The sequence below is a fragment of the Agromyces bracchium genome, assembly GCF_009709675.1.
GTDB lineage: Bacteria > Actinomycetota > Actinomycetes > Actinomycetales > Microbacteriaceae > Agromyces > Agromyces bracchium.
The window spans coordinates 1-112,743 of the sequence record NZ_WMLB01000033.1 but is presented as its reverse complement, the minus strand read 5'-3'; the positions used below and the strand labels follow the sequence as shown (position 1 = coordinate 112,743).

105 protein-coding genes (1 of these 105 only partly in view) are annotated in these 112,743 nt (G+C 71.8%); 46 read left to right on the top strand and 59 right to left on the bottom strand.

Annotated features, from left to right (window positions below; all coding sequences use genetic code 11):
* Nucleotides 1-561, top strand: partial view of a GntR family transcriptional regulator gene (locus GJ743_RS14470; RefSeq protein ID WP_155052611.1) — the 3' portion only. Its footprint begins 120 nt before the window's first position; 561 of the gene's 681 nt are visible here — the last part of the coding sequence; the start codon falls outside the window, past its left edge; it ends in the stop codon at nt 559-561.
* 15 nt (nt 562-576) lie between these two features.
* On the opposite strand, the gene GJ743_RS14465 is transcribed toward GJ743_RS14470, so the two are convergent.
* A complete protein-coding gene (locus GJ743_RS14465; RefSeq protein WP_155052610.1) occupies nt 577-1,329 on the bottom strand; it encodes a cupin domain-containing protein in 753 nt (250 codons plus the stop codon).
* A 69-nt stretch (nt 1,330-1,398) separates the two neighbouring features.
* Here GJ743_RS14465 and GJ743_RS14460 point away from each other — a divergent pair, with 69 nt between their 5' ends.
* Together GJ743_RS14460 and GJ743_RS14455 are read left to right on the top strand one after the other, a co-directional pair.
* Nucleotides 1,399-2,427, top strand: coding sequence for an NAD(P)-dependent oxidoreductase (locus tag GJ743_RS14460; RefSeq protein ID WP_155052609.1), 1,029 nt, complete (start codon nt 1,399-1,401; stop codon nt 2,425-2,427).
* Nucleotides 2,424-2,723, top strand: coding sequence for a Dabb family protein (locus tag GJ743_RS14455; protein WP_155052608.1), 300 nt, complete (start codon nt 2,424-2,426; stop codon nt 2,721-2,723). Before GJ743_RS14460 ends, GJ743_RS14455 begins: the two co-directional genes overlap by 4 nt.
* Here the strand turns inward: GJ743_RS14455 and GJ743_RS14450 are convergent.
* From GJ743_RS14450 to GJ743_RS14425, 6 genes are all read right to left on the bottom strand, one after another.
* On the bottom strand, nt 2,711-3,775 hold the full coding sequence (locus GJ743_RS14450) for a ketopantoate reductase family protein (protein ID WP_155052607.1): 1,065 nt from the start codon (nt 3,773-3,775) through the stop codon (nt 2,711-2,713). The two genes, GJ743_RS14455 and GJ743_RS14450, sit on opposite strands and share 13 nt — an antisense overlap.
* Before the next feature lie 2 nt (nt 3,776-3,777).
* The gene (locus GJ743_RS14445; protein WP_155052606.1) at nt 3,778-4,905 is read right to left on the bottom strand and encodes a ketopantoate reductase family protein; all 1,128 of its coding nucleotides are present in this window, start codon (nt 4,903-4,905) and stop codon (nt 3,778-3,780) included.
* Nucleotides 4,902-5,936: a ketopantoate reductase family protein gene (locus tag GJ743_RS14440; RefSeq protein WP_328289209.1), complete on the bottom strand. Its 1,035-nt coding sequence runs from the start codon at nt 5,934-5,936 to the stop codon at nt 4,902-4,904. Before GJ743_RS14440 ends, GJ743_RS14445 begins: the two co-directional genes overlap by 4 nt.
* 4 nt (nt 5,937-5,940) lie before the next feature.
* The gene (locus tag GJ743_RS14435) at nt 5,941-8,478 is read right to left on the bottom strand and encodes an ATP-binding cassette domain-containing protein (RefSeq protein ID WP_328289208.1); all 2,538 of its coding nucleotides are present in this window, start codon (nt 8,476-8,478) and stop codon (nt 5,941-5,943) included.
* Between the two features lie 98 nt (nt 8,479-8,576).
* Nucleotides 8,577-9,677 carry a substrate-binding domain-containing protein gene (locus GJ743_RS14430; RefSeq protein ID WP_155052605.1) on the bottom strand — a complete coding sequence of 367 codons (1,101 nt, stop codon included), beginning with the start codon at nt 9,675-9,677 and terminating at the stop codon, nt 8,577-8,579.
* A 75-nt stretch (nt 9,678-9,752) separates the two neighbouring features.
* Nucleotides 9,753-10,769 carry an ABC transporter permease gene (locus tag GJ743_RS14425; RefSeq protein ID WP_155052604.1) on the bottom strand — a complete coding sequence of 339 codons (1,017 nt, stop codon included), beginning with the start codon at nt 10,767-10,769 and terminating at the stop codon, nt 9,753-9,755.
* A 341-nt stretch (nt 10,770-11,110) separates the two neighbouring features.
* Between GJ743_RS14425 and GJ743_RS14420 the strand changes: the two genes are divergently transcribed.
* Entirely contained in the window at nt 11,111-12,190 is a 1,080-nt protein-coding gene (locus GJ743_RS14420; RefSeq protein WP_155052603.1) for an SDR family oxidoreductase, read from the top strand.
* Between the two features lie 69 nt (nt 12,191-12,259).
* On the opposite strand, the gene GJ743_RS14415 is transcribed toward GJ743_RS14420, so the two are convergent.
* From GJ743_RS14415 to GJ743_RS14395, 5 genes are read right to left on the bottom strand one after another with little or no spacing between them, the layout of a single operon-like run.
* On the bottom strand, nt 12,260-13,234 hold the full coding sequence (locus GJ743_RS14415) for a zinc-dependent alcohol dehydrogenase (RefSeq protein WP_155052602.1): 975 nt from the start codon (nt 13,232-13,234) through the stop codon (nt 12,260-12,262).
* Nucleotides 13,235-13,254: 20 nt separating this feature from the next.
* Entirely contained in the window at nt 13,255-14,313 is a 1,059-nt protein-coding gene (locus tag GJ743_RS14410; protein ID WP_155052601.1) for a 2,3-butanediol dehydrogenase, read from the bottom strand.
* A 60-nt stretch (nt 14,314-14,373) separates the two neighbouring features.
* Nucleotides 14,374-15,456, bottom strand: a complete 1,083-nt coding sequence (locus GJ743_RS14405) for a zinc-dependent alcohol dehydrogenase (RefSeq protein WP_230386804.1) — start codon at nt 15,454-15,456, stop codon at nt 14,374-14,376.
* A gap of 11 nt (nt 15,457-15,467) precedes the next feature.
* Nucleotides 15,468-16,850, bottom strand: coding sequence for a M24 family metallopeptidase (locus GJ743_RS14400; protein ID WP_155052600.1), 1,383 nt, complete (start codon nt 16,848-16,850; stop codon nt 15,468-15,470).
* Between the two features lie 35 nt (nt 16,851-16,885).
* Nucleotides 16,886-17,665 (bottom strand): SDR family NAD(P)-dependent oxidoreductase, encoded by a 780-nt coding sequence (locus GJ743_RS14395; protein ID WP_155052599.1) that lies wholly within the window; start codon nt 17,663-17,665, stop codon nt 16,886-16,888.
* A gap of 300 nt (nt 17,666-17,965) precedes the next feature.
* On the opposite strand from GJ743_RS14395, the gene GJ743_RS14390 reads away from it, so the two are divergent.
* Entirely contained in the window at nt 17,966-18,415 is a 450-nt protein-coding gene (locus tag GJ743_RS14390; protein ID WP_196217014.1) for a VOC family protein, read from the top strand.
* A 58-nt stretch (nt 18,416-18,473) separates the two neighbouring features.
* Here GJ743_RS14390 and GJ743_RS14385 read toward each other — a convergent pair whose 3' ends face one another.
* From GJ743_RS14385 to GJ743_RS14370, 4 genes are all read right to left on the bottom strand, one after another.
* Nucleotides 18,474-19,916: an amidohydrolase family protein gene (locus GJ743_RS14385; protein WP_155052597.1), complete on the bottom strand. Its 1,443-nt coding sequence runs from the start codon at nt 19,914-19,916 to the stop codon at nt 18,474-18,476.
* 40 nt (nt 19,917-19,956) lie between these two features.
* Nucleotides 19,957-20,664, bottom strand: coding sequence for an SDR family NAD(P)-dependent oxidoreductase (locus tag GJ743_RS14380; RefSeq protein WP_155052596.1), 708 nt, complete (start codon nt 20,662-20,664; stop codon nt 19,957-19,959).
* On the bottom strand, nt 20,661-21,608 hold the full coding sequence (locus tag GJ743_RS14375; RefSeq protein ID WP_155052595.1) for a cupin domain-containing protein: 948 nt from the start codon (nt 21,606-21,608) through the stop codon (nt 20,661-20,663). Before GJ743_RS14375 ends, GJ743_RS14380 begins: the two co-directional genes overlap by 4 nt.
* 67 nt (nt 21,609-21,675) lie before the next feature.
* Nucleotides 21,676-22,101, bottom strand: coding sequence for a rhodanese-like domain-containing protein (locus tag GJ743_RS14370; RefSeq protein WP_155052594.1), 426 nt, complete (start codon nt 22,099-22,101; stop codon nt 21,676-21,678).
* Between the two features lie 44 nt (nt 22,102-22,145).
* Between GJ743_RS14370 and trxA the strand changes: the two genes are divergently transcribed.
* The 4 genes from trxA to GJ743_RS14350 are packed head-to-tail and all read left to right on the top strand — an operon-like array spanning nt 22,146 to nt 24,325.
* Nucleotides 22,146-22,523: a thioredoxin gene (trxA, locus tag GJ743_RS14365; RefSeq protein ID WP_155052593.1), complete on the top strand. Its 378-nt coding sequence runs from the start codon at nt 22,146-22,148 to the stop codon at nt 22,521-22,523.
* Complete coding sequence (locus GJ743_RS19705) at nt 22,520-22,795, top strand: YgaP family membrane protein (protein WP_155052592.1); 276 nt, start codon at nt 22,520-22,522, stop codon at nt 22,793-22,795. The genes trxA and GJ743_RS19705 overlap by 4 nt, the downstream gene beginning before the upstream one ends.
* Before the next feature lie 40 nt (nt 22,796-22,835).
* On the top strand, nt 22,836-23,717 hold the full coding sequence (locus tag GJ743_RS14355) for an endonuclease/exonuclease/phosphatase family protein (protein WP_230386803.1): 882 nt from the start codon (nt 22,836-22,838) through the stop codon (nt 23,715-23,717).
* Complete coding sequence (locus GJ743_RS14350; protein ID WP_155052591.1) at nt 23,717-24,325, top strand: hypothetical protein; 609 nt, start codon at nt 23,717-23,719, stop codon at nt 24,323-24,325. Before GJ743_RS14355 ends, GJ743_RS14350 begins: the two co-directional genes overlap by 1 nt.
* Nucleotides 24,326-24,337: 12 nt before the next feature.
* Here the strand turns inward: GJ743_RS14350 and menC are convergent, their stop codons facing one another.
* The 11 genes from menC to aceB all read right to left on the bottom strand — a co-directional run bounded on the left by menC (nt 24,338) and on the right by aceB (nt 36,580).
* Nucleotides 24,338-25,627 (bottom strand): o-succinylbenzoate synthase, encoded by a 1,290-nt coding sequence (gene menC, locus GJ743_RS19700; protein WP_230386802.1) that lies wholly within the window; start codon nt 25,625-25,627, stop codon nt 24,338-24,340.
* A gap of 66 nt (nt 25,628-25,693) precedes the next feature.
* Nucleotides 25,694-27,316, bottom strand: a complete 1,623-nt coding sequence (locus GJ743_RS20225; RefSeq protein WP_328289207.1) for a LuxR C-terminal-related transcriptional regulator — start codon at nt 27,314-27,316, stop codon at nt 25,694-25,696.
* An 82-nt stretch (nt 27,317-27,398) separates the two neighbouring features.
* Nucleotides 27,399-28,235, bottom strand: a complete 837-nt coding sequence (locus GJ743_RS14335; protein WP_155052590.1) for a hypothetical protein — start codon at nt 28,233-28,235, stop codon at nt 27,399-27,401.
* Between the two features lie 41 nt (nt 28,236-28,276).
* A complete protein-coding gene (locus GJ743_RS14330; RefSeq protein WP_155052589.1) occupies nt 28,277-29,554 on the bottom strand; it encodes a saccharopine dehydrogenase family protein in 1,278 nt (425 codons plus the stop codon).
* Between the two features lie 70 nt (nt 29,555-29,624).
* Nucleotides 29,625-30,524 (bottom strand): factor-independent urate hydroxylase, encoded by a 900-nt coding sequence (gene pucL, locus GJ743_RS14325; RefSeq protein ID WP_155052588.1) that lies wholly within the window; start codon nt 30,522-30,524, stop codon nt 29,625-29,627.
* Between the two features lie 2 nt (nt 30,525-30,526).
* Nucleotides 30,527-30,901, bottom strand: a complete 375-nt coding sequence (gene uraH / locus GJ743_RS14320) for a hydroxyisourate hydrolase (RefSeq protein ID WP_155052587.1) — start codon at nt 30,899-30,901, stop codon at nt 30,527-30,529.
* Nucleotides 30,898-31,392 (bottom strand): 2-oxo-4-hydroxy-4-carboxy-5-ureidoimidazoline decarboxylase, encoded by a 495-nt coding sequence (gene uraD, locus GJ743_RS14315; RefSeq protein ID WP_155052586.1) that lies wholly within the window; start codon nt 31,390-31,392, stop codon nt 30,898-30,900. The genes uraH and uraD overlap by 4 nt, the downstream gene beginning before the upstream one ends.
* Entirely contained in the window at nt 31,389-32,825 is a 1,437-nt protein-coding gene (allB, locus tag GJ743_RS14310; RefSeq protein ID WP_155052723.1) for an allantoinase AllB, read from the bottom strand. The genes uraD and allB overlap by 4 nt, the downstream gene beginning before the upstream one ends.
* A gap of 14 nt (nt 32,826-32,839) precedes the next feature.
* Nucleotides 32,840-33,667 carry a bifunctional allantoicase/(S)-ureidoglycine aminohydrolase gene (locus GJ743_RS14305; RefSeq protein WP_155052585.1) on the bottom strand — a complete coding sequence of 276 codons (828 nt, stop codon included), beginning with the start codon at nt 33,665-33,667 and terminating at the stop codon, nt 32,840-32,842.
* Nucleotides 33,668-33,724: 57 nt separating this feature from the next.
* Entirely contained in the window at nt 33,725-34,981 is a 1,257-nt protein-coding gene (locus GJ743_RS14300) for a DUF6986 family protein (RefSeq protein WP_328289206.1), read from the bottom strand.
* A gap of 3 nt (nt 34,982-34,984) precedes the next feature.
* A complete protein-coding gene (aceB, locus tag GJ743_RS14295; protein WP_155052584.1) occupies nt 34,985-36,580 on the bottom strand; it encodes a malate synthase A in 1,596 nt (531 codons plus the stop codon).
* Between the two features lie 160 nt (nt 36,581-36,740).
* On the opposite strand from aceB, the gene GJ743_RS14290 reads away from it, so the two are divergent.
* Genes GJ743_RS14290 through xdhC form a run of 3 tightly spaced genes read left to right on the top strand, consistent with a single transcriptional unit; the run spans nt 36,741 to nt 41,582 of the window.
* On the top strand, nt 36,741-38,249 hold the full coding sequence (locus tag GJ743_RS14290; RefSeq protein WP_155052583.1) for a xanthine dehydrogenase small subunit: 1,509 nt from the start codon (nt 36,741-36,743) through the stop codon (nt 38,247-38,249).
* Nucleotides 38,246-40,729 (top strand): xanthine dehydrogenase molybdopterin binding subunit, encoded by a 2,484-nt coding sequence (gene xdhB, locus GJ743_RS14285; protein WP_155052582.1) that lies wholly within the window; start codon nt 38,246-38,248, stop codon nt 40,727-40,729. Before GJ743_RS14290 ends, xdhB begins: the two co-directional genes overlap by 4 nt.
* Nucleotides 40,730-40,742: 13 nt before the next feature.
* Nucleotides 40,743-41,582 (top strand): xanthine dehydrogenase accessory protein XdhC, encoded by an 840-nt coding sequence (gene xdhC / locus GJ743_RS14280; protein ID WP_155052581.1) that lies wholly within the window; start codon nt 40,743-40,745, stop codon nt 41,580-41,582.
* A 324-nt stretch (nt 41,583-41,906) separates the two neighbouring features.
* Here the strand turns inward: xdhC and GJ743_RS14275 are convergent, their stop codons facing one another.
* The 4 genes from GJ743_RS14275 to GJ743_RS14260 form a co-directional block, all read right to left on the bottom strand.
* Nucleotides 41,907-42,710 carry a phosphatase PAP2 family protein gene (locus tag GJ743_RS14275; protein ID WP_155052580.1) on the bottom strand — a complete coding sequence of 268 codons (804 nt, stop codon included), beginning with the start codon at nt 42,708-42,710 and terminating at the stop codon, nt 41,907-41,909.
* A gap of 142 nt (nt 42,711-42,852) precedes the next feature.
* On the bottom strand, nt 42,853-44,124 hold the full coding sequence (locus GJ743_RS14270; protein ID WP_155052579.1) for a multidrug effflux MFS transporter: 1,272 nt from the start codon (nt 44,122-44,124) through the stop codon (nt 42,853-42,855).
* A gap of 228 nt (nt 44,125-44,352) precedes the next feature.
* Nucleotides 44,353-45,543 (bottom strand): ROK family transcriptional regulator, encoded by a 1,191-nt coding sequence (locus GJ743_RS14265; protein ID WP_376861902.1) that lies wholly within the window; start codon nt 45,541-45,543, stop codon nt 44,353-44,355.
* A complete protein-coding gene (locus tag GJ743_RS14260) occupies nt 45,540-45,707 on the bottom strand; it encodes a hypothetical protein (protein ID WP_155052578.1) in 168 nt (55 codons plus the stop codon). The genes GJ743_RS14265 and GJ743_RS14260 overlap by 4 nt, the downstream gene beginning before the upstream one ends.
* Here GJ743_RS14260 and GJ743_RS14255 point away from each other — a divergent pair.
* The 7 genes from GJ743_RS14255 (at nt 45,688) to GJ743_RS14225 (ending at nt 52,684) form a co-directional block, all read left to right on the top strand.
* Nucleotides 45,688-46,983 (top strand): ABC transporter substrate-binding protein, encoded by a 1,296-nt coding sequence (locus tag GJ743_RS14255; protein ID WP_155052577.1) that lies wholly within the window; start codon nt 45,688-45,690, stop codon nt 46,981-46,983. The two genes, GJ743_RS14260 and GJ743_RS14255, sit on opposite strands and share 20 nt — an antisense overlap.
* A complete protein-coding gene (locus GJ743_RS14250; protein ID WP_155052576.1) occupies nt 46,983-47,981 on the top strand; it encodes a carbohydrate ABC transporter permease in 999 nt (332 codons plus the stop codon). The genes GJ743_RS14255 and GJ743_RS14250 overlap by 1 nt, the downstream gene beginning before the upstream one ends.
* 1 nt (nt 47,982) lies before the next feature.
* Nucleotides 47,983-48,885, top strand: coding sequence for a carbohydrate ABC transporter permease (locus tag GJ743_RS14245; protein ID WP_155052575.1), 903 nt, complete (start codon nt 47,983-47,985; stop codon nt 48,883-48,885).
* On the top strand, nt 48,882-51,326 hold the full coding sequence (locus GJ743_RS14240; protein WP_155052574.1) for a beta-xylosidase/alpha-l-arabinosidase: 2,445 nt from the start codon (nt 48,882-48,884) through the stop codon (nt 51,324-51,326). The genes GJ743_RS14245 and GJ743_RS14240 overlap by 4 nt, the downstream gene beginning before the upstream one ends.
* A 68-nt stretch (nt 51,327-51,394) precedes the next feature.
* Nucleotides 51,395-51,790: a RidA family protein gene (locus tag GJ743_RS14235; protein ID WP_155052573.1), complete on the top strand. Its 396-nt coding sequence runs from the start codon at nt 51,395-51,397 to the stop codon at nt 51,788-51,790.
* A 97-nt stretch (nt 51,791-51,887) separates the two neighbouring features.
* Entirely contained in the window at nt 51,888-52,202 is a 315-nt protein-coding gene (locus GJ743_RS14230; protein ID WP_155052572.1) for a hypothetical protein, read from the top strand.
* Nucleotides 52,199-52,684, top strand: a complete 486-nt coding sequence (locus GJ743_RS14225; protein ID WP_155052571.1) for an SRPBCC family protein — start codon at nt 52,199-52,201, stop codon at nt 52,682-52,684. The genes GJ743_RS14230 and GJ743_RS14225 overlap by 4 nt, the downstream gene beginning before the upstream one ends.
* 72 nt (nt 52,685-52,756) lie before the next feature.
* Here GJ743_RS14225 and GJ743_RS14220 read toward each other — a convergent pair whose 3' ends face one another.
* Nucleotides 52,757-53,263: a MarR family winged helix-turn-helix transcriptional regulator gene (locus tag GJ743_RS14220; RefSeq protein WP_155052570.1), complete on the bottom strand. Its 507-nt coding sequence runs from the start codon at nt 53,261-53,263 to the stop codon at nt 52,757-52,759.
* Between the two features lie 162 nt (nt 53,264-53,425).
* Between GJ743_RS14220 and GJ743_RS14215 the strand changes: the two genes are divergently transcribed.
* On the top strand, nt 53,426-54,682 hold the full coding sequence (locus tag GJ743_RS14215; protein WP_155052720.1) for an MFS transporter: 1,257 nt from the start codon (nt 53,426-53,428) through the stop codon (nt 54,680-54,682).
* A 16-nt stretch (nt 54,683-54,698) separates the two neighbouring features.
* Here the strand turns inward: GJ743_RS14215 and GJ743_RS14210 are convergent, their stop codons facing one another.
* The gene (locus GJ743_RS14210) at nt 54,699-54,983 is read right to left on the bottom strand and encodes a hypothetical protein (RefSeq protein ID WP_155052569.1); all 285 of its coding nucleotides are present in this window, start codon (nt 54,981-54,983) and stop codon (nt 54,699-54,701) included.
* A gap of 102 nt (nt 54,984-55,085) precedes the next feature.
* Here GJ743_RS14210 and GJ743_RS14205 point away from each other — a divergent pair, with 102 nt between their 5' ends.
* On the top strand, nt 55,086-55,973 hold the full coding sequence (locus GJ743_RS14205) for a helix-turn-helix transcriptional regulator (protein WP_155052568.1): 888 nt from the start codon (nt 55,086-55,088) through the stop codon (nt 55,971-55,973).
* A 13-nt stretch (nt 55,974-55,986) separates the two neighbouring features.
* Here GJ743_RS14205 and GJ743_RS14200 read toward each other — a convergent pair whose 3' ends face one another.
* Genes GJ743_RS14200 through GJ743_RS14190 form a run of 3 tightly spaced genes read right to left on the bottom strand, consistent with a single transcriptional unit; the run spans nt 55,987 to nt 58,501 of the window.
* Complete coding sequence (locus GJ743_RS14200; protein ID WP_155052567.1) at nt 55,987-56,394, bottom strand: (R)-mandelonitrile lyase; 408 nt, start codon at nt 56,392-56,394, stop codon at nt 55,987-55,989.
* Between the two features lie 58 nt (nt 56,395-56,452).
* The gene (locus GJ743_RS14195) at nt 56,453-57,439 is read right to left on the bottom strand and encodes an aldo/keto reductase (RefSeq protein WP_155052566.1); all 987 of its coding nucleotides are present in this window, start codon (nt 57,437-57,439) and stop codon (nt 56,453-56,455) included.
* Between the two features lie 12 nt (nt 57,440-57,451).
* Nucleotides 57,452-58,501: an alcohol dehydrogenase catalytic domain-containing protein gene (locus tag GJ743_RS14190; protein WP_196217013.1), complete on the bottom strand. Its 1,050-nt coding sequence runs from the start codon at nt 58,499-58,501 to the stop codon at nt 57,452-57,454.
* A 181-nt stretch (nt 58,502-58,682) separates the two neighbouring features.
* Here GJ743_RS14190 and GJ743_RS14185 point away from each other — a divergent pair, with 181 nt between their 5' ends.
* Together GJ743_RS14185 and mdlC are read left to right on the top strand one after the other, a co-directional pair.
* Nucleotides 58,683-59,048: a DUF2255 family protein gene (locus tag GJ743_RS14185; RefSeq protein ID WP_196217012.1), complete on the top strand. Its 366-nt coding sequence runs from the start codon at nt 58,683-58,685 to the stop codon at nt 59,046-59,048.
* A gap of 98 nt (nt 59,049-59,146) precedes the next feature.
* Complete coding sequence (gene mdlC, locus GJ743_RS14180) at nt 59,147-60,778, top strand: benzoylformate decarboxylase (protein WP_328289204.1); 1,632 nt, start codon at nt 59,147-59,149, stop codon at nt 60,776-60,778.
* Between the two features lie 65 nt (nt 60,779-60,843).
* Here mdlC and GJ743_RS14175 read toward each other — a convergent pair whose 3' ends face one another.
* From GJ743_RS14175 to GJ743_RS14145, 7 genes are all read right to left on the bottom strand, one after another.
* Nucleotides 60,844-61,878: a LacI family DNA-binding transcriptional regulator gene (locus GJ743_RS14175; RefSeq protein WP_155052563.1), complete on the bottom strand. Its 1,035-nt coding sequence runs from the start codon at nt 61,876-61,878 to the stop codon at nt 60,844-60,846.
* Between the two features lie 76 nt (nt 61,879-61,954).
* Nucleotides 61,955-62,512 (bottom strand): putative immunity protein, encoded by a 558-nt coding sequence (locus tag GJ743_RS14170; protein WP_328289203.1) that lies wholly within the window; start codon nt 62,510-62,512, stop codon nt 61,955-61,957.
* Nucleotides 62,513-62,628: 116 nt separating this feature from the next.
* Entirely contained in the window at nt 62,629-64,776 is a 2,148-nt protein-coding gene (gene yicI / locus GJ743_RS14165; protein WP_155052562.1) for an alpha-xylosidase, read from the bottom strand.
* On the bottom strand, nt 64,776-65,726 hold the full coding sequence (locus tag GJ743_RS14160) for a carbohydrate ABC transporter permease (protein WP_155052561.1): 951 nt from the start codon (nt 65,724-65,726) through the stop codon (nt 64,776-64,778). The genes yicI and GJ743_RS14160 overlap by 1 nt, the downstream gene beginning before the upstream one ends.
* Nucleotides 65,723-66,730, bottom strand: coding sequence for a carbohydrate ABC transporter permease (locus GJ743_RS14155; protein ID WP_155052560.1), 1,008 nt, complete (start codon nt 66,728-66,730; stop codon nt 65,723-65,725). The genes GJ743_RS14160 and GJ743_RS14155 overlap by 4 nt, the downstream gene beginning before the upstream one ends.
* A gap of 109 nt (nt 66,731-66,839) precedes the next feature.
* Nucleotides 66,840-68,132, bottom strand: a complete 1,293-nt coding sequence (locus GJ743_RS14150) for an ABC transporter substrate-binding protein (protein WP_155052559.1) — start codon at nt 68,130-68,132, stop codon at nt 66,840-66,842.
* A gap of 150 nt (nt 68,133-68,282) precedes the next feature.
* A complete protein-coding gene (locus GJ743_RS14145; protein WP_155052558.1) occupies nt 68,283-69,305 on the bottom strand; it encodes a LacI family DNA-binding transcriptional regulator in 1,023 nt (340 codons plus the stop codon).
* Nucleotides 69,306-69,501: 196 nt separating this feature from the next.
* Here GJ743_RS14145 and xylA point away from each other — a divergent pair, with 196 nt between their 5' ends.
* From xylA to GJ743_RS14130, 3 genes are all read left to right on the top strand, one after another.
* The gene (xylA, locus tag GJ743_RS14140; protein ID WP_155052557.1) at nt 69,502-70,692 is read left to right on the top strand and encodes a xylose isomerase; all 1,191 of its coding nucleotides are present in this window, start codon (nt 69,502-69,504) and stop codon (nt 70,690-70,692) included.
* A gap of 153 nt (nt 70,693-70,845) precedes the next feature.
* Nucleotides 70,846-72,249 (top strand): FGGY family carbohydrate kinase, encoded by a 1,404-nt coding sequence (locus GJ743_RS14135; RefSeq protein WP_328289202.1) that lies wholly within the window; start codon nt 70,846-70,848, stop codon nt 72,247-72,249.
* Nucleotides 72,250-72,524: 275 nt separating this feature from the next.
* Nucleotides 72,525-72,788, top strand: coding sequence for a hypothetical protein (locus GJ743_RS14130; protein WP_155052556.1), 264 nt, complete (start codon nt 72,525-72,527; stop codon nt 72,786-72,788).
* Between the two features lie 189 nt (nt 72,789-72,977).
* Here the strand turns inward: GJ743_RS14130 and GJ743_RS14125 are convergent, their stop codons facing one another.
* The 3 genes from GJ743_RS14125 to GJ743_RS14115 all read right to left on the bottom strand — a co-directional run bounded on the left by GJ743_RS14125 (nt 72,978) and on the right by GJ743_RS14115 (nt 77,632).
* A complete protein-coding gene (locus tag GJ743_RS14125) occupies nt 72,978-74,090 on the bottom strand; it encodes a glycerate kinase (protein ID WP_155052555.1) in 1,113 nt (370 codons plus the stop codon).
* A 35-nt stretch (nt 74,091-74,125) separates the two neighbouring features.
* A complete protein-coding gene (locus GJ743_RS14120) occupies nt 74,126-76,222 on the bottom strand; it encodes a beta-galactosidase (RefSeq protein ID WP_328289201.1) in 2,097 nt (698 codons plus the stop codon).
* 120 nt (nt 76,223-76,342) lie between these two features.
* Nucleotides 76,343-77,632, bottom strand: coding sequence for an ABC transporter substrate-binding protein (locus tag GJ743_RS14115; RefSeq protein ID WP_230386801.1), 1,290 nt, complete (start codon nt 77,630-77,632; stop codon nt 76,343-76,345).
* A gap of 253 nt (nt 77,633-77,885) precedes the next feature.
* Here GJ743_RS14115 and GJ743_RS14110 point away from each other — a divergent pair, with 253 nt between their 5' ends.
* From GJ743_RS14110 to GJ743_RS14100, 3 genes are all read left to right on the top strand, one after another.
* The gene (locus GJ743_RS14110; protein WP_196217011.1) at nt 77,886-79,208 is read left to right on the top strand and encodes an ABC transporter substrate-binding protein; all 1,323 of its coding nucleotides are present in this window, start codon (nt 77,886-77,888) and stop codon (nt 79,206-79,208) included.
* Nucleotides 79,209-79,279: 71 nt separating this feature from the next.
* Nucleotides 79,280-80,257: a carbohydrate ABC transporter permease gene (locus GJ743_RS14105; RefSeq protein ID WP_328289200.1), complete on the top strand. Its 978-nt coding sequence runs from the start codon at nt 79,280-79,282 to the stop codon at nt 80,255-80,257.
* A complete protein-coding gene (locus GJ743_RS14100) occupies nt 80,251-81,180 on the top strand; it encodes a carbohydrate ABC transporter permease (protein WP_155052552.1) in 930 nt (309 codons plus the stop codon). The genes GJ743_RS14105 and GJ743_RS14100 overlap by 7 nt, the downstream gene beginning before the upstream one ends.
* A gap of 40 nt (nt 81,181-81,220) precedes the next feature.
* Here the strand turns inward: GJ743_RS14100 and GJ743_RS14095 are convergent, their stop codons facing one another.
* Nucleotides 81,221-82,084: an AraC family ligand binding domain-containing protein gene (locus GJ743_RS14095; protein ID WP_155052551.1), complete on the bottom strand. Its 864-nt coding sequence runs from the start codon at nt 82,082-82,084 to the stop codon at nt 81,221-81,223.
* A 128-nt stretch (nt 82,085-82,212) separates the two neighbouring features.
* On the opposite strand from GJ743_RS14095, the gene GJ743_RS14090 reads away from it, so the two are divergent.
* Genes GJ743_RS14090 through GJ743_RS14080 form a run of 3 tightly spaced genes read left to right on the top strand, consistent with a single transcriptional unit; the run spans nt 82,213 to nt 89,161 of the window.
* On the top strand, nt 82,213-85,491 hold the full coding sequence (locus GJ743_RS14090) for a DUF5107 domain-containing protein (protein WP_328289199.1): 3,279 nt from the start codon (nt 82,213-82,215) through the stop codon (nt 85,489-85,491).
* Complete coding sequence (locus GJ743_RS14085) at nt 85,488-86,798, top strand: cellulase-like family protein (protein WP_155052550.1); 1,311 nt, start codon at nt 85,488-85,490, stop codon at nt 86,796-86,798. The genes GJ743_RS14090 and GJ743_RS14085 overlap by 4 nt, the downstream gene beginning before the upstream one ends.
* Complete coding sequence (locus tag GJ743_RS14080) at nt 86,795-89,161, top strand: beta-galactosidase (protein WP_328289198.1); 2,367 nt, start codon at nt 86,795-86,797, stop codon at nt 89,159-89,161. Before GJ743_RS14085 ends, GJ743_RS14080 begins: the two co-directional genes overlap by 4 nt.
* A gap of 173 nt (nt 89,162-89,334) precedes the next feature.
* Here GJ743_RS14080 and GJ743_RS14075 read toward each other — a convergent pair whose 3' ends face one another.
* The 9 genes from GJ743_RS14075 to GJ743_RS14035 all read right to left on the bottom strand — a co-directional run bounded on the left by GJ743_RS14075 (nt 89,335) and on the right by GJ743_RS14035 (nt 97,882).
* Entirely contained in the window at nt 89,335-90,006 is a 672-nt protein-coding gene (locus GJ743_RS14075; protein ID WP_155052549.1) for a hypothetical protein, read from the bottom strand.
* Nucleotides 90,007-90,016: 10 nt separating this feature from the next.
* The gene (locus tag GJ743_RS14070) at nt 90,017-90,937 is read right to left on the bottom strand and encodes a carbohydrate ABC transporter permease (protein ID WP_155052548.1); all 921 of its coding nucleotides are present in this window, start codon (nt 90,935-90,937) and stop codon (nt 90,017-90,019) included.
* Nucleotides 90,934-91,929 (bottom strand): carbohydrate ABC transporter permease, encoded by a 996-nt coding sequence (locus GJ743_RS14065; RefSeq protein ID WP_155052547.1) that lies wholly within the window; start codon nt 91,927-91,929, stop codon nt 90,934-90,936. The genes GJ743_RS14070 and GJ743_RS14065 overlap by 4 nt, the downstream gene beginning before the upstream one ends.
* 71 nt (nt 91,930-92,000) lie before the next feature.
* Nucleotides 92,001-93,302, bottom strand: coding sequence for an ABC transporter substrate-binding protein (locus GJ743_RS14060; protein ID WP_155052546.1), 1,302 nt, complete (start codon nt 93,300-93,302; stop codon nt 92,001-92,003).
* 115 nt (nt 93,303-93,417) lie between these two features.
* Entirely contained in the window at nt 93,418-94,476 is a 1,059-nt protein-coding gene (locus GJ743_RS14055) for a family 43 glycosylhydrolase (protein WP_155052545.1), read from the bottom strand.
* Nucleotides 94,477-94,499: 23 nt separating this feature from the next.
* On the bottom strand, nt 94,500-95,624 hold the full coding sequence (locus tag GJ743_RS14050) for a Gfo/Idh/MocA family protein (RefSeq protein ID WP_155052544.1): 1,125 nt from the start codon (nt 95,622-95,624) through the stop codon (nt 94,500-94,502).
* Nucleotides 95,621-96,391 carry a cupin domain-containing protein gene (locus tag GJ743_RS14045; protein WP_328289197.1) on the bottom strand — a complete coding sequence of 257 codons (771 nt, stop codon included), beginning with the start codon at nt 96,389-96,391 and terminating at the stop codon, nt 95,621-95,623. The genes GJ743_RS14050 and GJ743_RS14045 overlap by 4 nt, the downstream gene beginning before the upstream one ends.
* The gene (locus GJ743_RS14040; protein ID WP_155052543.1) at nt 96,388-97,419 is read right to left on the bottom strand and encodes a DUF6807 domain-containing protein; all 1,032 of its coding nucleotides are present in this window, start codon (nt 97,417-97,419) and stop codon (nt 96,388-96,390) included. The genes GJ743_RS14045 and GJ743_RS14040 overlap by 4 nt, the downstream gene beginning before the upstream one ends.
* Before the next feature lie 97 nt (nt 97,420-97,516).
* Nucleotides 97,517-97,882: a hypothetical protein gene (locus GJ743_RS14035; RefSeq protein WP_155052542.1), complete on the bottom strand. Its 366-nt coding sequence runs from the start codon at nt 97,880-97,882 to the stop codon at nt 97,517-97,519.
* A 294-nt stretch (nt 97,883-98,176) separates the two neighbouring features.
* On the opposite strand from GJ743_RS14035, the gene GJ743_RS14030 reads away from it, so the two are divergent.
* The 6 genes from GJ743_RS14030 to arfB all read left to right on the top strand — a co-directional run bounded on the left by GJ743_RS14030 (nt 98,177) and on the right by arfB (nt 101,990).
* The gene (locus tag GJ743_RS14030) at nt 98,177-98,833 is read left to right on the top strand and encodes a hypothetical protein (RefSeq protein ID WP_155052541.1); all 657 of its coding nucleotides are present in this window, start codon (nt 98,177-98,179) and stop codon (nt 98,831-98,833) included.
* A gap of 153 nt (nt 98,834-98,986) precedes the next feature.
* Complete coding sequence (locus tag GJ743_RS14025; RefSeq protein ID WP_155052540.1) at nt 98,987-99,562, top strand: ArsR/SmtB family transcription factor; 576 nt, start codon at nt 98,987-98,989, stop codon at nt 99,560-99,562.
* On the top strand, nt 99,559-100,086 hold the full coding sequence (locus tag GJ743_RS14020) for an SRPBCC domain-containing protein (RefSeq protein ID WP_155052539.1): 528 nt from the start codon (nt 99,559-99,561) through the stop codon (nt 100,084-100,086). Before GJ743_RS14025 ends, GJ743_RS14020 begins: the two co-directional genes overlap by 4 nt.
* Before the next feature lie 86 nt (nt 100,087-100,172).
* Entirely contained in the window at nt 100,173-100,742 is a 570-nt protein-coding gene (locus tag GJ743_RS14015; protein WP_155052538.1) for an MBL fold metallo-hydrolase, read from the top strand.
* Between the two features lie 96 nt (nt 100,743-100,838).
* Nucleotides 100,839-101,483: a CPBP family intramembrane glutamic endopeptidase gene (locus GJ743_RS20220; RefSeq protein ID WP_155052537.1), complete on the top strand. Its 645-nt coding sequence runs from the start codon at nt 100,839-100,841 to the stop codon at nt 101,481-101,483.
* Between the two features lie 69 nt (nt 101,484-101,552).
* Nucleotides 101,553-101,990, top strand: a complete 438-nt coding sequence (arfB, locus tag GJ743_RS14005) for an alternative ribosome rescue aminoacyl-tRNA hydrolase ArfB (protein WP_155052536.1) — start codon at nt 101,553-101,555, stop codon at nt 101,988-101,990.
* A 59-nt stretch (nt 101,991-102,049) separates the two neighbouring features.
* Here the strand turns inward: arfB and GJ743_RS14000 are convergent, their stop codons facing one another.
* Complete coding sequence (locus GJ743_RS14000) at nt 102,050-102,622, bottom strand: dihydrofolate reductase family protein (RefSeq protein WP_155052535.1); 573 nt, start codon at nt 102,620-102,622, stop codon at nt 102,050-102,052.
* A gap of 245 nt (nt 102,623-102,867) precedes the next feature.
* Between GJ743_RS14000 and GJ743_RS13995 the strand changes: the two genes are divergently transcribed.
* The 3 genes from GJ743_RS13995 (at nt 102,868) to GJ743_RS13985 (ending at nt 103,806) form a co-directional block, all read left to right on the top strand.
* Nucleotides 102,868-103,113 carry a ribbon-helix-helix domain-containing protein gene (locus GJ743_RS13995; RefSeq protein WP_155052534.1) on the top strand — a complete coding sequence of 82 codons (246 nt, stop codon included), beginning with the start codon at nt 102,868-102,870 and terminating at the stop codon, nt 103,111-103,113.
* Nucleotides 103,107-103,454, top strand: coding sequence for a type II toxin-antitoxin system PemK/MazF family toxin (locus tag GJ743_RS13990; RefSeq protein WP_328289196.1), 348 nt, complete (start codon nt 103,107-103,109; stop codon nt 103,452-103,454). Before GJ743_RS13995 ends, GJ743_RS13990 begins: the two co-directional genes overlap by 7 nt.
* Nucleotides 103,455-103,542: 88 nt before the next feature.
* On the top strand, nt 103,543-103,806 hold the full coding sequence (locus tag GJ743_RS13985; protein ID WP_155052533.1) for a ribbon-helix-helix protein, CopG family: 264 nt from the start codon (nt 103,543-103,545) through the stop codon (nt 103,804-103,806).
* Nucleotides 103,807-104,291: 485 nt separating this feature from the next.
* On the opposite strand, the gene GJ743_RS13980 is transcribed toward GJ743_RS13985, so the two are convergent.
* Nucleotides 104,292-105,395, bottom strand: coding sequence for a M24 family metallopeptidase (locus GJ743_RS13980; RefSeq protein ID WP_328289195.1), 1,104 nt, complete (start codon nt 105,393-105,395; stop codon nt 104,292-104,294).
* Nucleotides 105,392-106,399: a LacI family DNA-binding transcriptional regulator gene (locus GJ743_RS13975; protein WP_328289194.1), complete on the bottom strand. Its 1,008-nt coding sequence runs from the start codon at nt 106,397-106,399 to the stop codon at nt 105,392-105,394. Before GJ743_RS13975 ends, GJ743_RS13980 begins: the two co-directional genes overlap by 4 nt.
* Before the next feature lie 234 nt (nt 106,400-106,633).
* Between GJ743_RS13975 and GJ743_RS13970 the strand changes: the two genes are divergently transcribed.
* The 5 genes from GJ743_RS13970 to GJ743_RS13950 form a co-directional block, all read left to right on the top strand.
* A complete protein-coding gene (locus GJ743_RS13970; protein WP_155052531.1) occupies nt 106,634-107,857 on the top strand; it encodes an NAD-dependent epimerase/dehydratase family protein in 1,224 nt (407 codons plus the stop codon).
* Entirely contained in the window at nt 107,854-108,852 is a 999-nt protein-coding gene (locus GJ743_RS13965; protein WP_155052530.1) for a 5-dehydro-4-deoxyglucarate dehydratase, read from the top strand. The genes GJ743_RS13970 and GJ743_RS13965 overlap by 4 nt, the downstream gene beginning before the upstream one ends.
* Complete coding sequence (locus GJ743_RS13960; protein ID WP_328289193.1) at nt 108,849-109,961, top strand: mandelate racemase/muconate lactonizing enzyme family protein; 1,113 nt, start codon at nt 108,849-108,851, stop codon at nt 109,959-109,961. The genes GJ743_RS13965 and GJ743_RS13960 overlap by 4 nt, the downstream gene beginning before the upstream one ends.
* Nucleotides 109,958-111,559, top strand: coding sequence for an aldehyde dehydrogenase (NADP(+)) (locus tag GJ743_RS13955; RefSeq protein WP_155052529.1), 1,602 nt, complete (start codon nt 109,958-109,960; stop codon nt 111,557-111,559). Before GJ743_RS13960 ends, GJ743_RS13955 begins: the two co-directional genes overlap by 4 nt.
* Nucleotides 111,560-111,567: 8 nt before the next feature.
* Nucleotides 111,568-112,743 (top strand): MFS transporter (locus tag GJ743_RS13950; protein WP_155052528.1); only part of this gene is annotated, 1,176 nt, incomplete at its 3' end.

The window sequence follows — 112,743 nt, the reverse complement described above, 5'->3', positions numbered from 1 at the left end:
GAGGAGATCGCCGAGCGCTTCGGCGCGAGCCGAGTTCCGGTGCGCGAGGCCCTGAAATCGCTCGAGGCGGAGGGTCTGGTGACACTCGTGCCGAACGCCGGGGCCTGGGTCTCCCGGCTCACCCTCGCCGAGTGCGAAGAGGTCTACCAGACGCGCGAGCGGTTGGAGCCGCTCCTGCTCGCGCACTCTGCGCCCCACCTGTCGGAGGCCGACCTCGACCGCCTCGAGGAGCTCGCGGCGGCGATGTCCTCGACCGACGACGTCGGCGAGTTCGTGCGCGTCGATCGCGAGTTCCACATGCTCAGCTACTCTCGCGCCGAGACGCTCATGCTCGGCGACCTGGTCGAACGGCTCTGGAACCTTACCCAGCCCTACCGCCGCGCGTACACCGTACTGGCCGACGCGGACACCAGACGGATCATGCACGACGAGCATCACCTGATGGTCGTCGCACTCCGCGAAGGGGATGTCGAAGGCGCCGCGCGCACGATCGAAGGTCACATCCGGCGTACGCGGAGGCTGCTTTCGCGGCATCCGGAGGTCTTCACGACCTCCGGATGAGGAGCGCGGTCCGCGTCAGGCCCCGGGACCGTCGGCGCCGGCGCTCGGGGCGGAGCGCATCGACTTCATCGCATGGAGGACATCGACGGCCGAGGCGATCGGGCGCGGATCACCCGGCTGCTCGTGGCCCAGGTCCGCGAGCGACTGGTACGACATGTCACGTCGGCCGATCACGAACCAGATGCCTCGCGCCGGCTGATCGGACTGGTTCACGTAGAGATGCGGGCGACCCGAGTCGAAGCAGAACGAGTCGCCCGGTGCGAGCTCATAGGTGTCGAAGTCGATGCGCAAGGTCAACGCGCCCTCGAGCAGGACGCCGTACTCCAGCCCCGCATGACGCATCATCTTGCCCTCCATGGAACTGGACGCGGACGGCTCGTAGGTCACGATGAGCGGGTCCGCCACGGAACTCGCGCCGACGGCGAGTCGCTCCCAGGTGACGCCGTTCTCCATCTCGATCACCGGGTTGTCCTCGCGACGCTGGACCACCGCATCGCTCGACCTGGTGCCCGACGGCGTCGACTCGACGGCGGGGTTCGCGACGCCGAGTGACGGCGCCCCGGCACGACTCGTGCCCATCAGCCCATCGAGCGAGATGCCGAGGTAGTTCACGAGCGCGTAGAGGGTACTCACCGACGGCTGGGTCTTCCCCGTCTCGACCTGCGACAGCAGGCTCGCGGAAACGCCCACGGCGCCTGCGACATTGCGGAGACTGAGCTTCCGCGACTCCCGCACGCGGCGGAGTTCCGACCCGACATCCAATTGCATCAGCCGTATTCTCCTGCCCCGTGGTTCGCAGTGATCTTTCAGCACTGCTGAACATGTTTCCGTGCGGCAATGATAGCCGACGTCACCGCAATTGCTCGGATTCCGGCGTTTGCATCGGACCCTGTTCAACGTTACTGTACAAATTGGACGGTGATGCGGAGAAACCGCTGCGAGGAGGTCGACGTGGATCTGGAAGTGGGCTTCCTCGGCCTGGGCGCGATGGGTCGCGGAATGGTGGAGCGGCTCGTCGACGAGGGCGTCGATGTCGTCGCTTGGAACCGAAGCCCCGGCCGCGCGGAGGAACTTGCCGAACGGTTCGCCATCGGCACCGCGGCGTCTCCCGACGAGGTCTTCTCGCGAGCCCGTGTCGTCCATTCGATGCTCACCGATGACGAGGCCGTCCTCTCGCTGTTCGACGATCGGCTTCTCGCTGGGATCCCGCCCGGGCGGGTCCATGTGAACCATGCGACCATCAGCCCCACCGCCGCGAGCGAGCTCGCGGAGCGACACGCACGCCGCGGAATCGGCTACGTGCAGGCCCCTGTGCTCGGCAGGTCGACCGTCGCATCCACGGGCGCGCTCCTCGTCGTCGTATCCGGCGACGCCGCCGCGATCGACGCCGGCATGCCCACGCTCGAACGTCTCGGCCAGCGCGTCTGGAACCTCGGCGCCGATCCGAAGATGGCGAGCATCGTGAAGATCGCGGTGAACTACTCGATCATCAATGCCCTGCAGTCGATCGCGGAGTCGGTGGTGCTCGTCGAGTCGGCGCGGATCGATCCCCAGGAGTTCGTGGACATCCTGACCCACACCGCGTTCAGCGGCTCGGCCCATCGAGGTTACGGCCCGCTCATCGCCGGCCGCCGCTACGAGCCCGTGGGCTTCGCGATGTCACTCGGGCTGAAGGATCTCTCCCTGGCCGAGGGTGCCGCCGATTCGCTCGGAGTGACCCTCCCGGTCGCGCCGGTCCTGCGGGACGTGTTCGAGGCGGCACTCGCCGACCCCGCACTGCGCGAACTCGACTGGTCGGCGGTCGCAGAAGTCACGAGGGCTCGACGAACCCGGGGCTCCCTCGGAGACGAGATGGGCATCGCATGATCCGCCACGTCGTGCTGTTCAAGCTGACCGATCCCGTCCCCGGAGCCGTGCCCCGCCCATTCGAGACCCTGCGCGACGCGCTGGAACCGCTCGCGACATCCGTGCCCGGCGTGCTGAGCCTCCGCGTCTCGGCCGACCCCGGGACGATCGATCGGCACTGGCACGCGGTGCTCGAGACCGAGCACGACTCGTGGGACGATCTCGCCCGCTATCAGGACCACCCGGCGCACCGACGGGCGGTCGCGACCATTGATGCGATCGTGGCCGAACGCGCGGTTGTCGACTACGAACGCTGAATCGCGTCCGCAGCGGCAGACGCCGCCGACGCCACGAGGCTCGCCGCGTTGTCGGGCGACGGGGAGAGCTCCCCGGCCTCGATCCGTTCCGCGAGGCCCAGGATCGCCTCGTTCACCGGCGCCCGGCCGCCGATCGCGGCCCGCTTCGCGACGATGTAGCCGCTGAACGCGTCGAGCTCGGCTCGACGGCCCTTGTCCCAGTCCTGCAGCACGGCCACGCGCGTGTCGGGCAGCGAGAAGCGCTCGAGCACGACGTCGAGAAGGTCCAGCGCGTACTGGTCGGAGTCCGGGACCTGCTCGACCGTCTTGCCGAGAACGGGCAGCATGCGGATTCCGAGGTCCGTGGCCAGCGCGTAGGCCTCTCGGGAGGCCGCGTCCATCACGGAGCGCACGCCCTCGAGCGCGACGGCGGCGAGCAGCGGCACGCCGAGGATCGCCGACGGGAGCATCTCGGGGATGTTGGCGATGAGCTTCATCCACTTCGACGAGCGGATGTCGTCGCTGACCTCGGTGACGCCCGCGTGGGCGAGCGCCGCGGCGACCTGCTCGAGGCGTTCGGTGCGGCGACCGTCCATCGTGCCGACCGTGAACCACGTGCCGGACGGCGGGACCTGGCGCACGACCACCCCGGGCTCGAACATGTTCGCCGCGATCCCGAGGACCGCCCCGATCGACCGGTGGGCGCCGAGGATGTCGCCGACCGCATCGATCGTCATGCCGTTCTGGAGGCCCACCATGACCGAGTCGTCGCGCATGACCGGCTTCATGAGTTCGCATGCCCACCGTGTGTCATAGGTCTTGACCGAGGTGAACACCAGGTCGAAGGTGGTCCGCAGCTCGGCGACCTGGCAGAGGTGGTACGCCTCGACCGGAGTCACTTGGGTCTCGTCCGGCAGGTGCACGGTCAGCCCGTCGGCCCGCATCGCCTCGACGTGCGCGGGCCACTGCTCGATGAAGGTCACGTCGAGTCCGGCACGGATCAGGTCGGCGCCGATCGACGCGCCGTTCGCACCGGTGCCGACGACGGCGATGCGGAGCGCGTTCAGGTCCATGATCAGGTCCTCCTCAATGGATACGGGTCGTCGGCGACGGCAGGTCGAGCGGATGCCGTCGGACGGCGCAGATCGGCGATGCGAGCGGCGAGCACGGCCTGAAGGTGTGTTCCGGGTGTCAGGCGTCCGGCTTCGATCTCGAGGGCGAGCTCGACCACGGCGCGGTTCACCGGTGCCGGCTCGCCGAATCGGGTGAGCGCGTCGACGACCGCGCCGTTGATCTCGCGCACCTCGGCCCGGCGTCCCTTCGACCAGTCCTGCAGCACGGTGGAGCGGGAGTGCGGAAGCACGTACTCGGCGAGCAGTTCGTCGAGCACAGTCTCGACGAACGTCTCCGGCGCCGAGGCGGCCTGCCCGGTCATGCCGAAGATGGGACGGATCCGGAGTCCGAGGAGTTGCGCCGCGCGGATCGCCTCGTTCCCCGCCTCGAGCATGATCTCGCGCATGCCCTCGAAGCGTGCGCAGTCGGCGATCGACAGGTCGAGGATGGCCGACGGCACCAACTCGGCGGCGTTGAGCACGAGCTTCATCCACTTCGCCGAGGCGATGTCGTCGGTGATCTCGACGACGCCGGCATGCCGCAGGATCGCCGCGGCCGTGGGGACGTGGTGCTCGCTCGCCCGATCCGGCGCACCCACGGCGAACCAGGATCGGTCGTGGCCCGAATGCCGCATGACGATTCCGGGCTCCTCCATGGCGGCAGTCACCTCGATGACCGCTCCGAGCGCGCGATGCGAACCCATGATCTCGACGATGTCGCCCGTGGTCATGCCGTTCTGGACGCCCACCACGACGCCGTCGCCCGCGACATAGGGCTTGATGAGCTCGCACGCCCAGCGGGTGTCGTATGCCTTGACCAGCAGGAGGACGACGTCGAAGCGCGTCCGGAGCTCGGCGGCCTCGCACAGGTGCAGGACCGGCACTTCGGTCACCTCGGCACCGGTCGGCGACTCGACGCGGACGCCCCGCTGCCGGATCGTCTCGACGTTCGCCGGCCACTGGTCGACGAAGGTCACGTCGAGCCCCGCCCGTGCGAGGTCCGCGCCGATGCCGGACCCGTTGGCCCCGGCACCGAGCACGGCGATCCGATGCCCGGTGAGCGACGGGGCATCCGCCGTCGCGCCGCTCATGCGGGCACCGCGGCGATCAGTTCGGCCAGGTTGCCTCGACCGGCCGTGCGCCGACCCGCTTCGATCTCGCGGGCCAACTCGGCCACCCGCGCGTTGCACGGGGCGACGCCGCCCGACCGTTCGGCCGCGCGGCTGACGAAGCCGTTCAGTTCCTCGATCTCCGCACGCCGACCCTTGCGCCAGTCCTGGAGGACGGTCGTGAGCGTGCTCGGCAGCGTGTAGACATCGAGCACGATCTCGAGGAGCCGGTCTGCGAATCGGTCGGCATCGCCGAGGTGCGTCTCGGTCATGCCGATGATCGGAATGAGGCTGGCGCCGTCGTCCAGCGCCGTCCGAACCGCCTCTCGCCCGGTCCGCACCATGAACTCGCGCATTCCCGGCTCTCGCACCGCCTCATCGAGCGGCAGGTCGAGGATCGCCGAGGGGACGAGTTCGGCGGCGTTGACGACGAGCTTCATCCACTTCGACGAGCGGATGTCAGCCGATACCTCGACGTGCCCGGCCGCTCGGAGCACGTCGGCGACCTCCTCGACGCGGCGAGTCGCGAGCGGGTGGATCCCACCGACCGCGAACCAGGTCTCCTCGCGGCGGTTCTGCCGTTCCACCACCCCGGGCCGGAACAGGTTGGCGGCGATCTCGATCACCGCACCGATCGTCCGCTCGGGACCGACGACGTCGGCCATGTCGTCGACGGTCATGCCGTTCTGCACTCCGACCACGAGCCCGTCCTCCGCCAGCACCGGTCGGATCAGCTCGCACGCCCACCGCGTGTCGTAGGCCTTCACCGCCACGAACACGAGGTCGAAGGGCTCGCGGAGCTCGGCCACCTCGCAGAAGTGATGGGCACGCACCCTGGTCACCTCGGTGAGGCCCGGCATCTCGACGCGGATGCCGCGGTCTCGCATCGCCTCGACGTGTTCCGGCCACTGCTCGACGAACGTCACGTCGTGTCCGGCGCGCGTGAGGTCCGCACCGATCCCCGCCCCGTTCGCCCCAGCGCCGAGGACGGCGATCCGCGGTGCGCCCGCCACCCGATCAGGCCTTCCGCGCGACCCGGCGGCGCCGGCTCGAGCGGGCGACCGCGTAGAGGATCGCCGCCGCGAGGATGAGCACGCCCTGCAGGATGTACTGCCACATCTGGTCGAGCCTCAGGAACACGGTCGCATTGAGCACCTGGACGAGCAGCATCGACCCGAACAGGGTGCCGACGAACGTGCCACGCCCCCCGAGCAGGCTCGTTCCACCCAGGACGACCGCCGTGATGCTCGAGAGGGTGTACGCCACGCCCTGCGCCGGATCGCCGACGCCGATCTGAGTCATGAGCATGATCGCGCCCAGGAAGGTGAGCACGGAGGTCGCCACGTAGGCCATGACGATCGTGGGGTTGATCTCGACGCCGACCCGGCGGGCCGATTCCTCATCGGAGCCGGCGGCGCGCAAGCGCCAGCCCCACGGAGTCTTCCGGAGCGCGTACTCGAGTCCGAGAACCAGCAGCACGAGCACCACGAAGGCGATGGGGATCGGACCGAGCTTGGTGGTGATCGCGCGTGAGACCTCGGAGTTGATGAAGCCCTCGGCAGTCGGGCGGAGGATGAAGCTCATGCCCTGGAGCGCGATGTAGACCGTGAGGGTCGCGGCGATCGCGGTGAACCTGACGTATCGGATCAGGGTGCCGTTGACCAGGCCCACGACGATCGAGGTCCCGAGCATGGCCGCGAGACCCAGCAGGATCGACGCACCGGATGACTCGTTGAGGATGAAGAACGAGCCGATCACCACGAGGAATCCGACGAGCGGACCGACCGAGAGGTCGATGCCACCGGTGAGCAGGGCGATGGTCTGTCCCATCGCGATGAACCCGAGTGCGGAGACCAGCAGCAGCATCGCCGAGATGTTGAACGCCCCGAGGTATCGGTCGTTCTGGGCGAAGATGAAGGCCCCGAGCAGCACCATCACCGCGACGAGCAGGACGGACGGCGCGTAGTCGCCCTGCACGAAGCGCCGAACCTTCGCCCGACGCGCGGCGGCGCGCTCGTCCAACTCCGCTTCGGCCACGTCCTCCACGCCGACGGTCTGCGTGGTCGAGCTGACGGCGGCGTGGATCATCCGCTCCTCGGTGAGTTCGTCCCCGCGGAGCACGTCGACGACGTGGCCGCGCGACATCACGATGACCGTGTCGCAGAGGCCCTCGAGTTCCTTGGCGTCCGACGAGGCGACGATGACCGGGATGCCGGATGCGGACACCTCGCGCAGGATCTGGTAGATCTCGGCGCGAGCGCCGACGTCGACGCCCTGCGTCGGTTCGTCGGCGAGCACCAGCTCGGGCTCGGAGAGGAGGGCCCTCGCAACCATGACCTTCTGCTGGTTCCCACCGGAGAGGGATGAGACCGGTGCGTCGAGGGACGCGGCCTTCACGGACAGCGAGCCGAGGGTGTCGCCGACCATGCCGAGCTCGCGCTTGCGGCTGAGCAGCAGGCGCGTACGGAAGCGCGTGAGCGCCGAGACGGCGGCGTTCTCGCGAACGGTGAGCCGCATCATGAGGCCCTCGCTGAGACGATCGGCGGGGAGGTAGGCGGCCTCGCTGAGCAGCCGCTTGCTGCTGACCCCGGTGCCGTTGATCGTGACCGCGCCGTCGAACTGCGAAAGCCCGGCGAGGGAGCGCAACAGGTCGCTCTGGCCGTTCCCGACCACGCCCGCGACGCCGATGATCTCGCCTCGCCGCGCTGCGACCGAGACATCCTTGAACCCCGGGCCGCTGAGGCGATCGAGCACGAAGTTCGGTTCCTCGCCCTCGGGCCCGTCGTACTTGGGTGGGAAGGTCGAGTCCAGCTGACGGCCGACGATGAGCGAGAGCAGCTCCCGGTCGGAGATCTCCTCGACGACGGCGGTGGCGCGCAGCCGCCCGTCGCGCAGCACCGTCACTCGGTCGGCGAGTTCGCGAACCTCCGCGAGGCGGTGGGTGATGTAGACGACCGACGTTCCCCCTGCAACGAACTCGCGCACCAGGCGGAACAGCATCCTCACGGACTCCTCGCCGAGCGGCGCGGTGGGCTCGTCGAGCACGAGGAGCGCCGGCTTCACCGCGATCGCCTTCGCGATCTCGAGCAGGTGCTTCTGCGCGACCGTGAGCGTCTCGACCCGATCGGAGAGGTGCACTCGGAGGTTCACGCGATCGAGGAGGGATCGCGCGAACTCCTCCCGCGACGGCCCCTCGGCGAAGACCGACGCGGGGAGCGCGACGAGGAGGTTCTCGAACACCGTCATGTCCGGCAGGACCGCGGGGTGCTGGTGGACGAACGCGATGCCGAGCCGCCCGGCGTCCCGGGGATCGATGTTGTCGATGAGTTCGCCGCGGAACACCATGGTGCCGGCATCCGGCCGGATCGTGCCGGTCGCGACGTTCATGAGCGTCGACTTGCCGGCGCCGTTCTCTCCGAGCAGCGCGTGGACCTCCCCCGGAAGCACCTCCAGCGAGACATCGGTGAGCGCGGCGACGCCTCCGAAGCTCTTCGAGATGTCGGACATGACGAGCGTGGCGACGGTGGTCGGCGCTTCGGCGGTTTGGATGTTCACGTGAGGATCCTCACTCCGGGGCTCATGAACGGTCAGTGGGCTTCGGGGCCTCCCGGCCCGCTGCTCGGCAGCGGACCGGGAGGTCGGGGCGGAAGGCGCTACTCGAGCAGCGCGGCCTGCTCGTCGGCGCTCATCTCGGCGGACAGGTAGATGTCACCGGGAAGGTCGTCGCGGCACTCGACCTCGCTCGGGTCACCGTCGACCGAGTCCTCGAACTGCGGCGCCTCGAAGATCGTCTCCGACGGGATCTCTCCGCCCGTGGCACGCGCCACGGCGTGCTGCACGGCCAGCCGCACGTTGTCGTTGCCGGTGGCGACCGTGGTGAGCAGGAAGTCGGGGTTGTCCGGCGACTTCTCCTGCCAGAAGCAGGCGAGGACGTTGCCGTCCGACGTGGCCAGTGCGGGAATCGAGCGCCCGCTCTTCTCGAACTCCGGAAGCGCGCCGACGAGCGACGGGCCGAAGTCGGAGACGATGACGTCGATCTGGTCGTACTTGGCGATCGCAGCAGTGAGCACCTGCTGCGTCAGCGCCGGGTCCCAGTTGGTGACCTCGTAGGGCTGCTCGCCGATGAACTCGTACTTCGGGTCCGTGAGCACCGACTCGAAGCCCTCGCGCTCGTCCAGGCCCTGGCTGTTGCCGGCGGGGCCGCTGAGGAAGAGGATCTTCGCGCCATCGGGGAAGTTCTGCTCGATCCATTCGCCCCAGGCGACGCCATCGGCGACGAAGTCGGCGCCGACCCAGATGTCGTAGTCGACACCGTCCTCTCCGCCGGGGTCGACCCGGTACGGCACCGTCACGACGCCGGCCTCGTACGCGCTGCGCAGTGCGGGGAGCATCGCCTCGCCGGCATCCGGGAAGACGACGATCGCGTCGGCCCCCGAGGCGACCATGCCCTGGATGTCGGAGATGGACTTCTGGGTGTCCCCCTGGCCGTCCGCGTACAGGTACTCGACGACGCTCGGGCACTTCTCGACCTCGGCCTGGCCGGCCGCAGTGGTCACGAGCCGCCAGCTGTTGCCGCCGAAGCCGTCGAGCAGGCCGACCACGGCTTCCTCGGGACCGCACCACGCGGGCGCGCCTTCGACCGAGGTGCCGCCACCCTCGGCGGCCTCATCGGCCCCGCCCGAGGAACAGCCCACGAGAGCCAGTGCCGAGACGCCCGCGACGGCGATCGCCGTGGCGATTCTGCGGTGAATCATCTTGTCCTCCATATCCGCGCGACCGCCATGTCGCACGTTTCTCTTGGTGCACCTCGCTCCGATGGAGCGGGGGTCTCAGGGTGCGGCCGGCGCCGAGGCATCCGGCCTCGCGGCGAGCCGTCTCCGCAGCGCGGCCCAGTCGACGGTGTAGATCGCCACGCCGATGGCGAGGGCCGCAGCCTGCACGAGCGTGCGGACGGCGAACGGGACGCCGAGGGCGAGGACGAACTGGTCCAGCTGGCTCAGGAACAGCGCGGCCACGAACGTGGCAACGGGGTAGCCGCGACCGCCGAGGAGGGACGTGCCTCCGAGGACGACCACCGCGACCGAGGTCAACAGGTAGGTGTTGCCCTGGAACGCCGTCGGTTGATTGGTGATGCCCGCGAGCATGATGCCGGCCGTCGCGAAGAGCAGTTGGGCCCAGACGTACGCAGCGCCGCGGTGAGTGCGATAGCGCAGCCCGGTCGCACGCGCCGCCGCCGGGCTCGCGCCCACGGCCTCGAATCGACGTCCGGCGACGGTCCGCTTGACGAGGATCGTCACGAGCACCAGCACGACGAGTGCGATCAGCAGGGCGTTGGGGATGCCTGCGGTACGACCGCCCGCGATCGAGCTCAGGAGCCTGGTGGTCGTGCGCGGGATGCCGCCGGAGATGCCCAGCACGGCACCGAAGAGCAGCGCGTTGGTGCCGAGCGTGGCGATGATCGGGTTCAGACCGAGTCGACCGACCATGAAGCCGTTGAGCAGACCGGCTCCGATGGCCCATGCGTACACGGCGAGGATCGCCGGCACGAGCATCGAGTCGTCCTGGTTCGGGATGTGCGTGGACAGCACGACCGCCAACGAAACGGCGCCGGGGACCGACAGGTCGATCCCGCCCTGCTGCACGACGAGCATCTGGCCGAGGCCGACGATCGCGAGGACCGATGCGAACGGCAGCATGCCGAGGACCGCTCCCTGCGACACGCTGCTCGGGGCGAGGGCGAACCCGAGGATCACGAGGACGACCGTCGAGACGGCCATCGTCAGCAGACCCTTCGACACGCCGAGACGGGCGCTCGTGAGACGCTGAGGCGTCGAGTCGTCGGTCATGCTCTCCCCTTCGAAAGTCTCACCACCTGTCCGGCCGGACCGAACGAAGTGTTGAGTGACACTTTATGGATCTCCGGTCGTGTTCACAAGCGTTGTAGGTAACGATTCGCCCGGATTCCCGCCCTTCGCGCGAAGTCGATCGCCTCGACGGTCCCGTTCCGACGAGCATCCCGCACGCTCAGCGGGAGCGTCACATGCGCCGACTTCCCTGAGATTCCGGGCCGGAATCCTCTCTGCGTCCGCCGTCGAGCCGACACCGCGGCCACCGGCATGGCTCGACCGGGCAGGTTTGCGCTACTGTTTACCTCAACTGAACAACGACGTTCGAAAGAGGTCCATGCATGAACACGGAGCAGCCGCGCCGCGCGCTCGTCGTCGGAGCGACCGGCATCGCGGGCCAGACCGTCACGCAACAACTCGTCGATGCGGGATGGGAGGTGCACGGCCTGGCCCGGCGCGCCGGGCGCCTGCGGGACGGCGTCACGTCCGTTCAGGTGGACCTGCTCGACGCCGAGGCGACGCGTACCGCCCTCGCCGGACTGCGTCCCGAGATCGTCATCATCACGGCATGGATCCGCAAGGATACGGAGGCCGAGAACATCGAGGTGAACTCGCGGACGCTGCGGAACCTGTTCGCCGCGCTCGAGCCGGACGGCGGTGTTCGTCACGTGGCCCTGCTCACGGGACTCAAGCACTACCTCGGCCCCTTCGAGGACTACGCGACCGGAGTGAAGGCCGAGACGCCGTTCCACGAGTCCGAACCGCGGCTGCCCAGCCCGAACTTCTACTACGCGCAGGAGGACGAGCTGTTCGCGGCGGCCGAGCGCATGGGCTTCACGTGGAGCGTGCACCGGTCGCACACGGTGTTCGGCTTCGCCGTCGACAACGCGATGAACATGGTGCTCACGCTCTCGGCCTACGCGACCATCTGCAAGGAGCTCGGCCGGCCGTTCGTGTTCCCGGGCTCCGTCGCTCAGTGGAACTTCGTGACCGACGTGACGGACGCCGACCTCCTCGGCGAGCAGCTGGTCTGGGCTGCCACGCACCCCGAGGGCGAGAACGAGGCGTTCAACATCGCCAACGGCGACCAGTTCCGCTGGCGCTGGCTGTGGCCGCAGGTCGCCGACTACTTCGGCGTCGAGTGGGAGGGTCCGGAAGAGACACCGCGCACGCTCGTCGACTCGATGACGGATGTCGCGCCCGGGGCCTGGCGACGCATCGCCGAGCGCGAGGGCCTCGTCGAGCCCGACGTCGCGAAGCTCGCCTCCTGGTGGCACAGCGACAGCGACCTGGGCCGCGAGGTTGAGTGCATCACCGACATGACGAAGAGCCGCGAGGCGGGGTTCCTCGGCTTCCGTTCGACGCCGAAGAGCTTCTTCGACAAGGTGGAGCGCTACCGCGCGGCCAAGCTGATCCCCTGATCGGCGGCGGAAGCGGACGGGGCGGTGCCGATCGGCACCGCCCCTTTCGGTCTCGGAGGACGAAGCAGGTCAGGCGGTCGCCGTGAACTCGATGTGCGCCTTGATGTTCTCGGCCGGCCGCTGCGCGGCCTCGAGCGCGGCGGTCGCCTCGTCGACGCCGAAGCGCCGGGTGACGAGCGCTGACAGGTCGATGCCCGCCTCTGCCATGAATCGCAGGGTCTCGGGCCACACGCCGGGCGACCCGATAGAGCCCGTGATGGTGAGTTCCTTCGACTGGATGAGGCCGAGTTTCGCCGGCGCCTCTCGTCCCACGTCGATGCCGATGTACCCGATCCGGCCCTTGAACGCGGCGATCTCGAGCGCGCGGGCCATGACCTCCGGCCGGCCGCTCGCCTCGATCACGACGTCGGCGCCCCGACCGCCGGTCTCGCTCGCGAGGACCTCATCGAGCTCGGCCGGGTCGACGGCGCGCTGGGCGCCGAGCGCCACCGCCTGGTCGCGCCGGGATGCGCTCGGCTCCGCGACGATCGTCTTCGCGCCGAGCGCGGCGGCCGCCGCCGTGACGCACAGGCCGATCGGTCCGGCGCCGAGCACGACGAGCGTGTCGCTGGCATTCACGTTGCCGACGCGCATGAGCGCGTAGTAGGCGACGCTGAACGGCTCGACCAGGGCGCCGTTGGTCCAGGAGACACCGTCCGGGAGCTTGTGCAGCCAGCTCTCCTTCGCCACGAAGAACTCCGCGGCGGCCCCGCTGATCGAGAACCCGAAGTGGTCGTCCCCGATGACGCACTCCCCCACGACGCGGTCGCCCTTCGCGAGGCCCGTCACCTTCGAGCCGACCGCCATGACCTCGCCCGACCATTCGTGTCCCGGGATGATCGGGTACTCGAACGGGATGATGTACCGCCCCTCGAGCAGTTCGATGTCGGAGTGACAGACGCCGACGGACCTGGCCGCGACGAGCACCTCGTCCTCCGCGATCTCCGGGACGGGAAGCTCCTCGACCGACGGTGTCCCGACGGCGATGTACTGCAGTGCCTTCATGTTGCTCGGATCTCCTTCGTTCACTCGGCCCGTACGAGGACCTTGACCTGGTCGCCGGTCGGCGAGAGCAGCGTCTCGAAGCCCTGCTCGACGATGTCGGCCATGTCGATGCGGGCGCTCACGACCTTCTCCACGTCCACGCGCCCGCGGCCGATGAGATCGATGATGCGCGGCCAGTCCGTGACCGGGTAGCACCAGGTGCCGCGGAGCGTGATGTCGCGCTCGGACAGCACCATCGGGTCGATCGCCGCGGGCTTGGTGTGCAGGCCGGTCTGCGAGACGTTGCCGGAGGCTCGCACCGAGGCGAGCGCCGTCTGCAGCGCGATCTCGTTGCCCGAGCACTCGATGACCGCATCGACGCCGATGCCGCCGGTGCGGTCCTTGAGCTCCGCCGCGACATCCGTCGACCGAGGGTCGAGCAGTTCGCCCACGTCGAGCGAGCGCGCGAGCTCCTGCCGCTTCGGGTTCACCTCGGACATGTAGACCGTCGCGCCGAGCGACGCCGCGTACAGGGACGCGAGCGCGCCGATCGGCCCGAGGCCCGTGACGAGCACGGTGTCGCCCGGACGCACGCCCGCTCGATCGACGCCGTAGGCGGCGACCGCGGTCGGCTCGACGAGCGCGCCCTGGATGTCGCTCATCGAGTCCGGGATCTTGGCCACCTTCGACTCCGGGACGACGCACTGCTCGGCGATGCCGCCCCACGCGTCGCTGAGGCCGACGCAGGCCATCGACGTGCAGAGGTGGTTGAGCCCGCGCCGGCAGAAGTAGCATGCGCCGCAGAACAGCAGGGGCATGACCGAGACCCGGTCGCCCACGCGCACCGACGTCACCTCGGCACCGACCTCGAGGACCTCCCCCGAGAACTCGTGCCCGAGGATCTGCGGCGCGGTCGAGCCGTTGAGCGGATGGGGTGTGGTGGGTATGACGATCGGCCCGACCGCGTACTCGTGCAGGTCGGTTCCGCAGATGCCGCACCAGTACGGCTTCAGGCGCACCTCGTGCGGGCCGACGGTCGTCGGTTCGGCGACGTCCTCGACTCGGATGTCCTTCGCGTCGTGGAAGACGGCTGCTCTCATGGCACTGGCTGCCTTTCTGGGTTCGGGGCGACCGCCGCGTCGGCGCAGCGGCCACGGCGTTCAGGAGGATCGAGTCGGATCGAACAGGACCTTGCCGCGGATCTCGCCGTTCGCGAGACGCGCGAGCTGGTGCGGCACCTCGGCGAGCGGGTAGACCGCCTCGACGAGTTCGTCGCCGAGGTCGGTGGTCGCGAGGATCTCGAGTGCCGGCCCCAGGTCCTCGTCGCAGACGTGCGCGACGGTCGTGGTGATCGTCACCTCGTTCATCACCAGCCGGTGCACGTCGAGGTCCTGATGCGCCGACGGCAATCCGACACCGAGGATCGTCCCGCCCTGGCGCACGAGGTCGAGCGCGTTCGAGAGCTGTCCGGGTGCGCCGGTCGCCTCGATCACGATGTCGGCACCGGCACTGCCGACGATCTCCCGCAGCGTGGGGAGCAGGTCGGCGTCGACCGGGACGGTGCGGGTGGCTCCGAGGCGCTGGGCGCGCTCGAGGCGCTCGCCGGCGAAGTCCACGACCGTGATGTCCGCGTCCACCAGGGAGACCAGCCCGGCGAGGATGAAGGTGCCGATCGCGCCGGCGCCGAACAGGATCACGTGGTCACCGTCGCGGGCGCCGGCGCGGCGCGCGGCATGCAGCCCGACGGCGAGCGGCTGGGCGACTCCGGCGTCGTCCAGCGAACATCCGTCGGGAATCCGCACGAGCGTCGACGTCTCGACCGCGACGTACTCCGCCAGGCCCCCGTCGGCGTTCAGGCCATGCGTCGCGTATCGCGCGCAGAGGTTCGTCCGCCCCTCCACGCAACGATCGCATTCGCCGCACGAGACGCCCGCACCGGATGCCACCGGGTCCCCGACCTGCAGGCCGTCGACCGGCCCGTCGGGGAGATCGACGATCTCGCCGACGAACTCGTGACCGATGATCAGCGGACCGGTGTGGCCGCTGTTCGGATGCACCCGATCGATCGGGAAGATGATGGGACCGGACTTCCACTCGGTGGCATCCGTGCCGCAGATACCGCTGCGCAGCACCTTGACGAGGGCTTGACCCTCGGCCGCGATCGGAATCGGACGTCGCTCGACACGCACGTCGCCTCGACCGTGGTAGACGACGGCCTCCATGTTGCCCACGGGTGTGGTCATGACCGTCTCCTTCACTCGCCCGATCGTCCCCACTCGGTGTTGAGGTGCGACTGGGAGTCGCGCGTGAGGTTCAGCGGGCCGCCCACCGCGTAGTACCGCTGGCCGGCCACGAGCAGCTCTTCGGCGGGGAACTTCGTGATCACCTCGCACCCGTCGGCCGTGACGACGACCTCCTCCTCGATGCGGGCGGCGCCCCAGCCGTCGGCCGACGGCCAGTACGTCTCGAGTGCGAAGACCATGCCCTCCTCGATCACCTCGGGGTGGTCGAACGAGACGAGCCTCGAGAAGATCGGCTTCTCCCAGATCGACAGCCCCACGCCGTGGCCGTACTGCAGCGCGAACGCAGCCTCCTCATCGGGGAAACCGAACTCCTCCGCCTTGGGCCATACCGAGACGATGTCGGCCGTCGTCGCACCCGGTCGGACGAGCGCGATCGCGCGGTCCATGTACTCGCGCGCCCTGGTGTACGCGTCCTTCTGCGCGGAGCTCGCGGACCCGACGGCGAACGTACGGTAGTAGCAGGTTCGGTAGCCGTTGAAACTGTGCAGGATGTCGAAGAAGGCCGGGTCTCCGGGCCGGATGAGCCGGTCGGAGAACACGTGCGGGTGCGGCGAGCAGCGTTCGCCTGAGATCGCGTTCACGCCCTCGACGTACTCGGATCCGAGGTCGTACAGGCTCTTCGCGACGAGCCCGACCGCCTCGTTCTCCCGCACGCCGGGGCGGAGGAATCGATAGAGGTCCTCGTAGGCCGCATCCACCATGGACGCTGCCTGGGTCAGGAGCCGGATCTCGTCGCCGGTCTTGATGCGTCGCGCCTCCATGAAGGCCTGCTGACCGTCCACGACCCTGATGCCCTCGCGCTGGAGGGCGAAGAGGATGGGCAGCTCGATGACGTCGACTCCGAGCGGCTGGTTCGCGACGCCGAACTTCTCGAGTTCGCGCTTGATCTTCCTCGCGACGCCCTCGGCGATCTCGGCGTCCGGCGGGAACGCGCCGCGCAGCGTCGAGATGCCCGCCCGCGCCCCGCTCTCGAGCCGGGGGCGCTTCGCACCTTCGTGCGGCGCGTCGGGGTCGGCGTCCATCTCGGCGCTCGTCACGTCCAGCCAGGGGTTGTAGAGCTTGTGATGCTTGGCCGCCGAGCCGAAGTCCCACGAGATCGGGTCGCTGTTGCGCGTCAGGAGGCTGAAGCGGATCAGCTTGTCCATCGCCCACGTCCCGATATGGGTGGCCGTCATGTAGCGGATGTTCGAGAAATCGAAGGCGAGCAACGCCCCGAGGTCGGAGCGGTCCAGTTCGGCCTTCAGCCGAGCCAGCCGATCGTCGCGGAGTCGATCGAAGTCGACGCGCGCTTCCCAGTCGACCGCGTTCGTTCCGGTCGTACCCGTGCTCTTCATGGTGAACCGCTCTCTCGGTGTCGGGCCGAACCTCGCTAGACGAGGATCATGCCGCCTTCGATGGGGATGATCTGCCCCGTGATGTAGTCCGAATCGGCCGCCGCGAGGAAGACACCGGTCGGCACGATGTCGGAGGGGTCTGCCGGTCGGCCGAGCAGGATGCCGCTGGACATCGAGTCGAAGCCGTTCTGGCCCTCGCCGATCTCCTCGAGTTCCCTGTCGAGCTTCGTCCAGAGCGGCGTCGCGACGACGCCCGGGGCGAAGCCGTTGACCGTGATGCCGTGCTCGGCGAGTGCGCGCGCGCCCGCCTGCGTGAGGGAGATGACGGCGGCCTTGGCCGCGCTGTACGGTGCGAAGCTCGAGAAGCCCTGACGTCCCGCGATCGAGGCGGTGTTCACGACCTTGCCCCCGCCGCCCTGCGCGATGAACTGCTTCGCGGCCTCCTGGATCCCGACGAGCACGCCGAGCGCGTTGACGCGCATGACGAGCTCGAAGTTCGACTCGGTGATATCGAGGAACTTCATCGGCGAGTTCATCCCGGCGTTGTTGAAGTAGGCGTCGAGGCGACCGTAGCGCTCGACGGCGTGGGCGATGCCGGCCCGTACCGATTCACGGTCGGTGACGTCGACCCGAGAGGCGACCGCGCTGCCACCGGACTCGACGATCTCGGAGGTGAGAGCCTCCGCGGCCTCGAGGTTGAGGTCGGCGATCACGACGTTCGCCCCCTCGGCGGCGAACCCGGAAGCGAGCGCCGCACCGATCCCCGATGCGCCACCGGTGACGACGATCGTCCGGCCGTCGAGACGTCGGGTCATGTGGATGCTCCTTTGCTTCCGTGGCGGCGTCGGCTTGGACACCTTGTGTTCACTATAACTGAACTTAGACCCTGCCAAGGGTCAAATCAAGTGAACAGGGGGACCGATGCGCCCCGAAGGTCGCAGTCGCTCAACATGGCGTTGAATCGCCGGAAATTCGCGGATCTTCGCCACGCGTGGAATCGACCGGCGAGCGTCTCGACGCTTGCGCAGCGTCGCATTGTGGTGTTGAGTCTGAGTGCAATCGTTCAGTTGGCGCGTGCAGTCATGCACGGTCCAGCACGGCACGAAGGAGTGGAGATGACTTTCACCGTCGACGGCGTCCACCACGTGGGCATCACCGTCCGGGACATGAAGCGGTCGTTCGAGTGGTACTCGCGGATGTTCGGGTTCGAGCCGGGCCCGGTGAATCACGGCTCCGGCCCCGACCTCGAGCGCGGCGTCCAGGTCGACGGAGCCGACCTGTCCTTCTCGATGATCAGGGTCGGCAACGTCAACATCGAGTTCCTCGAGTACCACCACCCCGAGGGCAAGGACTGGGACCGCGCGAACGGCGACGTCGGGTCATCCCACATCTGCTTCGTGGTCGATGACATGCAGAGCGCGTACGACGACCTCATCGACAAGGGCGCCGTGTTCAACGGCCCCCCGGTCACCCTCACCGACGGCGATCTGGCGGGCTCGCAGTGGGCGTATCTCCGCGACCCGGACGGCATCCAGCTCGAGATCTGGCAGTACCCGAAGCCGTGACCACGGTTCGGGTCCCGGGCGCACGCTCCCGCGCGCCCGGGGCCCGAAGCGCGCGCAGCTAGTCCTCCTTGTACTGATAGGGGTTCGCGATCGGCTCATCGTCCGGGATCTGCGGGTGCATCCACTCGTCCCACGCCTGCTTGCCCATCGTGCTGCGCACGTGGTTCACGGATGCGGCGACCTTGTCACGTACAGGCGCCAGCGGTAGGCCGATGCGTTCGCCGTCGTACTTCACGACCCTGCCGTTCACGACGACGGTGTGCACGTCGGCGGTGCCCGCCTGGTACACCACGTGGGCGTAGGGGTTCAGGATCGGCGTCATCGCGGGCGACTCGTCGTTCCTGATGAGCACAAGGTCTGCCTTCTTCCCGACGGTCAGCGAGCCGATCGTGTCGGTCATTCCGAGCGTCGTGGCACCGCCCATCGTCGCCTGCCACACGACGTCCTCGGCGCGAAGCCGGTTGACGTTGACCGTCTCACCGCGGGACTGCAGCTCGAGGTGATCACGTGAGCGGAACGCGCTGAGCGTCGCGCGCATCGCCGAGAAGAAGTCGGCGCTCCACCACACGCTCGTGTCCATCGACAGCGACGCCGGGATGCCGTACTTGCGGATCTCCCAGGTCGACGGGTAGCCCTGTCCGGCGCTCTGCTCGCTCTCGGTCGCGACCGAGACGGTGCCGCCGGTGGCGGCGATCTTCTGGTAGCTCTCGGGACTGAGCGATGAGCCGTGCACGTAGGTGACCTTGTCGGTCATCCATCCGCCGTCGTACATGTGCGCGATGCTCTGGTCCGTGGTGACGCCCCAGACGCCGGCATGGGTCGTCACCCGCAGGTCGAGGTCGCGAGCGGCCCGGAACGCGGCCGCCTCCGGGAACTCCTCGCTGGCCGGGACGTCGAAGGCCATCTGGAGGCCCAGCATGTCGTCGGGCGCGTTGAAGTTGTCGGTCACGAACGTCCGGAACTCCGGGCTGTTCGCCCACTCCCACGGTGCGCCGAGGTAGTTGCCGTACGCCAGCACGAAGCGCCCGGGTATCTCGCGGAACGCCTGCAGCGCCGCCTCGCCGTACTCCGGCGTGCGCAGTGCATGCGACCAGTCGAGCGTCGTCGTGACGCCCTGGTCGATCGACTCGAGCGCGCTGAGCAAGTTGCCCGCGTAGATGTCCTCCGGCCGGAAGACCTCACCCCAGGTCAGGTAGTAGAAGACGAAGTACTGGCTCAGCGCCCAATCGCCGCCGTAGCCGCGCAGCCCCGTCTGCCACATGTGGCGGTGCGTGTCGATCATGCCGGGCATGACGATGCCGCCGGAGGCATCGATCTCGAGCGTGTCGCCGGGCACCTCGAGCTTCGGCCCCACGCCGGCGATCGTGTCGCCGCTGATGAGCACGTCGGCGTTCTCGAGCACGCCCTGGGAGTCGACGGTGATCACCGTCGCGTTCCGGAAGACGACGGGCCGACCGGAGGCGAACTCGTCGGGTCGGGGTCGTGCGGGTGCGTCGGTCATGGTTCCTCCTCGTTGAGTGATCCGGACGGAGCGCCAGGCCTCAGGTGATGCGCCACCCGCGGTCGACGCACAGGTTGGTGCCCGAGACGCCCCGGTTCTCGAGCAGGAACACCGTGGCGCCCACGATGTCGGCCATCGTCGCCAGCTCGCCGCCGGGAGTGCGGGAGCGGTACCCGTCGAGTACGCCCTCGGGCTTGCCGGCCCAGAACGGGCTGTCGCCCACGATCCCGGGGTGCAGGCCGTTGACACGCATCGGCGCGAGCTCGAGCGCGAGACTGCGCACGAGGCCCTCGACGCCGCCGTTGATGGTCGACACCGTGGTCGACCCCGGATACGGTGCGTCCTTCGCGCGTCCGCCGAACAGCACGATGCCGGTGTCGACCGACTCTTCCATGCGACCGAGCAGCGTGTGGACCACCTGGGTGTAGCCGACGAGCTTGAGGGTGACGAGCCGGGTCGCGCGAGCGACGTCGTACTCGCGAACGGTGTTGGCGTGGCGTTCGATCGCGGCGAGCACGAGGCCGTGCACGGGGCCGATGGGTGCGAGGCGCTCGGCGATCGTCTCGGGCTCCGAGATGTCGACCGCCACCCCGGTCGCCCGATCGCCGATCGACGCGGCGACCTCGTTCGCGCGCGCCTGATCCCGGCCGGTGAGGACGACGCGGTCGCCCCGGGCGACGACCGCCTTCGCGATCTCGAGCCCGATCCCCGAGGTCCCGCCGACGACGACGGTCGTGCGCTCGCTCATGCCCGCTCCTCCAGCCGCTCGGTCAGGTAGTCCCAGTCCCGCCGGAAGCGGTACGCGTGCCGCGCCGGCATCTGCGGGGACTGCGTCTCGAGCCAGCGCACCGGAGCACCCGTGGCCTGGAACGAGTGGACGCAGCCGACCCCGGCCCAGGCGACGTCGCGCGGCCCGAGGCGGAACGTCTCCCCGTCGAACGTCGCGTCGACCTCGCCATCGAGGATCAGGTAGGCCTCCTCGAGCGGGTGATCGTGAGGTCCTGCCTTGCCGTCGGGCTCGTACTGCACCATGAACATCGTCGAGAGCACCGAGCCGAGGTCGGAGTCCACCATCATCTTGAGCGAGATGCCGCTGTAGACGAGCAGTGCGGTGCGCATGCTCGCCGACTGGGCGAGCAGTTCCTGCGACTGACGCCGCGGGTCCATCTGGTCGGTCGAGATCGCGCCGAAGGCGCGGGTGCGCGGGTCGCGCGGGTCGACGCGAATCGGATCGCCCGGCACGATCCCCGCGACCCGATACGTGTCCGATCCGTACCGTTGCCGGGGCGGCGGCGCGAAGATGTCCGCCCACTCCGCCCCGGCCTCGCCGATCGACTGCCACGCATGCGGCATGCCCACCGGAATCACGCCGTAGTCGCCCGCGACGAGGTGCACGGTCGTCTCAGCCGTCGTCAGCACCACTTCGCCGTCGAGGATGTGGAAGGACTCCTCGAACGAGTGCACGTGCGCCGGCACCCGTCCTCCTGACGCCAGTCGCGTGACGCCGAAGTCCGTGTGCGAAGCCCCGTCCTCGAACCCCACCGCGCGCCACCGCGTCAGTCCGATCGACCCCGGCGCCAGGCCACCCGGCTCGTCGTAGACGGCAGAGGCTGATCGACGGACCACATAGCGAGCATTCACGGATGCCTCCACGACATGAACATCGACGTTCAGTTGCAGTGAACATTCCATCCGTGTGCATGAAAAATGTCAAGCATGGACGGCGCGCAAGGCCGCGAGCCGGAGGCGGCGAGCAGCGCTACTGCACGATCGACAGCCCCGTGGCATCCGCCGCCTGCTGCATCGACCCGGCGTCGGTCACGTCGAGGCCGGCGCCCTCCATCAGCGCGGTGGCCTGGGCGGAGCGGTTGCCCGACTTGCAGTAGACGACGTAGTCGCCCTCCGCGTCGAGTGCGGGGATCTCGGCGGCGAGCTCGCCCGAGGTGAGGTCGACGTTGACCGCTCCCTCGAGGTGGCCGGCGGCGTACTCGGCGGGCGTCCGCACGTCGACGACGACGGCGTCGGCGCCGAGCTCGATGGGCTCGGTCGACGCGCAGCCGGTGAGGGCGAGTGCGGTCGCACCGGCGGCGGCGACGAGGGCGGCTCGGATGCCGCGGACGCGACGGACGGGACGGGCGGAACGGGGCACCGGAGCGCCCGAGGAGCGGTGGATCGTGGTCTGCATGCGATGAATGATACCCCAGGGGTATCTTCTGGTAGAATCGACGCATGGCTTCCGTGAACATCACCCACGACACCATCGAGTCCACCATCACGGACAACGACATCGTGCTCCTCGACTTCTGGGCGGAATGGTGCGGCCCGTGCCGCATGTTCGGCCCGATCTTCGAGCGCGCCTCCGAGCAGCACGCCGACGTCGTCTTCGGAAAGGTCGACACCGAGGCCGAGCAGGCCCTCGCGGCCGGCTTCCGCATCACCTCCATCCCGACGCTCGTCGTGTTCCGCCAGGGCATCATCGTCTTCGCCCAGCCGGGCGCACTGAACGCCGCGCAGCTCGAGCAGGTCATCGAGGGCACCAAGGCGCTCGACATGGACGACGTGCGTCGCCAGCTCGCCGAGCAGCAGGCCGCTGCCGCACAGGCGTGAACCGCCTCGCCCGCTCGCTCGCCGCGCGCTCGTGCGCGGTGGGCCGCGGCGAACGCGTGCTCCGCGGCGTGATCGCGGTGTTCCTCGCCGCGTTCGCGGCATCCAACCTCGACAACCTCTGGTGCGCGATCCCGGCCGGGATCTGCGCGACGTTCCTCGCGATCGGCGCGATCACCGGATGGTGCCCGACCGACCTGCTCTCGCGTTCCGCCGCCGCGACCGAGCCGAACGTGCTCGGCTACCCCGAGGCGCGGCGCGAGTTGCTGGGCTGAAGGGCCCGGCTCGCGCCGCGGCCGGGCGTACGCTGGGCGCATGATGACGGACGAGCCGCTCATCGGCCCGGTCGAGGCACCCGACCTGCACGTGATGTCCTTCAACGTCCGGCGACGGATGCCGCGCAACCGTCCGGGCAGCCCCGACCGCTGGGCGACGCGGAAGCCCCTCGTGCGGCGACTCCTCGCCGCCGAGCGGCCGACCGTGCTCGGCGTCCAGGAGGCGCTCGACGAGCAGGTCGAGGTCGTCGGCCACGCGCTCGGCGGGACCCACCGCTGGGTGGGGACCGGGCGCGATCCCGGCGGTCACGGCGAGGCGTGCCCGGTCTACTACGACGCCGAACGACTCGAGCTCACGAACTGGCGACAGCTCGCACTCTCCGCGACGCCCGACGAGCACGGCTCGCGTTCGTGGGGCAACCTGACGCGCCGACTCGTCGTCTCCGCCGAGTTCACCGACCGTGAGACGGGCGGCCGGCTCCGCGTGCTCAACACGCACCTCGATCACCTCTCGCGCCGTTCCCGGCTGCAGTCGGCGCTGATGATCGCCGGCCTCGCGCACGCCGCGCAGCTCGACGAGCCCGATGCGGCCATCGTCGTCACCGGCGACTTCAACGCCGACGAGCGATCGGCCGTGCATCGTCGTCTCACGGGCGACGGCGTGCTCCGCGACGTCTGGGATGCCACCGCGGAACGGCTGACGCCCGAGTGGGGCACGTTCTCGAACTACGGTCCGCGCAGGCGCGGCGGACGCCGCATCGACCTGATCCTCGTCGGCGGGGCCGCCGAGGTCACGCACGCCGGCATCAACGCGACGAGGTTCGAGGGGCGCGCGGCATCCGACCACGAACCGGTGCAGGCGGTGCTGCGGCACCGATCGATCGACGCGGCGGCCACGGTCCGGACGAAGGAGGCAGGGTGATGCGGAGCATCTGGAGCGGACTCACGCGGCGCGCCGAGGGCCCCGGCGAGATCGCCGCCGACGTGCTGCGCCTCATCGCGCTGATCTGCATCCCGATCGCCGGCATCGGGTGGGGTCCGCTCGGGCTCGTCAGCCTCACGTTCGTGTCCGCGGCGATGGTCCTTCCCCGCGTCCTGCACGTGCGCCCCGCGCTCGACATCTCGTTCGGCGTCATCGCGCTCGTCTCCGTCTGGAGCAGCGTGACCGACCTCTACGTGAGCGTCCGCTGGTGGGACATCCCGATGCACTTCCTCATGAACGGGCTCGCCGCCGTCATCGCAGTGCTCCTGTTCGTGCGCCTGCGCCTCATCGCCGATCCGCAGCGGCTGCCCCGACCCGTGCTCGCCGCCGTGCTCGTCACGACGGCCTTCGGCTTCGGGCTCGCGGTGATCTGGGAGGTCTTCGAGTGGTTCGGCAAGAACTTCATCGACGACGACATCTACGTCGACTACCGCGACACGATCGGCGACCTGGTCTGGGGCGGGCTCGGCTCCGCGCTCGGCGGGCTCGCGCTGCCGGTGCTCGCGCCGAAGCGGCAGCCGCAGGCGGCCACGGTCCAGAAGGCGTGACGCGCGACGGCGTCACGCGCCGATCGTCACCGCCGGCCGGGACGCCCAGTCGCGCACGAGCTCCTCGCGCACGGTGACCCCCGTGCCCGCGGCATCCGGCACCCTGATCTGACCGCGGTGCTCGCCCGTGCCGAGCACGAACGGCTCGGTGAGGTCGTCCGCGAAGTACCGGCCCGAGGCCGACGTGTCGCCCGGTAGCACGAAGCCCGGCAGCGCGGCGATCGCGACGTTCGCCGCGCGGCCGACGCCCGTCTCGAGCATGCCGCCGCACCACACGGGCACTTCGCGGGCCCGGCACGCGTCGTGCACGCGCAGCGCCTCGAGGAACCCGCCCATGCGGCCGGGCTTGATGTTCACGATGCTCGTCGCGCCGCGCTCGATCGCGTCGACCGCGGTCGTGACGTCGAGGATCGACTCGTCGAGGCACACGGGGGTCTCGGCGGCCTGCGCGAGGGCCACGTGTGTCGCGAGGTCCTCCTCGGCGAAGGGCTGCTCGATGAGGAGCAGGTCGAACGGGTCGAGGCTCGCGAGCAGCGGGATGTCGTCGGACGTGTACGCCGTGTTCGCGTCGACCTGCAGCATGGCCTCGCGGCCGATGAGCTCGCGCACCGCGGCGACCGGCACGAGGTCCCACCCGGGCTTGATCTTCAGCTTGATCCGCCGATACCCCTCCTCGACGTAGCCGGTCACCTCGTCGAGGAGTTCCTCGAGGGTCGGCGCGATGCCGACCGACACCCCGCAGTCGACCCAGTCGCGCACCGCGCCGAAGCACTCACCCATCGAACGCCCCTGCGCGCGAAGCTCGGCATCGAGCACGGCCGCCTCGAGCGCACCCTTCGCCATGCGGTGGCCGGCGACGAACGCCAGGTTCGGGGCGACGGATGCCGCGAGCGGCACGCTCGCGATCGACGCGGCCGCACCTCCGCTCGTGCCCGCCGCGGCCGTGCCGCCGACCCGCTGCTCGCGGTCGTCGACCCAGATGCCGGTCGCGTGCGCGGGATCCTCGATGAGCACACCGCTCACGTGCCCGTCGTCGACGACGAGCGGCGCCGGCGCGCGCAGCAGCGCGGGCGCGAGGTAGCGCTCGATGACGGATGCCGCGCCGTCGACGTACTCGCCCGAGTAGAACGGGTCGCGGCCGGCCACGCACTCGCCCCAGCCGTCGCCCCGGTCGGTGCGGACGTGCACGAGCAGCACCTCGCGAGCCGTCTCGCGGCCGAACGAGGTCTCGAAGGGTCGGACGAGCGGCACCTCGAGCCGGTGCAGCTCGATCGCCTCGATCGTGGGAGTGGTCGTCGTCATCGGGCCTCCGTTCGATGGGCGGTCGAGTCAAGTGTGGCGCACTCCGGGGGATCGGAGGCGGCCGGATCATCGCACCGCCGCCCGCTCCTCCCGCCACCAGGCCGCCGCGGCCGTTCGCGAGCGAACGCCCAGTTTGCGGTAGATGTTCGCCAGGTGACGGTCGACCGTCTTCGCGCTGATGAAGAGCTGCTGGGCGATGTCGCGGGTGCTCGCACCGCGAGCGACGCGTTCGAGCACCTCGCGCTCGCGGGGAGTGAGCGGTCCGTCGTCGCGGTCGGTCCATCGCGGGACCTCGAGGTCAGCACGGGCACCGAGGCGCTCGAACAGACCGGCGGCCTCGGCCCTGAGGTGCTCGGCCTGTCCGACGTCCCCGCCTCGCTCGTAGGCCGCGGCGAGCCAGGCGAGGACCCGCGCGTGCTCGCAGCGCAGACCGAGCCGACGGAAGTAGGCGTCGGCGGCCTGCAGTGCGGCGACGGATGCCGTGGCGTCGCCGTCCGCGAGCGCGAGCATGCCGTCCGCGTGATCGGCCCACGCGCGGAACCCGGGACTCGCGTACTCGCGCGCGACCTCGTGCAGTTCGTCGCGCAACGCCGCGGCTTCGGCCATGCGGCCGTTGGCCAGCGCGACCTCGACCGCGGCGCGCAGCAGCCGTGATCGACCCAGTCGATCCCTCGCATCGAGGGCGGTCGTCACGAGGTGCCAGGCGCGCGCGCGATCGCCCGCCTGCAATTCGAGGTACGCCGCGCCGGGCATCGGATCGACGCCGAACTCGCCCGCGATCCGGTACGCCTGACGTGCCCCGGCGGCGTCCCCTCGCAGGCGCCGGAGCTCTCCCAGCTGGTACCAGCCTTCGCCGGCGACCCACGGATTCACGTGCGCGAGCCGTTCGCACACGTCGGCCAGCGCGTCTTCGACGTCCTCCCAGTCCCCGGCGGCGGATCGCAACTCGAGCCGGTGGACCCTGCAGACGCCCGCGTAGATCGCATCGCTGCCGAGGTCGTGGCACCACTGCTCGGTCGCGCGCGTCCAGTCGGTCATGCGGCGGTAGTCCGCGAGCTCGTGGCAGAGGTCGATCGTGTTGCAGAACACCTCGCCGCCCCACTCCGGCTCGACCTCCTCGGCGAGCACCCGGAGCATCGCCTCGTCGAGTTGCGCGAAGCCTCGTGCGGTCTGTCCGGCGCGCACGTCGAAGACGCCCGAGACGGCGAGGTTCAGCGTCACGACCGCGGGATCGGGCAGCCGTCGCGCGAGGTCCCGCAGCCGCTCGATGCCGTCCGCGGACCACTCGTCCGATCCCTCCAGCATCGCGAACGTCAGCTCGAGGGTGATGAGGTAGGCGTGCAGGACGCCCTCGGGACGGCCGTCCAGCAACGTCTGCGCCCGGCGCATCCACGCCGCACCGACCGTCAGGTCCCCCGTGATCTGACGCAGCAGCGCGACGCGCAGGGCGGTCGCCGTCGCATCGTCCACGCGGCCGGCGTCGCGGAACCCGACGAACGCCTCCTCGGCGCGCGCCATGCTCTCCGTCATCCGGGCGAGCCACCAGGCGCTTCGGCTCCAGCTGGCGAGATCGTCGGGCCCCAAGTGTCGGATGGCGTGCTCGTGCTCGAACCCGGAGATCGCGGCCTGCCAATCCCGGTTCGCGTACGCCCGTCGGGCATCGTCCAGCCCGTGGCGCCCCTCAGGCATGCCTGCATGGTACTCCCGGGCGTGATCGTCACACGCAGACCGGATCCGCGTTCGCCGCGCGGCTGCCCCGGATGGAACGGGATCAGCGCGCGCCGCTGCCCGGCTGCCGGTCGGGGTCGTCGGCGGTGAACACGTAGTCGCCGGCGGCATCGAGTTCGGGCCGCAGCCGTCCGTCGGCGAGCGCGGCGAAGGCGTCGCGTGAGGCGTCTCGCAGGGCTGCCGCCGTCTCGCGATCGGCCGCCCGGACAGCCTCGAAGTCGGCCACGAGCGGCAGGCCGCCCTCGGCGTGCCAGGCCGGCTGCGGCATCCGCTCGAGGGCCCGGGCCACCCGTTGCGAGGACAGCCGCCAGCGCACCTCGAACCGGTCGCTGCGGTCGCCGCCCGAGATGGCGTCGCGCAGCTCGCCGTAGAAGTCGGGGCGGTACGCCGCGACCTCGGCGCCCAGGCGGACGAGGTTCATGCGCGCGTTGCGGCGGATGAGCGGATCGTACGTCCACCGGATCTCGTCGACACCGTGGTCGAGGCAGATCGCCCGCTGGCGGAGCTTCAGCGCGACGCCGATGCCGCGGCCGCGTGCGGCGGGGTCGACGGCGTTCATGTGGGAGTGCACGTGCAGCCCGCCCTCCCACCCGAGGAAGCCGAGCGCCGCGCCGAGCGGCGGGTGGGCCGGGTCGGCGAGTTCGCCCGCGGCATCCGCACGGCCCGGAGCGGGAAGAGCGACGAGCACCGTGTTGCCGGCGTGCGCGATCGCCTTCAGCGACGCCAGGTCGACCGAGCGACCGACGCCCCACGTCGCGTCGAAGCGCGCGAGGACGCCCGCGAGCTCGTCGGGCAGCGCTTCGCGGGTGACGACGCCGGCGCGACGGTCCTCCTCGTCGGCGAGTTCGTGCGCGCGGGCGAGGGTCGCGGCATCCGTCATGGTCGGGACCCTACCGGGTGCCGGCGTCGGGCGGGCGCGGATCAGCGGGCCAGGCGGTCCTCCATGCCCCAGGGCTGGCCGTAGCCGCCGTCGGCCTCGGCGCGGGCCATGAGCTCGAGGAAGGGCTGCGCGTCGAACGCCTCCGGGCCGAGCACGCCGCGGCCCGACCAGATGCCGGTCGCGAGCAGCTCGAGCGCGACGACCGGGTTCAGCGCGGTCTGCCAGACGACGCACTGCGCCTCGTACTCGCGCATCGTCCACTCGTTGTCGCTCACGTGGTAGAGGTACACCTCGCGGGGCGCGCCATCCGTGCCGGTGCCCGTGACCCACAGGCCGGCGCAGGTCTTGCCGGTCATGCGGGGCCCGATCGTGGCGGGGTCGGGCAGGGCCGCGGCGACCACGTCGCGCGGGGCGACCTCGACGGGGCCGTTCGCGCTCCGCACGCGCACGGGCGTCGTCGAGTCGAGCCCGAGCAGGTGCAGCGTCTTCAGCACGTTGATGAACTCGTCGCCCAGGCCGTACTTGAACGTGACGCGCTTCGCGTCGACCCAGCGCGGCATGAGGAGCACCTCCTCGTGCTCGACGTTCACGCACTCGACCGGGCCGATGCCCTCGGGGAACTCGAACACCTCGGGCTCGCTGAACGGCGGGGTCGTGAACCAGCCGCGCTCCTGCTCCCACACGACGGGCGGGTTCAGGCACTCCTCGATCGTGGTCCAGATCGAGAACGAGGGCGCGAAGATCTCGTTGCCCTCCTCGTCGCGGACGACGAGGTTCGCGCCGTCGCGCGTGCCGAGCTCGTCGATCTCGCTGAAGAGGTGGTCGGCGGCATAGCGCGCGAACACGTCGGAGAGCCCGGGCTCGACGCCCATGCCGACGAGCGCGAGCCGGCCGGCCTGCTCCCAGTCGCCGGCCTGTGCGAACTGGTCGTCGCCGAGCTTCACGCCGGTCTCGGCGTACGGCTCGGTCGGGTGCGGCTCCGACAGGCTCATCGCCATGTCGAGGTAGTCGGCGCCCGCGGCGAGCGCCCCCGAGAAGATCGACGGCACGAACTTCGGCTCGACGGCGTTCATGACGTGGGTGGCCCTGTGGGCGCGGGCGACGGATGCCACGACCTCCGGGTCGCTCGCATCGACCTGCGCCGTGGCGAACCGGGCCGCCACGGCCTCGCCGTGCTTCGCGGCGATCCAGTCGACCGTGCGGCGGGCGCGGGACTCGTCGTAGTCACTCACGACGATGAGCTCGTAGAAGTCGCGGCGGGCGGCGATCTTGGCGATGGCATCGCCGACGCCCCCCGCACCGATGAGGAGGATTCGCATGCTGGGTACGGTAGCCGGGATCATCCCAATTGTCCAGTTGGATAATTGTGCGGGGAGTCTACCGACGGGCTCAGCAGAACCCCGCGATGCCCTCCCACGCGGCCGCGGGGCTCGCGACGCCCTCGCGGACGACCGCCGCCTCGATGAGCCCGTAGGGCCGGTCGGCGGCGTGGAACACCTCGTTCGGGTTGTCGAGCCCGAAGGGCGAGAGGTCGACCACGAAGTGGTGGTTGTTCGGCATCGAGAAGCGGATCTCCGCGATGTCGTCGTGCGCCTCGAGCACGCGCCGCCCCATCGCGAAGAGCGTGGCCTGCAGCCCCGGCGAGTACCCCTCGGCGAACGCCTCCAGAACCATTGCCCGAACGCTCGCGAACCGCGCATCGAAGTCCACGTCGGCGCGTGCGTAGCGCCAGCGGGCCGAGACATCCGTCGCGAGGATGCGGTCGTGGGTCTCGGCGAGGGTCGTGTACCGGTCGTGCGGGTAGGCCTCGAAGCCCGAGCCGGTGGACTTCATGACCGTGAGGTCGCGCAGCCCGGCGATGACGTGCCGATCGGCGCCGTCCGCGACGACGACGGCGGTGCGCACCTCGTGACCCGACCGCACGAACGCGTGGTCGTGCGGGGCACCGTCGACCTCGATGCGCTGCCAGGCGAAGCGCTCGGCCGCCCACCGGCCGCCGGTGACCCATTCGAACGACGAGACGAAGTGGTCGGCCAGTCGCAGCAGGAACGCCTCGGGCGTGCCGATCCCGTCGCGCGCGAACGCGAAGATCGTGTTCTTCTGGGTGTCGGTCGGCACGACGTGCGCGTTGTCGCCCACGAGGTGGGCCGCCGCGAAGTCGCCGCGCAACTGCGAGGTCACGTTCAGGTCGTCGATCTCGTGCCGTGCGCTGTCCCGAGTGACCTTGACGACGCGCACCTCGGCCTTGCCGTACTGGTTGGGCCCGAGGACGATGGCGGGTTCGGACATGGTCAGCTCCCTCGATAGGTGGAGTAGGCGAACGGGCTGAGCAGCAGCGGCGCGTGCACGTGACGGCCGTCGTCGGCGACGTGGAAGGTCAGCACGACCTCGGGGTAGAAGGTCGGCGTGCCACGTGCCGCGAACCACGCCGCGGTGTCGAATCGCAGGCGGTAGTCGCCCGCGGGCAGGTCATCCGGGCCGATGCGGGAGACCCGGCCGTCGGCATCCGTCACCGCGGTGTCGAGCTCGCGCCATCCGTCACCGTCGTCGCCGCCGTCGCGCGCCGCGAGCGCGACGGCGACGCCCTCGGCGGGGCGGCCCGTCGTGGCGTCGAGCACGTGGGTCGTGATGCGCGACCGCGAGGGCGGGGCGTCATGGCTGCTCATCGGAGGAGTCCCTTCAGTCGGAGGACGGCGATCTGGCGGAGCTGCTCGGCGACGACCGGCTGCTCCTCGTCGGGCGTGTGCGCGAGGCGAACGGTCAGCGCGTCGAGGATCTCGCGCGACGAACGCCCGGCGGCGCGGATCAGGAAGACCCGCCCGAACTTCTGCTCGTAGGCGCGATTGCCCTCGGCGAGCGCGGCGGCGACCGCGGCGTCGGCGGGGTCGACGCCCGCCTGCTCGGCGCGCGACATCCGCGCCTCGGCACCCGCGCCCGACGGCCGCTCACCGATCCGCGGGTGGTGGGCGAGCGCGCCCTCGACCTCGGCGGGAGTGAACGGGCTCGCCGCGACCTCGGCACGTGCGAGCAGGTCGTCGACGGAGTCGTAGGGGCGGCCGTCTGCGAGTTCGGCGCACCAGCGGTCGACGTCGAGGCAGGGCCGGAGGAACCCGATCGCGTCATCGCGTTCTGCCTCGTTGAATCTCTCGAGCGTCATCGCGGCCCTCCATCCGGTCGTGTCCGGCGGAGCAGGCGCCCTCGGGCCACCGTTCCGTCGACCTCGCGCCCGGCGAGGTAGGTCGCCCGTACCACCCCGACGAGTTCGCGCCCGGCGTATGGCGTGATCGGGTGCCGATGGTGCAGCGCCGCGGCATCCACCGTGAACGCGTCGTCGGGCGCGAGGACCGCGAGGTCGGCGTCGGCGCCGGGGGCGATCGCACCCTTGCCGGCGCCGTCGAGGCCGACGAGGCGCGCGGGCGCCGCCGACATCCACTCCACGACCCGTTCGAGACGGATGCCGCGGCGGCGCGCCTCGGTCCAGACGACGGCCAGGCCGAGCTGGAGGGACGCGATCCCGCCCCACGCGACGGCGAAGTCGCCGTCGCCCGCGAACTTGACCGCGGGGGGCGCCGGCGAGTGGTCGGAGACGATCGTGTCGATCACCCCTTCCTCGAGTGCGCGCCAGAGCGCGTCGCGGTTCACCGCGCCGCGGATCGGCGGGCAGCACTTGAACGCCGTGGCGCCGTCGGGCACCTCCTCGGCGGTGAGCGCGAGGTAGTGCGGGCAGGTCTCCACCGTGAGCCGGACGCCGTCCGCCCGCGCGCGGGCGACCGCCTCGAGTGAGGCCGACGAGCTGAGGTGCAGGATGTGGGCGCGCGCGCCCGTGCGGCGGGCGGCGGCGATCACGGCCGCGATCGCCGCGCCCTCGGCCGCGTCGGGCCGGGAGGCGAGGAAGTCGGCGTACGCGCGGCTGTGCGGGTGCGGCGCAGCGTCGATGGCCGCGGCGTCCTCGGCGTGCACGATGACGAGCTGGTCGAGGTCGGCCCCGGCCTCGCTGCCCGCGGGGTCCGCGCCGCGCGACAGGGCGGTCATCGCCCGCTCCATCTCGTCGGGCGTGACGGGCGGGAACTCCGCGACGCCCGAGTCGATGAGGAAGCACTTGAACCCGAACACCCCCTCGTCGCCGAGCGGGAGCAGGTCGCCCAGGTTTCCCGGCACGATCCCGCCCCAGAATCCGACGTCGACGAACACGTGCCCGGTCGCCCTCGCCCGCTTCACGGCGAGCGCCGCGACCGAGGTCGTCGGCGGGATGCTGTTGAGCGGCATGTCGACGATCGTCGTGACCCCGCCCGCCGCCGCAGCGCGCGTGGCGCTCGCGAACCCCTCCCAGTCGGTGCGGCCCGGCTCGTTGACGTGCACGTGCGTGTCGACGAGTCCGGGGATGAGCACCTCGTCGTCGGCGAGGCGCACGCGGTGCGCCGCCCTGAGCGCGACGCCCGGCTCGGCGATCCGCGCGATGCGCCCGTCGAGCACGGCGACCTGGGCGGGCGCGAACGCGCCGTCGACGAGCACCCGGTCGCCCGCGAAGACGAGGTCGAACACGACGGATGCCTCTGCGCCCCCGATCGAGGAGGCGTCGCCCGGCGGCATCCGCTCGCCCATGCTCACCCGCCCGCCGGCCCGGTCAGCCGCACCTGCCGGTTGACGTCCTTGTACAGCAGGTACCGGAACGGTCCCGGCCCACCCGCGACGCACGCCTGCGGGCAGAACGCGCGGAGCCACATGAAGTCGCCCGCCTCGACCTCGACCCAGTCGCCGTTGAGGCGATAGACGCCCTTGCCCTCGAGCACGAAGAGCCCGTGCTCCATGACGTGCGTCTCGGCGAACGGGATCGAGCCGCCCGGCTGGAACGTGACGATGTTGACGTGCATGTCGTGCGCGAGGTCGTCGGGGTCCACGAACCGCGTGGTCGCCCACGCACCGTCGGTGTCGGGCATCGGCCGCGGTGCGACGTCGGCGTCGCTCGTGACGAAGGACGCGGGCGCCGGGATGCCGTCGACGGGCTCGTACGCCTTGCGGATCCAGTGGAACGAGGTGGGCGCGTCGCCGTCGTTCGCGATCGACCAGGTCTCGCCGGCCGCGAGGTACGCGTAGCCGCCGGGGCCGAGCGCGTGCCGTGCCCCGGCGAGGTCGAGGGCCAGCGAACCGGAGGTCACGAAGAGGACGCCCTCGACCCCGGCCTCCGCCTCGGGCCGTTCGGCTCCCCCGCCCGGCGCGATCTCGACGATGAGCTGCGCGAACGTGGTCGCGAATCCCGCGATCGGCCGCGCGATGATCCACGACCGCGTGCCCGTGAAGCCCGGCAGATTGCTCGTGACGATGTCGCGCAGCACCCCCTTCGGGATCACCGTGTACGCCTCGGTCACGATCGCGCGGTCGGTGAGCAGGTCGGTCTGCGCGGGCAGTCCGCCCGGCGGGGTGTAGTAGCTCATGGGACCTCCTCGTCCGTGGATGCCGGCCGCGGCATATGCGATGGGCGGCGGCACCCCTCAGCTCGTCATGCGCCTCGGGTTCGCCAGTGCGGCGAGTGCCGACGCGTCGAGCCCGGTGCCGGTCGCCACCTCCTCGACGGTGATCGCGCCGCACCGCACGCCCCGGAGGACGAAGCCGGCGAGCGCGCGCACCGTCGCGGGCTCATCGAGCACCGCGCCCGCCGTGCGGTCGTGCACGTGCCGGAGCCGTGCGGACGCCTCGGCCCAGCCGTCGCGGTAGTAGGCATAGGTCGCGAGGAACCGGGTGGGCAGCTGCGCCGGATGCAGGTCCCAGCCCTGCGGGAAGCCGTGCTCGAGCGAGCGCCGCACGAGCCGCGCGTGCAGCCGCCACGCCTCGTCGGCCCGGTCGCCGATCGGCAGCACGTTCGAGGACCCGTCGGAGAGCCGGATGCCGGTGCCGGCGACGGCGAGCTGCATGACCGCCTTGGCGTGGTCGGCGGACGGGTGCGCGAGCGACTGGTGCGGCGCGGCGATGCCGAGGGCCGCGGTGTAGTCGTAGGTGCCGAAGTGCAGCCCGCTCACGCGCCCCGACGCCGCGTGCGCGATGCGGGCGACCGGCGCGACGCCGTCGGCGCCGAGCACGACCTGCGGGGTCTCGACCTGCACCTCGAACCGCAGCCGGCCGTCGGGCAGGCCGTGCACGCGTTCGAGCTCGGCCGCGACCTCGGCCATCGCCTCGACCTGCGCGAGCGTCGAGACCTTCGGCATCGTCAGGGCGAGCCCGTCGGGCAGGTCGCCGTGCTCGACGAGGGCGGTGACGAACAGGTCGAGCGTGCGGATGCCTCGGCCCCGCGTCGCCGCCTCGAACGACTTGAACCGGATGCCGAGGTAGGGCGGCGCGGTGCCCGCTTCGAGCGCGGCCGCGACCTGCCCGGCCGCGCGCACGACGTCGGCGTCCTCGGCGTCGTCGCCGCGATCGCCGTAGCCGTCCTCGAAGTCGATGCGGAGGTCCTCGACGGGTTCGCGTTCGAGCTTGCGTTCCACGAGGGGCGCGATCGTCGCGGCGAGGTCGAACGGGATGCCGACGGCGATCGCGAGCGCCTCCACGCCCCCGGCCGAGTTCGCCGCGGCGAGCGCCGCCACGCCCCACACGGCCGGCAGGTCGTGGGTGACGGTGTCGCCGGGGACGTAGACCGTGTGCACCGGCTGGCGCGACCCGTCGTCGCCGGGATAGGCCGTCGCGAGCAGTCGATCCGTCCCGGCGAGCCGGTCGTCGATCGACGCCGACAGCGTGGGAGGCAGTGCGGTCCGCACGGTTCAGGCCAGCAGCTCGTAGGCGGGCAGCGTCAGGAAGTCGACGTACCGGTCGTCGAGGACGAGGTCGGCGACGAGGCGAGCGGCGGGCTCGTAGTGGGCGGCGTACGGCGCTGGGGGCGTCGCCGCACGCAGTGCCGCGACCTCCTCGTCGAGCACCTCGCGGACGAGCTCGCGCGTCATCGGGCGACCGGTGTCGGCGAGCACGACGTCGTGCTGCAGCTGCTGCCAGACCTGGGAGCGCGAGATCTCGGCCGTGGCGGCGTCCTCCATCAGGCTGTGCAGGGCGACCGCACCGCTGCCGGCGAGCCACGCCGCCGTGTAGGCGACGCCGACGGAGAGGTTCGTGCGCAGGCCCGCCTCGGTGACCGCCCCGCCCGTCGATGCGACGTCGAGCAGGTCGGCGGCCGTGACCTCGACCTCGGGGCGCTGCCGGTCGACCTGGTTCGGCCGGTCGCCCAGCACGCCGTCGAAGACCTCGCGGCACACCGGCACCAGGTCGGGGTGCGCGACCCAGGAGCCGTCGAACCCGTCGCCCGCCTCGCGGGTCTTGTCGGCACGGACCTTCTCGAATGCGACGGCGGTCGCCTCGGGGTCGGCGCGGTTCGGCACGAACGCGGCCATGCCGCCCATCGCGACGGCGCCCCGCCGGTGGCAGGTCTTCACGAGCAGCTCGGTGTAGGCGCGCATGAACGGCGCCGTCATGGCCACCGCAGCGCGGTCGGGGACGATGAACTCGGGGCCCGCATCGCGGAACACCTTGATGATGCTGAAGAGGTAGTCCCAGCGGCCGGCGTTGAGGCCTGACGCGTGCTCGCGGAGCTCGAAGAGGATCTCGTCCATCTCGAACGCGGCCGGGATGGTCTCGATGAGCACGGTGGCGCGGATCGTGCCGCGCGGGATGCCGAACCGCTCCTGTGCGAACACGAACACGTCGTTCCAGAGGCGCGCCTCGAGATGCCCCTCGAGCTTCGGGAGGTAGTAGTACGGACCGGCGCCGCCCTCGATGAGGAGCCGAGCGGTGTGCGCGAAGTGCAGGCCGAAGTCGACGAGCGACCCCGACGCCCGCTCGCCGTCGACGAGCACGTGCTTCTCGGGCAGGTGCCAACCGCGCGGGCGCGTGACCACGGTCGGCCGCCGGAGGTCATCGCGGAGCGCGTACGCCTTGCCCTCGGGCGAGGTCCAGGCGAGCGTGCCGCGGGCCGCGTCGCGCAGGTTGCGCACGCTGCCGACCACGTTCTCCCAGGTCGGGCTCGAGGCGTCCTCCAGGTCGGCGAGCCAGACTCGCGCCCCCGAGTTCAGCGCATTGATCGCCATCTTCGCCGGCGACGCCGGTCCGGTGATCTCGACGCGTCGGTCGGCGAGCCCGTCGGGCGGCGGCGGCACCCGCCAGTCGCCCTCACGCACCTCGCGGGTCTCCGCGAGGAAGTCGAGCGGCTCGCCGTGCGCGATGCGCTCCCGACGATCGCGGCGCGCCGCGAGGAGCTCCCGCCGTCGCGCGTCGAACCGGTGATGCAGGTCCTCGACGAACGCGAGCGCGTCCTCCGTGAGGATGTCGTCGCCGGCGACGCCGTCGGCGTGGACGATCTCGATGGTCATGCGGCTCTCGCTCCCTTCCGCTCCCTTGCGGGGTGGTTGCTCCAGGCCTCGCCCTCATCTTCGCGCAGAAGCGCGCGGGTCGGAACCGGCGCGCGCGCATGAGCGGAACCGGAACCCGGGCCTGCGCGCGGCGTAGACTCCGGTCAGAGGGAGCCAAGGCATGGACATCGTCGTCACCGTCAACGGCCGGCCGCGGGACGCCTCGGGCATCGCGGCCCACACCACCGCGCTCGACTGGCTCAGGTCGCTCGGGCTGACCGGCGCCAAGGAGGGCTGCGCCGAGGGCGAGTGCGGCGCCTGCGCCGTGCTGCTCGCCACGCCCGACAGCGACGGCGGCACAGAGTGGACGGCGGTGAACGCGTGCCTGATGCCCGCCGCGGCGCTCGACGGCCAGGAGGTCGTGACCGCCGAGGGCCTCGGCACCCCCGAACACATGCACCCGGTGCAGGCCGCGCTCGCGGAGGCCGGCGGCTCGCAGTGCGGCTACTGCACGCCCGGCTTCGCGTGCAGCATGGCGGCCGAGTTCTACCGGGCACGAGCGTCCAGGGGAACGAGCGACGGGGCGGATGCCGCGGCCTCCGTTCGCACCAGCGCCGACGGCGGCAACGGCGCCGCCGCCGGCGCCTCCGACGCGCACACGACCGAACCCTTCGACCTGCACGCGCTGAGCGGCAACCTCTGCCGGTGCACGGGGTACCGGCCGATCCGCGACGCCGCGCTCGGGATCGACACGACGCCGGCGGTGGGCGACGCGCTCGCCGAGCGACGCACGCGGCCCGCGCCCGCCGCCCGGGCGACCCGCCTCGCCGGCGACGGCGGCCGCTTCGTGCGGCCCGAGACCCTCGACGAGGCGCTCGCGCTGCTGCACGTCGAACCCGACGCGATCGCGATCGCGGGGTGCACCGACTGGGGCGTCGAGGCCAACCTGCGCGGTCGCCGCGCGCCCCTCGCGATCGCGATCGACCGGCTCGACGAACTCCGGGGCTTCGACGAGGACGACGCCGGCATCGACCTCGGCGCCGCGCTCACGCTCACCGAGGTCGAGCGGCGGCTCGCCGGGCGCGTGCCGCTGCTCGCGGCGCTCTTCCCGCAGTTCGCGTCGCCGCTCATCCGCAACCGGGCCACGCTCGGCGGCAACCTCGGCACCGCCTCCCCCATCGGCGACGCGCCGCCGGCGCTGCTCGCCCTCGAGGCACGGCTCGTGCTCGCCTCTCCCGACGGCGAGCGCGAGGTCGACCTCGCCGACTACTTCACGGGGTACCGCGAGACGGTCCGCCGCCCGGGCGAGCTGATCCGCACGATCCGGATCCCGCGGCCGACCGCGAACCTGACCGCGTTCCACAAGGTCGCCAAGCGCCGCTACGACGACATCTCGAGCGTCGCGGTCGCCTTCGCGATCGACCTCGACGAGGAGCGCGGCACCGTGGCATCCGCTCGCATCGGGCTCGGCGGCGTCGCGGCGACGCCGATCAGGGCGCGTGCGACCGAAGCCGCGCTCGTCGGGCGCGAGTGGACCGACGAGACCGTCCGGGAGGCGGCATCCGTGCTCGGCGGCGAGGGCACGCCGATGGACGACCATCGCGCGAGCGCCGCCTACCGCTCGGCCATGCTCGAGCGCTCGCTCCTCCGCCTGCATCGACGCTCGGCGCGCGAGGGGGTGCCCGCATGAGCGAGCTCAGCCATCGGCCCGCGGGCGCCGTCGCCGGCGCGCCCGTCGCGCACGAGAGCGCGCGGCTCCACGCGACCGGCACCGCTGTCTACACCGACGACCTCGCCGCCACCCGGCGCGACGTGCTCACCGCGTGGCCGGTGACCTCGACCCACGCCCACGCGCGCGTGCGGCTCGACGTCGCGCCCGCGCTCGAGGTGCCCGGCGTCGTGCACGTGCTCACCGCCGCCGACGTGCCGGGCGTGAACGACGCCGGCGCGAAGGGCGACGAGCCGCTCTTCCCCGACGAGGCGCAGTACCACGGGCACGCGCTCGTCTGGGTGCTCGGCGAGACCGCCGAGGCCGCGCGGCTCGGCGCGGCGGCCGTCGGCGTCGAGTACGACGAGCTCGCCTCGATCGTCACCGTCGAGGAGGCGATCGCGGCCGGGTCGTTCCAGGGCATCGCACCGACCGTGCGGCGCGGCGACACGGCATCCGCCCTCGCCTCGGCCCCACATGTGTTCGAGGGGGTCAGCGTCGTCGGCGGCCAGGAGCACTTCTACCTCGAGACGCACGCGTCGTTCGCGCACGTCGACTCCGAGGGGCAGGTGTTCATCGAGTCGAGCACGCAGCACCCGTCCGAGACGCAGGAGATCGTCGCGCACGTGCTCGGCGTGCCGAACCACCGCGTGACCGTGCAATCGCTGCGGCTCGGCGGCGGCTTCGGCGGCAAGGAGATGCAGCCGCACGGGCTCGCGGCCGTCGCGGCGCTCGGCGCCGTGCGCACCGGTCGCCCGGTGCGGCTGCGGCTGACCCGTGCGCAGGACATGACGATGACCGGCAAGCGGCACCCGTTCCACGCCACCTGGCGCGCGGGCTTCGCCGACGACGGGCGCATCCTCGCCCTCGAGGCGACGCTCACCTCGAACGGCGGCTGGAGCCTCGACCTCTCCGACCCCGTGCTCGGGCGCGCGCTCTGCCACGTCGACAACGCGTACTGGATCCCCGACCTCGAGGTGCACGGGCGCATCGCGCGCACGAACATCACCTCGCAGACCGCGTTCCGGGGGTTCGGCGGCCCGCAGGGCATGTTCGTGATCGAGGACATCCTCGGGCGCGTCGCACCGCTCCTCGGCATCGACCCCGCCGAGCTCCGCGAGCGCAACCTGTACCGACCCGGACAGACGACGCCCTACGGCATGGAGGTGCGGCACGCCGAGCGCATCGGCGCCGCCTGGTCGCAGGTGCTCGAGGGGTCGGAGTTCGCCCGCCGCCGCGACGAGATCGCGGCCGCCAACGCCGCGGACCCCGACGTCAAGCGCGGCCTCGCGATCACGCCCGTGAAGTTCGGCATCTCGTTCACGTTCACCGCGTACAACCAGGCCGGCGCGCTCGTGCACGTCTACCGCGACGGCTCCGTGCTCGTGAACCACGGCGGCACCGAGCTCGGCCAAGGCTTGCACACGAAGATGCTGCAGGTCGCGGCCACCGCGCTCGGCGTGCCCCTCGCGCAGGTGCGCCTCGCGCCGACGCGCACCGACAAGGTGCCGAACACGTCGGCGACCGCGGCCTCCTCGGGCGCCGACCTCAACGGCGCGGCCGTCAAGGATGCGTGCGACCAGATCATCGCCCGCCTCCGGCCCGTCGCCGCGAACGTGCTCGGGATCGACCCGGCCGACGTGCGGTTCGAGGACGGCCGCGTGCACGGCGGCGACCCCGACGTCTCGGTGCTCTTCGGCGAGCTCGCGGCGACCGCGTACGCCGAGCGCGTGCAGCTCTTCGCCGCGGGCTACTACCGGACCGAGGGGCTCGGCTGGGACCCCGCGACCATGACGGGCACGCCGTTCAAGTACTTCGCGTGCGGCGTCGCCGCGAGCGAGGTCGAGGTCGACGGCTTCACGGGCGCGACCCGGCTGCGCCGCGTCGACATCGTGCACGACGTCGGCGACTCGCTCTCGCCGCTCATCGACCTCGGGCAGGTCGAGGGCGCGTTCATGCAGGGCGTCGGATGGCTCACCCTCGAGGAGCTGCGCTGGGACGACTCCGACGGCCCCGGCCGGGGCCGCCTGCTCACGCCATCGGCGAGCACCTACAAGCTGCCGAGCTTCTCCGAACTCCCGGACGATCTCAACGTGCACTTCCTCGAGCGCGCGCACGAGGATGGTGCGATCTACGGTTCCAAGGCCGTCGGCGAGCCGCCGTTCATGCTCGCGTTCAGCGTGCGCGAGGCGATCCGAGAGGCCGTCGCGGCATTCGGCCCGCCAGGGCACTCGGTCGAGCTCGCGGCGCCGTCGACGCCCGAGGCGGTGTTCTGGGCGATCGAGGCGGCGCGTGAGGCGGGCCGTGCCGTGACGCCGGTGTCGACGCGAGCGACGGATGCCGCGGGCGACTCGGTCGCGACCGATGCGGGCGCCGTGGGCGCCGTGGGCGCCTTGGCCGGTGGGCCGACGGATGCCGCCTCCCGTGCCGCACACGCCGGGCACGCGAGCGCCGAGCGCTGACGGACGGGTGCCGATGGACTGGGTCGAGGCCGTGCAGCGCCTGCGGGCCGCGCGCACGCCGGCCGTGCTCGTGACGCTCGCGATGGTGCGCGGCCACGCGCCGCGCAACGGCGGGGCGAAGATGGTCGTCGCCCCGTCCGAGGTCGTCGGGACCGTCGGCGGCGGCAACCTCGAGCAGACCGCGCTCGCGCGGGCGCACGAGATGCTCGGTGCGGGCGCCGCGGAGCCCGAACTGCTGACACTCACGCTGAGCGACCGGGCCGCGGCCGACTACGGCGTGCAGTGCTGCGGAGGAGAGGTCACGATGCTGCTGGAACCCCTGCCGGTCGTGCCGGCGGTCGCGATCTTCGGCCTCGGGCACGTCGGGCTCGAGCTCGCGCGGATCCTCGCGCGGCATCCGATCGAGCTCGACCTCGTCGACTCGCGCGAGGCCATGCTCTCGTCGGATCGCGTCGGCGAACCCGGCGCCTCGGGGCCGTTCGCGGACGCCGTCGCCACGATCCGGGTCCACCACCTGCGCGTCCCCGAGGCGGCACTCGCCGAGCTGCCGTCGGGAGCGCACGTGCTCGTCATGACGCACGACCACGCCGAGGACCTCGCGATCTGCGACACCGCCCTACGCACCCCCGGCCTCGCGTCGATCGGCCTCATCGGATCGCGCTCGAAGTGGGCGCGCTTCCGCACCCAGCTGGCCTCGGCGGGCCACGACGAGGCGGCGCTCCACCGCATCGAGACCCCGATCGGCATCGACGGCATCCGCTCGAAGGAGCCCGCGGCGATCGCCGTGAGCGTCGCCGCCGAGCTGCTGCAGCGCGTCGAGCAGGCCGCCCACGCAGGCCCTCAGCGCACCTGAGCGCCGCTGAATCGCGACGCCGCGTGATTGAGTCGCTCGGCTCGTCGGATGTCCGGAGTACCCCGCCGTCAGCTGCGCGACGCCCGTGCGCGTCGTTCGACCGTTCCGCGGGCCCAGCGCGACGCGCGCGAAGTCCATCGATCGCGCGCATCGGCTCCGCGCCCGTCGGTCTCGTTCCGAACCCAGGTGGAAAGGTGGACGCGGAATACCTTTCCACCCGCTCCGTGCACGAACGGGATTGCCCGCCCGACGCGAGACGGATCCGCACCGTGACGGCCTCGCGGCGACGCCGGCAGCCCGCCGGCAGCCCGCCGGGGGCGGCGTCTACGCGCGCGGGCGCGCGGGCGGGGTGACGTGCGACTGCGCGAACGCGCGGTTGTGCTCGGCGATGATCGCCGCGCGGGCGAGGCGCTCCCGCTCCATCCGCTGGGCGAACACCGTCCAGACGAGGAGTGCGGACCCCGCGCCGACGAGGGCGCCGCCGATCGTGTCGGTGATCCAGTGGGCGCCGAGGTAGGTGCGGCTGATCGCCATGAGCACGGTGTAGACGACGCCCCAGAACCACACCCAGCCGCGCGGCACGATGATCCCGATCGTCACCGCGATGGTCGCGGCGTTCGCGACGTGCCCCGAGGGGAACGAGCCGAAGTCGGAGAGCACGATGATGTCCTCGGGGCGGGCGCGCCCGAAGAGGTTCTTCAGCACCTGCACCACGAGGGCGCTGGCCGCCGATGCCGTGACGAAGTACAGCGCCGCCCAGGGCCGTCTGACGAGGAGCAGGATCACAGCGATCGTGATGGGCACGACGAAGACGCCGATGATCCCTCCGCCGAGCGCGTTCATGCCGAAGGCGAAGAGGTCGCCGATCGGCCCGCGCAGCGTGAAGATGTCCTCGGCCCACTCCTCGTCGATCTCGAAGACCGTCTCGGCTCGGAGCAGGATCACGATGCCGAGCACCACGGCGATGACCAGCGAGGCGATCCCCGCGGCGAACGGCACGAAGCGCCCGACGTGCTCGGTCCGCTGCTCCCTGGCACCGGGGTCCGGGCTGACATCCGGGGCGCTCACCGGACCGCGACCCTCGACCGTCGAGTCGCGGGCGGCGTCGGTACGGTCGGGTTCGCTCATGTCGACACGCTAGTCGCGACGGCGCAGGCCTCCTGTGCACCGCCGCCGCGTGGCCCGAAGCCCGCGTCGAACCGCACCCGTGGCCGTGAGACGAGCGGATGCCGCGGCCGGCATGCGGCACGCGGCATCCGCCCCTCGCATCTCAGTCGGTGAGCGCGGGCACCGTCTTCGGGCGCACCAGCAGCCACACCGAGGCGATCGCGACCACCGCTGCGCCGAGCATGAACGCGGCCATCGGCACGGCGCTGTCGACGCCGAACAGGCCGATGAGCGGCGAGATCACGCCCGCGAGGCCGAAGTTCAGCGCGCCGAGGAGCGACGCGGCGGTGCCGGCCTCGGCGCCGTGGTGCGCGAGCGCGAGCACCTGCACGGCGGGGAAGCTGAACCCGCACGCGGTGATGTAGATCCACAGCGGAATCGCGGTGCCCCAGAACCCGGCACCCGACGAGTCGAGCACGATGATCGCGATCGCCATCGCGGCGTGGACGATCGTGGCTCCCGCGAGCACGTACTGCGGTGGGATGGGCCCGCGGATCAGACGCGACGAGGTCTGCACGCCGATGATCACGCCGACGGAGTTGACCGCGAAGAGCAGGCCGTACTCCTGCGCGCTGAACGCGTAGACCTGCTGGAACAGGAACGACGAGGTCGTCAGGTACGCGAACAGCCCCGTGAAGGTCATGCCGCCGATGATCGCGGCGCCGAGGTAGATGCGATCGCGGAACAGCGCGCGGTACCGCTCGCGCATCGACGAGTGGCCGGCGACGTGGCGGCGCGACTCGGGCAGGGTCTCGACGATCAGGAACGCGACCGAGAGCACGACGAGGACGCCGTAGCCTGCGAGCACCCAGAACACGCCGCGCCAGTCCATGAAGGCGAGCAGCTGCGAGCCGATGACGGGCGCGAGCACGGGCGCGAGGCCGTTGACGAGCGCGAGGCGCGAGAGCATGCGCACGAGCGGCTTGCCGCCGAACAGGTCGCGCACCATCGCCATCGCGACCACGCCGCCGGCGGCGGCGCCGAAGCCCTGCATGAGGCGGAAGAAGGCGAGCCAGGCGATGTCGGGTGCGAGCGCGGCCGCGATCGACGCGGCGATGTGCAGCGCGGTCGCGAGGATGAGCGGCAGGCGGCGGCCGACCTTGTCGCTCCACGGGCCGACGATGAGCTGGCCGAGGCCGAAGCCGATCATGGTGCCGGTCAGCGTGATCTGCACCGCGGCAGGGCCCACGCCGAACTCGGACTCGAGCGCCGGGAACGCCGGCAGGTAGAGGTCGACCGTGAACGGGCCGAGCGCGGTGAGCGCTCCGAGCACCAGGACGTAGACCAGCCGCTGGCGGCGGCTGAGCAGGTCGCCGGGGTGGCGGGGAGCGGAGTAGTCGTCCGGTCGGACGATGGGGATGGAGGCGGTTGACATAGGCGGTTCCCGAGGCGTGCTGGAGTGCGGTCGTGCGGAGGCGGCTGCGCTGGCGCACGCCGTCGGGCGCCGGGCGAACAGGAACGGCGCCCCGTGGGGCGCCGCCGGGAGCGATCTCGGCCGTCATGGCCTCGAATCGATTCGACTGAGGTTCGATCATACCGCGCCGACCCCCGGTCGACGCAAGCCGAGCAGGATTCGGATTTGGCCCGCAGGCCCCGGCGAGGGTCAGCGGGCGACCGAGATCGGGTCGGCCAGGAGCCTCGCGAACGCGAGTTCGGCGGCGCCGATCATGAGTCGGTCCTCGCCCAGTGCGGCGACGACGACGTCGACGTCCTCCATCGCGGCGGGCATCGCCTGGGCGGCCACCGCGGCGCGCAGCGCGTCGGGATCCTGCTCGGCGAGCGTCGCGAGGAAGCCGCCGAGGATCACGAGCGACGGGTTCAGGACGTTCACGGCATTCGCGAGCGCGGTCGCGAGGATCCGGCGCTGGCGGTCGAGTTCCGCGACGATCGCCGGGTCGCCGGCGTCGACGGCCGAGCGGATGGCTCCCGCCAGCGTCGGCTCGTCGGCCGACCGCAGCCCGACGGCGTCGAGCAGCCTGGCGCGACCGACCTCGTCCTCGAGCACGCCGCCATCGGCGCGGCGGTCGCCCGGGGCGGCGATGCCCGGCCGGTTCTGCCCGAACTCGCCCGCGTAGCCGCTGTGGCCGCCGACCGCGCGACCGTGCACGACGAGGCCGCCACCGATGCCGCTCGCGCCGCCGTTCAGGTAGACGAGGTCGTCGACGCCGCGGCCCGCGCCGAACAGGTGCTCGGCGAGCGCGCCAAGGCTCGCGTCGTTGCCGACCGTCGTCGGCAGGCCCGTCGCCTCCTCGACGAACTCGCGCACGGGCTCGTCGTGCCATTCGAGGTGCGGCGCGAACCGCACCAGGCCGTCGGAGGCGCGCACGAGCCCCGGCACGGCGAGCCCGACGCCGGCGAACCGCGCGTGGGCGAGGTCACCCTCGCGCCAGCGACGGATCGCGTCGGCCACGAGCAGCGCGGTGCGCTCGGGCGTCACCAGCTCGTCGACCTCGATGCGCTCGCGCGCGTCGATGCGGCCGCCGAGGCCCACGGCGGCGAGCGTGACGGCGTCGACCTCGGGGTTCACCGCGACGGCGACGACGCCCGGGTGGGCGGCGACGACGGGCGACGGGCGGCCGACGCGGTTGGTCGGATCGGGGGCGCGTTCCTCGACGAGCCCGAGCTCGACGAGCTCGCCGGCGAGCGAGGCGACGGTCGAGCGGTTGAGCCCCGTGAGCGCGGTGATGCGCGCGCGGGACAGCGGGCCCTCGAGGTGCGCGAGCCCGAGGATCCTCGCGAGGTTGCGTCGATGCACCCCGTCGAAACTCCCGGTGCTGCCGTTGCGGTCGGTCACGCGCACCACTCTAGGTTCGCCGCAGCGGAAACGCGCCCCGCCGCACCGAATATGTTGCGCTTGACCGCATATCGCTCCCGGCGTATCCTCATGACGTCCAGATCACTTTCGACGTTGTTGTCGAAATTTTCGAGAGGTTCGATGATGAACAGACGCAGCACCACGCGGCTCGTCACCTTCGCCGCGGCGACCGGGCTCGCCGTCGCCTCGCTCACCGGCTGCGCCGGTGGCGGAGGAGACGAGGGCGGCGACGGCGAGGTCACCCTCACCTGGTGGCACAACGGCACGACCGGCCCGCTCCCCGAGGTCTGGGAGGAGGTCGCCACGGAGTTCGAGGAGGCGCACCCCGGCGTCACCGTCGAGCAGACCGGCTACCAGAACGAGGACCTGCAGCGCACGCTCATCCCCAACGCCCTCGCGGCCGGCGACCCGCCCGACCTCTTCCAGGTCTGGCCGGGCGGCGAACTCCGCGATCAGGTCGAGAACGGCTACCTCATGCCGCTCGACGACGTGATCCCCGACACGATCGACAGCGTCGGCGCGACCGTGAACCCGTGGCAGGTCGAGGGCGCCACCTACGGCATCCCCTTCACGTTCGGCATCGAGGGCTTCTGGTACAACACCGACCTCTTCGAGGAGGCCGGCATCGACTCGCCGCCGACGACGCTCGACGAGCTGATCGACGACGTCGGCGCACTCCGCGACGCGGGCATCACGCCCATCGCCGTCGGCGCGGGCGACAAGTGGCCCGCGGCGCACTGGTGGTACCAGTTCGCGCTGCACTCCTGCTCCCCCGAGAGCCTGCAGGCCGCCGAGACCGAGTTCGACTTCAGCGACGACTGCTGGGTCGAGGCGGGCGAGCAGCTCGAGGAGTTCCTCGGCATCGACCCGTTCCAGGAGGGCTTCCTCGGCACTCCCGCCCAGCAGGGCGCGGGCAGCTCGGCCGGCCTCGTCGCGAACGGACAGGCGGCCATGGAGCTCATGGGCCACTGGAACGCCGGCGTCATCGGCGGGCTCACGCCCGACCAGCAGGTGCCCGAGTTCCTCGGCTGGTTCCCCTTCCCCGGCATCGAGGGTGCGGCGGGCGACCCGACGGCGGCGCTCGGCGGCGGCGACGGCTTCGCCTGCTCGGCCGAGGCTCCCCCGGAGTGCGCCGAGCTGCTCGAGTACATCATGAGCGAGGACGTGCAGGCGAAGTTCGCCGCGAGCGGCGCGGGCATCCCCACGGTGCCGGCCGCGACGAGCTCGCTCGAGGACCCGAACCTGACGCTCGTCGCCGAGGGCCTCGCGGCCTCGTCGTTCGTGCAGCTCTGGCTCGACACGGCCTTCGGCACGACCGTCGGCAACGCGATGAACGACGGCATCGTCAACCTCTTCGGCGGCTCCGGCACGCCCGACGAGATCGTCACGAAGATGCAGGACGCTGCGGCGACGCTCTGATGACCGCAACGCTCCAGCCGGCCGGGCCCGCGACCGCCGCGGGCCCGGCCCCCACCCCGGGACGACGGCGACCGCGGTCGAGCGCGGCGCGCCAGCGCATCGAGATCGTCCTGCTCGTGGGCCCCGCCCTGATCCTGTTCCTCGGCTTCGTGATCCTGCCGGTGATCCTCGCCGCGGTCTACAGCCTCTACAACCTGCCCCCGGCGTTCCGGTGGGAGCAGCTCGCCGAGCCAGACCGGTTCGTCGGACTCGCCAACTACCAGCGCGCGTTCGACTCGCCCGAGTTCGTCCGCGCGATCGGCAACAACTTCCTCATCCTGTTCGCGTCCCTGCTCATCCAGGGCCCGCTCGCGATCGGCATCGCGCTGCTGCTGAACCGCCCACTCCGCGGCCGCACGGCGCTGCGCCTCCTGATCTTCGTCCCCTACGTGCTCGCCGAGGTCATCGCCGGCCTCGCGTGGAAGCTGCTCCTCCAGCCCGAGGGCGGCGTGAACGCCATGCTCGAGTCGCTCGGGCTCGGCTTCCTCCAGCAGAACTGGCTCGCCGACCCGAGCATCGCGCTCTGGACCCTCTTCTGGATCCTCACGTGGAAGTACCTCGGCTTCGCGATCATCCTCATGCTCGCGGGCCTGCAGGGCGTGCCCGAGGAACTCGCCGAGGCCGCCGCGATCGACGGTGCGAGCTGGTGGCAGATCCAGCGGCACATCACGATCCCCCTGCTCGGCCCGACGATCCGGATCTGGGCGTTCCTGTCGATGATCGGCGCGCTCCAGCTGTTCGACATGGTCTGGGTCACCGTCGCGCCGACCGTGCGCGGCATGGCCACCGAGACCATGGCGACCTACATGGTGCAACAGGGCCAGTTCGCCGGCCAGCCGGGCTACGGCAGCGCCATCGCCGTCATCCTCTTCTTCATCTCCCTCGCCGTGGCGCTGATCTACCAGCGCCTGGCCCTCCGCCGCGACCTCGCCGGCGCCGTCACCCGAGGAGTGCGCTGACATGACCGCGACCACCTCCATCACCACGGGGCGACCCGCGGACGACCTGCCGCCGCGCCGCACCGCCGGCCGCGGCATCGACTGGGGCCAGCCCTTCGTGTACCTCGTCGCCCTCGTGGTCGCCGCGGTCGCGATCGGCCCGGTGCTCTACGTGTTCCTCGGCGGGTTCCGCACGACGGCCGACCTGAACGCCGACCCGGCGGGCCTGCCCGACCCGTGGACGCTCGCGAACTGGGCGAACGTGCTCGGCTCCGAGCGGTTCTGGGGCAACGTGCTCGCGAGCGTCATCCTCGCCGTCGGCACCACCGCGGGCGTCGTGATCGTCGGCATCATGGCCGCGTTCGTGATCGCGCGCTACGACTTCCGCGGGCGCCAGGGCCTCTACACGCTCTTCACCGCGGGGCTCATGTTCCCGCTCACGGTCGCGGCGCTGCCGCTCACGCTGCTGCTGCGCACCCTCGGGCTGCACGGTTCGTACCTCGGCGTGATCATCCCGTCGATCGCGTTCGCGCTGCCGACGACGATCATCATCCTGGTCCCGTTCCTCCGCGCCATCCCCGACGAACTCGAGGAGGCGGCCTCGATCGACGGCACGAGCCGCATCGGGTTCTTCTGGCGGATCCTGCTGCCGCTTTCGATGCCGGGGCTCGTCACGGTCGGCGTGCTGGCGTTCGTCGGCAGCTGGAACGGCTACCTGCTCCCGCTGCTCGTCATCTCGACGGGCACGCTGCCGCAGGAGCTCTGGCCGCTGCCGCTCGGCGTCACCCAGTTCTCGACGCAGTACTCGCAGGACACCGCAGCGGTGCTCGCGTACACGTCGCTCGCGATGATCCCGGCGCTGGCGTTCTTCCTCGTCGCCGAACGACGCATCGTCGGCGGCCTGCAGGGGGCGGTGAAGGGATGACCGCGCTCGACGGAACGACCCCGCGCGGCGGGGTGTCGGCGCCCGAGGGGGCGCTGCAGGCGACGGATGCCGCGTGGCGCGACGCCTCGCGCCCCATCGACGAGCGCGTCGCGGCCCTCATCGCCGAGATGACGCTCGACGAGAAGCTCGCGCAGCTCTACGGCGTGTGGGTCGGCGCGGCCGATGACGGCGGCGGCGATGTCGCCCCGCACCAGCACGACCTGAACGACGATGTCGACCTCGACGCGCTGCTGCCGTCGGGCCTCGGCCAGGTGACCCGCCCGTTCGGCACGGCCCCGGTCGACGCCGCGGTCGGCGCGCTCTCACTCGCGCGCATGCAGCAGCGGATCATCGCGGCGAACCGCCTCGGCATCCCCGCGGTGGCGCACGAGGAGTGCCTCGCCGGCTTCGCCGCCTGGGGCGCCACCGCGTACCCGGTGCCGCTGTCATGGGGCGCGTCGTTCGACCCAGCGCTGGTCGAGCGGATGGCGCGCCGAATCGGCGCCGACCTGCGCTCGGTGGGCGTGCACCAGGGCCTCGCGCCCGTGCTGGACGTCGTCCGCGACGCGCGCTGGGGTCGCGTCGAGGAGACCATCGGCGAGGACCCGTACCTCGTGGCGACGGTGGGCACGGCGTACGTGCGCGGGCTCGAGGCATCCGGCGTCGTCGCGACGCTGAAGCACTTCGTCGGCTACTCGGCCTCGAAGGCCGGGCGCAACCTCGCGCCCGTCTCGATCGGGCCGCGCGAGCTCGGCGACGTGCTGCTGCCGCCGTTCGAGATGGCCGTCCGCGATGGCGGCGCCCGCAGCGTCATGAACTCCTATTCCGACCTCGATGGCGTGCCGTCGGCGGCCGACCGGTGGCTGCTCACGGAGCTGCTCCGTGAGACGTGGGGCTTCGACGGCACGGTCGTCGCCGACTACTTCGCGGTCGCGTTCCTGAAGCTGCTGCACGGCGTGGCCGACACGTGGGCGGATGCCGCGGCCGCGGCGCTCGAGGCCGGCATCGACGTCGAACTGCCCACCGTCAAGGCGTTCGGCGAGCCGCTCCGGGCTGCCGTCGAGGTGGGCGCCGTGCCGATGGACCTCGTCGACACCGCGTTGCGGCGCGTGCTCCGGCAGAAGGCCGAACTCGGCCTGCTCGACGCCGACTGGTCGCCCATTCCGCCCGCACTCGGCCGGCTCGGACTCGCCGACGCCGACCTCGCGGAGGCCGACGCGGCGCACGCCGACCGGCTGCGCGGGCGCATCGACCTCGACCCGCCGGCAAACCGCGCGCTCGCGCGCGAGCTCGCGGAGCGGGCCGTCGTGCTCGTCCGCAACGACGGAACGCTGCCGCTCGCGGCCCCGCCCGTGATCGCGGTGATCGGGCCCAACGCCGACGACTCGTACGCGATGCTCGGCTGCTACTCGTTCCCGACGCACGTCGTGACGCAGCACCCGGGCGTCGAGATCGGCATCCGCATCCCGACGCTGGTCGAGGCGCTGCGCGCCGAGTTCCCGGGCAGCGAGATCCGGCACGCGGTCGGCACGAGCGTGGACGGCGGCGAGACCGACGGGTTCGCCGAGGCGGTCGGGCTCGCGGCATCCGCCGACGTCGTCGTGCTCGCGTTCGGCGACCGGGCCGGGCTCTTCGGCCGCGGCACGAGCGGCGAGGGCTGCGACGCCGAGTCGCTCGCGCTGCCCGGCGCGCAGCAGGCGCTCGTCGACGCGGTGCTCGACACGGGGACGCCGACGGTGCTCACCCTGCTCGCGGGACGCCCGTACACGCTCGGGCGCGCGGTGTCCGAGTCGGCGGGCATCCTGCAGGCGTTCTTCGCCGGTGAGGAGGGCGCGGGCGCGATCGCGGGCGTGCTGAGCGGTCGCGTGAACCCGAGCGGACGCCTGCCCGTGTCGATCCCGGCCTCGCCCGGCTCGCAGCCGACGACGTACCTGGCCCCGCCGCTCGCGCGGGCGAGCGACGTGTCGAACGTCGACCCGACGGCGGCGTTCCCGTTCGGGCACGGGCTCGCGTACACGTCGTTCGAGTGGTCGTCGTTCGCGGGCGACGAGGCGTCGGTCGCGACGGATGGCGCGGCCACCGTGCGACTGCGCGTGCGCAACGCCGGCGATCGGGCGGGCGTCGAGATCGTACAGCTCTACCTGCACGACCCGGTCGCGTCGGTCGTGCGGCCGGTGCAGCGGCTCATCGGGTTCGCGCGGGTCGCGCTCGAGCCGGGTGCGGCCGCCGACGTCGCGTTCACGGTGCCCTCCGACCTCGCGTCGTTCACGTCGCGCTCCGGCGAGCGGATCGTGGAGCCGGGCGAGCTCGTGCTCTCGGTCGGGCGGTCGAGCGGCGACCTGGTGCACGCGCACACCGTGCGGCTGGCGGGTGCGACGCGGGTCGTAGACCATCGGCGAGCGCTGCATCCGACGGTCGCGATCGAGCGCATGAGCGCATGAGGCCGTGGTCGGCCGTCGTGGTGTCGGATGCGTGAGGCACACTCGGAGCGACCCGAGAGGAGCCTCGCATGAGCACCCACGTCACGCCGGTCGACCCGGCCGAGCTCGCGACGAGCCCGGCCTTCGCGCAGGGGATGATCGCCCCGGCCGGGCCGCTGCTCTTCGTCGGCGGCCAGAACGGCACGGATGCCTCGGGCGCCCTCCTGAAGGGCCTCCGCGCGCAGACCGAGCAGGCGCTCCGCAACGTGCTCGCGGTGCTCGCCGCCGCGGGCACCGGGCCCGAGCACGTGGTGAAGCTCACGATCCACCTCGCGCCGGGCATCGACCCGGCCGACGGCTTCGCCGCGAGCGCGGCCGTCTGGGGGTCGCACCGCACTGCGGTCACCGTGCTCACGGTCGCCCCCGCCCGGCCCGGCGCCCTGGTCGAGGTCGACGCGATCGCCGCGATCCCGGTGGCCGCGTAGCGCCTGAGCAGGACCACGACCGAGCCCGGCGTCGCCATGGATCCGCGCCCCCGCACGGTAGCGTGGCGATGCACGCGACGGAGCGACGAGGAGAACGATGAGCACGGAGTCCATGCCGAGAACCGTGATCTGGTGGGGCGTCGCCATCACCTTGGCCGGTGGCCTGCTCGTCGCGACGGCTCCGCACGCGCTCACGGCCTGGTGGGGCGTGAACACGGCCGAGTGGAGTGCGGCAACCGCCGCGTTCGAGGTCGTCCTCGCGATCGCTCGAACCACGCTCGCACCGCTCGGCGCTGCCCTCATCGCCGCCGGCCTGGTGATGCACTACGTCGACCGTCGCCTACGCGGTGATCGGATCGCGGATCGCCCGCACCGGTGGCGCTTCCCGAGCGCGGAGGAGGCCGAGCGGTGACGAGCGATCACCACACGGCCGGCGGCAGTCGGGCCGTCCTGGTCGGCTCGTTCGAGTTGCCGCTGTCGCGGCGCGAGGCGTTCCGGCTGTTCTCTGCGCGCGGCGAGGAACTCTGGGTGCCCGGGTGGGTGCCGCGTTTCTTCGTCGCGGGTGCCGACGACCTCGAGGTCGGCACGGTGTGGCAGACGAGCGGCGACGACGGCCGCCCGACGACCTGGGTGGTGCTCGACTGCGAGGCGGGCGTCTCCGCGCGGTACGCACGGGTCGCCGAGGGCTGGACGGCGGGCACCGTCACGGTCGAGCTCGCCGACCTCGCCGACCGGTGCCTCGTGCGGGTCGCGTACGACCTGACGGCGCTGACGACGGACGCCGCGGCCGACCTCGATCGCTTCGCCGACGGCTATGCGGACTACCTCGGCGAGTGGCGCACGACGATCCTCGACCACCTGGCATCCGGCGGCGCGATGCCCGATCCCGTCTGAGTCGATCCCCGGCCCCCGACGTGCGAGCCGCGCCATCGCCGGAGCGGGTCGGCGCGCGCACTGCGCCGTCCGCTACGCCTCGATGTCGTCGAGTCGTGCGATGACCACCTCGAGCAGGCGTGCGAGCTCAGCGCGTTCGACCTCGCCGAGGTCCTGCAGCACGTCGGACTCGACGACGTCGGAGCTGCGGATCGCGAGACTGAACAGCTCCCATCCGTCGTCGGTGAGCCGCACGAGGATGCGCGTGCGGTTCTCGGCGTCGGGCGACCGCTCGACGAGGCCGCGATCGACGAGCTTGTCGAGCCGATGGGTCATCGACGAGGGCGCCACGTTCGTGAGGTCGGCGAGCTGGCTCGGGGTGAGCGCGCCGCCGTCCTTCGCGAGGGTCGCCACGACCGCCCACTCCCCCGCCGTGACATCCAGGTCGGCGAGCTGCCGGGCGTACCACTGGTCGAGCTTCTTCGAGAGGCTCTGCACCGCGGTGATCACGCGCTGCACCGACTCCTCGCCGCCCGCGGCCACATAGGCCGCGACGGCCCTGCGGTGCTGCTCGGCCGCACTCGGCCCGCGTCTCGCCATGCGGGAATTCTCGCACACGTATTTCGGTTGCTAAGATTTCGATATCGAAGTATTCGACACCGAAGCCATTGCGGCGTCGGTGTCGCCGCGGCGACCGGCCGCGGCATCCGTCATCGATCGTTCGACGGTCGACCACGCGAAAGGAGTGCGCCCGTGCGCGCGATGCTGCTCGTCCTCGCCTCGAGCATCGGTTCCCTGGGATGGGGCGGGATCCTGCCCTACCAGTACGCCTATGCCGCCGAGACGAGGGACTGGGGCGCACTCGTCGCGGCCGGCGCCGCATCGCTCTTCTCGGTGGGCGCGCTCGTGGCCGCACCGCTCGCAGGCCGCCTGAGCGACCGGTTCCCGCCCGTGCGGGTCGCCGTCGCCGCCCAGTTGGTCGGCGCCGCCGCCGCGGCCTCGCTCATCGCCGCCGACGAACCCGGCGCGTTCCTCGCGGGCATGCTCGTCTTCGGCATGGGCCTCTCGGCCGCCGCGCCGGCCAAGCAGGTGCTCGCACTGCAGTGGTCCTCGAGCGACGACCGCCGCAAGGTGTTCGCCTACAAGTTCACCGGCGAGGCGCTCGGCATGGCCGCGGGCGCGTTCATCGCCGGGCTCCTGGTCGACCTCGACCGGCACGACGGGCTCGACGTCGGCTTCCTCATGGCCGCGGCGGGCTTCGCCGTGTCATCCGTCATCATCTGGCTCGCCGGCCGGGGCGCCGTCGTGCCGACCGACTTCGCCTCCGACCCCACCGGCTCGATCCGCGCCGTCGAGGCGCGCTCGCGCGGCATCGTGCGCATCATCTTCGCCACCCCGGCGCTGCGCTGGACCGCGATCGTGACGATCACGCTCGCCCTCGGCTTCTACGCGCAGTTCGAGGCGGGGCTGCCGGCGTACGGCATCACCGTGCTCGGCGTCGACCCCAGCGTGATCGGCACCGCGGCGGCCGTGAACTGCCTCGTGATCGTCGCGATCCAGGTCGTCATGGTGCGCCTCACGGCCAAGCGGAGCGCGCCCGTGCTGCTCATGGGCGTCGGAGCGATCTGGGTGGTCGCGTGGCTCGGGCTCTCGGCCGCGCAGCTCGCGCCCGGCCTCGCCGCGGCGATCTTCGTCACGACGTACGGCGTCTTCGCGGTCGGCGAGACGATCTACAGCCCGGTGTTGAACCCGCTGACCGCATCGCTCGCACCGAAGGGCATGGTCGGGCAGACGCTCGGCACGATGGCGGCGCTGCAGACGGCGTTCACGGCGGCCGGTCCGCTCGTGGCCGGGGTGCTGCTCGGCGCCGGCCTCGTCGACGGCTTCCTCTGGATGCACCTCGGCGTGAGCGTGGTCGCGGTGTTCGCCGCGTGGCGCGTGCACCGCGCGCTCCTGACCTCGCGGCGCGCGGCGGAGCCGCCGCTCACTCGGCCAATCCCCGTCGCCGGCGGCGCGTGAGGGCGACAGGCGACGACTAGGAGGCCGCCCGCAGCCCGGTGATCCGGATCACCGGCTCGCGCAGCCCGTCGTCGGTCTCCTCGACGCCGCGCTCGAACTCGAGGCCCGAGACGTCGTAGCGCTTCGCGAGCTTCTCGCGGATCGCCGCCTCGTCGCCGTCGGCGCCGATGTCCCGCGGGTGCACGACCTCGACGTCGAGCACCCGCCCGTCGCCGGCCGAGACCGCGATCGACCATCCCGAGTTCTGGACCGTGTCGCTCAGGTGCGGCCGCGCGACCGCATGCAGTGTGTTCTCCCCCATGGCTCGACTCTACGACGCGGATGTCGCTGCGGTCAGTGGCACCGCGAGGCAGGCCCTCGCAGGCCCTCCCTCACGGGTCCGAAGCGGCCTACCGTTGGGGTCATGGGTGACATCCGCGCCGAGATCAGGGAGTTCCTGAGCACGCGCCGAGCTCGCATCACGCCGGAGCAGGCGGGACTGCCGGCGTACGGCGGGAACCGGCGCGTGAAGGGCCTCCGCCGCGAGGAGGTCGCGATGCTCGCGGGCGTCTCCGTCGACTACTACGTGCGACTTGAGCGCGGCAACCTCGCCGGTGCGTCCGACAGCGTGCTCGACGCGCTCGCGAACACCCTCCAGCTCGACGAGGCGGAGCGGCAGTACCTGTACGACCTCGCGCGTGCCGCCGGCCCGGCGCCGAGGCGCGCCGCGAAGCCGAAGGTCGGCGTGCGGCCGGCCGTGCAGCAGGTGCTCGACGCGTTCACCGAGGCGCCGGCCTGGGTGCGGAACGGCCGACACGACATCCTCGCCGCCAACCTGCTCGGGCGGGCGCTCTACGCACCCGTCTTCGACGACCCGCACCGGCCCGTCAACACGACGCGCTTCGCCTACCTCAACCCCGCCGCGCGCGAGTTCTGGCGCGACCACGACCTCGTCATGCACGACGCCGCCGCGATGCTGCGGATGGAGGTCGGGAAGAACCCGCACGACCCCGAGCTCGTGAAGCTGGTCGGCGAGCTGTCGACGCAGAGCGAGCAGTTCCGCGAGCGGTGGGCGTCGCGCGACGTGAAGTTCCACCGCAGCGGGCGCAAGCGCCTGCACCACCCCGTGATCGGCGACCTCGACCTCGACTACGAGTCGATGGACCTGCCGAGCGAGCCGGGCCTCGTGCTCAACGTCTACACGGCGCCGGCCGGCTCGCCGTCGGCCGACGGACTGAAGCTGCTCGCCTCGTGGGCCGCCACCCATGCCGCCGAGTTCCAGGCGGTGGACGCCGGAGCATCCACCGCCTGAACCGGACGGGCGATCAGCCCGGGTACTCCTCGGGCGTGAGCTTCTCTCCCCACTCCGTCTCGGGCTCGCCCGACAGGGGGTCGGGCGCCTCCCACAGGGCGAGGTGGCACATGAACTGCTCGGCGGATGCCCCGTGCCAGTGCCACTCGCCCGCCGGCGTGTGGACGGTGTCGCCCGGGCGCAACTGGATGAGCTCGCCGCCGCGCGACTGCACGTAGCCGTATCCCTCCGTCACGTGCAGCGTCTGGCCGACGGTGTGCCGGTGCCATGCCGTGTGCGCGCCGGGGGTGAAGCGCACCAGGTTCAGTCGCGCCCGCGACGGCTCGGCGCCGGCGTAGTAGGCGTTGAAGTAGACGTCCCCGGCGAACCACGCCTCGGGGCCCTTGGCGGTCGGATGGTTCGGGAGCTTCTCGGTGCTCATGACGGTGTTCCTCTCGTGCGGTGTGAGCGGTCGCGGACGATCTCGTCGCGGGTCCGTGTCAGAGCCCGACCATGCGCATGCCGCCGTCGTCGTAGCGGTTTCCGGCTACGCCGATCCGCTCGACCAGCCGGTCGAGGTCGGCGATGTCGTCGGCCGACAGCGCGAGCGCGGTCGCGCCGGCGTTCTCGTCGATGCGCTCGCGGCGGCGCGTGCCCGGGATCGGCACGATGAACGGATGCTGCGCGAGCAGCCAGGCGAGCGCGACCTGCGCCGGCGTGCCCCCGCGGCGCTCCGCGACGTCGCGCACGTGGTCGACGAGCGCTTGGTTCGCGGCCATGTTCTCGGCCTCGAACCGCGGGACGCGCGCACGGATCTCCCCGGAGCCGAAGGTCGCGTCGGGAGCCACCGTGCCGGTGAAGAATCCCTTGCCGAGCGGACTGAACGGCACGAAGCCGATGCCGAGTTCGGCGCAGGCGGGCAGCACGGAGCCTTCCGGGTCGCGGGTCCAGAGCGAGTACTCGCTCTGCACGGCCGCGACGGGGTGCACCGCGTGCGCCCGGCGGATGGTCGCGGCGCCGGCCTCCGAGAGCCCGAAGTGCGCGACCTTGCCCTCGGCGACGAGCTCGCCGACCGCGCCCGCGACGTCCTCGATCGGGACGTCGGGGTCGACGCGGTGCTGGTAGAACAGGTCGATCCGGTCGACGCCGAGGCGGCGGAGCGAGCCGTCGGCCACCCGGCGGATCTGCTCGGGCCGGGAGTCGACGCCCTGCATCGCGCCGTCGACGATGTTCCAGCCGAACTTCGTCGCGATGACGACCCGGTCCCGCATCGGCGCGATCGCCTCGCCGACGAGCTCCTCGTTGACGTACGGACCGTACACCTCGGCGGTGTCGATGAACGTCACGCCCTGCTCGACCGCGTAGCGGAGCACGCCGATCATGTCGTCGCGGTCGCCCGGGTTGGGGCCGTAGCTCATCGACATGCCCATCGCGCCGAGCCCGATCGCCGAGACCTCGAGGCCCTGGCCGAGTGCCCTGGTGTGCATGGTGTGTCCTCCTCAGAATCCGATCATGACCTTCAGCGTCTCGCGTGCATCCATCGATGCATACCCGTCGGCGACGTCGTCGATCCCGACCGTGTGGTCGAAGACGCGCCCCGAGTCGATCTCGCCCTCGAGCACCTGGCGGATCGCGGGTTCGAGGTAGGCGCGGACCGGGGCGGGGCCGCCGGTGAGGGTCGCGTTCTTGCCGAAGAGCGACCCGAACCCGATCGGCGCCGCCTCGTACTGGGGCACGCCGACCCGCGAGATCACGCCGCCCGCGCGGACGACGCCGTAGGCCTGCTCGCATGCGGGCAGGTGGCCGACCGCCTCGAGGACGACATGGCTGCCCTCGCCGCCCGTGAGGTCCATGACCTTCGCGATGCCCTCCTCGCCGCGTTCGGCGACGATATCGGTGGCGCCCCACGCGACGCCGAGGTCGGTGCGTGACGCGTGACGGCCCATCAGGATGATCCGCTCCGCCCCGAGCCGGCTCGAGGCGAGCACGGCCGAGAGGCCGACTGCACCGTCGCCGATCACGGTGACGGTCTTGCCTGACGCGACCCGGCCCATGTGCGCGGCGTGGTAGCCGGTGAGGTAGACGTCGGAGAGGGTCAGGAGCGAGGCGAGCAGCGGCTCGGACGCCGACGCGGGGTCGAGGTCGGGCACGACGACGAGGGTGCCGTCGGCCTGGGGCACGCGGGCGAGCTCGGCCTGGAGCCCGCTGCCGGACGCCGGTCCGAAGAACCCGCCGTGCGGGCACGAGGTCTGGACGCCTTCCCGGCAGAACGGGCAGGTGTTGTCGCTGAACGCGAACGGCACGATGACGAAGTCGCCCTTCCGCACCGTCGTGACCGCGGCGCCGATCTCCTCGACGACGCCGATGAGCTCGTGCCCCATCGCGGCGCCGTGCTCGGCACTGGGCATGGAGTGGTACGGGTGCAGGTCGCTGCCGCACACGCAGGCGCGCACCGCGCGGACGATGGCGTCGGTGGGCTGCTGGATCACGGGGTCGGGCACCGTCTCGACGCGGACGTCGCCGGCGCCGTACATGAACGTGGCCTTCATGGGGTGGTTCGTCTCCTTCTCGGATGGATGCCGCACGCGCGTCGCGCATGGGCCGTGAGTCCATCCGACCGCGCCATCCTTGCGCGCGGGAGTCACTCCCGTGACAGGTACCCGCAGGGCCTCCCTCCGAGACGGCAATGCCCGGAGCATGGAGGGAGCTGCCGCGACGAATGGAGGCCCCATGCCCACGTGGACCGCCGACGACCTCGCCGTGCTCGATCGGGTCCGCGAGGTCCGAGTGGCGGGCCGCCGCGCGGACGGTTCACTGCGCCGGCTCACGATCGTCTGGCTCGTCGTCGTGGACGACGCGGTGTACGTGCGCTCCTACAAGGGACCCGACGGGCAGTGGTATCGAGGCGTGCAGCACCACCACGAGGGCGCGATCATGTGGGGCGGCCGGACGGTCGACGTCGCGTTCGTCCCCGACGCCTCCCACGACGCGGAGATCGATGCCGCGTTCGTGGCGAAATACGGCAACGGCAGCTCGACGCAGGCGATGATCATGAGCCCGGCCACTGAGACGACCCTGCGCATCGAGCTGCGCTGATCGGAGGCCTCGCGGGCCCTCGGGCCGTTGCGGCATCCGCACCGCTCTGGCAGGGTGTGCGCCGAGACCGCCGGGGAATGCCGAGGGGGCGAGGCGACGTGGTCACCGTGCGAGAAGCGACGTTCCGACTGTTCCGCGATCTGGGCCTGACGACCGTGTTCGGCAATCCGGGCTCGACCGAGGAGACCTTCCTCAAGGACTTCCCATCCGACTTCACCTACGTGCAGACGCTCGCCGAGGCGGCTGCCGTCGGTGCGGCCGACGGGTTCGCGCAGGCGACGCGCAGGCCGACGCTCGTCAACGTGCACACGTCGGCGGGCCTGTCGAACGGGATGTCGAACATCCTGACCGCGTTCATGAACCGAACGCCGCTCATCGTGACGGCCGGTAACCAGACGCGCGACATGCTGCTCATGGAGCCGTGGCTGACGAACATCGAACCATCGGCGCTGCCGAAGCCGTGGGTCAAGTGGAGCTACGAGCCGGTGCGCGCCGGCGACGTTCCGGCCGCGTTCATGCGCGCGTACGCGGTCGCGACGCAACCGCCGCAGGGCCCCGTCTTCCTCTCGATCCCGCTGGACGACTGGGATCGCGAGGCCGACGGTCCCGCGGTCGTCCGCCGGGTCGCGAACCGGATCGCGCCCGATCCGGCGCGCATCGCGGAGTTCGCCGTGCGCCTGTCGTCGGCGAGTCATCCGGCCTTGATCCTCGGCGCTTCGATCGCCCGCGAGCAGGGGTGGGACCAGGCGGTTGACTTCGCCGAGCGATTGAACGCGACGGTGTGGGCGGCGCCCGCCTCGGAGCGCGCGCCGTTCCCCGAGCACCATCCGCTCTACGCGGGCGGCCTGCCGTTCGCGATCGGCCCGCTCGCCGAGAAGCTCGCCGGGCACGACGTCGCGATCGTGATCGGCGCGCCCGTCTTCCGCTACTACCCCTACGTCCCCGGCCCGTACCTGCCCGACGGCCTCCAGTTGCTGCACGTCTCCGACGATCCGGCGGAGACGGCCAAGGCACCCGTGGGCGACAGTCTGCTCGGCGACCCGCTGCTCACCATGCAGGCGCTCACCGAGATCATCGAGGCACGCCCGGCCCCGATGCGCACGGTCGACGTGCAACCGCACCGGATGGCTCCGAACGCGGTCTCGCCCGACGCTGACCGCGAGGCACCCGAGGGCGTGCTCACGCCGCTGCAGCTGTTCCGGATCCTCCGCGAGGCGACCCCGCCCGACACCGTGCTCGTCGAGGAGTCGCCGTCGAACCTCGCCGAGCTGCACGCGGCCTGGCCCGTCGAGGTGCCCGACACGTTCTTCACCTTCGCCTCGGGGAGCCTGGGCTGGAACCTGCCGGCCTCAGTGGGCATCGCACTCGCGGAGCGCACGACCGGCCGGAACCGCCCCGTGCTCGCGGTGATGGGCGACGGCTCGCTGCAGTACTCGATCCAGGCGCTCTGGACTGCGGCGCAGCACCACGCGCACCTGATCGTCGTGGTGCCGCGCAACGGCGAGTACGCGATCCTCAAGTCGTTCGCGGAGCTCGAGGAGACGCCCGGCGTGCCGGGCCTCGACATCCCCGGTCTCGACATCGTCTCGCTCGCGAAGGGCTACGGATGCCGCGGCGTCGAGGCCGACTCGGAGGACGCGGTGCGGTCGGCGCTCGCGCACGCGCTCGAGCACAAGGGCCCCTCCGTCATCGTCGTGCCGGTGACGCCGACGGTGCCCTCGCTGCTCTAGCCGGCGGCCGGCGGCCGGCCTGCGTGGGCGTCCGGCCCGCGTCGGCGACCGGCCCACGTCGGCGACTACCCCGCGGGAGCGGCCGTGCTGTCGCGCACGACGAGGCTCGTCGCGAGGTCCATGCGCGGCGTGGGCGCGCCGGGCTCGACCGGCTCCTCGGCGAGGCGGATGGCCAGGCGCGCCGCCTCCTCGCCCATGCGTCGCAGCGGCTGGTGCACGGTCGTGAGCTTCGGCGTGAGCCAGCGCGCGAGCGGGATGTCGTCGTAGCCGACGACCGAGAGATCTTCGGGCACGCGGATGCCGCGCTCGCGCGCCGCCTCGAGCACGCCGAGCGCCTGCATGTCGCTGCCGGCGAAGATCGCGGTGGGGCGGATGTCGCGGTCGAGCAGCTCGCGGGCTCGGTCGCGCCCGCCGGAGACGTGGAAGTCGCCGAACCGGATCCACTCCTCGTCGATCGGGAGCCCCGCGGAGTTCATCGCCGACCGGTAGCCGTCGATGCGCGCGAGCGAGCACATCATGTCGGCCGGGCCCGTGATCGCCGCGATGCGCTGGTGGCCGAGCTCGATGAGGTGCCGCGTCGCGGCGAGCCCGCCCGACCAGTTCGCGGAGCCGACCGACGGCACGTCGGGCGAGGGGTCGCCGGCCGGGTCGACGATGACGAACGGGATGGCTCGCGAGTTGAGCTGCTCGTGGTACTCGGGCGCCAGGTCGCTGAAGACGAGCACGACCCCGACGGGCCGCCTGCGCATGACGCCCTCGACCCAGTCGGGGTCGGGCGAGTGGCGGGTTCCACTCACCGTCAGCACGACGGAGAGCCCGTGCTGCTTCGCGACCGACTCGACGCCGTCGATGACCTCCATCGACCAGATCGGGTCGAGCTCGTGGAAGACGAGTTCGAGGAGCTCGGCGCGCGCCTCCGACCGCCCGCCGCCCCGGCGCCGGTATCCGCGCTCGGCGAGGACCTGCTCGACGCGGGCGCGAGTCGAGGCCGCGACATCCGATCGGCCGTTCAGCACCTTCGAGATCGTCGCGAGCGACACGCCCGCCTCCGCGGCGATGTCGGCGAGCGTGACGCGTCCGGGCGCGGCATCCGTTGTCATGTTTCGAAGTCTAGCGTCGAAACTTACGATCACCATCCGGACACCCCGGCGGGTACTCGCGCTACGTCGATCCCCGCTATGGGATGTCGTGGCGCGGCGGGGCGTCGCTCAGGCCGGCCTGGATCTCCCGGATGATCGAGCCGAGCACTCCGGACGCGAGAAGTCCCGAGCCGAGCGGACCGGCCGAGTCCTCGCCCACCGGGGGCAACTTCCGCAGCGCAGACTTAGTCCGGTCGGTCAGATGATGCAACTGCCAGGAGACCTCCTCGTGGAGGGAATCCGGCCGATCTGACCCGGCCAGCCCGGCGGCCTTCGCGGCATACGCGGCCGCGCCGAGTGCGTGCGCGCCCATGTGGGCGACGCCGGCGGCCTGCGCCGCGGCCCGGGCCGCCGCAACGGCCGCAGGTGAACTCACCGCGCGCGCGGCCCGACCGGCCACGAAGCGTCGTCGGATCTCCCCGGCGGTGGCGAGCTCGCCGCGCGCGAACGCGCGCGCTCGCGCGATGGCCTCACGCGGCCGGGCATCCGAGGGAGCCTCGGCCTCGAACACGCCGAGGACTCGCTCAGCGCAGTCGGCTGCCCATGCCGCGACCGTGCGGCGGTCTGCTTCGCTCAGCGACTGAGGGGAAGGCACTGAATCAGCCTCGCATACCGACCGATCTCCGATGGCGGCCTCGCTCCGCAGGTCCGGTGGAAAGGTGGTCGCGGTTCACCTTTCCACCCGCTCCCCCAGCGGATGCCACGGTGGCCTCAGCCGCGCACGACGTCCGGCGTGCCGTCCTCGCCGACCACCGGGATGACCGCGCCGCCGCGGATCCACAGCGGCACGGTGTCGAACCCGTGCCGCTCGCGCCGCCAGGCGCCGCCCTCGACGGCCTCCCGCGTGAACCAGTTCGTCCACGTGCCGGTCGGCAGGTAGTACTCGACCTCTCCCGACGCCGAGAACACGGGCGCGACGAGCAGGTCGGGCCCGAGCAGGTACTGCCGGTCGAGGTACGCGACCGCGGGGTCGCCGGGGAACGCGAGCGGCATGGGCCGCATGATCGGCGTGCCGGTGCGGTGCGCCTCCTCGCCCGCGGCGACGAGGTACGGCCGGAGCGACGCCTTGAGCGTCGCGAACGTGCGCGCCACCTCGACGGCCGACTGCCCGGGTGCCTCGTCCCCATTGTCGAACGCCCACGGCACCCGGTAGCTCGTCGACCCGTGCAGCCGCGAGTGGCTCGAGAGCAGGCCGAACGCGAGCCAGCGCTTGAAGACCGCCGGGTCGGGGCTGCCCTCGAACCCGCCGATGTCGTGACTCCAGTAGCCGAAGCCGCTGAGCGCGAGCGACAGGCCGCCGCGCAGGCTCTCGGCCATCGAGGTGAAGGTCGAGGAGTTGTCGCCGCCCCAGTGCACGGGCATCGACTGGCCGCCCGCCGTGGCCGAACGGGCGAACAGCACGGCCTCGCCGGCCCCTCGCTCCGCCTCGAGCACCTCGAACACGGCCCGGTTGTAGAGATCGGTGTAGCGGTGGTGCATCGCCTCGGGGTCGCTGCCGTCGTGCCAGACCACGTCGATCGGGATCCGCTCGCCGAAGTCGGTCTTGATGGCGTCGACCCCCTGCGCGATGAGACCGCGCAGGTGCTCCTGGAACCACCGCGTCGCCTCGGGGTTCGTGAAGTCGACGAGCGCCATGCCGGCCTGCCAGAGGTCCCACTGCCACACCGAGCCATCCGCTCGCCGCACGAGGTAGCCGTGCTCGAGCCCCTCGCGGAACAGCTGCGAGCGCTGCGCGATGTAGGGGTTCAGCCACGCGCTCACCCGCAGGCCGCGCGCGTGCAGCCGGTCGAGCATGCCCTCGGGGTCGGGGAAGACCGCCGGGTCCCACTGGAAGTCGGTCCAGTGGAACTCGCGCATCCAGAAGCAGTCGAAGTGAAAGACCTCGAGCGGGATGTCGCGCTCGGCCATGCCGTCGATGAAGGCGTTGACGGTCTCCTCGTCGTAGTCGGTCGTGAAGCTCGTCGAGAGCCAGAGTCCGTACGACCAGTCGGGCACCCGCGCGGGCCGGCCGCTCAGTCGCGTGTAGCGATCGAGCACGTCGGCCGGCGTCGGGCCGGCGATCACGAAGTACTCCAGGCACTCCCCCGCGACCGAGAACTGCACCTGCTCGACGGCCTCCGAGCCGACCTCGAACGAGACGTGGCCCGCATGGTTCACGAGCACGCCGTAGCCGCGGTTCGTCAGGTAGAACGGCACGTTCTTGTACGCCTGCTCGCTCGACGTGCCGCCGTCGGCGTTCCAGATGTCGACCGTCTGCCCGTTCTTCACGAGCGGCCCGAACCGTTCGCCCAGCCCGTAGACCAGCTCGCCGACGCCGAGCGAGAGCTGGGTGTGCAGGTAGGCGGATGCCTCGGCGAGCCCCGTCGTCGTGATGCCGGTCACACCCGTCGGCTCGGCCGCGACGGGAGCGCCCGGCGCGAGCTTCAGGTAGCCGACCGACTTATGGCCGCTCGCCGTGAGCGGCGCTCCCGCCGCGTCCTCGAACGTCAGCTCCCACGGGGCGCCGCGGCGGACTCGGGCGCGCAGCGAACCGGCGTCGACGACGCCGCCCTCGGCGTCGACCGAGAGCGACGCGCGGTACGCGTCATCCGCTGCGATCTCGAACCCCACGTCGCGCGGCGTGCCGCAGTGGTGCTCGACCCGCACGCGGATGACGCCCTCGGCGACGCTCGCGAGCGAGACCGTGAGCATGGGCCGGTTGAGCGTGTCGCCGCGTGCGGCGATCACGCGCGTGGGCGCCCAGACGACCAGCTCGTCGCGACCGTCGGCGCCGCGCTCGACGGCGAGGTCGCGCGCCTCCTGGGCGTACAGCGCCTCGACGCCGGGTCGGGTGTGCCAGAACCCGTCGGTGAACTTCATTACTTGACCGCTCCTGCCGTGATACCGCGCGTGAGGGTGCGCTGGAAGATGAGGAAGAACACGAGCGTCGGGATGAGGCCGAGGAGGGCCGACGCGCTCGTCGTGGTGACGTCCATCAGCCGGTCGCCCTGGAGCACAGTGATCGCCACCGGCACCGTCTGCGTCGCGTTCGACACGAGGAAGGTCAGCGGGATCAGGAACTCGTTCCACGTCCAGATGAAGAAGAAGATGAGCAGGACCGACAGGGTCGGCCTCGAGATCGGGTAGACCACGCGCCAGAGGATCTGCCAGCGCGAGGCGCCGTCGAGCGAGGCCGCCTCGAGCAGCTCCCTCGGGAACGTCGAGTACACCGACGCGAGCAGGTAGGTGCCGAACGCCGACTGGATGACCGTGAAGATGATGATGACCGCCCACTGGCTGTCGTACAGCCCCGCCTCCTTGAACATGAAGTACAGCGGGTAGAGCAGCACCTCCTGCGGCAGCATGTTCGCGAGCAGGATGAGCACGACGATCCACAGCCGGCCCTTCACGCGGCCGATGCCGAGCGCGAACGCGTTGAACATCGAGATGAGCACCGCGAACACCGCGACGAGGCCCGAGATGAAGACGCTGTTCCAGAGCTTCTCGGGGAAGTTCACGCGCTCCCAGAACGCGACGATGCCGTCGAAGTAGAACTCGGTCGGCAGCGTCAGCGGGCCCGACGTGTTGTAGTCGGCCGGCGACTTGAACGAGTTGACGAGGATCAGCAGGAACGGCACGGCGATGAAGAAGCCGAGCACGACGGCGACGGCGAGCACGAGCCAGTCGCCGGGCTTCCGCGTGTTGGGGCCGCCGGGGCGGCGCGAGCGGATGACTCGGCGCGGGCGTTCCGTGTCGGGCGCGGGCGCGGCATCCGTCGGCAGTTCGACGTCGCGGCGCTCGGGGTCGAGCTCTTCGATGATGGCGCTCATCGCTCGGCCTCCTTCTTCTCCATGCGGTGCTGGGCGAGGATGAACAGCACGCTGACCGCGGCGATCACGACCGTGAGCGCGGTCGCGATGGTCGCGCCGTAGCCGACCTGCTGCGACTGGAAGAACTCGCTGTACGCGTAGTAGGCGGGCACGATCGTCGAGGTGCCGGGACCGCCGCCGGTCAGGGCGTAGACCGGGCCGAAGACCTTGAGGGCCGCGATCGTGCAGGTCAGGGTGACGACGAAGATCTCGGGGCGGATCATGCCGAGCGTGATCGCGCGGAACCGCTGGAACCAGTTCGCCCCGTCGAGCTCGGCGGCCTCGTACAGCTCGGGGTCGACGCGCTGCAATGCGGCCATGAAGATGACGATCGGGTAGCCGAGCTGCACCCAGACCATGATGACCATAAGGCTCGGCAGGGCGGTGTCGGGGCTGCCCAGCCAGTTGTGCTGGAGCTCGCCGAGGCCGATCGCCTCGAGCACCTGGTTGAGCGCACCGTTCTGCGGGCGCAGGATCCAGCCGATCACGATCGCCGCGATCACCGCGGGCAGGATCTGCGGCAGGTAGTACGTCGCGCGCAGGAAGCTCGCGAGCTTCCCGCCGAACTTGCGGCCGATGAGGTCGAAGAGCATCGCCGCGAGCAGCAGGCCGAGGAGCGTCGGCACGATCACCATCGCGAGGATCATCGCGATCGAGTTGCCGAAGCTCGTCCAGAAGACGCGGTCGCCCATGAGTTCGACCCAGTTCTCGAGGCCGATCCACTCGGGCGGGCGGATGCCGCGGTACTCCGTGAACGTGAGGTAGACATTCCAGACGAGCGGCACGACGACGATCACGGCGAGGAGCGCGAGCCCCGGCACGAGGTAGAGCCAGTAGGTGCTCCGGCGGGCGCCGGGGATGAGGCCGTCCTCCGTCCCGGCGGGGCGGCGACGCGACCTGCGGCCGCCGCCGGCGGCATCCGTCGCCTCGATGGTCGTCGCGGCCCTGGTGTCGAGGGCTGACATGGGTGGTTCCTTCCGGTGGTCCGGTCGGGCCGCGCTGCGGCCCGGGGTGGGGCATGGGCCCGAGGGGCGGATGCCGCGGCGCACGCACTCGCCGCGGCATCCGAGCCGGTCAGCCGACGATGTCGTCGACGCCAGACTGGTACTGCTCGCCGAGCTGCTGCTGCACCTCGGACGGGGACTTCGTGCCGTTCACGAGCTCCTGGAGCCCGGCGTTGAGCTCGTCGTAGAACGTCGGCGTGGGCCAGTCGGGGTAGAACGAGATGCCGTCCATGTCGTTCAGCGCGTTGAAGTTCGCGATGAGCTCCTTGGACTTCTCGTCGGTGATGTCGGCCTCCTCAGCGGCGACGGGCACGCCGCCGTTGTTGCCGAGCAGGGCCTGGATCTCGGGGCGCATCGTGATGTCGATGAACTCGTACGCGAGCTCCTTGTTCTGCGCACGCTCGGGGACGACCCACATGTTGCCCGCCGAACCGGGCGACAACTCGGCCTCGGGGAAGAGGAACGTGCCCCACTCGAAGTCGGTGATCTCGCTCTGGAAGCGGCCGTACCACCAGCTGCCCGAGTAGAAGATCGGCGCGTCGCCGCTGATGAAGCTCACGCCGGCGTCCTCGGCCTTGAGGCCGGAGGCATCCGTCGAGATGTAGCCCGCGTCGACCCAGTCCTTCACGGTCTCGGTCGCGGAGGAGATCTCGTCGCCCGACCAGTCGACCGGGTTCTCGTAGAGCTGGTAGTCGTTCACGAACTGCCGGTCGGCCTCGCTGAGGGCGAGTTGGTACCAGAGCTGGCCGAGCGGGTACTCGGCGGCCGACTCGGCGAGCGGCGTGGTGCCCTGGTCGGCGAAGGTCTGCATCACGTCCTCGAACTCGGCGAGCGTGGTCGGCACCTCGACGCCGGCCTCGGCGAACGCGTCCTTGTTGTAGTAGACCTGCACGAACTCGCCGTAGTTCGGCACGCCGTACCAGCTGCCCGAGCCCATGATGCCGTTCTCGTCGTACTTCGCCGTCGTCTGCAGCGCGGGCGCGAGCTGGTCGCCCCAGCCGTACTCGTCGACGACGTCGTCGAGCGGCGTGAGCAGGCCCTCGCTCGAGAGGAGGCCCGCGGTGGCGTTGCCCTTGTTGTACTCGAGCAGGTCGGGCGCCTCGTCGGAGTTCAGGACCTGGCTGGCCGTCGAGCGGATCTGCTCGAAGCTCTTCTCCTCGAACTCGACGGTGGCGCCGGTCTCCTCCTCGAACACCTCGATGGCCTCGGCCCAGGCGATGCCCATGGCCGAGTCGGCGCCCTCGTAGTGCCAGAGGCGGAGGGTGTTCTCGTCGCCGCCGGCGTCGCTGCCGGAGCAGCCGCTGAGGGCGAGGCCGAGGGCGGCGACCGAGGCCGCCACGGCGAGGGTTCTGGTGTGCTTCATTGCTACCTCCTGGTGTGGGTGGTGCGGTCCCGGTGGGGTGGTGGGTGCCGGGGATGTGCGGTTGTTGGGTGGTGTGTCGGGTCGGGTCGAGTGAGTTGTCGAAGCGCTTCGATTGCGGGCGAACGGATGCCGCGTGGCCGCGGGAGTCCGTCAGTCCGACGCGCCTCCGGGCGGCGCGGTCGAGCCGTGCGCCCGGTACTCGGGGGCGATCAGGTGGACGGCCGCCGGGACCTCGCCGCCGTCGACCATGCGCATGGCGAGCTCGACCGCGAGCTCGCACGACGCGCTCGGCACGAGCGGGACGGAGTCGATCGGCGGGTGGAAGGCGGCGGTGTCGAAGGTCGCCCCCACGGAGACGACCGACACCTCCTCGGGCACGCGACGGCCGAGCGTCGCGAGCTCGTCGAGCGCGACCGCGTGGCTCGCGTCGTCGCAGTGCAGCACGAGCGCCGTGGCACCGGCCTCGACGAGGCCGCGCACGGCGTCGCGGACCGGCGCCCGGCGCGGACCGTCGGACTCGGGCAGGACGGTGGTGCAGTCCAGGCCGCGCTCGGCAGCGCGAGCCTCGAGCCCCCGCCGCACGCGCGGCGGGAAGTTCGACTTCTCGTACGCCGTCGGCGGATGCCCGACGAACCCGATCGAGCGGTGACCGAGGTCGGCCAGCCGGTCGACCGCGAGCGCCGCGGCGGCCTCGAAGTCGAGGTCGACGCAGACGAGGCCCTCGTGGTCGTCGGGCACGCCGATGAACACGGTGGGCAGCGCGATGCGCCGCGCCAGGTCGACGCGCTCGTCGTCGGGCGCGACGTCGAGCACGAGCACGCCGTCGGCGAGCCCGCTCGACGCGACCCGGCGCATGCCGGCCGACGCCTCCTCCTCGGTGAGGAGCAGGATGTCGTACTCGAACCTGCGCGCGGCGATGGAGGTCGCGAGCACGAACGCCATGTGCGCGGGCGCGTGGGTGTCGGCCCGGAACGGCTCGGTCAGCGCGAAGATCTGGGTGCGACGGCCGGCGAGCATGCGAGCACCGGCGTTCGGCCGGTAGTCGAGCTCGCGCGCCGCCTCCTCGATGCGCCGACGGGTGTCGGGCGAGATCGAGCGCTTGCCGCTCAGCGCGTACGACACGGTGCTGATGGACACGCCGGCGGCCTTGGCCACCTCGTGGATCTTCGCCATGTCGACTCCATCGTCTCGAAGCGTTTCGACTGATTGCGAGGGACTCTACGCAGGTGTCGAAGCGTTTCGCAAGGGTTTTGTGGAATTCAGGAACAAATGGCTCCCGACCGGACGATCCGGACTTGCCGCAGGCGCGGCATCCGGTTATGTTTGTTTTGCCAACAAATCATCGATGACGCTGAAAGGCGGATCACCCATGGCCAGCGCGCCCACCCGCGACGACAAGTTCTCCTTCGGCCTCTGGACCGTGGGCTACAACGGCACCGACCCGTTCGGCGGCCCGACCCGCAACGCGCTCGACGTCGTGCACGTCGTCGAGAAGCTCGCCGAGCTCGGCGCCTACGGCCTCACCTTCCACGACGACGACCTGTTCGCCTTCGGCTCGTCCGACGCCGAGCGCCAGACGCAGATCGACCGGCTGAAGGGCGCGCTCGCCGACACCGGCCTCATCGTGCCGATGGTCACCACGAACCTCTTCTCGGCGCCCGTGTTCAAGGACGGCGGGTTCACCTCGAACGACCGCCAGGTGCGCCGCTTCGCGCTCCGCAAGGTGTTCCGCCAGCTCGACCTCGGCGCCGAGCTCGGCGCGAAGACGTTCGTCATGTGGGGCGGCCGCGAGGGGGCCGAGTACGACTCGGCGAAGGACATCCGCGCCGCGCTCGAGCGCTACCGCGAGGCCGTGAACCTGCTCGGCGACTACGTGACCGACAAGGGCTACGACATCCGCTTCGCCATCGAGCCGAAGCCGAACGAGCCGCGCGGCGACATCCTGCTGCCGACCCTCGGCCACGCGATCGCGTTCATCGACTCGCTCGAGCGCCCCGAGCTCGTCGGCCTCAACCCCGAGGTCGGCCACGAGCAGATGGCGGGCCTCAACTTCGCCGCCGGCATCGCGCAGGCGCTCTACCACGGCAAGCTCTTCCACATCGACCTCAACGGCCAGCGCGGGATCAAGTACGACCAGGACCTCGTGTTCGGCCACGGCGACCTGCACAACGCGTTCGCGCTCGTCGACCTGCTCGAGAACGGCGGCCCCGGCGGCGTGCCTGCCTATGAGGGCCCGCGCCACTTCGACTACAAGCCCTCGCGCACCGAGGACGAGACCGGCGTCTGGGAGTCGGCCGCCGCGAACATGCGCACCTACCTGCTGCTGAAGGAGCGGGCCGCGGCGTTCCGCGCCGACCCCGAGGTGCAGGAGGCGCTCGCCGCCGCCCGCGTGCCGGAGCTCTCGCAGCCGACCCTCAGCCCGGGCGAGACCTACGACGACTTCCTCGCCGACCGCTCGGCGTACGAGGACTTCGACCCGTCGGTCTACCTCGGCGGCAAGGGCTTCGGGTTCGTGCGCCTGCAGCAGCTCGCCACCGAGCACCTGCTCGGCGCGCGCTGACCGGCCTCATCCCGCCCGCCCTCGCCCCACGCACTCACCCCCGCCGCCCCACCCCCGCCGAGTGATACACCCTCCGCCGAGTGATACTGCGGCACCCGTATCACTCGGCGAGAGGTGCATCACTCGAGTGAGTTTCCACAGAAGGAGGACATCGTGCCGCTCGTCGCCGGCGTCGACTCGTCGACGCAGTCGTGCAAGGTCGTGATCCGGGATGCCGCGACCGGGGCGCTCGTGCGCTCAGGTCGCGCCGCCCACCCCGACGGCACCGAGGTCGACCCCGCCGCGTGGTGGGGCGCCCTGCTCACCGCGTTCGCCGACGCGGGCGGGTTCGACGGGGTCGAGGCGATCTCGATCGCGGGCCAGCAGCACGGCATGGTCGTGCTCGACGGCGAGGGCCGCGTCATCCGCCCCGCCCTGCTCTGGAACGACACCCGTTCAGCGCAGGCGGCGCGCGACCTGATCGACGAGGTCGGCGCCGACGAGTACGCGCGCCGCACGGGCGTCGTGCCCGTCGCCTCCTTCACCGCGACGAAGCTGCGCTGGCTGCGCGACGCCGAGCCCGGGAACGCCGCGCGCGTCGCCGCCGTCGCGCTCCCCCACGACTGGCTCACCTGGCGCCTGCGCGGGTACGGCCCCGCGGGCGAGTCGCCGCTCGGCCCGGTGCTCGAGGAGCTCGCGACCGACCGATCGGACGCGTCGGGCACCGCGTACTGGGGCGCCGACGGCTACGACCGCGACCTCCTCGTGGGCGCGCTCGGGCACGACGCGGTCCTGCCGCGCGTGCTCGGCCCGGGCGAGGCCGCCGGGCAGACCCCCGTCGGCATCCTCGTCGGGCCCGGCGCGGGCGACAACGCCGGCGCCGCGCTCGGCCTCGACGCGGCGGCGGGCGACGTCGTCGTGTCGATCGGCACGAGCGGCACGGTGTTCGCGGTGACGGATGCCGCCGTCGCCGACGCCTCGGGCACCGTCGCGGGATTCGCCGACGCGACCGGCCGGTTCCTGCCGCTCATCGCGACGCTGAACGCCGCACGCGTGCTCGACGCGACCGCCGGACTGCTCGGCGTCGACCACGCCGAACTCGGCCGCCTGGCACTCGAGGCCGAGCCCGGGGCATCCGGCGCCGTGCTCGTGCCGTACTTCGAGGGTGAGCGCACGCCGAACCTGCCCGACGCGACCGCCTCATTCTCCGGGCTCACGCTCGCGAACACGACCCGCCCGTCGATCGCCCGCGCGGCGGTGGAGGGTCTGCTCTGCGGGCTCGCCGACGGGCTCGACGCCGTCCGAGCGCAGGGCGTCGAGGCGCGGCGCATCCTGCTGATCGGCGGCGCGGCGCAGAACCCGGCCGTGCAGGTCGCCGCCACGCAGGTCTTCGACGTGCCGGTCGTGGTGCCGGCTCCGGGCGAGTACGTCGCCGACGGCGCCGCGCGGCAGGCCGCGTGGGTGCTGACCGGCGAGCGGCCCGACTGGCCCATCGAGGCGGGCGATCCGATGCCGGTCGACACGCGACCGGAGATCCGTCGGCGCTACGCCGCGGCGCAGGCGCGCGCGACGGGTTGAGACGTGCCGGGCGACGCGGGCGCGGCGCGCGCCGGAACTGGCCTGTGCCCGGGTCTGCCCCCGGGCAGACCCGCGCCGGGGTCGCGATCGGAGCTGCAGCCGCTGAGATCAGCCGCCCGAGGAGGCGGGCGCGTATTCTCGCGCTCCGCACGCGCGTCGTCCACCCCGCCGACACCCGTCGGCGGCGTTGGGCTCCGTCGAGGGTCGGCGCGTAGCATGGCCGTGGACGTCGCCGTCCGACGACGCCCCGCCGACGAGGTAGGAGGACCATGATGATGTCCGAATCCGATGAGGTCCGCGGACCCGATCCCGACGACGTCGAGGGCGAGTACACCGAGGTCGAGGGCGAAGCGCCGCGGAAGCGGACCGTCGAGGGCGAGTACACGCGCACCGACGGCGTCGAGGAGGACGAATCGGTGGTCGGCGACTACACGTCGACCGCGACGCATCCCGAGACGCATCCGGCGTCCGAGGAACACGGCAGCTACACCCGGGAGGACGAGCGGCCGAAGCCGCATCCGGGGCTGCACAAGGGCTGAACCCCGGTCACGGGTGCGCGGTTTCGCGACGAGTGCGCGGGGACCGACCCGCGCACCAGTCGCGGAATCGCGCACTCATGGGACCGGTCCGGGTGCCGCGCCGCTCGGCGAGTCCGAGCGTCCGCTGGTGCACGGTTTCGCGACGAGTGCGCACGGACCGATGCGCGCACCAGTCGCGAAACCGCGCACTCACGGGGCCGAGGAGCCGAACGTTCGCGCGAGCTCCGCGCCCGCGGCCTCGAGCCAGCGCAGAGGGTCGGCCATCGCGGCCGCTCCCCCGCCGGCGAGGTCGGTGAGCGATGCGGATGCCACGAAGCCCGACGTGTCGGCGTCGATCGCGCCCGCGACGAGCGCGACGGGCACGCCCGCGGCATCCGCTCGCGCAGCGACCTCGCTCGGCACCTTGCCCGCGGCCGACTGCCCGTCGAAGCGCCCCTCACCGGTGATCACGAGCGACGCACCCGCCAACGCAGGCGAGAGCCCGATCGCCTCGGCGACCGCCGCCGACCCGCCGGCCATGTGCGCGCCCCACACGAGCAGCCCGAATCCGGTACCGCCGGCCGCGCCCGCGCCGGCCGCGTCGGCGAACGCCGCCCGGTCGGGCATCGCGCGCACGAGCCGTCCGAGGTTGCGTTCCATCGGCTCGATCAGCTCGGGCGTCGCACCCTTCTGCGGGCCGAAGATCGCGCTCGCGCCGAACGGCCCGAACAGCGGGTTCGTGACGTCGCTGAGGATCGCCGCGCCGCCGGCCGGCCGCTCGCGGAGCCCCGAGAGGTCGACGCGCGCGATCGCACCGAGACCGCGGTTGCCCGAGGGCACCGGCCACCCCTCGCCGTCGAGGAACCTGCCGCCGAGCGCGGCGAGTGCGCCGGCCCCGCCGTCGGTCGACGAGCTGCCACCGATCGCGAGCAGCACCCGAGTGGCTCCGCCGTCGAGCGCCGCCGCGATGGCCTGGCCGAAGCCGACGGTGTGCGCGTCGAGCGGGCGGAGCGGGTCGCACAGCGTGATGCCGCTCGTGAGGGCGAGCTCGACGAGCGCGCTGCCGTCGGGCAGGCGCAGCCACGCGGCATCCACCGGCCGGTCATCGGGTCCCTGCACGGTCACGGGCACGCGCACCGCGCCCGGCACCGAGGCCGCGAACGCGTCGAGCGTGCCCTCGCCGCCGTCGGCCATGGGCTTCACGACGAGCTCGTCGTCGGGTGCGACCGAATGCCAGCCGCGCGCGAGCGCGTCGGCGGCCGCGGCCGCGGTCGCGGTGCCCTTGTACGAGTCGGGCGCGAACACGATCCGGCGTGCGGGCATGGGAACCTCCTCGTCGGGCTGCATCGTACGGCGATTCAGTCGGTGAGCACCATGGCCCAGTCGAACGCGCCGATCACGACCCGGTCGACGCGGTCGCCGGTCACGGCGTCGGTGCCGGCCAGGTCGACGGATGCCTCGGGGCCTCCGTGGTTCACGACCGTGACGAGTCGCCCGCGGCGGGCGATCTCGACGTGGTCGGGCAGCCCCGCGACGACGGGCTCGACCCCGGACGCCACGAGCAGGTGGTCGACGACGGACTGCACGCCGGCCTCGTCGGGAACGGTCGCCAGGTAGCGGGCGGTACCGGCTCCGACCGGGTGGACCGTGAGTGCGGGGTCGCCGGCCCGGCGCCCGCCGACGAACGCCGCCTCAACGCGGGCGTCGTCGGCGACGACGTGGATCTCCTCGGCGAGCAGCGTCCCGACGCCCGAGATCGCGGCGCCGGCGCCGGCGCCGGCATCACCAGTGGCATCCGTCGACGTGGCATCCGTCGCCGCCGTGGCATCCGTCACCGCCCCCGCACCGGCCCCCGCACCCGCGAACGGCGCGATCCGCTCCCCCGGCACCCCGGCCGCGGCATCCGGCGCGACGAGCGCGCCGAAGTCCTCGATGCGGATGCCGCACAGCGGACCGAGTTGCGTCGCGAACCCGCCGTCGCGGAACCGGTCGGCCTCGTCGACGACGTCGCTGAACGGTCCGACGAGCAGGTGCCCGCCCGCCTCGACGAACGACGCGAGCGCGGCGGCATCCGTCTCGCGCACCAGGTAGAGCAGCGGCGCGATCGCGAGGTCGTAGCCCTCGCCGACGCGCGCGGCCGGCACGATGTCGACCTGCACGTGGCGGCGGTGCAGCGCGCGGTACCAACGCTGGATGACGGCGAGGTAGTCGAGCGCGTTCTGCGGGTGGTCGGAGGCCTCGACCGCCCACCAGTTCTCCCAGTCGAACACGAGCGCGACGCGCGCGTCGCGCGCCGTCGCGTCGCCGGACGGGAGTTCGGGAAGGGCGGCGAGCGTTTCGCCGAGCGCGACGACCTCGCGCCAGGTGCGCGTGTCGGTGCCCGCGTGCGGGAGCATCGCCGAGTGGAACTTCTCGGCGCCCGCCCGTGACTGCCGCCACTGGAAGAACAGGATGCCGTCGGCGCCGCGCCCGATCGCCTGCGCGCTGAGCGCGGCCATCTGCCCGGGCGCCTTCGGCGCGTTCGTCGGGCGCCAGTTGAGGGCGTTCGTCGACTGCTCCATGAGGATCCACGGGACCTCGGGCTTCAGCGAGCGGACCAGGTCGCGCTGGAATGCCGCCGCGCGGAACGATTCGGGGTCGTTCGGGTCGGGGTAGCAGTCGTCGCTGATGACGTCCATATGCTTCGCCCAGGCGGCGTAGTCGGCCGGCTTGAACGCGCCCATGAAGTTCGTCGTGATCGGCTGCGTCGCCCCCGCCGCCCGGATGATCTCGCGCTCCATGAGGTAGCACTCGAGCAGCATGTCGCTCGTGAACCGGCGGAAGTCGAGCTCCTGCCCGGGGTTCCGCGAGTACGGCGCCTTGCGCGGCGGGAACACCTCGTCGAAGGACTGGGACTGGTACCGCTGCGACCAGAAGTCCGTGCCCCAGGCCTCGTTGAGAGCGTGCACGTCGCCGTAGCGATCGGCGAGCCAGCGGCGGAACGCGTCGCGCGCGGCATCCGAGTAGTCGAAGTTCAGGTGGCAGCCGTACTCGTTGTTGACGTGCCACATGACGATCGCCGGGTGGTGCGCGTACCGCTCGGCGAGCGCGCTGACGAGCTCGCCGGCGAGGCGCCGGTAGACCGGCGACGACGGCGCGAAATGCTGGCGGCTGCCGGGCCAGTAGGTGGCGCCGTCCTCGTCCTGCGGGAGCATCTCGGGGTAGGCGGCCGTCGCCCACGGCGGCGGCGACGCGGTCGCGGTTGCGAGGTCGACGGCGATGCCGCCCTCGTGCAGCAGGTCGATGACCCGGTCGAGCCAGGCGAAGTCGAACTCGCCCTCGCGCGGCTGGATGCGCGACCACGAGAAGATGCCGAGGCTCACCATCGTGACGCCGGCCTCGCGCATGCGCGCGACGTCCTCGGGCCAGATCTCCTCGGGCCACTGCTCGGGGTTGTAGTCGGCGCCGTAGTGCACGTCGGTCTCCTCGTGGTGTCTGCAGGTGGGCGGATGCCTCGGCGCGCCGCCGCACATCGGAATCATGCCGCGGGCGCCGGACCCCCGTGTGGGAGCCGGCGCCCGCGGGGCCGGATCAGGTCAGCCGAGGATCACCTTCGCCTCTGCGAAGAACTGCTCGACCGCCTCGTCGACGGTGATCGCGCCGAGGCCGATCGACTTGCCGAGGTCCCAGAAGGTCTGCTCGAGCGAGCCGTAGCCGACGACGGGCACGGGCGGGGCCTCGCCGATGCGGTCGGCGACCGAGTCGAGGTAGTCGGCGACCTGCGCGTCGACGCCCTCGAGGGTCGTGCCCGCGAGCTTCGTCTCCGAGGCCGGGAAGCCGAGCGTGGTGCCGAAGACCTCGCCGGCCTCCTCGCTGTTCACGACGAAGTCGAGCCACAGCGCGGCCGCCTCGGGGTGCTCGGTGTCGGCCGAGATCGCCATCTGCAGGCCGGCCTGGCGGTAGAGGTCCTTGCCGCCGGCCTCGTCGATGGGCGGGGCGACCATGGTCACCGACTCGGCGCCCGAGTCGGCCAGGTAGCCGCCGAGGAAGTTGCTCCAGCTCGCCTCGCTCGCGGTGCGGTTCGAGCCGAAGCCCGAGATCGGGGCGATCTCCTCGAGCTGCTGCTGCGGGATCGCGACGCCGTCGCGCGCCTCGACGCCCGAGTTCCAGAAGTCGGCCAGCTCGTCCTCGGTGAAGCCGAGCTCGCCGTCCTCGGTGTAGAGGTTGCCGCCCTGCGCGCGCAGCACGTTCTCGAAGGTCTGGATGCGCTGGGTCATGTCGGTGCCGCCGTAGACCTCGCCACCCGTGGCCTCGGTGACCTCGGCCATCCACTCGGTGTACTCGTCGTACGACGTGCCGCCCTCGTACGGCTCGACGCCGGCGTCGGCGAGGAGCTTGTCATTGAGGAACACCGCCCAGGCGCTGTACCCGGTCGGCAGCGAGTACTGCGTGCCCTCGAGCTGGCCGGTCTGCTTGAGGCCGTCGTCGAACGCGTCGAAGTCGATGTAGTCGCCGACGGTCTCGAGGTCGAGCAGCAGGCCGGGCTCGGCGTACTCGCGGAGGTACGAGTCGGAGAACTGCCACACGTCGGGGAGGCCCCCGCCGGCCGCCTCGGTCTTGCGCTTCTCCCAGTACGAGGGGAAGTCGGTGAAAGTGCCGTCGATCGTGATGTTGGGGTGCTCGGCCTCGAAGGCCTCGATGAGCTGCCCGTAGCGGTCGGCGCGGTCGTCGTTGCCCCACCAGGTGAAGTTCAGCGTCACCTCCTCCTCGGGGTCGTACTCGCCGCCGGCGTCGCCGCCGCCCGCGCAACCGGTCAGGGCGAGGGCCGCGGCCCCCGTGATGGCCGCGGCGGTGAGCCAGTGGCGGCCGTTCATCCTCGTGAACATCGTCGTCCTCCGTGCAATGGGGGTGAGAGGTGCTGCTTGCGCTCTGGGAAAGCGCTTCCCCGCACCATAGCGTGCAACGATTCAAGTGGTCAACACCCGAGTGCCCGGATTGCGCAGCCACCATGCTTCGACGCAGCACCTCGGATCATCGGATCGTCCATGCCGCGGGGGCGATCGGCTATGGGATCGCCCGCGGGCCGCGCGTAGCGTCGCCTCCGCACCGCTTCCCCACACCATGCAAAGGAGCATTCCCATGCAGCAGCATCGCGCCCGTCGCCGCGTGGTCGCCGGCGTCGCCGTCGCCGCGGTCGCCGTGATCGGCCTCGCATCGTGCGCCGCCGGCTCGGAGTCCGCCGACTCCGGCGACCCGGTCGAGCTCACCTTCCAGTCCTGGGTCCCGAACATCGACCAGGCCGTCGACGCGTTCAACGACGCCCACGACGACATCCACGTCACGCTCGAGACGATCACCGCCGGCCCCGACGGCGGCTACGCGAAGATGATCTCCGCGGTCCAGGCCGGCAACCCCGCGGATGTCGCCCAGGTCGGGTACGACGCCATCCCCGAGTTCCTCGTGAACGACGCGCTCGAGGACATCACCGACCACGTCGGCGACGCCGGCGACCGCTTCACCGAGTGGCAGTGGGAGACGGGCGTCTTCGACGACCGCGTCTACGCCGTCCCGCAGGCATCCGGCCCGCTCGGCCAGTTCTACCGCAAGGACATCTTCGATTCGCTCGGACTCTCGGCCCCGACCACATGGGACGAGTACTACGAGGCGGCGAAGGCCATCCGCGCGTCCGACCCGGACCGCTACATCGCGGCCTTCGCCTTCAACCAGGCGCCGTGGCTCATCGGCTTGTCCCAGCAGGGCGGGGGCGAGTGGTTCACCGTCGACGGCGACGCCTGGAAGGTCGCGATCGACGACGACGAGACGCTCAAGGTCGCCGAGTTCTGGCAGAAGCTCATCGACGAGGACCTCGTGAAGATCGAGGCCGATTTCTCCAGCGAGTGGAACGCCGACATGCAGAGCGGCAACGTCGCGAGCTGGATCTCGGGATCCTGGGCCGACGCGATCGTCCGCGGCACCGCACCCGACACCGCGGGGAGCTGGGCCGTCGCGGCGATGCCGCAGTGGAGCGAGGGCGAGACCGTGTCCGCGACCTGGGCCGGCGGCTCCGCCAACGTCGTCCTCAAGGGCTCCGAGCACCCGGCTGAGGCCGCGGAGTTCGCACTCTGGCTCAACAGCGACCCCGAGAGCGTGAGCATCCTCACGAGCATCGGTGCCGGGTGGCCGGCCATCACCGACCTCGAGTCGATCGAGAGCCTGCAGGACGACCCCGAGGTGTTCGCCTTCTACGGCGGGCAGGACATCTGGGACGTGTTCGCCGAGTCCGACGCCGCGGTCGCCGCGACGTGGAAGTGGCCGCCGCTCTCCCAGACGCTCTTCGCCGACCTCACCGACAACGTGAAGTCCGCCGTCGAGTCGGGAACGCCCCTCACCGAGGCGTACCGGCAGACGCAGGAGGACTTCACCGCGGCGCTCGAGGACAAGGGCATCTCGGTCGCCGAGTGAGCCGACGGGCGTGCCGGGCCGGACGGCCCGGCACGTCCTCCCGCATCCCCACCACCACGAGGAGCCCGACCGTGACCGCCACCGCCACCGCGGCGCCGCACAGCGCGCAGCGGACCCCGATCGCGTCAGGCGACGCCGCCCCCGCGGCATCCCGTCGCCGACGCCGGACCCCGGGCGCCCTGTGGGTGCTGCTCGTCCCGTTCCTCGTGATGTTCGCCGCGTTCTTCATCGCCCCGATCGTCTTCGCGATCGTCGACAGCCTGTTCACGCAGCGCTCGAGCGGGCTCGGACTCGGCGCGCCGACCCGCGAGTTCGTCGGCCTCGACAACTACGTCGGCGCCTTGACGAGCGCGTCCTTCGTCGCGAGCCTCGGCCGCCTGCTCGCGTTCGCGGGGATCGAGGTCCCCCTCATGGTCGTCACCGCGCTCGGGCTGGCGCTCCTGCTCGGCGCCGCGGCCGCACGGTTCCCCCGCATCTTCCGGGTGACGTACTTCATGCCCTACGGCGTGCCCGGCGTCATCGCGTCGCTCCTGTGGGGCTTCCTCTACATCCCGGCGACGAGCCCGGTGCTGCAGGCCCTCGGGGCGCTCGGCGTCGACGGGGTGAACCCGCTGAGCTCCGACGCCGCGCTCTTCGCCATCGCGAACATCGCGCTCTGGGGCTTCGCCGGCTACAACATGCTGATCCTGATCGCCGCCCTCGACGCGATCCCCGCAGAGCTCTACGAGGCCGCGCGACTCGACGGTGCGGGCGAGTGGCGACTCATCTGGCACATCAAGCTCCCGCTCATCCGCCCGTCGATCGTCCTCATCACCCTCTTCACGATCATCGGCACGCTGCAGCTCTTCGTCGAACCGCTCGTGCTGCGCCCCCTGACGACCGCCATCAGCTCCGACTACACCCCGAACCTCGCCGCCTACAACCAGGCGTTCGCGCAGGGCAATCCGAACCTCGCCGCGGCGATGGCCGTCATCGTGGCGCTGCTCGCGTTCGGCTTCTCCGCCCTGTTCCTGAGGATCGTCAACCGGAAGGGGAATCGCGCATGGTGACCTCGATCGCCCCCGCCGCGACATCCGTCGACGGACACGGCCGAGCCCACGGCCCCGACCGCGAGACGAGTCGGCGCGCGCGACGCTCCGCGGCGAGTTCGGTCGCCGTGAACGGCCTGCTCGTCCTCGCAGCGATCTACTTCCTGCTCCCCATCGCCTGGGTGCTCATCGCCGCGACGAAGTCCCCCGGCGACCTCTACTCCACCTTCGGGCTGTGGTTCTCCGACAGCCCGCAGGCCTGGGAGAACCTCGTCGACCTGTTCACGCAGGACGGCGGCGCCTTCTCGCTCTGGATCGTGAACAGCGTCGTCTACTCGGGCGTGGGCGCCGCCGTGGCGACCGTGCTCTCGGTCGCCGCCGGGTACGCGTTCGCCAAGTACGACTTCCCGGCGAAGGAGGCGGTGTTCTGGACCATCCTCGGCGGCGTGCTCGTCCCGGCGACCGTCATCGCGCTCCCGCTCTACTTCCTGCTGAACACCGTCGGCCTCACCGGCACGTACTGGAGCGTCCTGCTGCCGTGCATGGTCAGTCCCTTCGGCGTCTACCTCGCGCGCATCCACGCGAACGCCTCGGTCCCCGACGAGGTGATCGAGGCGGCGCGGATCGACGGCGCCGGCGACCTGCGCATCTTCGGCGGCATCGCGACCCGCATGATGACCCCCGCGATCGTGACGGTCTTCCTGTTCCAGTTCGTGACGATCTGGAACAACTACTTGCTGCCGCTGGTGATGCTGAACGACCCGAAGCGGTTCCCGATCACGCTCGGCCTCACCCTCTGGAACTCCCAGACGCAGCGCGACCCCGCCTTCACGACCCTGGTGGTCACCGGCTCGGCTGTCTCCGTCGTCCTGCTCGTCGTCCTCATGGTCTCGCTGCAGCGGTTCTGGCGCGCCGACCTGACCGCCGGCGCCACGAAGGGCTGAGACCGGCGGCGGATGCCACGGCGGTGCGGCATCCGTCGCCTCACCCCTTGCGGTGCTCGCGGTAGGCCGTCGGGCTCATGCCGTGCGTCCGGCTGAACTGGCGCGAGAAGTAGAACGGGTCGGAGTAGCCGATCTCGCGGCCGACCTCGGCCACGTGCAGGTCGGTCGTGTCGAGCAGGAGGCGAGCACGTGCCATCTTCAGCGCGGTGTGATGCGCGAGGACGCCGCCGCCGGTCGCCTCGCGGAAGAGGGCGCCGAGGTGGGACGCCGAGACCCCGACGAGGCGCGCGAGGTCGCTCACCCGGATGCTCCCGTCCACCCGCTCCTCCAGGTAGCGCATCGCCCGCTCGAGCGGTTCGCCCTGCTCGGGCAGGCGCCGGTCGACGGCGAGTTGGGTCATGAGCCGCCACGCGATCCCGGCCGTCGCGAGCAGCCGGGCCGGCGACTGGTCGCGCTCGAGCCCCGAGACGATCTCGTCGAGCAGCGCGGTGACGCGGTCGACCGAGCGCAGCGACACGGTCGGCCGTTCGGCGGATGCGCCGACGGCCTCCCAGAGGTCGCCGAGGTCGCTGCCCCTGAGGTGGCACCACCAGATCGTCCACGGCCGGTCGTCGTCGGCGCCGTAGGCGTGCGGGGCGCCGGGCGGGATCAGCACCGCGGTCCCGGGCGCGACCCGAGTGCGCGCGCCCGCGAGGTCGACCCATCCGGCCCCGTCGACGCACACGATCACGATCGCCTCGGTGGCTCCGCGGGGCCGGCGCCGGAGATGTCCCTCCGCCGCCGGGAACAGCCCGGCGTCGGTCGCGACGAGACGGCGGGTCACGGGCCGGGCGAGCGCGGCGTCGACGAGCGGACGCGGCACGACGCACAGCCGCTGGTGCTCGAACCCGTCGCGACGCTCCATCCCTCCATCCTCGCATCGGTCGCCGCGCGACGCGGCGGTCACAGCGACGATCGCGATCATCGGAACGTCCATGCCGTATCCGTGATCGCCCATGTCCGCAGCGCTCGCGCGCACCTACGCTCGATCGCGTGAGTTCCCTGCACCGTCGCATCCAGCTGCCCGAACCGCCGCCCGCCGAGCGGGCTCGACTCGAGGCGGGCGACGTCGCGTGCTGGGAGGAGCCGCTCGTCATCGACACCTACGAGCCCTCGGAACCCGACCGCTATCCGCTGTTCCTCGACCGCCGGGTCTACCAGGGCTCCAGCGGACGGGTCTACCCGATCCCGTTCACCGACCGCATCGAGGCCGTGTCCCGGCCGCGCGCCTGGCGCGCCATCCACCTCGAGAACCGGTGGGTGCGGCTCGTGCTGCTCCCTGAACTCGGGGGGCGCATCCACATCGGATACGACAAGACGCGCGACTACGACTTCTTCTACCGCAACAACGTGATCAAGCCGGCGCTCGTCGGGCTCGCCGGGCCGTGGGTGTCGGGCGGGGTGGAGTTCAACTGGCCGCAGCACCATCGCCCCGCGACGTTCCTCCCGGTCGAGACCTGCATCGAGCGTGCGAGCGACGCCGAGGTCGTCGTGTGGCACTCCGACCTCGACCCGCTCCAGCGCATGCGGGGCACGCACGGCATCCGCCTCCGGGGCGACTCATCGGCGATCGAGCTCGAGGCGAGCCTCGTGAACCGCACCGACGTCCCGCAGACGTTCCTGTGGTGGGCCAACGTCGCGGCGCGCTCCCACCAGCGCTACCAGTCGTTCTTCCCGACCGACGTCCGGTACGTCGCCGACCACGCGCGTCGCGCGATCACCGCGTTCCCCGCGGCGGACCGCCCGTACTACGGCGTCGACTACCCGGCGCTGGCCACGGACCGCCCGGGCGCCGACCGCATCGACGTCGCCTCGAACATCCCGGTGCCGACCTCGTACATGATCACCGACACCGTCGACGACTTCTTCGGCGGCTACGACCACGACGCCGGGGCGGGATTCGTGCACTGGGCCGATCGCGCCATCGCGCCCGGCAAGAAGCAGTGGACCTGGGGCGCCGGCGCGGTCGGGCAGGCGTGGGATCGCCACCTGACCGACGGGGACGGCCCGTACGTCGAGCTCATGGCCGGCGTCTTCACCGACAACCAGCCCGACTTCAGCTGGCTTGCTCCGGGCGAGACCCGGCGCTTCAGCCAGTTCTGGTATCCGATCCAGGCGATCGGCCCGGCGGTGCAGGCGACCCTCGAGGCGGCGCTCGGGCTCGAGGCGGATGCCTCGTCCGCGCGGCTCGGCGTCGTGACGACGGCCGCGCACGAGGTCGTCCGGGTCGTGCTCCGCCGCCGCGGCGGCGACGACCTCGGCGAATGGCTCGCCGCGATCGCGCCGGGCGAGCCGTTCATCGCAACGGTGGAGCTCGACGTCGCGCTGGGCGTCGTCTCGCGGGACGACCTCGAGGTCGACGTCACGGTGGGCGAGCGCAGCCTCGTCAGCTGGCGGGCGCACGCCGTCATCGACGGCGAGCCGTGGGTGGCGACCGAGCCCGCAGCGCCCGACGAGATCGCGGGCACCGACGAACTCGCCCTCACCGGGCTCCATCTCGTGCAGTACCGGCATCCGACCCGACCGGCCGAACCGTACTTCCTCGAGGCGGTCCGGCGCGATCCCGGGGACTCCCGCGCCCGACTGCAGCTCGCCCGCATCGCGTTCGCGCGCGGCGAGCTGGAGACCGCGCTCGAGCACGTCGAAACGGCACTCGAGCGCCTCACGCGTCGGAACCTCAATCCCGAGCACGGCGACGCGCACCTGCTGCGCGCGCTCGTGCTCGAGCGCCTCCGCCGGCGGGAGGCCGCGGCCGATGCCTTCGGCAAGGCGGGCTGGGACGGCGCCCTCTCGCTGCCCGCGGCGCTCGGTCGCGCGCGACTCGCCCTCGCGGCCGGCGACGCCGAACTGTCGCTGGCATTCGCGGACACGGCGTGCGCTGCCGATCCGACGAGCGCGGCCGCGATCGCGAGCCGCGTGGTCGCACTCAGAGCACTCGGCCGGGAAGCCGTCGCCTCCCGCGACCTCGACCGTGCGCGCGCCGCCGACCCGCTCGACCCGCTGCTCGCGGCGCTCGACGGCGCCCTCGACGCAGTCGACCCGCGTACCCTGCTGACCATGGCGCACGAGGTCTTCCGCATGGGCGACCACGGCCGCGGCATCGCGCTCGCGGAGCGGGCGGCCGCCGCGCCGGTCACGGCCTTCGGCAACCCGGCCCCGCTCGCCGCGTACGCGCTCGCAGCGTTCCTCGATGCGGTCGGCCGGCGGTCGGATGCCGCAGCAGCGCGTGCCGACGCGGCAGCCGCGGACCCCACGCTCGCGTTCCCGCACGGCCTCGACGACCTGCAGGCGCTCGAGGACGCCCTCGACGCGGATCCTGAGGATTCGCGGGCCGCCGGGTACCTCGGATGCTGGCTGCTCGACGCGGGCCGGACCGAGGCGGCGCTCCTCGCGCTCGACCGCGCGATCGCGGCCGGAATCGGCGACCCGGTCGTCTGGCGCAACGCGGCCGTGGCACTGGTGAACGCGGGCGGCGACCTCGCGGACGCCGATCGCCGCTACGGCGAGGCGCTCCGGCGCAGTCCCGGCGACGCGCGGCTCGTGTACGAACGCGACCAGCTCGCGGCGATCCGCCATGTGCCGTCGATCGAGCGGCTCGCCGCCATCGAAGCGGCCGGGCCCGAGGTCCTCATCCGCGACGACCTCGCGATCGCGTACGCGAACCTGCTCGTCGACGTCGGGCGTGCGTCCGACGCGCTCGCGTTCCTCGACGGCCGGGCGTTCCAGCCGTTCGAGGGCGGAGAGGGCCAGGTCATCCGCGTCTTCGATCGCGCGAGCGCCGCGGTGGCGCGCGGACTCATGACGGAGGGCGACGCGCGAGCCGCGGCGGACCTGCTCCGCGACGGCATCCGCATCCCCGAGCACCTGGGCGAGGGCCGCCACCCCGCCGACCCCGTGGCCGAGCGGTTCGTGCTCCTCGGCGACGCACTGAACGCTGCGGGCGACCGCGACGCCGCGCGCGACGCGTGGCAGCGGGCGCTCGGCGGCGGTCCGCTCGCCGCCGCGGCGCGCACACCCGACGAGCGCGACGCCTGGGTCGGCATCGCCTGCACCCGGCTCGGCGACGAGACCGGGGCCCTCGCCGTCTGGGGCTCCCTCGAGCACCGAGCGGACGCACTCGAGGCCGCCGCCGATCGGGTCGACTACTTCGCGACCTCCCTCCCGGAACTGCTGCTGTTCTCGGTCGACACCGCCGAGCGGCGACGGGAGCAGGCCGCCCGCCTTCGCGAGCTCGCCGCGGCGGGCCGACTCGAGGGGATGCGCGCCGCATGAGCGACCGCTACCTGGGCACCCCGCTCGCCGCCGAGCCCGATCCGACGCTCACCGGATCGGTCCCCGAGCACCTGCCCGACCGCCTCGCGATCTGCCTGTGGGACTTCTCGTGGATCACGCGCGCCGGCGCGGGCGAGCCGTTCGCCGACCTCGACCGGGCGATGACGGAGACCGTCGATCGCGGCTACAACGCCATCCGCATCTGCGCCGCACCGATCCTCGTCGCCGGCACGCTCGGCCTCGACGCGCTCGCGCGCGACCTCGAGGTCGAAGGGCTCGGGTCGGCCCCGACGGGCGGGTACTACGGCCAGCGGACCCGCTGGTACGACGCCCCCGGCGGCTACCGCATCGACGTCCGCGCGCGGCTCTTCGAGCTCGTCGAGACCGCGAAGCGGCACGGCGTGGCCGTCATCCTCTCGAGCTGGGAGTACCAGCAGACACCGGCGTTCGCGGCCGACCCGGCGTGGTTCCGGGCGATCGACGAGGTCCCGCTCGACGAGCGCGACCGGGTGCTCGGCGACGCGTTCGACCGGCTGCTGACCGACCTCGAAGCCGAGGGGCTGGGCGACGCCATCGCGTTCACCGAACTGCACAACGAGGTCGACTTCTCGATCCTGCCGCCCATCGAGCGCGGCGGCGAGGCGGTGCTCGGGTGGTTGCGATCGCGCCATCGGGGCCAGCTCGTGACCGCGAGCTACGGCAAGCCGCCCCACCTGGCGATGCATCGGCTGTCCGAGGCGCTCGACGTCGCGCAGTTCCACGTGTACTCGTACGGCGTCCTCGACGCCCTGCAGCGGCGCATCGACATCCGCTCCGAGGGCACCGAGGGCTTCCCGAACGCCGACCTGCGCGCGCTGCTGCGCGACGACGCGCCGACGTTCGCCGAGTACGGCAGCCCCACCGAGTGGAAGCTGCAGGCGACGGTCGTCACCGACCAGATGATCTACGGCTACGACTGGATCGACCCGGCGAAGTGGGACGGATGGCTCGCCGAGCACGTCGAGCCGTACCGGGAGGTCATGCGCCGTGAGGTCGAGTCGCGGGTCATCGCCGTCGCCGAATGGGCGCGGTGGCGCGAAGTCCCCGCCGCCGTCGGCGAGGGCTGGGTGGGCTACACGCCGCGCGACGGGCGCTTCGAGGAGACCGGCTTCGGGCTCGAGCTCGCCGAGCACGGCATCCGCACGGCGCTCGCGAACGGGGTGTGGGGCGTCGTCACGTGCTCGAACGCGGCACCGCACCATCCGATGTGGTCCGACATCGACTGGCAACGTCGCATGACGGGTCTCGTCACCGGGGCCGGTCGGTGACCGAGCGGATGCCGCCGCGTCTCGCAGCCCTCGAGACCCGGCCGCCGCTCACCCGCCCGGCCATGTCGAACGAGCGCGATCGCCGCGGACGGATCGCGCTGACGAGCCGGTACGTCGAGCTCGACGGGCGTCCTGCCATCCCGGTCTCCGGCGAGCTGCACTACTCGCGCGTGCCGCGTTCGCAGTGGCGCGAGCGGCTGCAGCTGATGCGCTCCGGCGGCGTCACGGTCGTCTCGACGTACGTGATCTGGATCCACCATGAGCCGGTGCGCGGCGAGCCGCGCTTCGCCGACGGCCTCGACGTCGCCGCGTTCGTGCGGCTCGCCGCCGAGGTGGGGCTCGACGTCGTCGTCCGCATCGGGCCGTGGTGCCACGGCGAGGTGCGCAACGGCGGATTCCCGCACTGGGTGGCCGAGGCATCCGTCGCCCATCGCACCGACGACCCCGCGTACCTGGACCTCGTGCGCGGCTGGTTCGACCTGATCGGCCGCGAGCTCGCGCCGCTCTGCGGGCCCGACTCCCCCGTCATCGGCATCCAGGTCGAGAACGAGCTCATCGACCGGCCGGGTCACCTCGCGACGCTCGTCGGACTCGCCCGCGAGGCCGGCCTGGCGGCGCCGATCTGGACGGCGACGGCCTGGGACGGCGCAGAACTCCCGCCGGAAGTGGTGATGCCCGTGTTCGGCGGGTATGCCGACGGGTTCTGGGTCGACGCGGATGCGCCGTGGCCGTCGAGCTTCCGCGCCCACTTCCGGTTCTCGCACGACTGGGACGATCCCGGCATCGGCGCCGACCTGCGCGGTGAGCGGGCGGACGCCCCGGCCGCCGCCGGCACCGCCGCCCCACCGCGCGCCCGCGCCGCGGCCTCCCCCGACTTCCCCGTCGCGACGTGCGAGCTCGGGGGCGGGATGGCGACCGCGTATCACCGTCGGCCGCTGCCGGGCGCGCTCGACCTCGCGACGGTCGCGAACGCCAAGCTCGGGTCCGGGTCGAACTGGCAGGGCTACTACATGTACGCGGGCGGCCTGAACCCGGGTGACGGCCTGCAGGAATCGCTCGCGACCGGCTACCCGAACGACCTGCCGCGCTTCGACTACGACTTCCATGCGCCCATCGGGGCGGCGGGCATCCTCGCGCCGAGCCATGCGGCGCTCCGCATCCAGCATGCGTTCCTCGCCGCATTCGGCGACCGCCTGGCGCCGATGACGTCGCGACTCCCCGAGCGGATGCCGCGGGCCGATGACGACCGGTCGACGCTCCGCTGGGCCGTGCGCTCCGAGGGCGACGCCGGGTTCCTGTTCGTCGGGCACCACGAGCCGTTCGACGCGCTCGCGGCGGTGGCCGGGGTGCGCTTCGAGGTCGCCCTGGCGAGCGGCACGGCGCTCGTGCCGCCGTCGTCGCGGCCGCCGCTGACGATCCCGCCGGGCACGGTCGCCCGCTGGCCCCTCGGCCTCGCGCTCGGCGGCGCAGTCGTGGAGTGGGCGACCGCGTCGGTCGTGACGGTGCTCGGTGCCGACCGCACTCCGGATCCATCGACGAGTGCTGCCGCAGCCGTGCCCACGCTGGTGCTGCTCGCCGAGCCGGGCGTTCCGGCGACGGTCTCGGTGAGCACGGATGTCGCGTCCGCACCCCTCCTCGTCGACGCCCGCGATGACGACGGTCCGACCCTCCATCGCCTGCGAGACGACCACGCCGAGCTCGACCTGCTCATCCTCCCCGCGACATGGGCCGACGAACTCTGGGTGCTCGACGCGCGCTCGGGCGAGCGGATGGTGCTGCGCTCGCGCAGCCCGCTCTGGCTCGACGACGATGCACTCCGCGCCCGGTCCGACCGGACGCCGCACGTCGAGCGCTACGACCCGACCGCCGGCGCCTTCGTCGGCGTCGCCTTCGACGGGACGGACTCGCAGCGTCTCCCCGTCCGGCACACGGAGGTCGTGCGGTTCGACCCGAACCTCGCCCGCGCGGATTTCGGCGGAACGCCCGCTCGCCGTGCCGCGCCGACCGCCTACGACCTCGATCGGCTCGCCGTGCGCATCCCGCTCGAGGGACTGGGCTCACCGGAGGACGGCGTCATGCGCACCCTCCTCGTCGAGTGGGCGGGCGATGTCGCGACCCTCGAGGTCGACGGCCGCACGGTCGCCGACCGCTTCTGGGACGGCACGCCGTGGCTCGTCGACCTCGACGCGGCCAGCGTGCACGCCTCTGCGCAGGTCGTGCTGCGCATCCTGCAGCTCCACCCCGACGCCAAGATCCACCTTCCGCCGGCTGCAGCCGCGCGCCGACGGACGCACGACGGGCCGCTCGGTTCGCTGGACCGGCTCGTCGGCCTCCGTTCGACAGTCTGGCGCGCAATCCACTGAGCTGAGTCGAGAAGTCTCACATGCACGGTCGGACCCTGCATCCGCGACTTCTCGATCACTGCCCCGAGTCCGGCGCCACACCTGCCCATCCCGAGAAACCGCACATGCAGGGTTGCACCGTGCATCCGGGACTTCTCGGCGAACGACGCGCGACGCGCCGCCGACCGCGAACCTCAGTCCGCGTCGACGCGACGCCGCCGCGGCCGCTCGGGCACGGCGACGATCGCGAGTGCGACGCACCCGAGCGCGGGCACGACGAGCGGGAACAGCTGCCACGTCACGACCACCGCGAACACCGCTGAGGCCACGAGGTACGCCGCTCCGACCGGGTCGCCCGCCACCGCGCGCGGCGCCGCGCGCAGCGCGCCCAGCCAGCCGAGCTTCGGCGTCCAGAGTCCGGCAGCGGTGAACAGCGCGAGGGCGAGCGCCGCGAGGCCGAGCCAGCCGACCGCCGCGACGACCGGGCCGCCGGGCAGCGCGCCGCTGTTCGCCAGGTCGATGTCGAGCAGCAGCACGAGCACCAACGCGACGGATGCGGCGCCCACGCCGATCCCGCCGAGGAGCCCGGCCCGCAGGTCGGCCCAGAACAGGCCGAGCTTCGAGCCCTCCGCGAGCAGGTACCGCCGCAGGTGGCGCACGCCGGCGGCGAGCGCGGCGGGCAGGGTCACGAGCGGGATCGAGACGAGCGCGACGAGCACGCCCACGAGGAGCACCTCGCCGAGCAGGCCGAAGGCGCTCGTCGCGCCCGGGAAACGGGCCGGCGCCGCGCCCGAGCGGACCGGACCGGAGCCCGACCGCTCGGCGCGACGCGCGTCGCGTTCCGCGCGACCGCCTGCCCGAGACATCCGCTCGCCCCTAGCCCTTGAGGCCCTGTGTGGCCACGCCGTCGACGAGGAAGCGCTGGAAGACGATGAAGAAGATCAGGATCGGCAGCAGCGCCAGGAACGAGACCGCGACGGTCGCCCCGTAGTCCGAGGTCGAGGTCTGGTCGTTGTAGAGCCGAAGTGCGACCGGGAGCGGGTACTGCTCGGGGCTGTTCACGTAGAGCAGCGGGCCGAGGAAGTCGTTCCACGTCCAGATGAACGTGAAGATCGCGGACGTGATCAGCGCGGGCTTGATCAGCGGCAGGATGATCGAGAAGAACGTGCGCCAGTGGCCGGCGCCGTCGATGCGGGCCGCTTCGTCCATGTCGCGCGGGATGTTGCGGATGAACTGCACGATCAGGAACACGAAGAACGCCTCGGTGGCGAGGAACTTCGGCAGGATCAGCGGCCAGTACGTGTCCACGAGTTCGAGCTTCTGGAACATGATGTACTGCGGGATGATCACGACGTGGAACGGCAGCAGCAGGGTGCCGATCATCGCGGCGAACAGGATCCCGACGCCCTTGAACTGCACCCGGGCGAACGCGTACGCGGCGAGCGCCGACGAGAAGAGCGTGCCGATCACGGCCATCACGGCGATGAAGGTCGAGTTCGCGAAGAACCGCCACAGCGGCACGCCCGCGATGCCCTCGAGCACCTTGAAGTAGTTGTCGATCGTGGGGTTGTCGGGGATCAGGCCGGGGTTCTGGCCGAACTCGCTCGACGGCTTGAACGTGGCGATGAAGAGCCACACGAGCGGGTAGAGCACGATCGCGGTCAGCGCGGCGAGCACCACGAACCAGATGATCGTGTTGATGGTCTTGCGCTTGATGCGGCGCCGCTCGACGGGCTTCTGGTCGAGTTCGATCTCGAGGAACTCGGGACGGGCGATCTCGCTGGTCGAGGTGCTCATCGGTTGTCTCCCGCGTAGTGGACCCACGACTTCTGGGTCTTGAAGAGGATGGCGGCGATGATCGCGACCACGATCACGAGGACCCACGCCATCGCGGCGGCGTAGCCCATCTGCAGGTCGGCGAAGCCGCGCTTGTACAGGTAGACGGTGTAGAAGTTCGTCATGCCGGCCGGGCCGCCCGAGCCGTTGGAGATGATGTAGGCCGACGCGAACACCTGGAACGCGTTGATCAGCTCGAGCAGCAGGTTGAAGAAGATCACGCTCGAGAGCATCGGGAAGGTCACCGACCGGAACTTCCGGATCGGGCCGGCCCCGTCGACCTCGGCCGCCTCGTACAGCTCGCGCGGCACCTGCTTCAGGCCCGCGAGGAAGATCACCATCGGGGCGCCGAACTGCCACACCGCGAGCAGGATCATCATCGGCAGCACCAGGGCCACGTTGCCGACCCAGCCACCGATCTCGATGCCGAAGAACGAGAGCGTGTTGTCGACGGGCCCGTCGGTGGAGAACATCGCCCGCCACACGATCGCGACCGACACCGACGCGCCGATCAGCGACGGGGCGTAGAACGACGAGCGGAAGAACGTCGAACCCCGGTCGCGGTAGTTCAGCAGCATCGCGACCGCGAGCGCGGCGGCGAGCTTGATCGGGGTGCCGATCAGCACGTAGACGAGCGTGATCTGCACCGACTGGATGTACTGCGGGTCCTCCGTGAACATGCGCACGAAGTTGTCCAGGCCGATGAACTCGGGCTCGGTGAAGAGGTTGTACTTCGTGAACGCGAGGTACAGCGAGTAGATCATCGGCCCGAGGGTCAGGCCCAGGAAGCCGATCATCCACGGGAGGAGGAAGGTGTAGCCCGTCGCCGTCTCGCGACGGTTGCGGACCTTCAGTCCGTGCCGCGTGGGGGTGTCGGGGCCGCGACGACCGAGGAGGCGCGGACGGCCTTCCTTGTCGGCCGTGACGATCGCTCTCGTCAAGGTGGTGCTCATGGTCTCTCTCCCGGGTTCCGTGCCGAGGGTACTCCGGGTCCGGGCCGTCGGGGCCCGGACCCGAGAGGTCCCTACTGGTTCAGGACGACGTCCATCTCGGAGAAGAACTGGCTCACAGCCTCGTCCACGGTGAGGGTGCCGAAGCCGAGCTCCGTGCCGAGCTGGCGGAACTTCTCCTCGAGGGTGCCGTAGCCGACGATCGGCACGGGCGGGGCGTCGCCGAGGCGGTCGCTGATCGACTCCTCGTAGGCGCGGATCTGCTCGCCGAGCGGGTCGAGCTCAGCGCCCTCGAGCATGGTCTCCGACGCGGGCAGGCCGCGGTTGGTGCCGAAGATCGCACCCGCCTCGGGGCTGTTCACGAGGAAGTTCACGAGCGTCGCGGCCGCCTCGGGGTGGTCGGTCGTCGCGGCGATCGAGTGCAGCATCGACGGCTTCAGGTAGAGGTCCTTGGCGCCCTCCTCGGTGACCGGCGGGGCGATCAGGCCGAGCTCGGTGTAGCCCTCGCCGAGGTTGCCGAGGTAGCCGGCGCCGAAGTTGTCCCAGGTCAGCTCGCTCGCGGTCTTCGCCGCGTCGAAGCCGGAGACCGGGTAGATCTCCTCGAGCTCCTGCTGGCTGATGACGGTGCCGTCCTCGCGGATCGAGTCGCCCTGCTCCCAGAAGGCCGCGAGGTCCTCCTCGGTGAAGTTCGGCTCGCCCTCGTCGGTGAAGAGGTCGTCGCCGCCGGCGCGCTGCTGGATCTCGAAGTTCTGGATGCGGCCGGTCCAGTCGGTGCCGCCGTAGACCTCGCCGCCGGAGGCCTCGGTGACCTCGGCCATCCAGTCGTTGTAGTCCTCCCAGCTGCCGCCGGCGAAGTCCTCGACGCCGGCCTGCTCGAGCAGGACCGGGTTGGTGAACATGCCCCACGCGTTGGTCGAGGTCGGGATGCCGGTGGTCTCGCCGTTCACGACGCCGATGCCGAGGATCTGCTCGCTGAGCGGCTCGGTGTCGATGATGTTGCCGAGGTAGGGCTCGAGGTCGAGGAGCAGCCCGTTCTCGGAGTACTGGCGGAGGTAGGAGTAGTCGAACTGCATGACGTCGGGGAGGCCGCCGCCGGCCGCCTCGGTCTGCCGCTTCTCCCAGAACTCGGGGAAGCCGAGGAATGAGGAGTTCACCGTGATGTTCGGGTACTCCTCGTTGAACGCCGCGATCGCCTGGTCGTAGAGGTCGGCGCGCACGTCGTTGCCCCAGAAGGCGAGGTTGAGCGTCACTTCCTCGTCGGGGTCGTAGGTCGCGGCCGGCTCGGAGCCGCCGGAGCAGCCCGTCAGCACGAGCGCCGCGCTCGCCGTGACCGCCGCTGCGGCGAGGGCCGCGCGTCGGGTGCGAATGTTGAACATCGTTGTCCTCCCGGAAACGTCTCTGTCTGCCTGGTGCATTCACGCTGGGTGGGAAAGCGCTTCCCCAAATGTAGCCCCATCGACGCGAATGGTCAATGCGACGAGGAAAATCGTTTCAATCCGTGATCGAACCGAGATCGGCCGGGGCGTCGCGATCGCAGGTCAGCACGCCGTCCACGACCTCGAGAGGGGCGGCGAAGATCGCGCTGCGGCGCGCGTCCGCGGCATCCGTCGACCCCAGTTCCGAGCCGTCCCAGTGCGGGTGCGTGAAGTAGAACAGGATGCCGCGGCCGCGGCCGACCACGACGTCGCCGTGCCGCCCGAAGGTCGCGTTCCCGCGCCGCCGACCCGGTGCTCCGAGGATCACGTCGTCGGGCCCGCCCTGGCGTTCCCAGGCCACGGCGTCGCGCGACCGGTACACGCCCATGCCGCGCCACTCGTCGACGAGCATCCACCACCAGCCGCCGAGCTCGAAGACGTTCGGACCCTCGTGCGGACGCCCGCCGATCGCGCGGCCCTCGACGCGCCAGGAGCCCGGCGCGAGGTCGGCGCTCGCCGCGACCCACGTGGTCGAGTCATCCGCCTCGTCCTTGAACCACATGCGCCAGCGCCCGTCGGGGCAGCGCGCGACGCACGCGTCGATCACGCGGTCGGAGCTCAGCGGGATCTCGCCGACGAGCCGCCAGGAAGCGAGGTCGTCGCTCGCGTACTCGACGATCCGGCGCGCGTGCCCCTCCCACCGGTCGGGAATGCCGTCGATCACGGTGAGGTACATGCGGTACCGCTCGCCGTCGAAGATCACCTCGGGGGCCCAGTGCGTCTCGTTCCACGCGCCGGCGTCGTCGCCGAGCCGCAGGTCGTCGAGCGTGCCGTCGTAGCGCCAGTGCACCCCATCGACGGAGCGCGCGACGCCGATTCGACTGCCGTGCACCCACGCGACGCCGGGCTCGTCGACGCTCGCGCGTCGCTGCGTGTAGTACATCCACCACTCCCCCGTCAGGTGGTGGCGGATCACGGTCGGATCGGTCGCCCCGTCGTGCACCGGGTCGTGGAAGAGGGCGTCGTCGTCGGCCGGGTCGACGAGGGCGACGGATGCCTCGCGGCCGGCCGTCGCGCCCTCGATCGCGTCGCCCGACGAGGGCGCGCGGGCAGCGGCATCCGCTCGCCCGCTCATCGGCGCGCCCTCACCTGCGCCACTCATCTGCGCAGGTCGACGATCGGGCTCTCGAGGCTGCGCATCCGGTCGGCGTCGTCGCGGAGCGACGCGCGCTCGACCGTGCGCCCACTCGTCGCCGACGAGTAGATCGCCGTGACGATCTCGAACGAACGCGCGGGGTCGGTCGCCGTCGAGGGCAGCGGCGCGCCCGTCGCGAGCGCACGGTAGATGTCGCGCACGAGCGGGTCGTGGCCGCTCGGCTCCTCGTCGGCGGGCAGCGCCGACCACGTGTCGACGAGGGCCGGGTCGACGCCCGGCGCGGGCGTGATCCGCCAGTGCTCGTGGCCGTGGCCGTAGAGGTGGTCGACCGTGACCGTCGCGAGCTCGGTGTCGATGCGGATCGAGCTCGTCTCGCGGGGCGAGAGCGCACTCGTGATCACTGACGCCACGACGCCGTTCTCGAACGCGACGGTCGCGGTCGAGACGTCCTCCATCTCGGTCTCGCGCGCGAGCCGCCAGAGCTGCCCGTTCACGCTCGCCCAGTCGCCGAGCAGCCACGCGAGCAGGTCGATCTGGTGGATGCCGAGCCCGAGCGTCGGCCCGCCGCCCTCGGTCGCCCACTTGCCGCGCCACGGCACCGCGAAGTACTCGGGGGCGCGGTACCAGAGCGTCTGGCAGGTCGCGACGAGCGGCCGGCCGAGCGCCCCCGACTCGAGCAGTCCCTTGACGTTCGCCGCGGCCGTGCCGGTGCGCTGCTGGAACACGACGGCGAGGCGCCGGTCGTTGCGGGACGCGGCATCCGTCATCGCATCGAGCTCGTCGAGCGCGAGCGCGGCGGGCTTCTCGCACACGACGTGCACGCCCGCGTCGAGCGCGGCGATCGCCTGCTCGGCGTGCACGCCCGGCGGGGTGCAGATGTGCAGCACGTCGATCGCGCCGGTCGCGAGCAGGGCCTCGAGCGAGTCGGCGACCGCCGGCCCGCCCCAGCGGTCGGCGAACGCCTGCGCGTGATCGAGGTGACGGTCGAGCACGGCGACGAGCTCGCCGTCGGGCGTGGCGCGCAGCGCCTGCGCGTGCGCATCGGCGATCGCGCCGGTGCCGATGATCGCGGCGCGCAGCGGGGTGGTCGGGGCGGCCTCGCCGGCCCGGCTGGTCTGGTCGGTCATCGGGCTCCTCCGAGGGGGTCGATGTGGGGGACGATGTCGGGGTCGATGCTCGTGTCGTAGCGCTGGAGCCGCCCGCACATGCCGAAGGCGGGGGCGACGGATGCCTCGGCCACGCGCGCCTCGCCGAGGCCCGGGTCGCCGCCGCTCGCGAGCGCGTCCAGGCGGTGGCCGGTCTCGCGGGCGACGGCGAGCGCACCGGCCTCCCAGCGAGCGCGCCAGTCGGCGACGCGAGGGCGCGCCAGCTCGGCCGCGCGGGCGTGCAGTCGCGCGAGGCGGTCGGGGTCGACCGTGCCGTCGCCGTCGTCGTGGAAGAGCGCGAGGTAGCCCTCGACCGCGAGGTCGCGGCGAGCGTGCGCGGCAGCGAGGCGATCGGCGTCGGATGCCTCGGGGCCCGGCAGCCGCGCGGCATCCGCGTAGCGCTCGGCGTCGGCGAGCACGTCGTCGGGGAACGTCATCACGGCGTCGCCCGCCTCCGGCAAGCCGGCGTTCTGCATGATCACGCGCACCTCGAGCCCGCCGTCGTTGATCGCGCGGTGGATGACGCCCGGCGCGAACCAGACGAGGTCGCCCGGCGCGAGCGCGCGCTCATCGAAGATGCCGGCGCCGTCGATCGTGTGCAGGCTGCCGCGGCCGGCGACCACGAGGTACGCCTCGGTCGAGACGAGGTGCAGGTGGGGTGTGCCGCCCGCGAGCCCGTCGGGCGCGACGCCGTCGTAGACCTCGAGGGCGCTGACCGACGTCGCGCCGGGGAACGCGGGCGTGGTCACGGCGTGCCCCGGGTCTCCGTGCCCGCGGTCGCCGCGGCGACGCTCGCCCGGGCCCCGCCCCCGGCCACCACCTCCGACGCGCCAACCGGGCCGAGCAGCGCCGCCAGCCGCTCGCCGGCCGCGGCGGCGAGCGCCCCCGCACGCGCCGGGTCAGCCGCGCCATCCGCGATCACGACGCCGTACCGCAGCGCCATCGTCGCGCCCGGCTCGATCACGTGCTCCTCGCTGAAGAACGGCGCGGGGCAGAGGCACGCGAACTCCTCGCTGCGCGCGAACCACTGCGGCGGGTGCTGCAGGTTGCCGGGGTCGTCGACCATGACGATCGTCGACGCCGTGCCCGTCTCGTCGTGGCGGCCGGTGAAGCCCATCCACGGCGCGCGCGTTCCGCGGAGCTCGTCGCCGCCCGCGGCGCCCGGGGCGAGGACCTGTCCGCCCGTGAACGAGCGCGGGCCGCGCCAGAACAGGCCGCCGTAGCCGGCGTTCTCGCGGCCGCGGGTCGTGGGCGAGCCGATCGAGATGGCGCGGCTGGTGGTGTTGGTGAGCGCGGTCGCGAAGCCGAGCAGCCAGGCATCGTCCGCGATGACGGATGCCGCGAGCGTGCGTTCCTCGCGGAAGATCGTCTCGCCCGCCTGGGTGACCCAGTCGAGGCGCTCGCGGATGCACGCGACGCCGTCGTTCGCGATGCCGCCGGCCGCGGCATCCGCCTGGCCGTTCTCGAACTCGACGTGCCGCTGCTCGCCGTTGTTCGGCAGCTGCACGTAGCCCTCGCCCCGCACGAACGTGGGCCCGCCCCAGAAGTTCTCGTCGCCGACGACGGGCAGCGACCAGGCGATGCCCTTGTGCCAGACATGGTCGTGCGGGCGGTAGAGCGAGACGGTCTCGCCGCCGAGCGTGCGGATCGGGCTGAGGTACGGGCGCGGCGACTCGAACGTGGGGTGGTCGGGGCGGAAGACGTACTCGGCGAGCACCTCGCCGTCGGCGTGGATCATCAGGCGGTCGTCGTCGCGGGCGATGCGGAGGTCGGGCATCGGGCTCCTTCGGGGTCGTCGTCGATCCGGGGTGCGGCGCTGCGCTCTCTCACGCCTGTCTTGGCATACGGGAAAGCGCTATCCCGAGCCTACACCGTCAACCGGGATCGCGCACGAACGCCCGGAACCCGTCGGGTGCCGGGAACGCGACGGCGAGGAACTCCTGCGGCGCGCCGACCGCCTGCGCTCCCCAGTCGTCCTTCTTCAGGCGGATGCCGCGGGGCGACGCCTCGAGGATCCGCACCCGGATCCACTCCCCCGTCTCCAGCCGCAGCTCATGCGGTTCGCCGAGGTAGCCGATGCCGAGCGCGTCGAGCGCCTCCTCGGCCGCGAGCCAATCGAGCGGCGCCGTGCGCGGGCGTCCGAGCAGGTCGATCACGACGAAGCCGTCGCCCGCCGGCTCCATCCAGCCGAGCAGCTCACCGTCGATGCCGCGACGGTGCTCGATCCAGTCGGGGTCCATCGGGCCAGTGTCGCACGCTCGGGTGAGCGGGAGTCGGCGCGGGCGTTGCCCACCTCCGTGGGGTCGTCGCCGGCGATGCCCGTGGGGTCGTCGCCGGCGATGCCCGTGGGGCCGTCGCCGGCGCTCGGCCCGGCCGACGGGCTGTGCCGGCATCCGCCGACCGACACCGCACCGCGCCGCACGGCACCGCACCGCACCGCACCGCACCGCACCGCACCACACCGCACCACATCGCCCCGCACCGGCAGGACCATCGACCCCTGCGGGCCGGCCGACGCCGACCAGACTCGGCGCATGCCGTCGCCCCGTCGCACCGCACTCGCGGTCGCGGTCCCGCTGCTCGCCGGATTCGCCGCGCTGCAGTGGTACGGCCGCACGTACGGCTCGACCGCGGCCGAACGTTCGGCGCGCCTCCCCGGCGACGAGATCGTCGACCGGCCGCAGATCGTGGCGACGCACGCGGCGACGATCGACGCGCCGCCCGACGAGGTGTGGCCCTGGCTCGTGCAGGTCGGGTGGCACCGCGGCGGCTGGTACACGCCGCGCTGGGTCGACGTGCTGCTCTTCCCCGCGAACCGCCCGAGCGCGGGCAGCATCCATCCGGAGTTCCAGGGACTCGTCGCCGGCGACTTCATCCCCGACGGCCCGCCGGAGACCGAATGCGGGTTCATCGTGCGCGAGATCTCGCCCGGCGAGCGGCTGCTCCTCGAATCGACGACCCACCTGCCCCTGTCATGGCGGCAGCGCGGGCTCGCCCGGCTGCGCTGGACCTGGTGCTTCCGCCTGACGCCGGTCGACGGCGGGCGCGCCACACGCCTCGTCTTCCGGTGGCGTGCGCGCACGGCGCCGTGGTGGCTGACGCTCGGCGCGCACCTGTTCATCGTGCCCGCCGACTTCGTGATGTCGCGGGGGATGATGCGGGGCCTGCAGGAGCGCCTCGGCGACGACTGAACGTCGTCGACCGCCCCCTCCGATCGACCACGTGCCGCCCATCGACTGCCCGTCGCCGGCGAGGACTCCTCCGCCGCGAGCGCGCCTCGCCCGACCCGCGCGTCGCGCGCGTCATCTCTTGACAATATTTCTTGTCAAGCGTACGTTGACCTCATGCAGGAGGTCCGAGTGCTCGTAGACGGCGACGCCGTCGAGGTCGCGCTCGACCCGATCCGGGCGTCGATCCTCGACGCGCTGGCGGAGCCGGGGTCGGCGACCACGGTCGCCGCGAAGATCGGCTCGACGCGCCAGAAGGTCAATTACCACCTGAGGTCGCTCGAGGCGCACGGGCTCGTCGAACCGGTCGAGACGCGCGCGTGGGGCGGCATCAGCGAACGCTTCGTGCGCCGCTCGGCTCGGCACCTCGTGGTCTCGCCGAACGTGCTCCAGTCCACCGCGGTCGATCCGGAGGCGATCGCCGATCACCTCTCCGCCGCGTACCTCATCGCGGTGAACGCACGAGCCGTGTCGGAGGTCGGGGCGATCACGAGCAGCGCGGTGCCCGAGACGCGGGTGCCCACGCTCACCGTCGACACGGTCATCGGGTTCGCATCGCCCGACGACCGGGCCTCGTTCGCCGGCGAGCTGCAGGCGGCGATCGCCGCCCTCGTGGCGAAGTACCACCACGACGACGGCCGCCCGCATCGCCTGACCGTCGCGTCATACCCACGACCGAAGGAGTCGTCATGAACACGCCCGATCCTGACCGCGTCGAGCACCGGATGGAACGCACCTACGACCTCGTCGCCACTCCCGAGCAGGTGTGGGAGACGATTGCGACCGCCGACGGCATCTCGTCGTGGATGGCGCCGACTCGACTCGAGCCACGCGTCGGCGGCGAGGTGTCGTTCGATCTCGGCGACTTCACGTCGACCGGCACGGTCACCGCGTACACGCCGAACCGGCGGTTCGCATACGAGGAGCCATGGCCGATCGGCACTCGTCCCGAGGAACTGCCGCCCGACATGGCCGAGTGGTTCGAGTCGATCGGTGTTCCGCTCTCCGAGGTCTACGCCGGCCTCGACCGCGTCACCCCGATCGCCACGGAGTTCCTGATCCAAGCCGCGTCCGGCGGCACGTGCGTGCTCCGCGTCGTCACGAGCGCCTATGGCAGCGGCGCCGACTGGGAGAACGAGTTCTTCGACCAGATGGTCCGCGACCTCGTCCCGATCCTCGACCGCCTCGCGACCCGCTTCCCGGTCGCCGCGGGCTGACCGGCGGAGGATGCGAGATCACCGCTCGAGCCTCGGTCGTCGTTACGCCGGTCCGCGTCGCCGACCTGGTCGCCGAAGGCGAGCTGATGCCCGTCTACGTGCACGTCATCGACCATCCCGATGGCCGCGTGCTGGTCGACACCGGCTTCACCGAGGTCCACCCGGCGGCCGCCGACCTCGATCCCCGTCCGTTCCCGCTCGACGAGCAGGGGTTCGATCTCGCGAGCGTCGACCTCGTCGTCAACACCCACCTGCACTTCGATCACTGCGGCGGCAACCACCTCTTCCCCGGCACGCCGATCCACGTCCAGCGGCGGGAGCTCCACGACGCTCGCACCCAGGACGGCTACACGATCCCCGAGTGGGTCGACCCGCCCGGGGTCACGTATGTCGAGGTCGACGGCGAACTCGAGCTGCTCCCCGGCATCCGTCTCCTGCCCGCACCCGGTCACACCCCCGGCTCCCAGATCGTCGTCATCGACGACGTTGCCGGCCCCGTCGTCATCGCCGGCGACACCGCGGTCTGGTTCGGCGAACTCGACGATCCGCAGACCGAGGGGCAGCGACTCATCCGCTCGCTGGAGCCCGACCAGGTCTGGCTCGCCCACGAGCACGAGCCCTGGCGGCCCACCGCCCCGAGCACGACGCCGGAATGATTCGTGCGACGCGCCGTACGCGGTCGGGATAGGTCGCGGCGCGCTGTTCGGCCGATACCGTGAGCCGACGCAACACGCCGTGGGAGAGGAATCACCGTGCGCGTTCAACCCAAGCCGTGGATCGGGCTCTCGATCGCGATCGGTTACCTGCTGATCATCCTGGTCACCACGCTGCTGATCCTGGATGATCCGGGCCGGTTCCCCTCGGTTCGCTGGGCCCTCCTGCACCAGGTGCTTCCCGTCGGGATCGGCATCGTGTTCCTGGTGATCGCCACCAGCTGGCTGGGATGGTGGCGGCCCGCGTTGTTCGAGCGGGAGCGGAAACGACTCCCTTGGTGGTTGTGGATCCTGCCGCTGTTCTTCGCCGGCGGCGCGATCTTCAACTTCGTGAACGCCGACCGGTCCGCCATCCCGATCGAGGCGATGCTCGCGATCGCCGCCGGGACGGTCTGCATCGCCTTCGCCGAGGAGCTCGCGTTCCGCGGCGGGCTGCTCGTGGGGCTCCGCGCCCGATTCAACGAGTGGATCGTCTGGCTCGTCTCGAGCCTCGTCTTCGCCTCAGCGCACCTCCTCAATGTCGCGTTCGGCGACAGCCTGCCCCAGGTGCTCGGGCAGGTGGCCTTCGCATTCGGCATGGGCAGCGTCTTCTACGTCACCCGCCGCCTCACCGGTACCCTCTTCGGGGCGATGCTCCTCCACTTCCTCTGGGACTACGCCGGCTTCTTCCAACCCTCGTCCTGACCGCCGGCTCGGGTCGCACCGGCCCGGTCGAATCTGATCCGCGACCTGTGCGCACGGGATGATGGATCCATGCCTGCCGTCCACCGCCCCGGCCTTCGGGTCGACGCGCGCCTCACGATCCCGGAGTCGGAGCTGTCGTGGCGGTTCTCGCGGTCGTCGGGCCCTGGCGGACAGGGCGTGAACACCGCCGATTCCCGCGTGGAACTCGTGTGGGATGTCGCCGGGTCGGCAGTGCTCTCGGCCGTCCAGCGCGACCGACTCCTCACAAGCCTGAGCGGGCGCCTGGTCGACGGCGTGCTGACGATCACCGCGTCCGAGCATCGCTCCCAGTTGCGGAACCGGGATGCCGCGCGAGCCCGGCTCGCCATCCTCGTGGCTGACACGCTGCGTCCGCCGTCACCGCCACGACGACCGACCAAGCCCAGCCGCGGGTCGAAGGAGCGGCGCCTGGAAGCAAAGAAGCGCCGCACCGACGTCAAGCGCCTGCGCCGCCCGCCCGGCGACTGATCGCCGGTGCACCGGGAGTCAGAGGTCGAGGACGTCGCCGAGCCGGCGCGAGCACGTCGTTACGTCGAGCTACCGCTGGTCGGCCGGTAGCGTAGGGCAACCGCCCCCGACCGGAACTCCTGGCGATCCACGAGCTCGAGCGGAATGCGCTCGCGTAGCCCGGCGAGCAGCGTCGGCCCGTGCCCGGCAATCACCGGCTGCACCACGAAGGCGTACTCGTCGATCAGTCCCAGCTCGGCCAGCGCCAAGGGGAGCGTCACGCCACCCACGGACAGGCCCTCGCCCGGTTCCTGCTTGAGCCACCGGACCGCTGACGCCAGGTCGCCTCGCACCAGCTCGGCATTCCAGTCCAGCGCGTTCAGCGTGCTCGACACGACGTACTTCTTCCTGCGGTCGATGGCCTCCGCGAATGGGATCTCCCACGCCCGCATCCAATCGGGCCACGTGCCCGTGGCCGGCCGCCGCCAGGCCGACTCCATCATCTCGTAGGTCGTCCGGCCGAAGAGCACGGCATCGGCTCGCTCCATCTCAGCGGTCCAGAACCGCATCGACTCCTCATCCGGGGCGATTCCGGCCTCGTGATGGACGCAGCCGTCGAGCGTGACGTTGATCGAATATCGGAGTGGTCTCATCTCGCAGCTCTCCCCTTCGTGTGCGCAGCGCGACTTCAGCGGATGCTGCTCAGACTACGGTCGGCGTTCTTCCCCGCCGGCTGGGCGGCCCGTCGCGATGGAGTCGAACTCGCCGCATTCATGCCACCCGAGGCGTCATCCCTCAACACAATCGCGGAGAAGAGGAGAACTCGACCACCTTTCTCCCACGTCTCACGTATCGATCCCTCGCCGACACAATCGGTATGACTGGTTATACTTTGGCCATGAAGACCGCGATCTCCATCCCGGATGGCGACTTCGAGCGCTTCGAACGCGTCGCCGCCCGGCACGGCATGAACCGCTCGGAGTTCTTCCGGCGCGCCGGCCGCCGGTTCGTCGAGGAACTCGAGGGCGAAGCAGAGCTGACCGCCTTGGCCGACGCGGTCATCGAACGCGTCGGGCAGCCCTCCGCCGACAGCCCCTTCCTCTCGGAGTCCGAGCGCCGCATGCTCGAGGCGACTGAGTGGTGATCGCCCACGGCGACGTCGTCTGGGTCGACTTCGGTTCACCGCGCGGATCGGAACCGGCGAAGCGGCGACCTGCCGTCGTGATGCAGGAGGACTGGCTGCTCGCCACGCAGATCGCCACCGTCCTGGTCGTGCCGTTGACATCGAACGTCGCGCTGGAAGCGTTCCCCGGCAACGTGCTGGTACCCGTCGAGGCTTCCGGCCTCGAGAAGGACTCGGTGGCGGTCGTGTCGCAGGTCGGTCCGGTCAGCCGGGAGTTCCTCGACGCGTTCCCGGTCGGCCACCTGCCGAGCTACGTTCAGACGAAGATCGCCGACGGAATTCGCCTCGTCATGGGCATCTGAGCCGCGACCACACTGTCGATTCACTTACGATCCCGCAGCGCGACATCGTCGTCTGTTGCCGCAAGCATTTACGTAATACACTATTACTATGAACAAGCGGGAGACGATCAACGGTGTACCCGTCACCGAGGAGCAGATCTCCGAATGGGTCACCGAGGCCGAGGCCGGCTATGACGTCGAGACGCTGAAGAAGCGCGGGCGCGGCCGACCCGGGCGCGGTGCTGAGCCGTCGCAAGTGGTCGCGCTCCGCTTGACCAGTGACGAACTCGCGGCCCTCGACGCACGGGCAGCGCGCGAGCACAAGACACGATCGGAACTCATCCGAGACGCACTGGCCGCGTACGCCGTGTGAACGTCCACGACTCGGCACTCAAGCACGGCATCAGCCCCGAGGACGCGATTCAGGCCGCGTCCTGGCCGACCTGGATCGAGTTCCTCGACGACGATTCGCCCGGGGAAAACGATCGCGGCGAGCACGGACGACTGCATGTCGGAAGCGTAAAGGCAACGCGATCGTGCCCGGCGCGCCCGTTAGCCGGTCCTTCACCGAGATCTCGTCGGCCGCCACGATGTCGCGCCGGAGTGGGACCGGCTGGGAGGACCGGGAACGTGGATCGGCGGGTGCGGTTGTCGTCAGGTTGTGCGGGTGCAACGGGCTTCGAACCCGCCAATCGTGACGACATCCGCGAATGGCGAGCGCCGGCCGGCAGACGGCAGCCCGGAGAGGTGCATCGGCGTGGAACGCGACGCCGTCCGCCCCGCTGACGCAGGTCGGTCTCGGTTGCCCCGCCCGAAAAGCAGTCCCGATGAAGGGACCCTCAACGCGACAGCGCCGCGTCAATCGCGCTGCAGGTCAGCAGGCCGCTCCCGCCCGGCGACCGCGACCGTCGGCCACCGCGGGTCGACCGTGAGCACCTCGACCCCGTCGGCGCCGACCAGCACGGTGTCCTCGACCTTCGCGCCGGGCGCGGTCGGGTTCCAAGCGAACGGCTGGCCGAGTTGCACGACGTCGGGGATGCCGGGCACAGCGCGCGGGTCGCGGCCGGCGTAGCCGGCCGCGCCGCCCTGGTGGTGCCGCGTCCATTCGTGCGGGTCGAAGCCGTGCGAGCCGTACGCGGCGGTGCCGGTCGCGAAGACGTCGGCGAGGCGCGCGCCGTGCACGGTGGCGTCGAGGAACGCGGCCTCGACGTCGAGGATGCGGCGCGCGGCATCCGTCTCGGCAGGGTCGGGGGCGGCGGCCGGGCCGAAGCGCAGCCAGCGAGTCGCATTCGCGATGAGGCCGTGGCGGCGACCGCAGACGACGAGCATGGCCCGGTCGCCGAGGGGTGCGTCGGTGGGCAGCGGATGCCGGTGGGCCAGCCGGGAGCGTCCGGCGACGAGTGTCACGAGCGGGTCGATCCCGCGCGCGGCGAGGTCGCCCGACAAGCGCGCGGCCACGACGCGCTCGGAGTCGGCGGGCGACGCGGCGAGCGCGGCATCCGTCATCGCCTCGGCGACCTCGCGGCAGAGCGCCCGGTAGCGGACGAGTTCGGCGGGCAGCAGGGCGGCGCGGGCCGCGCGAAGGTCGGCCGCGGCATCCGTCTCGTCGAGGGCGTCGAGACCGTCGAGTGCGTCGACGCCGGCCGCCACGAGCGGCTCGTGCCACGGCACGCGGACGACCTCGAGGTCAGACGCGACGCCGAGTTCCTCGGCGAGCAGGCGATCTGCCTCGTTCGCGAACACGTGCAACGCGTCGCCGCTCGGGCGCACGACGACCGCGGCCACTGGATCGCCCGCGAGCGACACGTGCGTGCGCGCGCCGTCGAGGTACCACGCGACCGCGGTGTGCGACCGGAGCACGATCGCCGAGGCCCCGCGCCGCTCGAGCAGGTCGAGCACGCGGGCGCGCTTGGCCGGGCGATCCGATCCGAGAGCGGATGCCACGGGCGCGAGCACGCTCACGCCGACGCCCCGACGGCTGCCGGCGCCGTCGTGCTCTCGCGGGCCTCGAGCCGCGGGCGGTAGAGCACGGTGTGCTCGATCGGTCCGCCGCCGATGAGGGTGCGCAGCCGTGCCCAGACCTGCGCGCCGATCTCGGTGCGCGGCACCGACATGCTCGTGAGGCGCGGCGTCGCGTACCGCGCCATGGGCACGTCGTCGAAGCCCGCGACCGAGAGCTCGCCGGGCACGTCGACGCCGAGTTCGCGCAGGCGCGCAAGCAGGCCGAGCGCGACGAGATCGTTGAACGCGATGACGGCGGTGACGCCCGCGCGGTGCGCGTCGACGACGGCGGGCGCGACCGCCTCGCCGTCCTCCGGTCGCGACCCGCCCGGGATGCGCTCGATCCGAACCGACGGATGCATCGCAAGCGCCTCGTCGACCCCGCGCAGCCGCTCGGCGTTCGAGGCGCTCGTCTCCGGGCCGGTGACGTACGCGAGGTGCCGGTGCCCCAGCCCGACGAGGTGGTCGACGAGGTCGCGGATGCCGCGGACGTAGTCCACGCCCACGATCGGCACGTCCAGGTCGGGCAGCGGGCGATTCACGACGACGACCGGCGCCACGCGCTCGGCGAGCCGGCGCAGCTTCGCCTCGGGCATCCGCGGCGCGCAGAGCACGAGTGCGTCGCAGCGCTGGCGCGCCTCGACCGCGATCGCCTCCTCGTCGTCGGCGCGTTCGGCGGTGTCGGCGACGAGCACCCGGTAGCCGTCGTCCGCCGCGGCGAGGCTGAGCCCCTTGAGGATGCCCTGGAACAGCGGGTTCTCGAGGTCGGGCACGACCATCGCGACGGTCGTGTTGCGGCCGTGCACGAGGCTGCGGGCGACGAGGCTCGGCGAGTAGCCGAGCGTCGCGATCGACGCCTGCACCTTCCGCACGATCTCGGGGTCGACGCTCGCCCGGCCGTTCAGCACGCGCGACACCGACGCCGGCGAGACGCCGGCGTGTGCGGCGACGTCCGAGATCGTCACGCCCCTGCTTCGGTCGCCCATGCGTCCCCTTCCGGATGCCTCGGCCCGCGCCGTGCGCGTCGAGGCCGTGCTGCGCGACGACCGGTTCCGGTCCGCGCACCCGGCGCGTCGAGGCGCGTCGGGAAATCGGTTCCTCAGTGTAGCGCCCGGGTTGCCGGGATCAGCATGCCTCGCTTAGGCTCGTCGTGAGAAATCGCTTTCTCGAATCTCCCGATCCAGCGAACAGGAGCATCGATGCGCGTCGCCGTCACCGGGTCGTCCGGCCGCCTCGGGCGCTCGCTCGCGACCGGGCTCGCCGCGCTCGGGCACGAGGTCGTCGGCCTCGACCGCGCCCCGGCCGGGCTCGTCGGCGTCGACGAGCGCACGGTCGACCTCGCCGCGCCCGGGGCGGCCGTCGCCGCGCTCGCAGACCTCCGCCCCGACGCGCTGGTGCACCTCGCCGGCATCGCCGTGCCGTTCAGCGCGCCCGAGCGCGACATCCTGCTCACCAACACCGCGCTCGCGCACGACGTGCTCGCGGCCGCAGCATCCGCCGGCGTCGGCCGCGTGCTCGCAGCGTCGAGCCCGACGCCCGTCGGGTACTCCTCCCCCGCGTGGCGCGCCGCCGCCGTGCCGATCGACGAGACGCATCCGCTCGCCCCAGCGAACGCCTATGCCCTCTCGAAGGTCGTCATCGAGGAGACCGTGCGGATGTTCGCGCGAACCGCGCCCGGCGCGTTCGGGTTCTTCCGCCCCTGTTACGTGATCTCACCCGAAGAGTGGGCGGGCGCGCCCACCCAGCAGGGCCACACTGTCGCCGAGCGGCTCGCCGACCCCGCCCTCGCGGCGGTGAGCCTCTTCAACTACGTCGACGCGCGCGATGTCGCCGGCTTCGTCGACGCCTGGCTCGCCGCGCCCGCCGACGCGATCGACGGCGAGGGCTTCTTCGTCGGCGCCGCCGACGCGCTGGCCGAGCGGCCGGTCGCTGAGCTGTGGCGCGAGTTCGCGCCCGCGCTGGGGCCGGCCGCCGACGACCTCGGCGGCACCGCGCCGGTCTTCTCGATCGCGAAGGCCCGAGACCGACTCGGCTGGTCGCCGACCCGCGACTGGCGCTCCGAACTCGCCGCCGCTGCCGCGGCATCCGCCCCCGCCGCCCCCGCCACCCCAACAGGTGCGCGACTCGACGACGGGTGCGCAGCCTCGAGCCCGCGCACTCGTCGCGAATCCGCGCACTCGGCGGCAGGCACCGCGGCCGCCGCATCCGAGCCCACCGCCGCCACGGCATCCGCGGGCACCGCTGTCGCGCCCGCCGTTCCCACAGGTGCGCGAATCGGCGACGAGTGCGCACCTTCGGGGCCGCGCACCCGTCGCGAATCCGCTCACTCGGCGGATGGGGAGCCCGCCCCGACGGGCCCTGCCGACACAAGCACCATCACGGCCACCACCACCGCCACCAACACCGGAACGAGGACCGCATGACCGCCGCCACCCGCCGCCTCGACTTCGACGGGGTGCTGTTCTTCCCCGTCACGCCGTTCGACGCCGAGGGCCGCGTCGACCTCGACGTGCTCGGCGAGCACCTCGAGACGCGCCTGCCGTTCGGTCCGGGCGGCGTCTTCCCGGCCTGCGGCACGGGCGAGTTCCACGCGCTGTCGGCGCGCGAGGCCATCGACGTGGTTCGCACGAGCGTCGACGTCGTCGCGGGGCGCGTACCCGTGATCGCCGGCGCCGGCGGGCCGCTCGGCCACGCGATCGAGCTCGCGCGCGGCGCGGCCGAGGCCGGCGCCGACGGACTGCTCCTCCTGCCGCCCTACCTCGTGTCGGGCACCACCGACGGGCTCGTCGCCTGGGTCGAGGCGGTCGCCGCGGCATCCGACCTGCCCGTCATCGTCTACCACCGCGGCACGGCACGCTACACGGCCGACGCCGTCACCCGGCTCGCCGCGAACCCGAAGGTCGTCGGCTTCAAGGACGGCACGGGCGACATCGGCCTCGCGCAGGAGATCGTGCTCGCGGCCGAGGCCGCCGGCCGCGACGACTGGGCGTTCTTCAACGGCCTCCTCACCGCCGAGCTCAGCCAGGGCGCGTACCGCGGCATCGGCATCCCGCTGTACTCGTCGGCCGCGTTCGCCATGATCCCCGAGCTCGCCGCACTGCACTACCGGGCGTACGTCGACGGCGACGAGACGACGCGGATGTCGCTGCTGCGCGAGTTCTACACTCCCCTCGTGCGCCTGCGCGACGAGACACCGGGCTTCGGGGTGTCGCTCATCAAGGCGGGCCTGCGCCTGCGCGGCCTGCCGGTCGGATCGGTGCGTCCGCCGCTCGTCGACCCGACGCCCGAGCAGGAGCAGCGGCTCGCGGCGATCCTCGACTGCGGGCTCGCGCTCGTCGAGCTCGGCGGCACGCGTCCGGCCGCGTCGGCCTGCCCGTCGACGGCGCTGGCGGATGCCGCGGGGGCCGCGTCGCGGTGACCGCGACCATCGCGCGCATCGCGACGCGCCCGATCCGCATCCCGCTGCTCCGCCCGTGGGGGCCCGACGTCCGCGACCTCTCGGTGATCGAGGTCGAGGTCGAGGACTCCGACGGCGCCGTCGGCTGGGGCTTCTCGTGGACGCCGACGATCGGCGCGGCCGCGGTGCGGGCCCACCTCGACCACGACATCTCGGACTTCGCGCTCGGGCGCGAGGCCGAGGCATCCGCTCTCTGGGACCCGCTCTGGACGCACCTGCACGAGGGCGGCAGCGGCGGCATCACGACGATCGCAATGGCGGGGCTCGACCTCGCGCTGTGGGACCTCGCCGCGCGTCGCGCGGGCGTCAGCGTCACCGACCTCATCGGCCGCCAACACGAGACGGCGACCGTGTACGGCAGCGGCGTGAACCTGCATTACCCCCTCGACGAGCTCGTCGCGCAGGCGTCGCGGTGGGTCGAGGCGGGCTTCGACGCCGTGAAGGTCAAGGTCGGCAGCCCCGACCTCGCGCGCGACGTCGAGCGCATCGCCGCGGTGCGCGAGGTGCTGGGCCCCGACCGCGGGCTCATGATCGACGCGAACCAGCGCTGGAACCTCGAGCAGGCCGAGCGCGCGATCGGCGAGCTCGCCGCGTTCGACCTCGCGTGGATCGAGGAGCCGCTCCGCGCCGACGACCTGCACGCCCACGTCGAGCTGCGTCGCCGCATCGAGGTGCCCGTCGCACTCGGCGAGAACCTCCACACGCGCTACCGGTTCGCCGAGTTCATCGACGCCGGCGCCGTCGACCTCGTGCAGCCGAACGCGGTGCGAGTCGGGGGCATCACGCCGTTCCTCCGCATCGCCGACCTCGCCGCCGACCGCGGCGTCGGCCTCGCGCCGCACCTGCTGCTCGAGCTCTCGGCGCAGCTCGCGCTCGCGCGGCCCGGCGAGCACCTCGTCGAGTCCGTCGAGGACGCGTCGTTCGCCGCGCTCGGCGCACTCGCCACGCCGTCGCCCGTGGCCGTCTCGGGCGCCACGGTGTCCACGACCGGGCAGCCGGGCCTCGGCGTACGCTTCTCGAACGAGCTGACGGATGCCGCGGCATCCGTCTCACACACGGAGGACCGATGACCGACACCGCCGCACCCGCACGCGCCGCCGCCGCACCCGCGACGACCGGTGACACCACGCGCGAGCAGCTCGACGCGGTCGCCGCCGCCGCGCGCCGCGCGTTCGCGGTCACGGTCGCCTCGAGCGCGGCCGAGCGCGCCGCCTGGATCCGCGCCGCGGCCGACGCGCTCGACGCCGCACGCGACGAGCTCGTGCCCATCGCCGACGAGGAGACGCATCTCGGCACCGCGCGCCTGACGGGCGAGGTGGCCCGCACCACGGCGCAGCTGCGGCTCTTCGCCGACGCGATCCTCGAGGGCTCGTACCTCGAGGCGACGATCGACCACCCCGATGCCACGACGATCCCGCCGCGGCCGAACCTCCGCCGCATGCTGCGCCCGCTCGGGCCGGTCGCCGTGTTCGGCGCGTCGAACTTCCCGTTCGCGTTCTCGGTCGCGGGCGGCGACACCGCCTCGGCGCTCGCGGCCGGCTGCCCGGTCATCGTGAAGGGCCACCCCGCGCACCCGCGCCTGTCCGCCCGGACCGCCGAGATCGTCCGCGACGCGCTCGTCGCGGCCGGCGCACCGGAGGGGATCTTCGGGCACGTCACCGGCCACGAGACGGGCGTCGCGCTCGTGCAGCACCCCGAGATCCGTGCCGTCGGCTTCACCGGTTCGCTCGCCGGCGGACGCGCGCTCTTCGACCTCGCACAGCAGCGCCCCGATCCCATCCCGTTCTACGGCGAGCTCAGCGCCGTGAACCCCGTGCTCATCACGCCCGCCGCGATCGAGGCCCGCGCCGACGAGCTCGCGACCGGCCTCGCCGGCTCGTTCACGCTCGGCGCCGGCCAGTTCTGCACGAACCCGGGCGTCGTGCTCGTGCCAGCCGGATCGGGCTTCGGCGAGCGCGTCGCTGCGGCGCTCGCCGCGGCATCCGCCGGAGCGGTGTTCATGCTCACCGACGGCATCGCGGGCGCCTTCGCGTCGGGCATCGCGCGGCTCGGCGCCCACGACGGCGTCGACGTCGTCGCGGGCGACCCCGCCGCGCAGCAGGCCGGCACCGGCTCGCCCGTCGTGCTCCGCACCACGACCGCGGCCGTGATCGCCGACCCCGACACGCTGCTGCACGAGTGCTTCGGGCCATCGACCCTGATCGTCGAGTACACGGATGTCGCGGACGCCCTCGACGCCGTCCGCGCCGTCGGCGGCAGCCTCACGGCGACCGTGCACGCCGAGCCCGGCGAGGAGCTCGGACCCGTCGTCGACGTGCTCTCGGAGATCGCCGGACGCGTGCTGTTCGCGGGCTGGCCGACGGGCGTCGCCGTGAGCTGGGCGCAGCAGCACGGCGGGCCGTACCCGTCGAGCACGACCATCCACACGTCCGTCGGCGTCACGGCGATGCGCCGGTTCCTCCGACCCATCGCCTTCCAGGACGCACCGGATGCCGCGCTGCCGCCCGAGCTCCGCGACGGCAACCCGCTCGGCATCCCGCGTCGCGTCGACGGGGTGCTCACGCTGCCCGCGGCGGCCGGGACCGACGCTTCGACCGATCCCGGCGCGCCCGGCTCGGGTTCGCCTGGCTCCGCCGGGGCCGCCGGGGCCGCGCCCGCGGCCGGCTGAGCCGCCGCGTGGGCGTCGCCTCCTACCTCGTCGCCGCCACCCCGCCGCGTCTCGCGGTCGGCGGGATCACCATCGCGATCCCCGTGCTCGCGGTCGATCAGGGCGTCGGCGTCGCGGTCGGCGGGCTGCTGGCCTCCGCCGCCCTCGGGCCGAGCATCGTCGCGGCCCCGATCGCGGGCGCGATGCTCGACCGCAGCCGCCGACCGGGCGCGCTCGTCGCGGGTGCGGGGCTCGTGATCGCCGCCGCGTACGCGTTCGCGGCGTTCCTCGGGCCGATGCCCGCGTGGGCGGTCGCGATCGCGCTGATCGCCGCCGGCACCGTCACGCCGTTCGTCTTCGGCGGGCTCTCGAGCTTCGTGACCGAGGGCATTCCCGACGAGCGACGCGCGTACGCGATCGACGCGCTCGCCTACAACCTCGGCGCAGTCGCCGGGCCCGCGGTCGTCGCCGCCGCAGCGGCCCTCGGATCGGCGCGCATCGCGACGATCGTGATGGCGGCGAGCGCGCTCGCGGGCGCCGTGGGCACGGTGCCCCTGAGGCTGCATCCGGCCGCGGCATCCCCCCACGACCGGCCGTCGTTCCTCGGCACGATCGCGGCCGGGTTCCGGCACATCGCGACGCACCGGCCGCTCGCCGTCATCACGTGGAGCGGCACGCTCAGCCAGTTCGGCTCGGGCGGGCTCGCGATCGCCGCGGTCGCGCTGTCGGTCGCCCGCTCGGGCGACGCCGGCGAGGGCGCGATCATCGTCACGTCGTTCGCGATCGGCGGCCTGGTGGGCGCGCTGTGGAACTCGCGCCGCCCGCCGCGCCGCTCACCCGAGTGGGTGATGGGCTGGGGCTTCGCCGCCACAGGGCTCTGCACGGTCGTCGCCGCGTTCGACCTCGGCCCGGCCTGGGCGATCGCGGCGATCGGCGCGTCGGGCCTCTTCACGGCGCCGAGCGCGGCCGCGATGCTCCTCATCCGCAAGCAGCAGAGCCCGCCCGCTCTGCGCTCGCAGGTCTTCACGGTCGGTGCGGGTCTCCGAGCCGCGGCCGCCGCCGCGGGCGCCGCGATCGCCGGGCTCGCCGCGGGCGTCGGCGCCGAGACGCTGATCATCGCGATCGGCGTCGTCTGGATCGCCTCCGGCGCGATGCTGCTCGCCTACCCGAAGCACGCCCCCGCCATCGACGGCAGCGTCGACCCC

What these genes read in the sequence shown, in the direction of transcription:
- GJ743_RS14465 (WP_155052610.1), bottom strand. Translation starts at nt 1,329, where the DNA reads ATGCAATTGGATGTCGGGTCGGAACTCCGCCGCGTGCGGGAGTCGCGG.
- GJ743_RS14460 (WP_155052609.1), top strand. Translation starts at nt 1,399, where the DNA reads ATGATAGCCGACGTCACCGCAATTGCTCGGATTCCGGCGTTTGCATCG.
- GJ743_RS14455 (WP_155052608.1), top strand. Translation starts at nt 2,424, where the DNA reads ATGATCCGCCACGTCGTGCTGTTCAAGCTGACCGATCCCGTCCCCGGA.
- GJ743_RS14450 (WP_155052607.1), bottom strand. Translation starts at nt 3,775, where the DNA reads ATGGACCTGAACGCGCTCCGCATCGCCGTCGTCGGCACCGGTGCGAAC.
- GJ743_RS14445 (WP_155052606.1), bottom strand. Translation starts at nt 4,905, where the DNA reads ATGAGCGGCGCGACGGCGGATGCCCCGTCGCTCACCGGGCATCGGATC.
- GJ743_RS14430 (WP_155052605.1), bottom strand. Translation starts at nt 9,677, where the DNA reads ATGATTCACCGCAGAATCGCCACGGCGATCGCCGTCGCGGGCGTCTCG.
- GJ743_RS14425 (WP_155052604.1), bottom strand. Translation starts at nt 10,769, where the DNA reads ATGACCGACGACTCGACGCCTCAGCGTCTCACGAGCGCCCGTCTCGGC.
- GJ743_RS14420 (WP_155052603.1), top strand. Translation starts at nt 11,111, where the DNA reads ATGAACACGGAGCAGCCGCGCCGCGCGCTCGTCGTCGGAGCGACCGGC.
- GJ743_RS14415 (WP_155052602.1), bottom strand. Translation starts at nt 13,234, where the DNA reads ATGAAGGCACTGCAGTACATCGCCGTCGGGACACCGTCGGTCGAGGAG.
- GJ743_RS14410 (WP_155052601.1), bottom strand. Translation starts at nt 14,313, where the DNA reads ATGAGAGCAGCCGTCTTCCACGACGCGAAGGACATCCGAGTCGAGGAC.
- GJ743_RS14405 (WP_230386804.1), bottom strand. Translation starts at nt 15,456, where the DNA reads ATGACCACACCCGTGGGCAACATGGAGGCCGTCGTCTACCACGGTCGA.
- GJ743_RS14400 (WP_155052600.1), bottom strand. Translation starts at nt 16,850, where the DNA reads ATGAAGAGCACGGGTACGACCGGAACGAACGCGGTCGACTGGGAAGCG.
- GJ743_RS14395 (WP_155052599.1), bottom strand. Translation starts at nt 17,665, where the DNA reads ATGACCCGACGTCTCGACGGCCGGACGATCGTCGTCACCGGTGGCGCA.
- GJ743_RS14390 (WP_196217014.1), top strand. Translation starts at nt 17,966, where the DNA reads ATGACTTTCACCGTCGACGGCGTCCACCACGTGGGCATCACCGTCCGG.
- GJ743_RS14385 (WP_155052597.1), bottom strand. Translation starts at nt 19,916, where the DNA reads ATGACCGACGCACCCGCACGACCCCGACCCGACGAGTTCGCCTCCGGT.
- GJ743_RS14380 (WP_155052596.1), bottom strand. Translation starts at nt 20,664, where the DNA reads ATGAGCGAGCGCACGACCGTCGTCGTCGGCGGGACCTCGGGGATCGGG.
- GJ743_RS14375 (WP_155052595.1), bottom strand. Translation starts at nt 21,608, where the DNA reads ATGGAATGTTCACTGCAACTGAACGTCGATGTTCATGTCGTGGAGGCA.
- GJ743_RS14370 (WP_155052594.1), bottom strand. Translation starts at nt 22,101, where the DNA reads ATGCAGACCACGATCCACCGCTCCTCGGGCGCTCCGGTGCCCCGTTCC.
- trxA (WP_155052593.1), top strand. Translation starts at nt 22,146, where the DNA reads ATGGCTTCCGTGAACATCACCCACGACACCATCGAGTCCACCATCACG.
- GJ743_RS14355 (WP_230386803.1), top strand. Translation starts at nt 22,836, where the DNA reads ATGATGACGGACGAGCCGCTCATCGGCCCGGTCGAGGCACCCGACCTG.
- GJ743_RS14350 (WP_155052591.1), top strand. Translation starts at nt 23,717, where the DNA reads ATGCGGAGCATCTGGAGCGGACTCACGCGGCGCGCCGAGGGCCCCGGC.
- menC (WP_230386802.1), bottom strand. Translation starts at nt 25,627, where the DNA reads ATGACGACGACCACTCCCACGATCGAGGCGATCGAGCTGCACCGGCTC.
- GJ743_RS20225 (WP_328289207.1), bottom strand. Translation starts at nt 27,316, where the DNA reads ATGCCTGAGGGGCGCCACGGGCTGGACGATGCCCGACGGGCGTACGCG.
- GJ743_RS14335 (WP_155052590.1), bottom strand. Translation starts at nt 28,235, where the DNA reads ATGACGGATGCCGCGACCCTCGCCCGCGCGCACGAACTCGCCGACGAG.
- GJ743_RS14330 (WP_155052589.1), bottom strand. Translation starts at nt 29,554, where the DNA reads ATGCGAATCCTCCTCATCGGTGCGGGGGGCGTCGGCGATGCCATCGCC.
- pucL (WP_155052588.1), bottom strand. Translation starts at nt 30,524, where the DNA reads ATGTCCGAACCCGCCATCGTCCTCGGGCCCAACCAGTACGGCAAGGCC.
- uraH (WP_155052587.1), bottom strand. Translation starts at nt 30,901, where the DNA reads ATGAGCAGCCATGACGCCCCGCCCTCGCGGTCGCGCATCACGACCCAC.
- uraD (WP_155052586.1), bottom strand. Translation starts at nt 31,392, where the DNA reads ATGACGCTCGAGAGATTCAACGAGGCAGAACGCGATGACGCGATCGGG.
- allB (WP_155052723.1), bottom strand. Translation starts at nt 32,825, where the DNA reads ATGCCGCCGGGCGACGCCTCCTCGATCGGGGGCGCAGAGGCATCCGTC.
- GJ743_RS14305 (WP_155052585.1), bottom strand. Translation starts at nt 33,667, where the DNA reads ATGAGCTACTACACCCCGCCGGGCGGACTGCCCGCGCAGACCGACCTG.
- aceB (WP_155052584.1), bottom strand. Translation starts at nt 36,580, where the DNA reads ATGACCATCGAGATCGTCCACGCCGACGGCGTCGCCGGCGACGACATC.
- GJ743_RS14290 (WP_155052583.1), top strand. Translation starts at nt 36,741, where the DNA reads ATGGACATCGTCGTCACCGTCAACGGCCGGCCGCGGGACGCCTCGGGC.
- xdhB (WP_155052582.1), top strand. Translation starts at nt 38,246, where the DNA reads ATGAGCGAGCTCAGCCATCGGCCCGCGGGCGCCGTCGCCGGCGCGCCC.
- xdhC (WP_155052581.1), top strand. Translation starts at nt 40,743, where the DNA reads ATGGACTGGGTCGAGGCCGTGCAGCGCCTGCGGGCCGCGCGCACGCCG.
- GJ743_RS14275 (WP_155052580.1), bottom strand. Translation starts at nt 42,710, where the DNA reads ATGAGCGAACCCGACCGTACCGACGCCGCCCGCGACTCGACGGTCGAG.
- GJ743_RS14270 (WP_155052579.1), bottom strand. Translation starts at nt 44,124, where the DNA reads ATGTCAACCGCCTCCATCCCCATCGTCCGACCGGACGACTACTCCGCT.
- GJ743_RS14255 (WP_155052577.1), top strand. Translation starts at nt 45,688, where the DNA reads ATGAACAGACGCAGCACCACGCGGCTCGTCACCTTCGCCGCGGCGACC.
- GJ743_RS14250 (WP_155052576.1), top strand. Translation starts at nt 46,983, where the DNA reads ATGACCGCAACGCTCCAGCCGGCCGGGCCCGCGACCGCCGCGGGCCCG.
- GJ743_RS14245 (WP_155052575.1), top strand. Translation starts at nt 47,983, where the DNA reads ATGACCGCGACCACCTCCATCACCACGGGGCGACCCGCGGACGACCTG.
- GJ743_RS14240 (WP_155052574.1), top strand. Translation starts at nt 48,882, where the DNA reads ATGACCGCGCTCGACGGAACGACCCCGCGCGGCGGGGTGTCGGCGCCC.
- GJ743_RS14235 (WP_155052573.1), top strand. Translation starts at nt 51,395, where the DNA reads ATGAGCACCCACGTCACGCCGGTCGACCCGGCCGAGCTCGCGACGAGC.
- GJ743_RS14230 (WP_155052572.1), top strand. Translation starts at nt 51,888, where the DNA reads ATGAGCACGGAGTCCATGCCGAGAACCGTGATCTGGTGGGGCGTCGCC.
- GJ743_RS14220 (WP_155052570.1), bottom strand. Translation starts at nt 53,263, where the DNA reads ATGGCGAGACGCGGGCCGAGTGCGGCCGAGCAGCACCGCAGGGCCGTC.
- GJ743_RS14215 (WP_155052720.1), top strand. Translation starts at nt 53,426, where the DNA reads ATGCTGCTCGTCCTCGCCTCGAGCATCGGTTCCCTGGGATGGGGCGGG.
- GJ743_RS14210 (WP_155052569.1), bottom strand. Translation starts at nt 54,983, where the DNA reads ATGGGGGAGAACACACTGCATGCGGTCGCGCGGCCGCACCTGAGCGAC.
- GJ743_RS14205 (WP_155052568.1), top strand. Translation starts at nt 55,086, where the DNA reads ATGGGTGACATCCGCGCCGAGATCAGGGAGTTCCTGAGCACGCGCCGA.
- GJ743_RS14200 (WP_155052567.1), bottom strand. Translation starts at nt 56,394, where the DNA reads ATGAGCACCGAGAAGCTCCCGAACCATCCGACCGCCAAGGGCCCCGAG.
- GJ743_RS14195 (WP_155052566.1), bottom strand. Translation starts at nt 57,439, where the DNA reads ATGCACACCAGGGCACTCGGCCAGGGCCTCGAGGTCTCGGCGATCGGG.
- GJ743_RS14190 (WP_196217013.1), bottom strand. Translation starts at nt 58,501, where the DNA reads ATGAAGGCCACGTTCATGTACGGCGCCGGCGACGTCCGCGTCGAGACG.
- GJ743_RS14185 (WP_196217012.1), top strand. Translation starts at nt 58,683, where the DNA reads ATGCCCACGTGGACCGCCGACGACCTCGCCGTGCTCGATCGGGTCCGC.
- GJ743_RS14175 (WP_155052563.1), bottom strand. Translation starts at nt 61,878, where the DNA reads ATGACAACGGATGCCGCGCCCGGACGCGTCACGCTCGCCGACATCGCC.
- yicI (WP_155052562.1), bottom strand. Translation starts at nt 64,776, where the DNA reads ATGAAGTTCACCGACGGGTTCTGGCACACCCGACCCGGCGTCGAGGCG.
- GJ743_RS14160 (WP_155052561.1), bottom strand. Translation starts at nt 65,726, where the DNA reads ATGAGCGCCATCATCGAAGAGCTCGACCCCGAGCGCCGCGACGTCGAA.
- GJ743_RS14155 (WP_155052560.1), bottom strand. Translation starts at nt 66,730, where the DNA reads ATGTCAGCCCTCGACACCAGGGCCGCGACGACCATCGAGGCGACGGAT.
- GJ743_RS14150 (WP_155052559.1), bottom strand. Translation starts at nt 68,132, where the DNA reads ATGAAGCACACCAGAACCCTCGCCGTGGCGGCCTCGGTCGCCGCCCTC.
- GJ743_RS14145 (WP_155052558.1), bottom strand. Translation starts at nt 69,305, where the DNA reads ATGGCGAAGATCCACGAGGTGGCCAAGGCCGCCGGCGTGTCCATCAGC.
- xylA (WP_155052557.1), top strand. Translation starts at nt 69,502, where the DNA reads ATGGCCAGCGCGCCCACCCGCGACGACAAGTTCTCCTTCGGCCTCTGG.
- GJ743_RS14130 (WP_155052556.1), top strand. Translation starts at nt 72,525, where the DNA reads ATGTCCGAATCCGATGAGGTCCGCGGACCCGATCCCGACGACGTCGAG.
- GJ743_RS14125 (WP_155052555.1), bottom strand. Translation starts at nt 74,090, where the DNA reads ATGCCCGCACGCCGGATCGTGTTCGCGCCCGACTCGTACAAGGGCACC.
- GJ743_RS14115 (WP_230386801.1), bottom strand. Translation starts at nt 77,632, where the DNA reads ATGTTCACGAGGATGAACGGCCGCCACTGGCTCACCGCCGCGGCCATC.
- GJ743_RS14110 (WP_196217011.1), top strand. Translation starts at nt 77,886, where the DNA reads ATGCAGCAGCATCGCGCCCGTCGCCGCGTGGTCGCCGGCGTCGCCGTC.
- GJ743_RS14100 (WP_155052552.1), top strand. Translation starts at nt 80,251, where the DNA reads ATGGTGACCTCGATCGCCCCCGCCGCGACATCCGTCGACGGACACGGC.
- GJ743_RS14095 (WP_155052551.1), bottom strand. Translation starts at nt 82,084, where the DNA reads ATGGAGCGTCGCGACGGGTTCGAGCACCAGCGGCTGTGCGTCGTGCCG.
- GJ743_RS14085 (WP_155052550.1), top strand. Translation starts at nt 85,488, where the DNA reads ATGAGCGACCGCTACCTGGGCACCCCGCTCGCCGCCGAGCCCGATCCG.
- GJ743_RS14075 (WP_155052549.1), bottom strand. Translation starts at nt 90,006, where the DNA reads ATGTCTCGGGCAGGCGGTCGCGCGGAACGCGACGCGCGTCGCGCCGAG.
- GJ743_RS14070 (WP_155052548.1), bottom strand. Translation starts at nt 90,937, where the DNA reads ATGAGCACCTCGACCAGCGAGATCGCCCGTCCCGAGTTCCTCGAGATC.
- GJ743_RS14065 (WP_155052547.1), bottom strand. Translation starts at nt 91,929, where the DNA reads ATGAGCACCACCTTGACGAGAGCGATCGTCACGGCCGACAAGGAAGGC.
- GJ743_RS14060 (WP_155052546.1), bottom strand. Translation starts at nt 93,302, where the DNA reads ATGTTCAACATTCGCACCCGACGCGCGGCCCTCGCCGCAGCGGCGGTC.
- GJ743_RS14055 (WP_155052545.1), bottom strand. Translation starts at nt 94,476, where the DNA reads ATGAGCGGGCGAGCGGATGCCGCTGCCCGCGCGCCCTCGTCGGGCGAC.
- GJ743_RS14050 (WP_155052544.1), bottom strand. Translation starts at nt 95,624, where the DNA reads ATGACCGACCAGACCAGCCGGGCCGGCGAGGCCGCCCCGACCACCCCG.
- GJ743_RS14040 (WP_155052543.1), bottom strand. Translation starts at nt 97,419, where the DNA reads ATGCCCGACCTCCGCATCGCCCGCGACGACGACCGCCTGATGATCCAC.
- GJ743_RS14035 (WP_155052542.1), bottom strand. Translation starts at nt 97,882, where the DNA reads ATGGACCCCGACTGGATCGAGCACCGTCGCGGCATCGACGGTGAGCTG.
- GJ743_RS14030 (WP_155052541.1), top strand. Translation starts at nt 98,177, where the DNA reads ATGCCGTCGCCCCGTCGCACCGCACTCGCGGTCGCGGTCCCGCTGCTC.
- GJ743_RS14025 (WP_155052540.1), top strand. Translation starts at nt 98,987, where the DNA reads ATGCAGGAGGTCCGAGTGCTCGTAGACGGCGACGCCGTCGAGGTCGCG.
- GJ743_RS14020 (WP_155052539.1), top strand. Translation starts at nt 99,559, where the DNA reads ATGAACACGCCCGATCCTGACCGCGTCGAGCACCGGATGGAACGCACC.
- GJ743_RS14015 (WP_155052538.1), top strand. Translation starts at nt 100,173, where the DNA reads ATGCCCGTCTACGTGCACGTCATCGACCATCCCGATGGCCGCGTGCTG.
- arfB (WP_155052536.1), top strand. Translation starts at nt 101,553, where the DNA reads ATGCCTGCCGTCCACCGCCCCGGCCTTCGGGTCGACGCGCGCCTCACG.
- GJ743_RS14000 (WP_155052535.1), bottom strand. Translation starts at nt 102,622, where the DNA reads ATGAGACCACTCCGATATTCGATCAACGTCACGCTCGACGGCTGCGTC.
- GJ743_RS13995 (WP_155052534.1), top strand. Translation starts at nt 102,868, where the DNA reads ATGAAGACCGCGATCTCCATCCCGGATGGCGACTTCGAGCGCTTCGAA.
- GJ743_RS13985 (WP_155052533.1), top strand. Translation starts at nt 103,543, where the DNA reads ATGAACAAGCGGGAGACGATCAACGGTGTACCCGTCACCGAGGAGCAG.
- GJ743_RS13970 (WP_155052531.1), top strand. Translation starts at nt 106,634, where the DNA reads ATGCGCGTCGCCGTCACCGGGTCGTCCGGCCGCCTCGGGCGCTCGCTC.
- GJ743_RS13965 (WP_155052530.1), top strand. Translation starts at nt 107,854, where the DNA reads ATGACCGCCGCCACCCGCCGCCTCGACTTCGACGGGGTGCTGTTCTTC.
- GJ743_RS13955 (WP_155052529.1), top strand. Translation starts at nt 109,958, where the DNA reads ATGACCGACACCGCCGCACCCGCACGCGCCGCCGCCGCACCCGCGACG.